The sequence below is a fragment of the Streptomyces sp. 17_S59 genome (assembly GCF_056930295.1).
This window is the reverse complement of the sequence record NZ_JBXOWD010000001.1, coordinates 4,444,356-4,554,171: the sequence shown is the minus strand read 5'-3', so window position 1 is coordinate 4,554,171 and position 109,816 is coordinate 4,444,356. Positions and strand designations below refer to the sequence as shown.

At 71.1% G+C, this 109,816-nt stretch carries 113 protein-coding genes (2 of these 113 only partly in view); 55 read left to right on the top strand and 58 right to left on the bottom strand.

All coding sequences use genetic code 11. The features are described 5' to 3' along the window. Positions 1-479 carry the beginning of a 4-hydroxy-3-methylbut-2-enyl diphosphate reductase gene (locus tag AC1Z4A_RS20705; RefSeq protein ID WP_483680923.1) on the bottom strand. 511 nt of this gene lie to the left of the window's left edge, so the window shows 479 of its 990 coding nt (coding positions 1-479); the start codon lies at positions 477-479; the stop codon falls past the left edge of the window. A gap of 75 nt (positions 480-554) precedes the next feature. Here AC1Z4A_RS20705 and AC1Z4A_RS20700 point away from each other — a divergent pair, with 75 nt between their 5' ends. The 4 genes from AC1Z4A_RS20700 to AC1Z4A_RS20685 all read left to right on the top strand — a co-directional run bounded on the left by AC1Z4A_RS20700 (position 555) and on the right by AC1Z4A_RS20685 (position 4,410). Continuing rightward, positions 555-1,925, top strand: a complete 1,371-nt coding sequence (locus tag AC1Z4A_RS20700) for an APC family permease (RefSeq protein ID WP_483680922.1) — start codon at positions 555-557, stop codon at positions 1,923-1,925. A gap of 208 nt (positions 1,926-2,133) precedes the next feature. Beyond that, the gene (gene xseA / locus AC1Z4A_RS20695) at positions 2,134-3,369 is read left to right on the top strand and encodes an exodeoxyribonuclease VII large subunit (RefSeq protein WP_483680921.1); all 1,236 of its coding nucleotides are present in this window, start codon (positions 2,134-2,136) and stop codon (positions 3,367-3,369) included. 10 nt (positions 3,370-3,379) lie between these two features. Beyond that, the gene (locus tag AC1Z4A_RS20690; protein WP_483680920.1) at positions 3,380-3,655 is read left to right on the top strand and encodes an exodeoxyribonuclease VII small subunit; all 276 of its coding nucleotides are present in this window, start codon (positions 3,380-3,382) and stop codon (positions 3,653-3,655) included. 164 nt (positions 3,656-3,819) lie between these two features. Continuing rightward, a complete protein-coding gene (locus AC1Z4A_RS20685; protein ID WP_483680918.1) occupies positions 3,820-4,410 on the top strand; it encodes a malonic semialdehyde reductase in 591 nt (196 codons plus the stop codon). Between the two features lie 181 nt (positions 4,411-4,591). Here the strand turns inward: AC1Z4A_RS20685 and AC1Z4A_RS20680 are convergent, their stop codons facing one another. Then, on the bottom strand, positions 4,592-5,200 hold the full coding sequence (locus AC1Z4A_RS20680) for a DUF4245 domain-containing protein (RefSeq protein ID WP_483680916.1): 609 nt from the start codon (positions 5,198-5,200) through the stop codon (positions 4,592-4,594). A 121-nt stretch (positions 5,201-5,321) separates the two neighbouring features. Here AC1Z4A_RS20680 and glpX point away from each other — a divergent pair, with 121 nt between their 5' ends. Then, positions 5,322-6,353 carry a class II fructose-bisphosphatase gene (glpX, locus tag AC1Z4A_RS20675; RefSeq protein ID WP_483680914.1) on the top strand — a complete coding sequence of 344 codons (1,032 nt, stop codon included), beginning with the start codon at positions 5,322-5,324 and terminating at the stop codon, positions 6,351-6,353. A gap of 129 nt (positions 6,354-6,482) precedes the next feature. On the opposite strand, the gene AC1Z4A_RS20670 is transcribed toward glpX, so the two are convergent. Beyond that, the gene (locus tag AC1Z4A_RS20670; protein ID WP_483680912.1) at positions 6,483-6,839 is read right to left on the bottom strand and encodes a WhiB family transcriptional regulator; all 357 of its coding nucleotides are present in this window, start codon (positions 6,837-6,839) and stop codon (positions 6,483-6,485) included. Positions 6,840-7,008: 169 nt separating this feature from the next. Further along, the gene (locus tag AC1Z4A_RS20665) at positions 7,009-7,701 is read right to left on the bottom strand and encodes a DUF1707 SHOCT-like domain-containing protein (RefSeq protein WP_483680910.1); all 693 of its coding nucleotides are present in this window, start codon (positions 7,699-7,701) and stop codon (positions 7,009-7,011) included. Positions 7,702-7,940: 239 nt separating this feature from the next. On the opposite strand from AC1Z4A_RS20665, the gene AC1Z4A_RS20660 reads away from it, so the two are divergent. Further along, entirely contained in the window at positions 7,941-9,605 is a 1,665-nt protein-coding gene (locus tag AC1Z4A_RS20660) for a fumarate hydratase (protein WP_483680908.1), read from the top strand. Positions 9,606-9,925: 320 nt separating this feature from the next. On the opposite strand, the gene AC1Z4A_RS20655 is transcribed toward AC1Z4A_RS20660, so the two are convergent. Continuing rightward, the gene (locus AC1Z4A_RS20655) at positions 9,926-11,452 is read right to left on the bottom strand and encodes a ricin-type beta-trefoil lectin domain protein (RefSeq protein ID WP_483680906.1); all 1,527 of its coding nucleotides are present in this window, start codon (positions 11,450-11,452) and stop codon (positions 9,926-9,928) included. Positions 11,453-11,560: 108 nt separating this feature from the next. Between AC1Z4A_RS20655 and AC1Z4A_RS20650 the strand changes: the two genes are divergently transcribed. From AC1Z4A_RS20650 to AC1Z4A_RS20630, 5 genes are all read left to right on the top strand, one after another. Then, positions 11,561-12,982, top strand: a complete 1,422-nt coding sequence (locus AC1Z4A_RS20650; RefSeq protein ID WP_483680904.1) for a class II fumarate hydratase — start codon at positions 11,561-11,563, stop codon at positions 12,980-12,982. 206 nt (positions 12,983-13,188) lie between these two features. After that, positions 13,189-13,881 (top strand): cytidylyl-2-hydroxypropylphosphonate hydrolase, encoded by a 693-nt coding sequence (fomD, locus tag AC1Z4A_RS20645; RefSeq protein WP_483680902.1) that lies wholly within the window; start codon positions 13,189-13,191, stop codon positions 13,879-13,881. 125 nt (positions 13,882-14,006) lie between these two features. Then, entirely contained in the window at positions 14,007-14,681 is a 675-nt protein-coding gene (locus tag AC1Z4A_RS20640; RefSeq protein ID WP_483680901.1) for a class I SAM-dependent DNA methyltransferase, read from the top strand. A gap of 53 nt (positions 14,682-14,734) precedes the next feature. Next, positions 14,735-16,825: a SpoIIE family protein phosphatase gene (locus tag AC1Z4A_RS20635; protein ID WP_483680900.1), complete on the top strand. Its 2,091-nt coding sequence runs from the start codon at positions 14,735-14,737 to the stop codon at positions 16,823-16,825. Between the two features lie 186 nt (positions 16,826-17,011). Beyond that, positions 17,012-18,475 carry a catalase gene (locus AC1Z4A_RS20630; protein ID WP_483680899.1) on the top strand — a complete coding sequence of 488 codons (1,464 nt, stop codon included), beginning with the start codon at positions 17,012-17,014 and terminating at the stop codon, positions 18,473-18,475. 94 nt (positions 18,476-18,569) lie between these two features. On the opposite strand, the gene AC1Z4A_RS20625 is transcribed toward AC1Z4A_RS20630, so the two are convergent. Further along, entirely contained in the window at positions 18,570-20,858 is a 2,289-nt protein-coding gene (locus tag AC1Z4A_RS20625; RefSeq protein WP_483680898.1) for a transglycosylase domain-containing protein, read from the bottom strand. Between the two features lie 209 nt (positions 20,859-21,067). On the opposite strand from AC1Z4A_RS20625, the gene AC1Z4A_RS20620 reads away from it, so the two are divergent. Both AC1Z4A_RS20620 and AC1Z4A_RS20615 read left to right on the top strand, forming a co-directional pair. Continuing rightward, complete coding sequence (locus AC1Z4A_RS20620; protein ID WP_483680897.1) at positions 21,068-22,027, top strand: SPFH domain-containing protein; 960 nt, start codon at positions 21,068-21,070, stop codon at positions 22,025-22,027. Then, positions 22,024-22,257, top strand: coding sequence for a type II toxin-antitoxin system antitoxin (locus AC1Z4A_RS20615; RefSeq protein WP_483680895.1), 234 nt, complete (start codon positions 22,024-22,026; stop codon positions 22,255-22,257). The genes AC1Z4A_RS20620 and AC1Z4A_RS20615 overlap by 4 nt, the downstream gene beginning before the upstream one ends. Positions 22,258-22,358: 101 nt before the next feature. Here AC1Z4A_RS20615 and AC1Z4A_RS20610 read toward each other — a convergent pair whose 3' ends face one another. After that, positions 22,359-23,375 carry a LysR substrate-binding domain-containing protein gene (locus tag AC1Z4A_RS20610; protein ID WP_483680894.1) on the bottom strand — a complete coding sequence of 339 codons (1,017 nt, stop codon included), beginning with the start codon at positions 23,373-23,375 and terminating at the stop codon, positions 22,359-22,361. A gap of 135 nt (positions 23,376-23,510) precedes the next feature. On the opposite strand from AC1Z4A_RS20610, the gene AC1Z4A_RS20605 reads away from it, so the two are divergent. Further along, positions 23,511-24,065 carry a peroxiredoxin gene (locus AC1Z4A_RS20605; protein WP_483680892.1) on the top strand — a complete coding sequence of 185 codons (555 nt, stop codon included), beginning with the start codon at positions 23,511-23,513 and terminating at the stop codon, positions 24,063-24,065. Positions 24,066-24,076: 11 nt separating this feature from the next. Beyond that, on the top strand, positions 24,077-24,610 hold the full coding sequence (locus tag AC1Z4A_RS20600; RefSeq protein ID WP_483680890.1) for an alkyl hydroperoxide reductase: 534 nt from the start codon (positions 24,077-24,079) through the stop codon (positions 24,608-24,610). A gap of 82 nt (positions 24,611-24,692) precedes the next feature. Here AC1Z4A_RS20600 and AC1Z4A_RS20595 read toward each other — a convergent pair whose 3' ends face one another. From AC1Z4A_RS20595 to AC1Z4A_RS20580, 4 genes are all read right to left on the bottom strand, one after another. Then, positions 24,693-26,183: an AI-2E family transporter gene (locus tag AC1Z4A_RS20595; RefSeq protein ID WP_483680888.1), complete on the bottom strand. Its 1,491-nt coding sequence runs from the start codon at positions 26,181-26,183 to the stop codon at positions 24,693-24,695. 135 nt (positions 26,184-26,318) lie between these two features. Then, entirely contained in the window at positions 26,319-27,038 is a 720-nt protein-coding gene (locus AC1Z4A_RS20590) for an aggregation-promoting factor C-terminal-like domain-containing protein (protein WP_483680887.1), read from the bottom strand. Between the two features lie 441 nt (positions 27,039-27,479). Next, positions 27,480-28,802, bottom strand: coding sequence for an RNA 5'-3' helicase PhoH2 (gene phoH2, locus AC1Z4A_RS20585; protein WP_483680886.1), 1,323 nt, complete (start codon positions 28,800-28,802; stop codon positions 27,480-27,482). A 406-nt stretch (positions 28,803-29,208) separates the two neighbouring features. Further along, entirely contained in the window at positions 29,209-29,970 is a 762-nt protein-coding gene (locus AC1Z4A_RS20580) for an isoprenyl transferase (RefSeq protein WP_483680884.1), read from the bottom strand. A 109-nt stretch (positions 29,971-30,079) separates the two neighbouring features. Between AC1Z4A_RS20580 and mgrA the strand changes: the two genes are divergently transcribed. Further along, a complete protein-coding gene (gene mgrA, locus AC1Z4A_RS20575) occupies positions 30,080-31,123 on the top strand; it encodes an L-glyceraldehyde 3-phosphate reductase (RefSeq protein ID WP_483680882.1) in 1,044 nt (347 codons plus the stop codon). A 259-nt stretch (positions 31,124-31,382) separates the two neighbouring features. Beyond that, positions 31,383-31,562 (top strand): hypothetical protein, encoded by a 180-nt coding sequence (locus AC1Z4A_RS20570; RefSeq protein WP_483680880.1) that lies wholly within the window; start codon positions 31,383-31,385, stop codon positions 31,560-31,562. On the opposite strand, the gene AC1Z4A_RS20565 is transcribed toward AC1Z4A_RS20570, so the two are convergent. From AC1Z4A_RS20565 to AC1Z4A_RS20555, 3 genes are all read right to left on the bottom strand, one after another. Then, the gene (locus AC1Z4A_RS20565) at positions 31,546-32,745 is read right to left on the bottom strand and encodes an MFS transporter (RefSeq protein ID WP_483680878.1); all 1,200 of its coding nucleotides are present in this window, start codon (positions 32,743-32,745) and stop codon (positions 31,546-31,548) included. The genes AC1Z4A_RS20570 and AC1Z4A_RS20565 overlap by 17 nt on opposite strands. Before the next feature lie 143 nt (positions 32,746-32,888). After that, positions 32,889-33,470, bottom strand: coding sequence for a TetR/AcrR family transcriptional regulator (locus AC1Z4A_RS20560; protein ID WP_483680877.1), 582 nt, complete (start codon positions 33,468-33,470; stop codon positions 32,889-32,891). A 67-nt stretch (positions 33,471-33,537) separates the two neighbouring features. After that, the gene (locus AC1Z4A_RS20555; protein ID WP_483680875.1) at positions 33,538-34,257 is read right to left on the bottom strand and encodes a prepilin peptidase; all 720 of its coding nucleotides are present in this window, start codon (positions 34,255-34,257) and stop codon (positions 33,538-33,540) included. Positions 34,258-34,315: 58 nt separating this feature from the next. Here AC1Z4A_RS20555 and AC1Z4A_RS20550 point away from each other — a divergent pair, with 58 nt between their 5' ends. Beyond that, positions 34,316-34,672: a DUF192 domain-containing protein gene (locus tag AC1Z4A_RS20550; RefSeq protein WP_483680873.1), complete on the top strand. Its 357-nt coding sequence runs from the start codon at positions 34,316-34,318 to the stop codon at positions 34,670-34,672. Between the two features lie 42 nt (positions 34,673-34,714). On the opposite strand, the gene AC1Z4A_RS20545 is transcribed toward AC1Z4A_RS20550, so the two are convergent. Next, complete coding sequence (locus tag AC1Z4A_RS20545; RefSeq protein ID WP_483680872.1) at positions 34,715-35,983, bottom strand: DUF418 domain-containing protein; 1,269 nt, start codon at positions 35,981-35,983, stop codon at positions 34,715-34,717. 219 nt (positions 35,984-36,202) lie between these two features. On the opposite strand from AC1Z4A_RS20545, the gene AC1Z4A_RS20540 reads away from it, so the two are divergent. Further along, complete coding sequence (locus AC1Z4A_RS20540) at positions 36,203-36,892, top strand: response regulator (RefSeq protein ID WP_483680871.1); 690 nt, start codon at positions 36,203-36,205, stop codon at positions 36,890-36,892. Positions 36,893-36,900: 8 nt separating this feature from the next. Here the strand turns inward: AC1Z4A_RS20540 and AC1Z4A_RS20535 are convergent, their stop codons facing one another. Then, positions 36,901-38,163 (bottom strand): hypothetical protein, encoded by a 1,263-nt coding sequence (locus tag AC1Z4A_RS20535; RefSeq protein ID WP_483680869.1) that lies wholly within the window; start codon positions 38,161-38,163, stop codon positions 36,901-36,903. A gap of 260 nt (positions 38,164-38,423) precedes the next feature. On the opposite strand from AC1Z4A_RS20535, the gene AC1Z4A_RS20530 reads away from it, so the two are divergent. The 3 genes from AC1Z4A_RS20530 (at position 38,424) to AC1Z4A_RS20520 (ending at position 40,931) form a co-directional block, all read left to right on the top strand. Then, positions 38,424-39,215: a dienelactone hydrolase family protein gene (locus tag AC1Z4A_RS20530; RefSeq protein WP_483680868.1), complete on the top strand. Its 792-nt coding sequence runs from the start codon at positions 38,424-38,426 to the stop codon at positions 39,213-39,215. A 107-nt stretch (positions 39,216-39,322) separates the two neighbouring features. Continuing rightward, positions 39,323-39,805 carry a hypothetical protein gene (locus AC1Z4A_RS20525; RefSeq protein WP_483680867.1) on the top strand — a complete coding sequence of 161 codons (483 nt, stop codon included), beginning with the start codon at positions 39,323-39,325 and terminating at the stop codon, positions 39,803-39,805. Between the two features lie 208 nt (positions 39,806-40,013). Next, on the top strand, positions 40,014-40,931 hold the full coding sequence (locus AC1Z4A_RS20520; protein WP_483680866.1) for an endonuclease domain-containing protein: 918 nt from the start codon (positions 40,014-40,016) through the stop codon (positions 40,929-40,931). A gap of 242 nt (positions 40,932-41,173) precedes the next feature. Here the strand turns inward: AC1Z4A_RS20520 and AC1Z4A_RS20515 are convergent, their stop codons facing one another. Next, positions 41,174-41,695 (bottom strand): ATP-binding protein, encoded by a 522-nt coding sequence (locus AC1Z4A_RS20515; protein WP_483680865.1) that lies wholly within the window; start codon positions 41,693-41,695, stop codon positions 41,174-41,176. Between the two features lie 284 nt (positions 41,696-41,979). On the opposite strand from AC1Z4A_RS20515, the gene AC1Z4A_RS20510 reads away from it, so the two are divergent. Together AC1Z4A_RS20510 and AC1Z4A_RS20505 are read left to right on the top strand one after the other, a co-directional pair. Beyond that, positions 41,980-42,831, top strand: a complete 852-nt coding sequence (locus tag AC1Z4A_RS20510; protein ID WP_483680863.1) for a helix-turn-helix domain-containing protein — start codon at positions 41,980-41,982, stop codon at positions 42,829-42,831. Positions 42,832-42,842: 11 nt separating this feature from the next. Next, the gene (locus AC1Z4A_RS20505) at positions 42,843-43,034 is read left to right on the top strand and encodes a hypothetical protein (RefSeq protein WP_483680862.1); all 192 of its coding nucleotides are present in this window, start codon (positions 42,843-42,845) and stop codon (positions 43,032-43,034) included. A 12-nt stretch (positions 43,035-43,046) separates the two neighbouring features. On the opposite strand, the gene AC1Z4A_RS20500 is transcribed toward AC1Z4A_RS20505, so the two are convergent. The 12 genes from AC1Z4A_RS20500 to AC1Z4A_RS20445 form a co-directional block, all read right to left on the bottom strand. After that, the gene (locus tag AC1Z4A_RS20500; protein ID WP_483680860.1) at positions 43,047-43,634 is read right to left on the bottom strand and encodes an OmpA family protein; all 588 of its coding nucleotides are present in this window, start codon (positions 43,632-43,634) and stop codon (positions 43,047-43,049) included. Positions 43,635-43,640: 6 nt separating this feature from the next. After that, entirely contained in the window at positions 43,641-44,216 is a 576-nt protein-coding gene (locus AC1Z4A_RS20495; RefSeq protein WP_483680858.1) for a hypothetical protein, read from the bottom strand. Positions 44,217-44,271: 55 nt separating this feature from the next. Then, positions 44,272-44,940, bottom strand: a complete 669-nt coding sequence (locus AC1Z4A_RS20490; RefSeq protein WP_483680857.1) for a pilus assembly protein TadG-related protein — start codon at positions 44,938-44,940, stop codon at positions 44,272-44,274. Continuing rightward, positions 44,937-45,098: a Flp family type IVb pilin gene (locus tag AC1Z4A_RS20485; protein ID WP_483680855.1), complete on the bottom strand. Its 162-nt coding sequence runs from the start codon at positions 45,096-45,098 to the stop codon at positions 44,937-44,939. The genes AC1Z4A_RS20490 and AC1Z4A_RS20485 overlap by 4 nt, the downstream gene beginning before the upstream one ends. Positions 45,099-45,311: 213 nt before the next feature. Continuing rightward, entirely contained in the window at positions 45,312-46,202 is an 891-nt protein-coding gene (locus AC1Z4A_RS20480; RefSeq protein ID WP_483683662.1) for a DUF5936 domain-containing protein, read from the bottom strand. 33 nt (positions 46,203-46,235) lie between these two features. Beyond that, the gene (locus AC1Z4A_RS20475) at positions 46,236-47,174 is read right to left on the bottom strand and encodes a type II secretion system F family protein (protein WP_483680853.1); all 939 of its coding nucleotides are present in this window, start codon (positions 47,172-47,174) and stop codon (positions 46,236-46,238) included. Positions 47,175-47,179: 5 nt separating this feature from the next. Next, positions 47,180-48,526 carry a TadA family conjugal transfer-associated ATPase gene (locus tag AC1Z4A_RS20470; RefSeq protein ID WP_483680851.1) on the bottom strand — a complete coding sequence of 449 codons (1,347 nt, stop codon included), beginning with the start codon at positions 48,524-48,526 and terminating at the stop codon, positions 47,180-47,182. Continuing rightward, a complete protein-coding gene (locus AC1Z4A_RS20465) occupies positions 48,523-48,990 on the bottom strand; it encodes a TadE/TadG family type IV pilus assembly protein (protein ID WP_483680849.1) in 468 nt (155 codons plus the stop codon). The genes AC1Z4A_RS20470 and AC1Z4A_RS20465 overlap by 4 nt, the downstream gene beginning before the upstream one ends. 5 nt (positions 48,991-48,995) lie before the next feature. Beyond that, complete coding sequence (locus tag AC1Z4A_RS20460) at positions 48,996-50,708, bottom strand: CpaE/TadZ family protein (protein ID WP_483680847.1); 1,713 nt, start codon at positions 50,706-50,708, stop codon at positions 48,996-48,998. A gap of 65 nt (positions 50,709-50,773) precedes the next feature. Beyond that, positions 50,774-51,502 carry a Flp pilus assembly protein CpaB gene (gene cpaB / locus AC1Z4A_RS20455; protein WP_483680845.1) on the bottom strand — a complete coding sequence of 243 codons (729 nt, stop codon included), beginning with the start codon at positions 51,500-51,502 and terminating at the stop codon, positions 50,774-50,776. A 111-nt stretch (positions 51,503-51,613) separates the two neighbouring features. Further along, positions 51,614-52,504 carry a hypothetical protein gene (locus AC1Z4A_RS20450; protein ID WP_483680843.1) on the bottom strand — a complete coding sequence of 297 codons (891 nt, stop codon included), beginning with the start codon at positions 52,502-52,504 and terminating at the stop codon, positions 51,614-51,616. 272 nt (positions 52,505-52,776) lie between these two features. Then, complete coding sequence (locus AC1Z4A_RS20445) at positions 52,777-53,694, bottom strand: S1 family peptidase (RefSeq protein WP_483680840.1); 918 nt, start codon at positions 53,692-53,694, stop codon at positions 52,777-52,779. Between the two features lie 214 nt (positions 53,695-53,908). Between AC1Z4A_RS20445 and AC1Z4A_RS20440 the strand changes: the two genes are divergently transcribed. The 5 genes from AC1Z4A_RS20440 (at position 53,909) to AC1Z4A_RS20420 (ending at position 60,127) form a co-directional block, all read left to right on the top strand. Then, positions 53,909-55,273 carry a M14 family metallopeptidase gene (locus tag AC1Z4A_RS20440; RefSeq protein ID WP_483680839.1) on the top strand — a complete coding sequence of 455 codons (1,365 nt, stop codon included), beginning with the start codon at positions 53,909-53,911 and terminating at the stop codon, positions 55,271-55,273. Positions 55,274-55,426: 153 nt separating this feature from the next. Continuing rightward, entirely contained in the window at positions 55,427-56,722 is a 1,296-nt protein-coding gene (locus tag AC1Z4A_RS20435; protein WP_483680838.1) for an alanine racemase, read from the top strand. A 40-nt stretch (positions 56,723-56,762) separates the two neighbouring features. Continuing rightward, positions 56,763-58,379 (top strand): N-acyl-D-amino-acid deacylase family protein, encoded by a 1,617-nt coding sequence (locus AC1Z4A_RS20430; protein ID WP_483680837.1) that lies wholly within the window; start codon positions 56,763-56,765, stop codon positions 58,377-58,379. A gap of 76 nt (positions 58,380-58,455) precedes the next feature. Then, positions 58,456-59,664 (top strand): pyridoxal phosphate-dependent aminotransferase, encoded by a 1,209-nt coding sequence (locus AC1Z4A_RS20425; protein ID WP_483680836.1) that lies wholly within the window; start codon positions 58,456-58,458, stop codon positions 59,662-59,664. Positions 59,665-59,719: 55 nt separating this feature from the next. Continuing rightward, positions 59,720-60,127, top strand: coding sequence for an SCO4983 family protein (locus tag AC1Z4A_RS20420; RefSeq protein WP_483680834.1), 408 nt, complete (start codon positions 59,720-59,722; stop codon positions 60,125-60,127). 157 nt (positions 60,128-60,284) lie between these two features. Here AC1Z4A_RS20420 and AC1Z4A_RS20415 read toward each other — a convergent pair whose 3' ends face one another. After that, entirely contained in the window at positions 60,285-62,114 is a 1,830-nt protein-coding gene (locus tag AC1Z4A_RS20415; RefSeq protein ID WP_483680832.1) for a phosphoenolpyruvate carboxykinase (GTP), read from the bottom strand. 270 nt (positions 62,115-62,384) lie between these two features. Between AC1Z4A_RS20415 and trhA the strand changes: the two genes are divergently transcribed. Together trhA and AC1Z4A_RS20405 are read left to right on the top strand one after the other, a co-directional pair. Then, positions 62,385-63,080, top strand: coding sequence for a PAQR family membrane homeostasis protein TrhA (gene trhA / locus AC1Z4A_RS20410; RefSeq protein ID WP_483680830.1), 696 nt, complete (start codon positions 62,385-62,387; stop codon positions 63,078-63,080). A 363-nt stretch (positions 63,081-63,443) separates the two neighbouring features. Then, entirely contained in the window at positions 63,444-64,067 is a 624-nt protein-coding gene (locus AC1Z4A_RS20405; RefSeq protein WP_483680829.1) for a TetR/AcrR family transcriptional regulator, read from the top strand. Positions 64,068-64,120: 53 nt separating this feature from the next. Here the strand turns inward: AC1Z4A_RS20405 and AC1Z4A_RS20400 are convergent, their stop codons facing one another. The 4 genes from AC1Z4A_RS20400 to mca all read right to left on the bottom strand — a co-directional run bounded on the left by AC1Z4A_RS20400 (position 64,121) and on the right by mca (position 68,627). Further along, a complete protein-coding gene (locus AC1Z4A_RS20400) occupies positions 64,121-65,131 on the bottom strand; it encodes an MDR family NADP-dependent oxidoreductase (RefSeq protein ID WP_483680827.1) in 1,011 nt (336 codons plus the stop codon). Positions 65,132-65,300: 169 nt separating this feature from the next. Further along, positions 65,301-67,328 carry a thioredoxin domain-containing protein gene (locus AC1Z4A_RS20395; protein WP_483680825.1) on the bottom strand — a complete coding sequence of 676 codons (2,028 nt, stop codon included), beginning with the start codon at positions 67,326-67,328 and terminating at the stop codon, positions 65,301-65,303. A 212-nt stretch (positions 67,329-67,540) separates the two neighbouring features. Beyond that, positions 67,541-67,753, bottom strand: a complete 213-nt coding sequence (locus AC1Z4A_RS20390) for a hypothetical protein (RefSeq protein ID WP_483680823.1) — start codon at positions 67,751-67,753, stop codon at positions 67,541-67,543. A 4-nt stretch (positions 67,754-67,757) separates the two neighbouring features. Continuing rightward, a complete protein-coding gene (mca, locus tag AC1Z4A_RS20385) occupies positions 67,758-68,627 on the bottom strand; it encodes a mycothiol conjugate amidase Mca (RefSeq protein ID WP_483680822.1) in 870 nt (289 codons plus the stop codon). A gap of 127 nt (positions 68,628-68,754) precedes the next feature. Here mca and AC1Z4A_RS20380 point away from each other — a divergent pair, with 127 nt between their 5' ends. Both AC1Z4A_RS20380 and greA read left to right on the top strand, forming a co-directional pair. Further along, positions 68,755-69,174, top strand: coding sequence for a DUF4307 domain-containing protein (locus tag AC1Z4A_RS20380; protein ID WP_483680821.1), 420 nt, complete (start codon positions 68,755-68,757; stop codon positions 69,172-69,174). Between the two features lie 262 nt (positions 69,175-69,436). Then, positions 69,437-69,934, top strand: coding sequence for a transcription elongation factor GreA (gene greA, locus AC1Z4A_RS20375; RefSeq protein ID WP_483680820.1), 498 nt, complete (start codon positions 69,437-69,439; stop codon positions 69,932-69,934). Between the two features lie 139 nt (positions 69,935-70,073). Here greA and AC1Z4A_RS20370 read toward each other — a convergent pair whose 3' ends face one another. The 3 genes from AC1Z4A_RS20370 to ilvA all read right to left on the bottom strand — a co-directional run bounded on the left by AC1Z4A_RS20370 (position 70,074) and on the right by ilvA (position 73,366). Continuing rightward, entirely contained in the window at positions 70,074-70,949 is an 876-nt protein-coding gene (locus AC1Z4A_RS20370; RefSeq protein ID WP_483680819.1) for an ABC transporter permease, read from the bottom strand. Then, complete coding sequence (locus AC1Z4A_RS20365; RefSeq protein ID WP_483680818.1) at positions 70,946-71,926, bottom strand: ATP-binding cassette domain-containing protein; 981 nt, start codon at positions 71,924-71,926, stop codon at positions 70,946-70,948. The genes AC1Z4A_RS20370 and AC1Z4A_RS20365 overlap by 4 nt, the downstream gene beginning before the upstream one ends. A 255-nt stretch (positions 71,927-72,181) precedes the next feature. Next, on the bottom strand, positions 72,182-73,366 hold the full coding sequence (gene ilvA / locus AC1Z4A_RS20360; protein ID WP_483683661.1) for a threonine ammonia-lyase: 1,185 nt from the start codon (positions 73,364-73,366) through the stop codon (positions 72,182-72,184). 299 nt (positions 73,367-73,665) lie between these two features. Between ilvA and AC1Z4A_RS20355 the strand changes: the two genes are divergently transcribed. The 3 genes from AC1Z4A_RS20355 to AC1Z4A_RS20345 all read left to right on the top strand — a co-directional run bounded on the left by AC1Z4A_RS20355 (position 73,666) and on the right by AC1Z4A_RS20345 (position 74,965). Continuing rightward, entirely contained in the window at positions 73,666-74,160 is a 495-nt protein-coding gene (locus AC1Z4A_RS20355) for a MarR family winged helix-turn-helix transcriptional regulator (RefSeq protein WP_483680816.1), read from the top strand. Between the two features lie 89 nt (positions 74,161-74,249). After that, complete coding sequence (locus AC1Z4A_RS20350) at positions 74,250-74,702, top strand: sigma factor-like helix-turn-helix DNA-binding protein (protein WP_483680814.1); 453 nt, start codon at positions 74,250-74,252, stop codon at positions 74,700-74,702. Then, on the top strand, positions 74,699-74,965 hold the full coding sequence (locus AC1Z4A_RS20345) for a hypothetical protein (RefSeq protein WP_483680812.1): 267 nt from the start codon (positions 74,699-74,701) through the stop codon (positions 74,963-74,965). The genes AC1Z4A_RS20350 and AC1Z4A_RS20345 overlap by 4 nt, the downstream gene beginning before the upstream one ends. A 56-nt stretch (positions 74,966-75,021) precedes the next feature. Here the strand turns inward: AC1Z4A_RS20345 and AC1Z4A_RS20340 are convergent, their stop codons facing one another. Beyond that, positions 75,022-76,167: a cystathionine gamma-synthase gene (locus AC1Z4A_RS20340; protein ID WP_483680809.1), complete on the bottom strand. Its 1,146-nt coding sequence runs from the start codon at positions 76,165-76,167 to the stop codon at positions 75,022-75,024. A 156-nt stretch (positions 76,168-76,323) separates the two neighbouring features. Between AC1Z4A_RS20340 and AC1Z4A_RS20335 the strand changes: the two genes are divergently transcribed. Then, a complete protein-coding gene (locus tag AC1Z4A_RS20335; protein ID WP_483680807.1) occupies positions 76,324-77,415 on the top strand; it encodes a hypothetical protein in 1,092 nt (363 codons plus the stop codon). Between the two features lie 21 nt (positions 77,416-77,436). Beyond that, positions 77,437-78,135 carry a peptide-methionine (S)-S-oxide reductase MsrA gene (gene msrA, locus AC1Z4A_RS20330; RefSeq protein WP_483680804.1) on the top strand — a complete coding sequence of 233 codons (699 nt, stop codon included), beginning with the start codon at positions 77,437-77,439 and terminating at the stop codon, positions 78,133-78,135. 141 nt (positions 78,136-78,276) lie between these two features. Here the strand turns inward: msrA and AC1Z4A_RS20325 are convergent, their stop codons facing one another. After that, positions 78,277-79,497, bottom strand: a complete 1,221-nt coding sequence (locus AC1Z4A_RS20325; RefSeq protein ID WP_483680802.1) for a tyrosinase family protein — start codon at positions 79,495-79,497, stop codon at positions 78,277-78,279. Between the two features lie 267 nt (positions 79,498-79,764). Here AC1Z4A_RS20325 and AC1Z4A_RS20320 point away from each other — a divergent pair, with 267 nt between their 5' ends. Next, a complete protein-coding gene (locus tag AC1Z4A_RS20320; protein ID WP_483680801.1) occupies positions 79,765-80,148 on the top strand; it encodes a DUF6247 family protein in 384 nt (127 codons plus the stop codon). Between the two features lie 10 nt (positions 80,149-80,158). On the opposite strand, the gene AC1Z4A_RS20315 is transcribed toward AC1Z4A_RS20320, so the two are convergent. Then, positions 80,159-80,629 (bottom strand): NUDIX domain-containing protein, encoded by a 471-nt coding sequence (locus AC1Z4A_RS20315; RefSeq protein WP_483680799.1) that lies wholly within the window; start codon positions 80,627-80,629, stop codon positions 80,159-80,161. Positions 80,630-80,760: 131 nt separating this feature from the next. Here AC1Z4A_RS20315 and AC1Z4A_RS20310 point away from each other — a divergent pair, with 131 nt between their 5' ends. Continuing rightward, positions 80,761-81,912, top strand: a complete 1,152-nt coding sequence (locus AC1Z4A_RS20310; protein ID WP_483680796.1) for a serine hydrolase domain-containing protein — start codon at positions 80,761-80,763, stop codon at positions 81,910-81,912. A gap of 106 nt (positions 81,913-82,018) precedes the next feature. Here AC1Z4A_RS20310 and AC1Z4A_RS20305 read toward each other — a convergent pair whose 3' ends face one another. From AC1Z4A_RS20305 to AC1Z4A_RS20295, 3 genes are all read right to left on the bottom strand, one after another. Further along, positions 82,019-82,870, bottom strand: coding sequence for an IS5 family transposase (locus tag AC1Z4A_RS20305; protein WP_483680793.1), 852 nt, complete (start codon positions 82,868-82,870; stop codon positions 82,019-82,021). Positions 82,871-83,032: 162 nt separating this feature from the next. Then, positions 83,033-83,914, bottom strand: coding sequence for a TIGR03620 family F420-dependent LLM class oxidoreductase (locus AC1Z4A_RS20300; RefSeq protein WP_483680789.1), 882 nt, complete (start codon positions 83,912-83,914; stop codon positions 83,033-83,035). Continuing rightward, positions 83,911-84,837, bottom strand: a complete 927-nt coding sequence (locus tag AC1Z4A_RS20295) for an NmrA/HSCARG family protein (protein ID WP_483680788.1) — start codon at positions 84,835-84,837, stop codon at positions 83,911-83,913. Before AC1Z4A_RS20295 ends, AC1Z4A_RS20300 begins: the two co-directional genes overlap by 4 nt. Positions 84,838-84,955: 118 nt before the next feature. Between AC1Z4A_RS20295 and AC1Z4A_RS20290 the strand changes: the two genes are divergently transcribed. Then, positions 84,956-85,543 carry a TetR/AcrR family transcriptional regulator gene (locus AC1Z4A_RS20290; protein ID WP_483680787.1) on the top strand — a complete coding sequence of 196 codons (588 nt, stop codon included), beginning with the start codon at positions 84,956-84,958 and terminating at the stop codon, positions 85,541-85,543. Positions 85,544-85,766: 223 nt separating this feature from the next. On the opposite strand, the gene AC1Z4A_RS20285 is transcribed toward AC1Z4A_RS20290, so the two are convergent. After that, a complete protein-coding gene (locus tag AC1Z4A_RS20285; protein WP_483680785.1) occupies positions 85,767-86,579 on the bottom strand; it encodes an alpha/beta hydrolase in 813 nt (270 codons plus the stop codon). A 157-nt stretch (positions 86,580-86,736) separates the two neighbouring features. On the opposite strand from AC1Z4A_RS20285, the gene AC1Z4A_RS20280 reads away from it, so the two are divergent. From AC1Z4A_RS20280 to AC1Z4A_RS20250, 7 genes are all read left to right on the top strand, one after another. Further along, positions 86,737-87,324 carry a Uma2 family endonuclease gene (locus tag AC1Z4A_RS20280; RefSeq protein ID WP_483680783.1) on the top strand — a complete coding sequence of 196 codons (588 nt, stop codon included), beginning with the start codon at positions 86,737-86,739 and terminating at the stop codon, positions 87,322-87,324. Positions 87,325-87,715: 391 nt separating this feature from the next. Continuing rightward, positions 87,716-87,925, top strand: coding sequence for a hypothetical protein (locus tag AC1Z4A_RS20275; protein ID WP_483680781.1), 210 nt, complete (start codon positions 87,716-87,718; stop codon positions 87,923-87,925). Then, a complete protein-coding gene (locus tag AC1Z4A_RS20270) occupies positions 87,909-88,421 on the top strand; it encodes a DUF6879 family protein (protein ID WP_483680778.1) in 513 nt (170 codons plus the stop codon). The genes AC1Z4A_RS20275 and AC1Z4A_RS20270 overlap by 17 nt, the downstream gene beginning before the upstream one ends. Continuing rightward, the gene (locus AC1Z4A_RS20265) at positions 88,418-88,594 is read left to right on the top strand and encodes a helix-turn-helix domain-containing protein (protein ID WP_483680776.1); all 177 of its coding nucleotides are present in this window, start codon (positions 88,418-88,420) and stop codon (positions 88,592-88,594) included. Before AC1Z4A_RS20270 ends, AC1Z4A_RS20265 begins: the two co-directional genes overlap by 4 nt. Before the next feature lie 50 nt (positions 88,595-88,644). After that, a complete protein-coding gene (locus AC1Z4A_RS20260) occupies positions 88,645-89,253 on the top strand; it encodes a DUF5753 domain-containing protein (RefSeq protein ID WP_483680773.1) in 609 nt (202 codons plus the stop codon). Positions 89,254-89,430: 177 nt separating this feature from the next. Next, positions 89,431-89,655 carry a DUF397 domain-containing protein gene (locus AC1Z4A_RS20255; protein ID WP_483680770.1) on the top strand — a complete coding sequence of 75 codons (225 nt, stop codon included), beginning with the start codon at positions 89,431-89,433 and terminating at the stop codon, positions 89,653-89,655. Between the two features lie 107 nt (positions 89,656-89,762). Then, positions 89,763-90,221 (top strand): hypothetical protein, encoded by a 459-nt coding sequence (locus tag AC1Z4A_RS20250; RefSeq protein WP_483680767.1) that lies wholly within the window; start codon positions 89,763-89,765, stop codon positions 90,219-90,221. A gap of 649 nt (positions 90,222-90,870) precedes the next feature. On the opposite strand, the gene AC1Z4A_RS20245 is transcribed toward AC1Z4A_RS20250, so the two are convergent. The 4 genes from AC1Z4A_RS20245 to AC1Z4A_RS20230 all read right to left on the bottom strand — a co-directional run bounded on the left by AC1Z4A_RS20245 (position 90,871) and on the right by AC1Z4A_RS20230 (position 92,606). After that, positions 90,871-90,996 (bottom strand): hypothetical protein, encoded by a 126-nt coding sequence (locus AC1Z4A_RS20245; RefSeq protein ID WP_483680765.1) that lies wholly within the window; start codon positions 90,994-90,996, stop codon positions 90,871-90,873. A gap of 436 nt (positions 90,997-91,432) precedes the next feature. Then, on the bottom strand, positions 91,433-91,828 hold the full coding sequence (locus tag AC1Z4A_RS20240; RefSeq protein WP_483680763.1) for a nuclear transport factor 2 family protein: 396 nt from the start codon (positions 91,826-91,828) through the stop codon (positions 91,433-91,435). Continuing rightward, on the bottom strand, positions 91,825-92,037 hold the full coding sequence (locus tag AC1Z4A_RS20235; protein WP_483680760.1) for a DUF4287 domain-containing protein: 213 nt from the start codon (positions 92,035-92,037) through the stop codon (positions 91,825-91,827). Before AC1Z4A_RS20235 ends, AC1Z4A_RS20240 begins: the two co-directional genes overlap by 4 nt. Before the next feature lie 26 nt (positions 92,038-92,063). Beyond that, positions 92,064-92,606, bottom strand: coding sequence for a dihydrofolate reductase family protein (locus AC1Z4A_RS20230; protein ID WP_483680758.1), 543 nt, complete (start codon positions 92,604-92,606; stop codon positions 92,064-92,066). Between the two features lie 115 nt (positions 92,607-92,721). Between AC1Z4A_RS20230 and AC1Z4A_RS20225 the strand changes: the two genes are divergently transcribed. Continuing rightward, positions 92,722-93,396, top strand: coding sequence for a TetR/AcrR family transcriptional regulator (locus AC1Z4A_RS20225; RefSeq protein WP_483680756.1), 675 nt, complete (start codon positions 92,722-92,724; stop codon positions 93,394-93,396). 25 nt (positions 93,397-93,421) lie between these two features. Here AC1Z4A_RS20225 and AC1Z4A_RS20220 read toward each other — a convergent pair whose 3' ends face one another. Beyond that, positions 93,422-93,925 (bottom strand): LGFP repeat-containing protein, encoded by a 504-nt coding sequence (locus tag AC1Z4A_RS20220; protein ID WP_483680753.1) that lies wholly within the window; start codon positions 93,923-93,925, stop codon positions 93,422-93,424. Between the two features lie 31 nt (positions 93,926-93,956). Continuing rightward, positions 93,957-94,253 carry a hypothetical protein gene (locus AC1Z4A_RS20215; protein WP_483680751.1) on the bottom strand — a complete coding sequence of 99 codons (297 nt, stop codon included), beginning with the start codon at positions 94,251-94,253 and terminating at the stop codon, positions 93,957-93,959. Positions 94,254-94,429: 176 nt separating this feature from the next. Between AC1Z4A_RS20215 and AC1Z4A_RS20210 the strand changes: the two genes are divergently transcribed. Continuing rightward, a complete protein-coding gene (locus tag AC1Z4A_RS20210; RefSeq protein WP_483680749.1) occupies positions 94,430-95,032 on the top strand; it encodes a hypothetical protein in 603 nt (200 codons plus the stop codon). 21 nt (positions 95,033-95,053) lie between these two features. Here the strand turns inward: AC1Z4A_RS20210 and AC1Z4A_RS20205 are convergent, their stop codons facing one another. Both AC1Z4A_RS20205 and AC1Z4A_RS20200 read right to left on the bottom strand, forming a co-directional pair. Next, positions 95,054-96,442 carry an MFS transporter gene (locus AC1Z4A_RS20205; protein WP_483680747.1) on the bottom strand — a complete coding sequence of 463 codons (1,389 nt, stop codon included), beginning with the start codon at positions 96,440-96,442 and terminating at the stop codon, positions 95,054-95,056. After that, on the bottom strand, positions 96,439-97,881 hold the full coding sequence (locus AC1Z4A_RS20200) for an MFS transporter (protein WP_483680745.1): 1,443 nt from the start codon (positions 97,879-97,881) through the stop codon (positions 96,439-96,441). The genes AC1Z4A_RS20205 and AC1Z4A_RS20200 overlap by 4 nt, the downstream gene beginning before the upstream one ends. Positions 97,882-98,074: 193 nt before the next feature. Here AC1Z4A_RS20200 and AC1Z4A_RS20195 point away from each other — a divergent pair, with 193 nt between their 5' ends. Further along, positions 98,075-99,280 (top strand): DUF2786 domain-containing protein, encoded by a 1,206-nt coding sequence (locus tag AC1Z4A_RS20195; RefSeq protein ID WP_483683660.1) that lies wholly within the window; start codon positions 98,075-98,077, stop codon positions 99,278-99,280. Between the two features lie 123 nt (positions 99,281-99,403). Here the strand turns inward: AC1Z4A_RS20195 and AC1Z4A_RS20190 are convergent, their stop codons facing one another. Beyond that, the gene (locus AC1Z4A_RS20190; RefSeq protein ID WP_483680743.1) at positions 99,404-100,678 is read right to left on the bottom strand and encodes a L,D-transpeptidase; all 1,275 of its coding nucleotides are present in this window, start codon (positions 100,676-100,678) and stop codon (positions 99,404-99,406) included. A 341-nt stretch (positions 100,679-101,019) separates the two neighbouring features. Here AC1Z4A_RS20190 and AC1Z4A_RS20185 point away from each other — a divergent pair, with 341 nt between their 5' ends. Next, the gene (locus AC1Z4A_RS20185; protein WP_483680740.1) at positions 101,020-101,352 is read left to right on the top strand and encodes a hypothetical protein; all 333 of its coding nucleotides are present in this window, start codon (positions 101,020-101,022) and stop codon (positions 101,350-101,352) included. 40 nt (positions 101,353-101,392) lie between these two features. On the opposite strand, the gene hutH is transcribed toward AC1Z4A_RS20185, so the two are convergent. The 5 genes from hutH to AC1Z4A_RS20160 all read right to left on the bottom strand — a co-directional run bounded on the left by hutH (position 101,393) and on the right by AC1Z4A_RS20160 (position 107,596). After that, positions 101,393-102,937, bottom strand: a complete 1,545-nt coding sequence (hutH, locus tag AC1Z4A_RS20180) for a histidine ammonia-lyase (protein ID WP_483680738.1) — start codon at positions 102,935-102,937, stop codon at positions 101,393-101,395. 224 nt (positions 102,938-103,161) lie between these two features. Beyond that, positions 103,162-104,286, bottom strand: a complete 1,125-nt coding sequence (locus AC1Z4A_RS20175) for a GGDEF domain-containing protein (protein WP_483683659.1) — start codon at positions 104,284-104,286, stop codon at positions 103,162-103,164. A gap of 210 nt (positions 104,287-104,496) precedes the next feature. Next, the gene (locus tag AC1Z4A_RS20170; RefSeq protein WP_483680736.1) at positions 104,497-105,297 is read right to left on the bottom strand and encodes an enoyl-CoA hydratase/isomerase family protein; all 801 of its coding nucleotides are present in this window, start codon (positions 105,295-105,297) and stop codon (positions 104,497-104,499) included. A 159-nt stretch (positions 105,298-105,456) separates the two neighbouring features. Further along, entirely contained in the window at positions 105,457-106,614 is a 1,158-nt protein-coding gene (locus AC1Z4A_RS20165; protein ID WP_483680734.1) for an adenylate/guanylate cyclase domain-containing protein, read from the bottom strand. A gap of 130 nt (positions 106,615-106,744) precedes the next feature. After that, entirely contained in the window at positions 106,745-107,596 is an 852-nt protein-coding gene (locus AC1Z4A_RS20160) for a biotin--[acetyl-CoA-carboxylase] ligase (RefSeq protein WP_483680732.1), read from the bottom strand. A 137-nt stretch (positions 107,597-107,733) separates the two neighbouring features. Between AC1Z4A_RS20160 and AC1Z4A_RS20155 the strand changes: the two genes are divergently transcribed. The 3 genes from AC1Z4A_RS20155 to mmpB all read left to right on the top strand — a co-directional run. Then, positions 107,734-109,323 (top strand): acyl-CoA carboxylase subunit beta, encoded by a 1,590-nt coding sequence (locus AC1Z4A_RS20155; protein ID WP_483680728.1) that lies wholly within the window; start codon positions 107,734-107,736, stop codon positions 109,321-109,323. Positions 109,324-109,392: 69 nt separating this feature from the next. Continuing rightward, on the top strand, positions 109,393-109,596 hold the full coding sequence (locus AC1Z4A_RS20150; protein ID WP_483680726.1) for an acyl-CoA carboxylase epsilon subunit: 204 nt from the start codon (positions 109,393-109,395) through the stop codon (positions 109,594-109,596). Positions 109,597-109,696: 100 nt separating this feature from the next. Next, positions 109,697-109,816, top strand: partial view of a morphogenic membrane protein MmpB gene (gene mmpB, locus AC1Z4A_RS20145; protein ID WP_483680723.1) — the 5' portion only. 6 nt of this gene lie beyond the right edge of the window; 120 of the gene's 126 nt are visible here — the first part of the coding sequence; the start codon lies at positions 109,697-109,699; its stop codon lies beyond the right edge, outside the window.

The window sequence follows — 109,816 nt, the reverse complement described above, 5'->3', positions numbered from 1 at the left end:
TCGCGGACCTCGACCTTCGCCACGTCCTCCGGGCCGTCGACCAGCGTGATGTGGTCCGGGGCCTCGCCGCTCGTGCCGATGACCTCCTCGTGGCCCTCGTGGCCGATGAGGAGGATGTCGTAGTCCTCCTTGGCGAAGCGGATGGCCTCCTTGTGGACCTTGGTGACCAGCGGGCAGGTCGCGTCGATGGTGGCGAGCCTGCCGCGCGCGGCCTCCTCGTGCACCACCGGGGCCACGCCGTGGGCGGAGAAGATCACGATGTTGCCCTCGGGCACCTCCTCCGTCTCGTCGACGAAGATCGCGCCCTTCTTCTCCAGGGTCTTGACGACGTACTTGTTGTGCACGATCTCGTGGCGCACGTACACGGGCGCGCCGTACTGCTCGAGGGCCTTCTCGACGGCGATCACGGCACGGTCCACGCCCGCGCAGTAGCCACGGGGGGCGGCGAGCAGAACCTTGCGGGCGGGGGTGGAAGTCATGGGCCCATCGTACGGGGCCGCCACGCCCCGGCGTGGCCCCCCACAGGGCCCCGGGGGCGCCCGAATACTGAGCCCATGACGGAGTCCACGACCGAGCCCGTGCCCGCTCCCCCGCCGTCCGGCGCCGAGGGCGCGCTCCGCCGGAACCTGTCATTCCGCGATCTTGTCGTCTACGGCCTGCTCTTCATCGCCCCCATGGCGCCGGTCGGCGTCTTCGGCACGCTCGAGGCCAAGGCGCACGGGGCGGTTGCGCTCGTCTACGCGGTGGCGACCGCGGCGATGGCGTTCACGGCCTTCTCGTACGCGCAGATGGTGCGCGTCGCCCCGCGGGCGGGCTCGGTCTACACCTACGCGCGGCTGGGGCTCGGCGAGGGGGCCGGCTTCCTCGCCGGGTGGATGGCGATGCTCGACTACGTGCTGATCCCGGCGGTCGCCTACCTCTTCTCGGGCATCGCGCTGCACGCGCTGGTGCCGTCCGTTCCGCAGTGGGTGTGGACGGCGGTCGCGGTGGTCGTGACGACCGGGCTGAACCTGACGGGCGTACGGGCCGCGGCGCGGGCCGGCTTCGTCGTGCTCGCGGTGGAGCTGGTGGTGCTGGCCGTCTTCGTGGTGGCGGCGGCCGTCGCCCTGGCGGAGGACGGCGCCCGGCGCGGCTGGCTCACCCCGCTCACCGGCGAGGGCGGCTTCGACCTCGGGGCGGTGCTGGGGGCGGTGTCGGTGGCGGTGCTGTCGTTCCTGGGCTTCGACGCGATCGCGTCCTTCGCGGAGGAGGCGGCCGGGGGCCCGGAGCGGGTGGCGCGGGCGGTGCTGACGTGCCTGGCGGCGGCGGGGCTGCTGTTCGTGGTGCAGACGTATCTGGCGGCGCTGCTGGCACCGATGTCCCCCGCGGACCTGGCGGCCCGCCCGGCCGGCCAGGGCGCGGCCTTCTACGACACGGTCGACGCGGCGACGGGCCGGTGGCTGCACGACCTGGTGGCGGTCAGCAAGGCCGTGGGGGCGGCCTTCGCGGCCCTGGCCGGGCAGGCGGCGGCCGGCCGCCTGCTGTTCGCGATGGCCCGCGACCGCCGCCTGCCGGGCCTGCTGTCGAAGGTGGACCGGGGCTCGGGGGTGCCGCGGGCCGCGCTGCTGGGGGCGGCGGCGGTGACGCTGGTGGCGGCGGTGTGGGCGGCCCGCCGGGACGACGGCCTGGACCGGCTGGTGTCGGTGGTGGACGTGGGGGCGCTGGTGGCGTTCGGGCTGCTGCACCTGTCGGTGACGGGCTGGTTCGCGGTGCGGCGGAAGGGGGGCGGGGTGCGGGTGGTCCGGCATGTGGTGGTGCCGCTGCTGGGGCTGGCGGTGGTGACGGCCGTCATCGCGGAGGCGTCCGCGACGGCGCAACTGGTGGGCGCGGTGTGGGCGGCGGCGGGGGTGGGGGTGCTGGGGGCGCAGGGGTTGCGGCGGGGGTGAATTTCAGCCCGTCCGGCGTTTGAGGCTGCACCCGATGTGCGGCTCCGCCGCGCGGCCGCGCGCAGCGCGGTCCGGGGCCTGGGGCGCAGCCCCCCACGCGGCGGAGCCGCAAATCGATGCAGCCGGGAAGGGGCGGGGTGGGGAATGCCGCCGCAGGCCCCACCGAGCCGCACCCACCCTGTCCGACCCCGCCGCTACGCTCAGCCGCATGGCTGTGCAAACCTCCCCGGACGCCCCCATCCCCGTCGGCCAGGTGTCCCGCCTCATCGGCGGCTGGATCGACCGCCTCGGCGCCGTCTGGGTCGAAGGCCAGATCACCCAGCTGTCCCGCCGCCCCGGCGCCGGCGTCGTGTTCCTGACCCTGCGCGACCCGTCGCACGACATCTCCCTCTCCGTCACCTGCTACCGCGCCGTCTTCGACCGCGTCGCCGACGTCGTCTCGGAGGGCGCCCGCGTCGTCGTGCACGCCAAGCCCGAGTGGTACGCGCCGCGCGGCCAGCTGTCGCTGCGGGCGGCCGAGATCCGGCCGGTGGGTGTGGGCGAGCTGCTGGCCCGCCTGGAGCAGCTCAAGAAGTCCCTCGCCGCCGAGGGCCTGTTCGCCGCCGAGCGCAAGCGGGCGCTCCCGTTCCTCCCCCAGCTCATCGGCCTGGTCTGCGGCCGCGCCTCCGCCGCCGAGCGCGACGTGCTGGAGAACGCCCGCCACCGCTGGCCCGCCGTCCGCTTCGAGGTCCGCAACGTCCCCGTGCAGGGGGCGTACGCGGTGCCCGCCGTCGTCGAGGCCGTCCAGGAGCTGGACGCGCTGCCCGAGGTCGACGTGATCATCGTGGCGCGCGGCGGCGGCAGCGTGGAGGACCTGCTGCCGTTCTCCGACGAGCAGCTCGTACGGGCCGTCTCGGCCTGCCGCACGCCCGTCGTGTCCGCGATCGGGCACGAGCCGGACACCCCTCTGCTCGACCTGGTCGCGGACCTGCGCGCGTCCACGCCCACGGACGCGGCCAAGCGCGTCGTGCCGGACGTGGGCGAGGAGCTGACGCGCGTCCGGCATCTGCGCGAGCGGGCCCTGCGCTGCGTCACCGCACACCTGGACCGCGAGGAGCGCGGCCTGGCCGCGGCGCGGGCACGGCCCTGCATGGAGCGGCCGCAGCGGATGGTGGACGAGCGCGCGGAGCAGATCGCCGCGCTCGCCGCCCGGAGCCGCCGCACGCTGGGCCACCTGCTGGACCGGGCGGACTCCGAGCTGTCGCACACCCGCGCCCGCGTCCTCGCCCTGTCCCCGGCGGCCACGCTGCGGCGGGGCTACGCGGTGCTCCAGCACGCCGACGGCTCCGTGGTGCGCGCCGCGGACGAGGTCGCGGCGGAGGAGGAGCTGCGGGCCCGCGTCGCGGAGGGCGAGTTCGCGGTGCGCGCCGTTGCGGCGCCGTCCGCTGTCGTACCCCCCGCTTAGGCTGGTGGCCATGGCGACGACGGGTGAGGCGACGGAGAAGGCGGCGACGGTGGACGACCTCGACGCGCTCGGCTACGAGCAGGCGCGCGACGAGCTGATCGACGTGGTGCGCCGCCTGGAGGCCGGCGGTACGACGCTGGAGGAGTCGCTGGCCCTGTGGGAGCGGGGCGAGGCGCTGGCGAAGGTGTGCCGCCGCTGGCTGGACGGCGCCCGGGCGCGGCTGGACGCGGCGCTGGCCGCGGAGGAGCCCCAAGGCGAAGAGGCCGGGGAAGCCGAGGAGTCCTAGCCCCAGCCAGAGACCGACCACCCCCTTCTGTGAGGTGGGTCTCACGCACCCTCGGTTTAGTTGAAACTTCATCTACTGCGGCATACATTGGTTACGCCGGCCGGGCAGTCCAGCCCCCCAGACCCGGCAGGCCGATCCCACCCGCAAGCAGAAGGTGCCCCGCCATGTCCCTCGCCCTCGACGCCGCCGCCCAGGACCTGCTCTTCCGTGAGGCCCACACGGCCAGCACCTTCTCGGACGAGCCCGTCACCGACGAGCAGATGCAGGCCGTCTACGACCTGATCAAGCTCGCCCCGACCGCGTTCAACCAGTCCCCGCTGCGCATCGTGCTGGTCCGCTCCGCGGAGGCCCGCGAGCGCCTGGTCTCCCACATGGCCGAGGGCAACCAGGCCAAGACCCGCACTGCGCCGCTGGTCGCGATCCTCGCTGCGGACAACGAGTTCCACGAGGAGCTGCCCACGCTGTTCCCGCACTTCCCGCAGGCCAAGGACGTGTTCTTCGGCGAGCGCCCGGTCCGCGAGAAGTCCGCCGCGCTCAACGGCGCCCTCCAGGCCGCCTACTTCATCCTCGGCATCCGCGCCGCAGGCCTGGCCGCCGGCCCGATGACCGGCTTCGACTTCGCGGGCGTGCAGAAGGAGTTCCTGGACGACGACCACACCCCGCTGATGGTCGTCAACATCGGCAAGCCGGGCCAGGACGCCTTCTACCCGCGCTCGCCGCGCCTGTCCTTCGAGCAGGCCGTCACCACCGTCTGATCCCCCTCGGATCCGAGCCGCTCGGATCCCCGGATCTCCCGGATCCCTTCGGATCCCTTCAGATCCCTTCAGATCCCTTCGGGTCCCCTCAGACGTCCGCCGCTCCTCCCCTCGGAGTGGCGGACCCGGGCCGTCCGGCGCGCCTCCCCGGCGACCGGACGGCTCCCGGCCGTCGCGCTCCTCAGCCCGAGTTCGCGTTCTTCGCCTTCTCGGCCTTGAGCGCGGCGGCCATTTCCGCAAGGCGCTCGTACGAGGCCGTGCCCGTGACGACCGTCGTCACCCCGGGCTCCTCGCGCACCAGGGCGTTGTACTTGGGGCCCGCGTAGCGGGTCCACGTGGCGTCGCCGACCTTCTGGGTCTCGTGGGTCTTCTCCGCGCGCTGGCTGACGCCGTCGACGAAGGCCCGCGCCGGGCCGTCGCTCTGCTCGACCGCGACGTATTGCCGCTGCGGGTCGAGGAAGCCCAGGTGCCACGCCGAGCCCTCCTTGCCGCCGGGCGCGTAGGAGACCGAGGTCGCCCGCCAGTCGCCGCCCAGCCCCTGGGGCGCGGCCACCGCGTAGGGCGCCGCCCGCCGGGCCGTCTCCAGCTCCACCCGGTAGTCGACCGTCCGGACCGGGTCCTTGCCGCCGTCGTGCGGGATGAAGACGTAGCTGATCCCCGCCATGGGGATCACCACCGCCATCGACAGCACCATGTTGCGGATCGTCTGCGTCTTGCCGTTCCTGCCTGCCACGCCCCCATCGTCCCCCATGCCGGTGCGGATCTTGACGGCGGCCTTGACGCCGCTCATGCGTGGGGCACTCTGCTCACTTTCGCAATCAACCGATAAAGTCATGAGCACCCTCACCCTCCTGGCCGACCCGCCACGGAGGGGCCCCACGGCCGCCGCCGTACAGAAAGGTCCCAGCCCGATGACCGATCATCACCTGCCGTCCCAGCTCGTGGTCAGCCCCGAGGCACCCGATCGCAACCTCGCGCTGGAGCTCGTCCGGGTCACCGAGGCCGGTGCCATGGCCTCGGGCCGCTGGGTCGGCCGCGGCGACAAGAACGGCGCCGACGGCGCGGCGGTCCGCGCCATGCGCGCGCTGATCCACACCGTGTCGATGAACGGCGTCGTGGTCATCGGCGAGGGGGAGAAGGACAACGCCCCCATGCTCTACAACGGCGAGCGGGTGGGCGACGGCACCGGCGCGGAGTGCGACGTCGCCGTCGACCCGGTGGACGGCACCACGCTGACCGCCAAGGGCATGGCCAACGCCATCTCCGTGATGGCCGTGGCCGAGCGGGGCACCATGTTCGACCCGTCCGCGGTCTTCTACATGGACAAGCTGGTCACCGGCCCGGAGGCGGCCGACTTCGTCGACATCACCGCCCCGGTCGGCGTGAACATCCGCCGCATCGCCAAGGCGAAGCGCTCCGCCGTCGAGGACGTGACGGTCGTCGTCCTGGACCGGCCCCGGCACGACGGTCTGGTGAAGGAGATCCGCGAGGCGGGCGCCCGCATCAAGTTCATCTCCGACGGCGATGTGGCCGGTGCGATCATGGCCGCCCGCGAGGGCACCGGCGTGGACCTGCTGCTGGGCGTCGGCGGCACCCCCGAGGGCATCATCGCGGCCTGCGCGATGAAGTGCCTGGGCGGCACCATCCAGGCCAAGCTCTGGCCGAAGGACGACGAGGAGCGGCAGCGGGCCCTCGACGCCGGCCACGACCTGGACCGCGTCCTGCACACCAACGACCTCGTCAGCGGCGAGAACGTGTTCTTCGTCGCCACCGGCATCACCGACGGCGAGCTGCTGCGCGGCGTCCGCTACCGCGCGGAGACGGCCACCACGCAGTCGCTCGTCATGCGCTCGAAGTCGGGCACCATCCGCCTGATCGACTCCGAGCACCGGCTGTCGAAGCTGCGCGCCTACAGCACGATCGACTTCGAGCGCCCCAGCTGATCACCGGCTGATTCGCAGCCGATTCCCGGCTGATCCGGCCGCGGTCGCACCCCGGCCGCGCCAACGGGCCGGGCCCCGCCGACGTGACGGCGGGGCCCGGCCCGTGTGAACAGACAGGAAACGCGGCGCTCAGCCCGCGGCGGCGATCCGCGTGGCGCGCTGCAGCTCCGCCTCGCGGCGCCGCCGCCGGGCCAGCACGACCCGCCGCTCGGCGGCCGTCAGCCCGCCCCACACCCCGTAGGGCTCGGGCTGCAACAGCGCATGCTCCCGGCACGCGACCATCACGGGGCAACGGGCACAGACGCGCTTGGCGGCCTCTTCACGGGAAAGGCGAGCGGCCGTCGGTTCCTTTGATGGTGCGAAGAAGAGCCCGGCTTCATCCCGGCGGCACACCGCCTCCGAATGCCAGGGGCCGGCCTGATCCCGCGCGGAAATCCGCTGGGACGGTACGGCGGCTTCCTGCAGGGGCTGATGCGGTAGCAGCACGGTCCACTCCTGACGACGGCTTTGCTTGGCCGATTGAGTCACCTTTGCCCGCCTCGGCGCGCACGGCCATTCGCACCCGCAGCCGTACGAGAGACGATGCACCAAGCTTTACCCGCTGTGCGCGAGCTTATTCACACCGTTGCCATGACCGGAATGCCGCGGACTGCGGTCAGTTGGCCGCCAGGAGGTTCCGCAGCCGCTTGCCGCGCCGGGGCTTCGCCTCGACCCCGCTGAACACCGCGTGGCCCGTCACCACGACGACCGGGGCGTCCGGGTCGGGCGCCTCCTGGTTCCGGACGTCGAAGGCGCCGAAGAAGCCGGAACCGCCACCGCGCACCGTGACGTTCTCCGGCAGCTTGATCTCGACCCCGCTGAACAGCGCCCAGACGTGGACGACGACCTCGCGGTGCTCGAAGACCGCCTGCGTCAGGTCGATTTCCACCCCGCCGAACAGGGCGAAGGCCTGGGTGCGCGGCGCCACCCGCCAGCGGCCCTTGCGGCTCGCGCCGCTGAAGACGGCAACGAGGTTGTCGGCCCCGCTCATTCCGGGGCGCACGGAAGCACCGGGCGGGCGCATGGGTGCGGGGCCGGCCTCGGGGCGCCGTCCGGCGGGCAGATCGCGCACCAGCGGCTCCAGCTCGCCGAGCGTCTTTGCCTGGTACACCGCGCCGACTCGCTCGGCGTGCTCCTCGGCGGTGAGCCGGCCCTCGGCCAGGGCCTCCCGCAGGATGTCGGCGATGCGGTCGCGATCCGTGTCGGAGGCGCGCAGCGCCGGACCGGAAGCAGGTTCCGCTTCCTTGCTGAGCCGCACCTTTGCGGGTGCGGACTGAACGTCTCGCTTTTCGAGGGATGACTCGTCCACGACAGCAGCGTAGCGAGACGCGATAGATCGCGAAATTAGGGCGATCCCGTAGGGGACGGAGTACGGGACCGGGGGAAGAACCGGGGGAAGGGACCGGGAAGAGACGGCGGAATCGGACCGCGGAAAGGGCACTGAGCCTTACCTCACAAACCCGGCAGCCCTCCGGCGGCCTAACCTGGAGAGCGCTGTGCTGTCGAGGAAGCCAGCACCACCATCCGCAGAGTGAGGGAATCGCCGCGATGTCTCGGCCCGAGTTTGCCTATACCGACCTGCTGCCCCTGGGCGAGGACGACACTCCGTACCGCCTCGTCACCTCCGAGGGCGTGTCCACCTTCGAGGCCGACGGCCGCACCTTCCTCAAGGTCGAGCCCGAGGCGCTGCGCAAGCTGGCCGCCGAGGCGATGCACGACATCTCGCACTACCTGCGCCCGGCCCACCTCGCCCAGCTGCGCAAGATCCTCGACGACCCCGAGGCGTCCCCGAACGACCGCTTCGTCGCCCTCGACCTGCTGAAGAACGCCAACATCGCCGCCGCCGGCGTGCTGCCCATGTGCCAGGACACCGGCACCGCGATCGTCATGGGCAAGCGCGGCCAGAACGTCCTCACCGGGGGCCGCGACGAGGAGGCCCTCTCCCGCGGCATCTTCGACGCCTACACCCAGCTCAACCTGCGCTACTCCCAGATGGCCCCGCTGACCATGTGGGACGAGAAGAACACGGGCTCCAACCTGCCCGCGCAGATCGAGCTGTACGCGACCGACGGCGGCGCCTACAAGTTCCTCTTCATGGCCAAGGGCGGCGGCTCGGCCAACAAGTCCTTCCTCTTCCAGGAGACGAAGGCCGTGCTCAACGAGGCGAGCATGATGAAGTTCCTGGAGGAGAAGATCCGCTCGCTCGGCACGGCCGCCTGCCCGCCGTACCACCTGGCGATCGTCGTCGGCGGCACGTCCGCCGAGTACGCGCTGAAGACCGCCAAGTACGCCTCCGCGCACTACCTGGACGAGCTGCCGGAGGAGGGCTCCCCGCTGGGCCACGGCTTCCGCGACAAGGAGCTGGAGGAGAAGGTCTTCGAGCTGACGCAGAAGATCGGCATCGGCGCGCAGTTCGGCGGCAAGTACTTCTGCCACGACGTGCGCGTCGTGCGCCTGCCGCGGCACGGTGCGTCCTGCCCGGTGGCCATCGCGGTCTCCTGCTCCGCCGACCGCCAGGCCGTCGCGAAGATCACCGCCGAGGGCGTCTTCCTGGAGCAGCTGGAGACGGACCCGGCGCGCTTCCTGCCGGAGACGACGGACGAGCACCTCGACGCGGACGGCGACGTCGTCAAGATCGACCTCAACCGGCCGATGGACGAAATCCTCGCCGAGCTGACCAAGTACCCGGTCAAGACCCGGCTGTCGCTGACCGGCCCGCTGGTCGTCGCCCGCGACATCGCGCACGCGAAGATCAAGGAGCGGCTGGACGCGGGTGAGGAGATGCCGCAGTACCTGCGCGACCACCCGGTCTACTACGCCGGCCCCGCCAAGACCCCCGAGGGCTACGCCTCCGGCTCCTTCGGTCCGACGACGGCCGGCCGCATGGACTCGTACGTCGAGCAGTTCCAGGCCGCGGGCGGCTCCAAGGTCATGCTGGCCAAGGGCAACCGCAGCAAGCAGGTCACGGACGCGTGCGGGGCGCACGGCGGCTTCTACCTGGGCTCGATCGGCGGCCCGGCGGCGCGGCTGGCGCAGGACTGCATCAAGAAGGTCGAGGTCCTCGAGTACGAGGAGCTGGGCATGGAGGCGGTCTGGAAGATCGAGGTCGAGGACTTCCCGGCGTTCATCGTGGTGGACGACAAGGGCAACGACTTCTTCGTCGACCCGGCGCCGGCGCCGACGTTCACGAGCATTCCGGTGCGGGGGGTGTAGGCGGGGGTTCTTTTCCCCACCCCGCCCCTTCCCGGCTGTATCGATGTGCGGCTCCGCCGCATGGGGGGCTTCGCCCCAGGCCCCGGACCGCGCTGCGCGCGGCCGCGCGGCGGAGCCGCACATCGGGCGCAGCCTCAAATGCCGGACGGGCTGAAATTCAGCCCGTCCGGGGGCACCTCCTGGGGGCACCCCCAGCGGTAGCTGGGGGAGGTAGCTGGGGGAGTTTGAGGACCGGGGGTCCGGGGGCAGAGCCCCCGCCCTGCGGCGGAGCCGCATATCGGATGCTGCGGGAAGGGGCGGGGTGGGGAAGGAAAACCCCGCTACGCGAACCGCTGGCCCGCCGAGCCGTCGCACTTCTGCAGCCGCACCGGCTCCTTCGCGCCCGTCAGCGTCAGGCACAGACCGGGCGCCGCCGCAGCGCGGAACGTCGCGCCGCTCCGCGTGAACCTCTGGTTGTCACCCCCGTGGCAGTTCCACAGCACCACGGCCGCCCCCGCCGCATACTTCCCGCCCGGCACATCCACGCACCGGTCGTGCGTGAGCGCCGTGTGCAGCGAGCCCCGCTGCTCGTCGTACCACCACTGCTGGTTGCGGCTGCCACTGCAGTCCCAGCCGCCGACCTCCGTGCCATTGGCGGAGCCGGAGCCGTACGCGTCCACGCACGTCCCCGTCGCCTCGCTCTTCAGCGGCCGGTACGCGTCGTCCCAGGCGCCCTCGCGCAGCACGGGCTGCCCGGTGCTGGCCGGGTCGGCGCAGCCGCCCTCCCGCCAGCCCGACTGGTACAGCTGGGTGAGGCAGGACGCGAAGGCGGCGTGGCCGCGCGCGTTGGGGTGGAAGGACTGCCGGACGGAGTTGGAGTCCGGCGGGAACGGGTTCGTCAGGTCGATCCACAGGCCGCGCGCCCAGGTGTCCTCCATGCACACCTCGTGGCCGTGGAAGAGCCGGGAGTTGTCGAGGTAGTACACGCCCGTGTCCTGCGCGACCTTGCGCATGCCGCGCTCGAACGCGGGCACCGCGTAGTTGCGGCCCCAGGCGGAGTCCGAGGTGTGGCCGACGCAGCCGCCGGGGATCTTCCCGGGGAAGTGGGGGTTGTCCTCGATGTCGGGGCCGATGGGGCTCGGGTAGCCCATCACGACGAGCTTGTAGTCGCCGTCCGCGTAGCCCGCGTCGGTCATGACCTTGCGCAGGTCGCGCACGGTCGCCTCGACCTTGGGCACCAGCCCGTCGACGCGCGCCTGCCACCCCGGTGCGTACTTCGGCTCGCAGGGGCCCTGCAGCAGCACGTAGCGCTCGACGCAGTCGGTCATCACGGGGCCGAACTGGAGGTCGTCGTTGGCCCCGGCGACCAGCAGGATCAGCTTGACCCGGGTGTTGCGCGCCTTGACGGCGAGGTTGTCGCTCTGCACCAGTTCGTCGGCGTACTGCTTGGTGCCGCCGATGCGGATGTTGCCGGTGTAGGCGCCGGAGCAGGCGACGTTGTAGGTGACGTCCGCGGGGATGGCCGTGCGGTGGATGGCCGCGTCGGGCGAGCGATGGCACCAGTTGCCGGGCCCGCTGGTCCCCGGTTCGTACGTCCCCACGCCCTCACCGGATATCTCGCTGTCCCCTAAGGAGACGAGCGAGGTCTTGCGCTGGTCGAGGGGGCGCACCGTGGCGTCCCCATAGAGCTTGACGGCCTCTGCGGCACGGACCTTCTCCAGCTCCGGGCTCAGCGCGGTGGCGGCCGCGGTGGTGCCGGTGCGGGAATCCGCGTGGGCCGCGGGACCGATGGCGGCCAATCCTCCGAACGCGGTGGCGAGAGCCGCGACGGACGCGAGAGCACAGCGCAGGGTGGGTCTGCGTGTCATGGAGCCTCCCCGATTTCTGTTGTTACCCGCGGTATTTAGTGGCTGGGAGTGCTGTTTGGGAACACGGTGAACAAGACAAACGCTGAGTTTTGACAGGAGGTAGTGACGATGACCGACCGTGAGCAGGACCGGCAGGACGGGCAGGACCGGCAGTACCGGATCGAGCACGACTCGATGGGGGACGTGCGTGTTCCCGCCCACGCCAAGTGGCGGGCGCAGACTCAGCGTGCCGTGGAGAACTTCCCGGTCAGCGGGCAGCGGCTGGAGCGGGCGCACATCGCGGCGCTCGGGCGGATCAAGGCCGCGGCGGCGAAGGTGAACGCCGGGCTGGGCGTGATCGGTGAGGATGTGGCGGCGGCGATCGCGGAGGCGGCGGGCGAGGTCGCCGAGGGCCGCTGGGACGACCACTTCCCCGTCGACGTCTTCCAGACCGGCTCGGGCACGTCCTCCAACATGAACGCCAACGAGGTCATCGCCACGCTCGCGAGCGAGCGGCTGGGGCGGGACGTCCACCCCAACGACCATGTCAACGCCAGCCAGTCGTCCAACGACGTCTTCCCGTCCTCCATCCACATCGCGGCCACCGCGGCCGTGACCGGCGAGCTGATCCCGGCTCTGGAGCACCTGGCGGCGGCGCTGGAGCGCAAGGCCGAGGAGTTCACGGAGGTCGTCAAGTCCGGGCGTACGCACCTGATGGACGCGACTCCGGTGACGCTCGGTCAGGAGTTCGGCGGCTACGCGGCCCAGGTCCGCTACGGCGTCGAGCGGTTGCGCTCCGCGCTGCCCCGGCTCGCCGAACTCCCGCTGGGCGGTACGGCGGTGGGCACCGGCATCAACACCCCGCCCGGCTTCTCGGCCGCCGTCATCGCCGAGGTGGCCCGCACGACGGGGCTGCCGCTGACCGAGGCGCGCAACCACTTCGAGGCGCAGGGCGCGCGGGACGGGCTGGTGGAGACCAGCGGCCAGCTGCGCACGGTCGCCGTGGGCCTGACGAAGATCGCCAACGACCTGCGCTGGATGGGCTCCGGCCCGCGCACCGGCCTGGCCGAGATCAACCTGCCGGACCTCCAGCCCGGCTCGTCGATCATGCCGGGGAAGGTGAATCCGGTGGTCTGCGAGGCGGTCCTGATGGTGGCCGCGCAGGTGACGGGCAACGACACGACGGTCGCCACGGCGGGCGCGGCCGGCAACTTCGAGCTGAACGTCATGCTGCCGGTGATGGCGAAGAACCTCCTGGAGTCCGTACGCCTGCTCGCCAACGTCTCCCGGCTGCTGGCCGACCGCGCGGTGGACGGCATCACGGCGAACGTGGAACGGGCCCGGGAGTACGCGGAGTCCTCGCCGTCGGTGGTGACGCCGCTGAATCGTTACATCGGGTACGAGGAGGCGGCGAAGGTGGCGAAGCGGGCGCTGGCGGAGCGGAAGACGATTCGTCAGGTGGTGCTGGAATCGGGGTATGTGGAGCGGGGGCTGCTGACGGGGGAGCAGCTGGATGAGGCGCTGGATGTACTGCGGATGACACGGCCGTAAATCCAGCCCGTCCGGCGTTTGAGGACCGGGGGTCCGGGGGCGGAGCCCCCGAGCTTCGCCCCCGCGCGCAGCGCGAGGGGCCCGGGGGGCCGGGGGCTTGCCCCCCGGTTTCGGGAAGGGGCGGGGTGGGGAAAGGAACCCCCTGGCCCAGACCATTGCGGCGCACATCACGGCGCACCCCCACCCCCGCCACCTAAGATCTGCGCATGGCAGCGCGCACCACGGACACAACGGGCAAGGCGCCCCGCGGCGGCAGCCGCTGGGCCGCGGGCGACCACATCCTCTGGCGCTACCGCGGCAACGCCACCGACCGCGTCCACATCTGCCGCCCGGTCACCGTCGTCCAGGACACCGACGAGCTGCTCGCCGTCTGGATGGCCCCCGGCACCGACTGCGTCAAACCGCTGCTCGCCGACGGCACGCCCGTCCACCGCGAGCCGCTCGCCACCCGCTACACCAAGCCCCGCACCACCGCGGTCACCCGCTGGTACGGGCCCGGCGTGCTCAAGCTGGCCCGGCCCGGCGAGCCCTGGTCGGTCTGGCTCTTCTGGGACCTCGACTGGCGCTTCCGGAACTGGTACGTGAATCTCGAGGAACCGCTCACGCGCTGGACCGGCGGCGTGGACTCCGAGGACCACTTCCTGGACATCGCCGTCTACCCCGACCGCAGTTGGGAGTGGAAGGACGAGGACGAGTTCGCGCAGGCGCAGCACGCGGGCCTGATGACCGCCGCACAGGCCGCGCGCACGCAGGCCGCCGGGCGCTCGGCGGTCGGTCTGATCGAGTCCTGGGGGGCGCCCTTCGCCGACGGCTGGGAGGGATGGCGGCCCGACCCCGCCTGGACCGTGCCCGCGCTCCCCGACGACTGGGACCGCACCCCGGCGCGCATCGGAACGTGAACCGGAGCGTGAATCGGGGCCGGAATCCCTTGCCGATCCCCCGCGAGGCAACCGTAGGATCAGCCTCCGCGATACTGCACAGCACGGCACGATGAAAGACAGTCAGTCAGAGGAAGGGCGGCGCCGTGAGCGGTGACGACCAGCAGGACTACGACGGCTATGCCCGGTTAGGGCTGGACCGCAGCGGTCAGGCCGAGGCGTTCGACGCCATCGGCGACCGCTACGACGAGGCGTTCCCGCACAAGGAGGGCCAGCTCGAGGGCGGCGCCTGGCTCGCGGAAGCGCTGCCGCCCGGCTCCCGGATCCTCGACGTCGGCTGCGGCACGGGCCTGCCGACGGCCCGTCAGTTGACCGCGGCGGGCCACGAGGTGACCGGGATCGACCTCTCCGCCGGGATGCTCGACCTCGCCCGCGTCAACGTACCTGGCGCCACCTTCCATTTGGGCGACCTGGCCGATCTGCGTGACGGCCGGCTGGGCCCGTTCGACGGCATCGCCGCCTTCTTCGCGCTGCTGATGCTGCCGCGCCCGGAGATCCCGTACGCCCTGCGCATGCTGCACGACCTGCTGAGACCGGGCGGACTGCTGGCCCTCTCGATGGTCGAGGCCGACATCGACGACTACGCGATCCCGTTCCTCGGCAACACGATCCGGGTATCCGGTTACCTGCGGGACGAATTGCGCCAGGTCGTGCGCGACGCGGGATTCGAGATCGCCGGGGAGAGCTCGCTGGCCTACGCCCCCGCGAGCACGGACGTACCACCCGAGATCCAGCTCTTCCTCAATCTGCGCCGCGCCTGACACACGGCGTGCCCCTCACCGGGCACCCGGCCCCGACGGATGGAACCCCACGCGTGACGGAGCACTCCAACTCCCACGGAAGACAACGCCCCTCCCCCGCGCTGCGCGCGCCCGCGGAGGCTCCGGGCGCACCCGAGCACGCCCCCGGCGCGTGCGAGCCCGTGCCCCGGCAGGCCGGCGCCCCGGCCGCCGAGGCGACCGCAGCGGCAATCGGCGAGGCCCAGGCCCACCCGGACGCGGCCGTGCACGCCCCGGCCGAGGCCACCGCCCCGCACGGCGAGGCGCACGCCTCCGCCGCGCCCGGCGACGCCGCGCCGCGCGTCCCTGCCCCGCCCCGGGACGGGGACACACCGACGCACGGCGGCAGCGGAAGCGGGAGCAGTAGCGGCAGTGGCGGTCCCGGACCGGCCGGCAACACACGGGCCGCCGGCACCTCCGGCGGAGGGGAGCGGCTCCGCTTCGTCGGGGCCGCCACCCGGCGGATCGCGCGCGGCATCGACCTGGACGAGATCGTGCTGGGCCTGTGCCGGGCCACCGTGCCGACTTTCGCGGACGCGATCCTCGTCTACCTCCGCGACCCGCTGCCCGTGGGCGACGAGCGCCCGGTGGGCCCGGTGGTGCTGCGGCTGCGCCGCACCGACCGGCTGCCCGAGTACGTGCGGGGCGACGAGCCGGCGGGTCCCCCGGTGCAGCCCGACCCCGGGCCCGAGCTGGCCGAGGCGGCCGCGGAGCGGTGCGAGGTACGCATAGGCGGGCCGCTCGCGGAGGTGCTGCGGGGAGTCCGGCCCGTGTTCGGGGACTCCCCCGCCGCGCGGGCGGCCCTTCCCGAACTGCTGGGCGAAGGCCGGCACGTCCCGGACCGGCACCGCACGATCCTCGCACCGCTGCGCGGGCGGCGGCGGGTGACGGGCGCGGCGGTGTTCATCCGCCGCCAGGACCGGCCCGCATTCGAGAGCGACGACCTGCTCGTCGCGGCGCAGCTGGCCACCCACACCGCCCTCGGGGTGGACAAGGCGGTCCTCTATGGGCGCGAGGTCTACATCGCGGACGAGCTGCAGCGCACCATGCTCCCGGACTCGCTGCCCCAGCCGACCGGCGTCCGGCTGGCCAGCCGCTATCTGCCGGCCGCCGAGACGGCCCGGGTGGGCGGCGACTGGTACGACGCGATCCCGCTGCCGGGCAACCGCGTGGCCCTGGTCGTGGGCGACGTCATGGGCCACTCCATGACCTCCGCCGCGATCATGGGTCAGCTGCGCACCACCGCGCAGACCCTCGCCGGGCTGGACCTGCCGCCCCAGGAGGTGCTGCACCACCTGGACGAGCAGGCCCAGCGCCTGGGCAGCGACCGCATGGCGACCTGCCTGTACGCGGTGTACGACCCGGTCGCCCACCGCATCGTGATCGCCAACGCGGGGCATCCCCCGCCCGTGCTGCTGCACCGCGGCGGCCGCGCCGAGGTGCTGCGCGTGCCGCCGGGGGCGCCGATCGGCGTGGGCGGGGTGGACTTCGAGGCGGTGGAGCTGGACGCACCCGCCGGAGCGACCCTGCTGCTCTACACGGACGGCCTGGTGGAGTCCCGGATCAGGGACGTGTGGACCGGCATAGAGCAGCTGCGCGAGCGGCTGATCGAGACGGCCCAACTGACCGGCCCCAATCCGCCGCCCCTGGAGCCGCTCTGCGACGAGGTGCTGGGCATGCTCGGCCCGGGCGACCGGGACGACGACATCGCCCTGCTCGCGGCCCGCTTCGAGGGCATCGCGCCCAGTGACGTCGCCTACTGGTTCCTGGACCCGCGCCCGCAGACCGCCCGCCAGGCGCGCCGGCTGGCCCGCCGGGCGCTCACCCGCTGGGGCCTGGAGGAGCTGACGGACGCGGTGGAGCTGCTCGTCAGCGAGGTGATCACCAATGCCGTGCGGTACGCCGAGCGGCCGATCACGCTGCGGTTGCTGCGGACGGACGTACTGCGCTGCGAGGTGGGGGACGACGTGCCGCAGCTGCCCCGGCTGCGCCAGGCCCGGCCCTCGGACGAGGGCGGCCGCGGGCTGTACCTGGTGAACAAGCTGGCCAGGCGGTGGGGGGCGACCCGGCTGAGCACCGGGAAGGTGGTGTGGTTCGAGCTGGGGCTGCCCGCGCACGCGCGCTGAGAAGGGGGCCGAGGAGGGGGCTCAGGAGGGGCGGCGAGCGGGGTTCGCTTCCGTTCACCCGTACGAGGTGGAATTCTGGACAGTGTCCAGTCCGCTGTTGCCGACATGATGTCGGCGAGGTTGACTGGCTCGGGTGGAGGGCGGTCCGGCCGTGCCCTCACCATCCCCGTTCCGGGAGGCGTCCCCATGACCGACTCGGCGCAGAGCACCTCGTACACCACGAACAACGTCGGCATCCCCGTGGAGAGCGACGAGCACTCGCTCACCATCGGTGACACCGGCCCCATCCTCCTCCAGGACCACTACCTGATCGAGAAGATGGCCCAGTTCAACCGCGAACGGGTCCCCGAGCGAGTGGTCCATGCCAAGGGCGGCGGCGCCTACGGCACCTTCCAGGTGACCAACGACGTCAGCCAGTTCACCAAGGCCGCCCTCTTCCAGCCCGGCAAGCGCACGGAAATGCTGGCCCGCTTCTCCACCGTGGCCGGCGAGCAGGGGTCGCCCGACACCTGGCGCGACCCGCGCGGTTTCGCGCTCAAGTTCTATACGGAACACGGCAATTACGATCTCGTCGGCAACAACACCCCGATCTTCTTCGTCCGCGACCCGCAGAAGTTCCAGGACTTCATCCGCTCCCAGAAGCGCCGCCCCGACAACGGCCTGCGCGACAACGACATGCAGTGGGACTTCTGGACGCTCTCGCCGGAGTCCGCCCACATGGTCACCTGGCTGATGGGCGACCGGGGCATCCCGAAGACCTGGCGGAACATGAACGGCTACAGCTCGCACACGTACATGTGGGTCAACGGCGGCGGCGAGAAGTTCTGGATCAAGTACCACATCAAGACCGACCAGGGCATCGACTTCCTCACCCAGGCGGAGGCCGACGAGCTGGCGGGCACGGACCCCGACGTGCACCGCAAGGATCTGTACCAGTCGATCGAGACCGGCAACGCGCCCTCCTGGACCATGTACGTCCAGGTCATGCCGTTCGAGGACGCGCCCGACTACCGCTTCAACCCCTTCGACCTCACCAAGGTGTGGCCGCACGGCGACTACCCGCTGATCGAGGTCGGCCGGATGACGCTCGACAGGAACCCGGACGATTTCTTCGTCCACATCGAGCAGGCCGCGTTCGAGCCCTCCAACCTGGTGCCCGGCATCGGCCCGTCCCCCGACAAGATGCTGCTCGGCCGACTCTTCTCGTACCCGGACACCCACCGGTACCGCATCGGGCCGAACTACACCCAGCTGCCGCCCAACCGGCCGCACTCCGTGGTGAACTCGTACGCCAAGGACGGCCCCATGCGCTACGAGCCCGCGAACACGGCCCGCCCGTACGCGCCCAACTCCTACGGCGGCCCGGCGGCCGACACCCAGCGGTTCGGCGAGATCGCGGGCTGGGCGGCGTCCGGCGAGATGGTGCGCGAGGCGTACAAGCTGCACCGCGAGGACGACGACTGGGGCCAGGCCGGGACGATGGTCCGCCAGGTCCTGGACGACGCCGCGCGCGAGCGGCTGGTCTCCAATGTGTCCGGCCACCTCAAGGCGGGCGTGAGCAGGCCGGTGCTGGACCGCGCGCTGCAGTACTGGCGCAACATCGACAAGGACCTGGGCGACCGGATCGCCACCCGGGTCAACGGGGCCTGAGGCCCGGGGCCTGCCCTCCCCGAACGCGGACCGGCCGCTGTCCCTCCCGTACAGGGAGGGACAGCGGCCGGTCGTGTCAGGGCGTCCGCGGCGCCTAGGGCTGCGGCTTCTCGCCGCCGTTGGGCCGGGTGCCGCCGCCGCTGGGGTCGCCGGTCGGACCGACCGTGGGGCCCGTCGGTGTGGGTGTCACCGGCGGCTTGGGCGGCGTCGGCGGCTTGGACGACGCCGTGGGACCGCCCGACGGGGTCTGCCGCGACGGGCTCGACGACGGGGACGGCGAGTGCTGCGAGGCCGAGGGCGACGGGCCGCGCGAGGGGGACACGGAGGGCGTGCCGCTCGCCGCGGGCTTCTGCGGCACGGCCGGGACGGCCATGTCCTCGGTGTCCAGGTCGAACTTGGCCTTGTCGTCGCCGCCGAAGACGGACGCGTTGTACGCGGCCCAGATCTTCGCCGGGTACGTGCCACCGTTGACGCGGCCCTTGCCACCCGTGTTCGTCAGGGTGACCTGCTTGCCGTTCTTCTCCATGTCCTCGCCGAACAGGCCGACGGAGGTGACCAGGCCGGGCGTGTAGCCGGTGAACCAGGCCGAGATGTCCTCGTCGGCGGTGCCGGTCTTGCCCGCCACCTGGTAGTCCGGGCTGCTCACCACGTTGGCCGTACCGTCGTCGACCACGCCGGTCAGGACGGAGGTGAGGCCGTCGGCGGTGTTGCGCTTGACCACGCGGTCGCCGATCGGGTCGGGGAGGCTGAACTCCTGGCCCCGGTGGGTGGCCGATGCGATGACGCTCGGGGTGACCTTCTTGCCGTGGTTGTCCAGGGTGGCGTAGACGCCGGCCATCTCCATGGGGCTGGCGCCCATGGAGCCGAGGGCCATCGCGGGGGTCTCCTTGAAGTCGGCCTTCATGCCCAGGTCGGCGGCCGTCTTCTTGACCTTCTCGAGGCCGACGTCCACGGCCATCTGCGCGAAGACCGTGTTGACCGAGTCGTTCATGGCCTTCTGCACGGTGACCGCGGGGTCGGAGTAGCCGTCCTCGTTCTCCGGGGCGTAGCCGTCGCCGCCGGTGCCCACGACCGCCCGCTTGTTGGTGCCGTCGTAGATCGTGCCGGGCGCGATCGGCTTGTGGTCCTGGGTCTTGGAGCCGTTCTCCAGGGCCGAGGCCAGGATCAGCGGCTTGAAGGTCGAGGCGGGCTGGTAGTCGGCCCGGGTGGCGTTGCTCACCTGGTGCTGGACGAAGTCCTGGCCGCCGTAGAGGGCCACGACCTTGCCCGTCTTCGGGTCCACGGACACCGCGCCGACCTGGACGTGCTTGTCGACCTCGCGGCTCTTCGGGTCCAGGTCGTCGGTCAGCTTGTCCTTGACCGCCTGCTCCAGGGCCTTCTGCCTCTTGTTGTCGATGCTGAGGGTGATCGTCCAGCCGCCGGCGTTGAGTTCCTGCTCGGCGTCCTTCTGGCTGCGGCCCTGCGCCACCAGATCCCGGACGATCTCGCGCTTGGCGGCCTCGATCAGGTAGCCGTTCTGGCCCGCGAGACCGGCGGCCACCGGGGGCTTGCCGGGCTCCTCGAACTGCATCTTCTGCCGCTCGCCCTGGTCGAGCCACTTCTGCTCGACCATCTTGTCCAGGACGTAGCCCCAGCGCGCCTTGGCGTTGGCCTTGCCCGCCTCGGTGGCGGTGGCCCAGTCGTACTGGCTTGGCGCCTGGAGCAGGGCGGCCAGGTAGGCGCCCTCCTGGAGGCTGAGCTTGTCGACGTCCTTCTGGTAGTACGCCCGGGACGCGGCCTGGATGCCGTAGGCACCGCGGCCGTAGTAGCTGGTGTTCAGGTAGCCCTCGAGGATCTTGTCCTTCGACAGCTTGTCCTGGACCTTCAGCGAGATGATCAGTTCCTTGACCTTGCGGCTGACGGTCTGCCGCTGGTCCAGGTAGTAGTTCTTGACGTACTGCTGGGTGATCGTGGAGCCACCCTGCTTGCCACGGCCCATCAGGGTGTTGACGATGCCGCGCGCAGTGCCCTTGAGGTCGACGCCGGGGTCGGTGTAGAAGTTCTTGTTCTCGGCGGCCACAACGGCTTTCCGGATGTTCTCCGGCACCTTCTCCAGCGGGACTTCCTCGCGGTTGACCTGGCCCACCCGCGCGATGGTCTTGCCGTCGGCCGACTTGAAGACGTTGCTCTGCAGCTGGGCCGCCTTGTTGCCCTCACCCGGCACGTCCACGTACAGGTAGAGCGCGTAGAACGTGCCCGCGCCCAGGGCAATCACGCCTATGAAGTAGGCGAGCAGCAACTTCCAGGTGAAGAACCGGCGTATGCCTTTCTTCTTGGGCTTTTTTCCGCCCCTGTCAGGGCCCGTGCCCTTCTTCTGCGCTCGTCGCGCTTCCGCTCGGCCCATCTCTCCCGTAGCTCCAGTCCGTCCGCCCCCAACCCAGCTCATGAAGCTAACACCGCAACTGCCACCAAACGCCCATCGATCACGGCAATAACGGACGTGACATACAGCACCCCGGGTGGCGGGAACCCGGTACGGCGTAGTGCGGGAAACCGTACAGGGCGATAAAGTGCTATCACTTTGCTAGACACTGGAAGAACGGGGGCTCCACCATGTCCGCATCACCCGCATCACCCGCATCGGACGCCGACACCGTCACCGAAGTTCCGCCCGCCCCGGCCCGGGACGGCATCCACGAGCGCCCCGCCGGGGACATCGCCGGCGGCCTCGCCCTCCTGCTCGGACTGCTGGGCCTGCTCGCCGGAGCCGGGTCCGTCGCCACGGGGGCTGCCGTGCACCTGGCCGACGGCCTGCGGTTCGCGCTGATAGCGGGCGGCATCCTGTTCGGCATCGCCTCGCTGGTGGCGATGTCCGGGCTGAACACCGTCGCGCCCGGCCAGGCGTACGTGGTCCAGCTCTTCGGCCGCTACCGGGGCACGATCCGCACCGAGGGGCTGCGCTGGGTCAACCCCTTCACCAGCCGCGAGAAGGTCTCCACGCGGGTCCGCAACCACGAGACCTCCGTCCTGAAGGTCAACGACGCGTACGGCAATCCCATCGAGCTGGCCGCCGTCGTGGTGTGGCAGGTCGACGACACCGCGCAGGCGATGTTCGCGGTGGAGGACTTCCAGGAGTTCGTCGCCGTCCAGACCGAGGCGGCCGTGCGGCACATCGCCATCGAGTACCCCTATGACGCGCACGACGAGAACGCGCTGTCGCTGCGCGGCAACGCCGAGGAGATCACCGAGACGCTCGCCCGCGAGCTGCACGCCCGGGTCGAGGCGGCCGGCGTGCACATCATCGAATCCCGCTTCACGCACCTCGCCTACGCGCCCGAGATCGCCTCGGCCATGCTCCAGCGGCAGCAGGCGGGCGCAGTGGTCGCAGCCCGGCAGTTGATCGTCGAGGGCGCGGTGGGCATGGTGGAGCAGGCCCTGGAGCGGATCAGCGAGCAGGGCTTCGTCGAGCTGGACGAGGAGCGGAAGGCGGCCATGGTGAGCAATCTGATGGTGGTGCTGTGCGGTGACCGGGCCGCGCAGCCCGTCCTGAACGCCGGCACCCTCTACCAGTGACGGAGGACCCGCCCCCGCAGTCGCAGCCGCAACGGCGCAAACAGGTGCTGCTGCGGCTCGACCCGTCGGTCCACGATGCGCTGGCGCGCTGGGCGAACGACGAGCTGCGCAGCGCGAATGCGCAGATCGAATTCCTGCTGCGGAAGGCGCTGGCGGAGGCGGGGCGGCTGCCGAAGGATGTGGGCACGATGAGGAGGCGGGGCAGGCCCCGCAAGTCGGGAGACGGCTGAAATTCAGCCCGTCCGGCGTTTGAGGACACCGCGCGCAGCGCGGTCCGGGGTCTGGGGCGCAGCCCCAGTTTCGGGAAGGGGCGGGGTGGGGAAAGGAACCCTCACTCCACGATCCGCACCGGCAACCGCCCCAACTCCCCCCGCAGCGCCCTCGCGAACTCCTCGAACTCCCCCTGCCGCGCCGCTCCCGCCCGCATCGCCAGCGCAACGCGCCGCGACGGCGCAGGCTCCGCGAAATAGCCCGTCGCAAGCGCGTCGCTCCGCCCCGTCTCCACCCGCAGCGCAGTCCGCGGCAGCAGCGTGACCCCGAGCCCGCCCCCCACCAGCTGCACCAGCGTCGACAGCCCGGCCGCACTCGTGGTCATCGGCGCGCCCTCCACCCGGCCCGCCTCCCGGCAGATGTCGAGGGCCTGGTCGCGCAGGCAGTGGCCCTCGTCCAGCAGCAGCAGGTCCAGCTCGCGCAGCGCCGCGCGCGGAATGTCGCCGCGCCCGGCCAGCCAGTGGTCGCAGGGTGTGACGAGGACGAAGTCCTCGTCGAAGAGCGGCAGTTCGGTGACCCCGGGCACCCCCAGCGGCACCGCGAGCAGCAGCAGGTCGAGCCGCCCCTGGGTGAGCCCGTCCAGCAGCGAGGAGGTCTGCTCCTCGTGGACCTGGAGGTCGAGTTCCGGATACGAGTCGTGGACCAGGCGCAGCACGGTCGGCAGCAGGTAGGGCGCCACGGTGGGGATCACCCCGAGCCGCAGCACGCCGGTGAAGGGCGCGCGGGCCGCCTCGGCCTCCTCCATGAAATCGCCGACGGCGTCGAGCACCGTACGGGCCCGGGCAGCGAGCCGCTCACCCGCGGGACTGAGCAGCACCTTTCTCGTCGTACGCTCGAGGAGCTGAATTCCGAGCAGTTCCTCGAGCGCCGAGACGGCCCCCGAGAGCGCGGGCTGGCTCATCCCGATGGCGGTGGCGGCGTCGCGGAAGTGCAGGTGCTCGGCGACCGCGGCGAACGCGCGGAGCTGGGCAAAGCTGGGCTGCCGGGGCCGCGCCGGCGGGACCTTCGCGGCCCCCGGCCACGCGGCCGGACCCCCGCCCGCATCCGGCTGCTGCCCCTTGGCTATGGGCGACGACATCACTGATAACCACCTCCGATCAACATCACCCAGTCTAGCTATTTCCGCTATCAATGCCTCCTATGGCACTGTGGTGGTCGTCCAACCCGCAGGAAACCCCATCAACAGGGCTTTCCTCCGTTGCAAGGAGAGCGCGTGCTCACTGTCGGTGACAAGTTCCCCGAGTTCGACCTGACCGCCTGTGTGGACCTCGACGCGGACAAGGCCTTCGCGCAGATCGACAACAAGACCTACGAGGGCAAGTGGAAGGTCGTCTTCTTCTGGCCCAAGGACTTCACCTTCGTGTGCCCGACCGAGATCGCGGCCTTCGGCAAGCTGAACGACGAGTTCGCCGACCGTGACGCCCAGATCCTCGGTGTCTCCGGCGACTCCGAGTTCGTCCACCACGCCTGGCGCAAGGACCACAAGGACCTGCGCGACCTGCCCTTCCCGATGCTGGCCGACGCCAAGCACGAGCTGATGCAGGCCTGCGGCGTCGAGGGCGAGGACGGCTACGCCCAGCGCGCCGTCTTCATCGTGGACCCGAACAACGAGATCCAGTTCGTCATGGTGACCGCCGGCTCCGTCGGCCGTAACCCCAAGGAGGTCCTGCGGGTCCTCGACGCCCTGCAGACGGACGAGCTGTGCCCCTGCAACTGGAACAAGGGCGAGGACACCCTCGACGCCGTCAAGCTCCTCGCCGGCGAGTGAGCTGATTCCCCATGGCGCTCGATGAGCTGAAGTCCGCGGTACCGGACTACGCCAAGGACCTGAAGCTGAACCTGGGCTCGGTCATCGGCAACTCCGACCTGCCCCAGCAGCAGCTGTGGGGCACCGTCCTCGCCTGCGCGATCGCGACCCGCTCGCCGATCGTGCTCCGCGAGCTGGAGCCGGAGGCCAAGGCCAACCTCTCCCCGGAGGCGTACAACGCCGCCAAGTCCGCCGCCGCCATCATGGCGATGAACAACGTCTACTACCGCACCCGGCACCTGCTGTCGGACCCGGAGTACGGCAACCTGCGCGCGGGCCTGCGGATGAACGTCATCGGCAACCCCGGCGTGGAGAAGGTCGACTTCGAGCTGTGGTCCCTGGCCGTCTCCGCCATCAACGGCTGCGGCATGTGCCTCGACTCGCACGAGCAGGTGCTGCGCAAGGCCGGTGTGGACCGCGAGACGATCCAGGAGGCGTTCAAGATCGCCTCCGTCCTGCAGGCCGTCGGCGCCACCCTGGACGCCGAGGCCGTGCTGAACGGCTGATCCGGTTCACCACGAAGAGGGCCCCGACCGAAAGGTCGGGGCCCTCTTCGTCATGGCGTCACGACACCACGGCGTTACGACATCACGTCGACGACGGCGGCGCGGCGACCGGAGCCGCGGCATCCGCCCGCGTCCCGGCCCCCGCCCTCGCTCCCGCACCCGCCTCCGCTTCCACATCCGGCGGCCCCCCACGCGCCGCGCCGTCCCGGTCCAGAGCGGTCTGCTCCGCCGCCGCCTGTTCCGCCGCGCTCCGCGCCGCCTCCTCCTTGGCGTACGCCCGCAGGTATCCGACGACCGTATTGCTCACCGCCACCAGCGGCACCGCGACCACCGCACCGCCGATGCCCGCGATCATCGAGCCGGCCGCGACGGACAGCACCACGGCCAGCGGGTGGACCCGCACCGCGCGCCCGAGGATGAAGGGCTGCAGCACATGGCCCTCGATCTGCTGCACCGCGAGCACCACCACGAGCACCATCGCCGCGGTGAAGACGTCCCTGGTGACCAGCGCCACGATCACGGCCAGGGCGCCCGAGACGACCGCGCCGACCAGCGGGATGAAGGCGAACAGGAAGATGAAGACCGCCAGCGGGACGGCCATGGGCACATCGAGGCAGAAGATCCCGACGCCGATGCAGATGGCGTCGATCATGGCCACTATCACCGTGCCGCGCACATACGCCGTGAGCGTGGCCCACGCACGCGGACCGGCACCCGCCACGCCGTCGCGGGCCGCGCCCGGCACCAGCTTGAGCAGCCACTCCCAGATCTTGGGGCCGTCGTAGAGGAGGAAGAGGGTGCTGAACATCGCGAGCAGGATGCCGGTCATCACCTCGATGATGACCTGGACGCCCTCTATGCCGGCCGAGGTGATGTCCTTGGTGTTGGTGCCGATCGCCTCGCTGAGCTTGTCGGCGATGTTGTTGATCTGGTCCTGGCTGACATGGAACGGGCTGTTCAGCAGCCACCGCTTCAGCTCGGTGATGCCGTGCTGCACCTGCTTGGACAGGTCGTCCAGGTTCTCCGTCACCTGCCACGCCACGAACCAGCCGACCAGCCCCATGATCACGCAGCCGGAGACGAAGGTCATGGCGGTGGCGAGCCCGCGCGGCACGCCGTGCCGCTTGAGCCAGGCGACGGTCGGCTGGAGCAGCGCCGTGATGAGCAGGCCGATGACGAACGACAGCATGACCAGCCGTACGGAGCTGATGACCCGCATCAGCACATAGACGGTGCCGGCCAGCACCAGCAGCCGCCAGCTCGCCTCCGCGGCCACCCGCACGCCCCAGGGGACGGCGTCGACCGGGTCGGGGCGCGGAGCCGCGGGCGCGGGCATGGGTACAGGCGCAGGCGCAGGCGCGGGCACCGGATCGGATACGGACGTGGCTACGGGGACGGGCGCCGGCACGGCCGCCGGTTCCGGTTCGTGGTCCCGGGCCGGGGCATGCGCAGACCGGGCCGCGGGCACGGGCACGGCGTCCCGCTCCGCGGCGGCCTTGCGGGCGTCGAGGTGTTCGGCGAGCCGTATCAGCCCCGAACCCACGCCACCGACCCATCGTGGCAATCTGGACATTCTTCTTCCTCTACCCCCACTCCCCCGTGGCCATCCTCGTCGACGTTACCTGGCCCGGGACGCCGAGACGCCCCCGGCCGCGTGCGGACCGGGGGCGTCTTGGAAGAAGTGCGGGGCACGTGGGCCGTTATCGGCCTAGTACCACTGGTTGGCCTGCCAGAACGACCAGGCGCCGCAGGGGCTGCCGTAGCGCTCGTTCATGTAGCTGAGGCCCCACTTGATCTGGGTGGCCGGGTTGGTGCGCCAGTCGGCACCGGCCGACGACATCTTGGTGCCGGGCAGCGCCTGGACGAGGCCGTACGCGCCGGAGGAGGCGTTCGTGGCCGTGTAGTCCCAGCTGCTCTCGTTGTTCACGATGTTGCTGAAGCACTGGAACTGGTCGCCGGGAATCATCTGCCGGGCCATGGCCTGGACCTCGCCGACGGAGTACGAGCCCTTGACGGCGAAGGACGAGGCGTCGCGCGTGGCGGAGCGGCTCGCGACCGCGTCCTTCTCCTCGCGCTCCTTGGCCGCCTTCTTCTCGGCCTCTTCCTTGGCCTTGGCGTCCGCGGCTTCCTTCTTCGCGGTGGCGTCCTCGGCGGCCTGCTTGCGCGCGGCCTCCTCGGCGTCCTTCTTCGCGGCGGTGTCCGCCACGTCGGCCTGCGTCTCCGCCTGCCGCTGCAGGGAAGCCGTCTGTGCCTGGACGTCGTGCCCGGTGGGTATCTCCGCGAGGAGCGTGGTGTCGGCGGCGGTGGCCTCGACCCGGTCGGTGGTCGTGCCCTGGTCGTGGCCCGCGGCGACACCGACGACGGCGCCTACGGTGGTGACCGCGGTGGCGGACGCCACGGCGAATCCCCGGACCGAAATCCGGCTCACACGGTTTCCTTCCAGCATCGCCCGCGTGAGTGACCTCGCGGACGCAATCGTGCCCCTGGCGCTGGCCTCCAATAGCACCGGAGCCGCGGAGTGCGCGGGCGACCGGCTGGTCACGGGAGGCACTGACCCGGTGGGCCCTCCCGCGAAGGAGGTCCGCATGATGCTCGGGCGGCATACGGCGGCGCTGTTCAGTTTTGTGTGCCGCATCGCCCCGCGAGGGGCCCAAGTGCCGTATGCGGGGCCTGACAGGACCCAGACTCTGCCCGAACGGAATGCCCCGAAGCAATTCTTGGTTACGTGGGAAAGCTCACACCCCGTTTACTCCTGCGGTTTCGAGGAAAGCGCTGCCACGCACAACGGCGCGCGGCTAAGCTCCTTGGCCCGCCGCGCGCCACCAGCCGTCGCACCACCGTCGATTCCGTCAGATTCCGTTGGATTCCGTCAGATGCGGCCGTCCTCCAGCATTTCGGTCACCAGCGCCGCAATCGGCGAACGCTCCGAACGCGTCAGCGTCACATGCGAGAAGAGCGGATGCCCCTTCAGCTTCTCGACGACGGCGACCACACCGTCGTACCGGCCGACGCGGAGGTTGTCCCGCTGCGCCACGTCATGGGTGAGCACCACCCGGGAGTTGGCGCCGATCCGCGACAGCACGGTGAGGAGAACGTTTCGCTCCAGCGACTGGGCCTCGTCGACGATGACGAACGCGTCGTGCAGCGAGCGGCCCCGGATATGGGTGAGCGGCAGCACCTCGAGCATGCCGCGGCTCACGACCTCCTCGACGACCTCGGAGGTCGTCACCGCCGAGAGGGTGTCGAAGACCGCCTGGGCCCAGGGGCTCATCTTCTCGGCCTCGCTGCCCGGCAGGTAGCCCAACTCCTGCCCGCCCACCGCGTACAGCGGCCGGAAGACCATCACCTTGCGGTGCTGACGGCGCTCCAGCACGGCCTCGAGCCCGGCGCACAGCGCCAGCGCCGACTTGCCCGTACCGGCCCGGCCGCCCATCGAGACGATGCCGACCTCCGGGTCGAGCAGCAGGTCCAGCGCAATGCGCTGCTCGGCGCTGCGGCCGTGGATGCCGAACGCCTCCCGGTCGCCCCGCACCAGCCGCACCGAGCCGTCCGCCGCCACCCGGCCCAGGGCCTTGCCGCGCTCGGACATCAGCACCAGGCCGGTGTGCACGGGCAGTTCGGCGGCCTCGGGGACGTGGGTGCGCTCGGCGGCGAAGAGTTCGTCCACCTGAGCGGCGGAGACGGTCAGCTCCGCCATGCCCGTCCAGCCCGAGTCGGTGATCGCCAGCTCGGCGCGGTACTCCTCGGCGAGCAGGCCGACCGCCGACGCTTTGATGCGCAGCGGGAGGTCCTTGGAGACGACGGTGACGTCGTACCCCTCGGCCTGGAGGTTGCGGGCGACCGCGAGGATGCGCGAGTCGTTGTCGCCGAGGCGGAAACCGGCGGGCAGTATGCCCGTATCCGAATGATTCAGCTCGACCCTGAGCGTTCCCCCCAGCTCGCCGACCGGAATCGGCGCATCCAGCCGGCCGAACCGCACGCGCTGCTCGTCCAGCAGCCGCAGGGCCTTGCGGGCGAAGTAGCCCAGCTCCGGATGGTGCCGCTTGGCCTCCAGCTCCGTCACCACGACCACGGGCAGCACGACCTCGTGCTCCTCGAAGCGGGTCACGGCTCCTGGATCGGCCAGCAGGACGCTGGTGTCGAGGACATAGGTGCGCCGGTCGCCATCACGGCGCTTCTTGCTGGTCACCACGGGTGGACGAACCCCCTCGGGGAGAGGTAAGGGCGCGACGAGGTCGCGGGGAACGGGCCGGGTGCCGGCCCCGCCAGGTGCGCCGGTCGTCCGGCCCGCCGCGACGGCCGCGCGGGCACTCCGGTCCGCTCGGTCCGCACGGGCGTCGTCCTGGTGCAAAGGGCCTCCCGGGCGGGCGGCCCCATGCCGCCCGCTGGCAGAGCGACGGTCTCGGTGCGGACCGTCGGCCTGCAGGGGATATTCCCGCTGCACCGCTTGAGCATGCAACGGCATATGCGACGGGCAGTCGAACGATCGATCCGTCAGCAGCCGTAGCGGCATTGCGGAGTCAAGTCGTCGCGCACGGACGACCCGGCGCAGAGCGGAATGGTGACGGCCCGTGTTCCGTCAGTATCCGTAGCGGCGATCAGTACCCGTACCGGCGATGACGCGCGGCGTAATCCCGCAGCGCCCGAAGGAAGTCGACCTTCCGGAAGGCCGGCCAGAAGACCTCGCAGAAGTAGTACTCGGAATGCGCGCTCTGCCAGAGCATGAAGCCGGACAGCCGCTGTTCACCGCTGGTTCGGATGATGAGGTCCGGGTCGGGCTGGCCGCGCGTGTACAAGTGCTTCGTGATGGCGTCGACATCGACGGTCTCGGCCAGTTCCTCGTGCGAGACGCCGTTCTCGGCCGCTTCCAGGACCAGGGAGCGGACCGCGTCCGCGATCTCCTGCCGGCCGCCGTAGCCGACGGCGACGTTGACCAGTATCCCCTTGCGGTCGAGCGTGTTCTGCTCGGCTTCCTTCAGAACCGACTGGGTCCGGGCCGGAAGCAGATCGAGCGTGCCCACGTGGTGAACGCGCCAGCGGCCGTCCGCCGCGAGGCCGCGCACGGTGTTCTCGATGATGCCGAGCAGCGGGTTCAGCTCCTCGGCCGGCCGGTCCAGGTTGTCCGTCGACAGCATCCAGAGCGTGACGACCTCGACGTCGGTCTCGTCGCACCAGCCGAGCAGCTCCGAGATCTTGTCGGCACCCGCCTGGTGGCCCTGGGCGGCCGTCCGGCCGTCGGCCCGCGCCCAGCGGCGGTTGCCGTCCAGGATGACCCCGATGTGCTTGGGCACCTGGGCATGGTCGAGTCGGCCTTCCACCCGGCGTGCGTAGAGCCTGTACACCAGGTCGCGCAACTTCACTCTTCCTGCCCCTCCATGCCATGGCGTCGCCTAGAAGGCGCCACCCTACTGCCAGCGTGTCGCGAGCGCCCAACTCGGCCCGTCACAGGACCGTGATAGTCAGATGCTCATGACCGATCCCTCGCTCTACCTCGCGGCCGGAACGCGCTACGACTCCATGGAGTACCGGCGTACGGGCCGCAGCGGACTCAAGCTGCCCGCCATCTCCCTCGGACTGTGGCACAACTTCGGCGACGACCGCACCCTCGACTCGCAGCGGGCCATCCTGCGGCGCGCCTTCGACCTGGGCGTCACCCACTTCGATCTGGCCAACAACTACGGGCCGCCGCCGGGCTCGGCCGAGCTGAACTTCGGCAAGCTGTTCGCTCAGGATTTCCGCCCTTACCGGGACGAAATGGTGGTTTCCACCAAGGCCGGCTATCTGATGCACCCCGGCCCGTACGGCGAATGGGGCTCGCGGAAGTACCTGCTCTCATCCCTCGACGCCTCGTTGCGCCGGATGGGTGTCGACTACGTCGACATCTTCTACTCGCACCGTTTCGACCCCCACACCCCCCTCGAGGAGACGATGGGTGCCCTGGCGTCCGCCGTACAGCAGGGCAAGGCGCTGTACGTGGGCGTCTCCTCGTACAGCGCGCAGCAGACGCGCGAGGCCGCCCGCCTGCTGCGCGAGATGGGCGTGCCCGCGCTGATCCACCAGCCGTCCTACTCGATGATCAACCGCTGGACGGAGGACGACGCCCTGCTCGACACGCTGGAGGAGGAGGGCATGGGCTGCATCGCCTTCGCGCCGCTGGCCCAGGGCATGCTCACCGACAAGTACCTCCGGGGCATCCCGGAGGGCTCCCGCGCGGCGCAGGGCAAGTCGCTGGACCCGGCGCTGTTCACGGAGGACGTCGTACGGCGGCTGCGCGGGCTGAACGAGATCGCGCAGCGGCGGGGCCAGTCGCTGGCCCAACTCGCGCTGAACTGGGTGCTGCGGGACGAGCGGATGACCTCGGCGCTGATCGGTGCGTCCAGCGTGGGCCAGCTGGAGGCGAACACCGGTGCGCTCGGCGCGCCGGCGCTCACGAAGGAGGAGCTGGCCGAGATCGACGCGCTGGCGGTGAGCACGGAGGGCGTGAACATCTGGGCGGCGCGCGGGGCTTCCTAGATCAACTCGCGGTTCGCCCGCAGTTCGTGCGCGGTTCGCGCATGGTTCGCGTGCGGTTCATTCGCAATCCGGTCGCGATCGTTCCGCGATCGGCCCGTGATCAACTCGTGTAGCTCACACGCAGTAACACAGAGAGTAATCACGGGGAAAGAAAACGGGCCGGTCCGTGGGGGGGATACGGACCGGCCCGAGGGGGGGTTTCCACCATAACCGGTCGGAGGGGGTCCTTCGCACATTGGCGAGGGTGACAATGCGTGGCGTGCTGACCCGAAACCCACTTGATGATCTTGAACTGGGCCGCCTGCAAGGCCCCTTCGAAGGGCGCAGAGCCCTTGAATACTGGGCCACGACGCGGAACCGGCCATCCGGCGACTGGCCGGAAAATCACTCCTCGCAGCCTCGAAAAGTTTTTTTCGCGGTCATCATCGCCTTGACGTGACGACCGACGTCATTGACGTCACACCCGCGGCGGCCGACCGGCGGGCGGCGGCGCGCCGGCGGAGATCAGGGACGAGAGTGCCGATACCGGCCACTGCCAGGGCGGCACCGAGCCAGAGCGGGGCCCGCAGCCCGTAGCCGTCTATCGCCAGCCCGCCGACCGAGGACGCGATGACGACGCCGGACACGATGAACGAGGAGTGGACGGTGTTGACGAGCGGACGGGCATTTCCGGTCCGCTGAACCCGGGTGACCATGGCCGGATTCATCGTTACGCCGACAAGGCCGATTCCCAGCATGCAGACGACGGCCGGGAGCCGGAGACCGGCCAGCAGCGCGAAGCCCACCAGGAAGAGCAGGTTCAGGACGAGGCCGCAGAGCAGCACGCGCACGGCGTACCGGTCGGCGAGCCGGCCGACGACGGTGTTGCCGACCACGGTGGCGGCGCCGTAGGCGATGAGCAGCAGCGGGACGGTGCCGGGGGCGAAGCCGGTGATCCCGGTGAGGATCGGGTTGAGGTACGTGAACGCGCTGAAGGTGGCGCCGATGACGAAGGTGCTGGTGGAGAGCGTGAGCCAGAGCCGGGGATTGCGGAACGCCCCCAGCTCCTGCCGGAGGCTGCCGCCGTCCGCCGCGGAGTCGAGCGAGGGCACGCCGACGGCGGTGCAGAGGGCGGCGACGGCCGTCAGGGCCGTGATCGCCCAGAAGGCCGCGCGCCAGCCGAGGTGCTCCCCGATCAGCGTGGACAGCGGCAGGCCCAGCAGGGTGCCCAGCATCAGCCCGTTCAGCGCCACGGCGGTGGCGCGGCCGCGCACCTCCGGGCGGGTGAGCTGGGCGCAGAGGGAGAGGGAGAGCCCGAAGAACGCCTGCGAGGCGATGCCGGTGATCACTCTGGCCACCACCATGACCGGGTAGTCGGCGGCCGTGGCGGCGAGCACGTTGCCCACCAGGAAGATCGCGAACAGCGCCGCCAGGGCGGACTCGGGCCGCGTGCGCAGCAGTGCGACCGACAGGACCGGCCCGCCGAGGGCCATGGCCAGCGAGAACGCGGTGATCAGATAGCCGATCTGCGGAATCGTGGCGTCCAGCCCGTCCGCCATCTGCGGCATCAGCCCGGCGACGACGAATTCGCTGGTCACCATGGCGAAGATGCCCAGGGCCAGGACGTATACGGCGCGTGGCACGGTGGGTTCCCCCTTGAAGGTTCTTCTGCAGTTCTCCTGCAAGTCCTCTTGCAGGTTTTGTATCGATCGGTTCAAAACACGGGCATGCGAAGGCGATCACCGGATCGGCGCCCCCTCCCGGGCCGCCCGGACTGCCCGACCGCTCAGATGGCATCGAGAGCGGTGCGCGCGACGCCCTCCAGCGCCGCCCGGTCCGCACCGGCACGCGCCGAAACGCGGATGCCGCCGACGGTTGCGACCACGAAGTGGGCGAGTGCGCGGGCGTCCTTGGCGGGGTCGATGTCGCCGTCGCGCTGCCCCGACTCGAGGGCCGCGGTGAGCACTTCGAGCCTGCGCGCGTAGTCACGCTCCAGCTCAAGCGCCACTTCGGCGTCGCGCGCGGCCAGTTCGACGGCCGTGTTGACGAACAGACAGCCACGGCCGTCGCCGGGCCCATCGGCCTCCTCGGCAAGGATCCGCCCGAAGAACAGGCGGAGCTTCTCGCGGGCGGGCAGGTCGCCCTCGAACAGCTCGACCAGCGCAGCGGCCCTGCGCTCCATATAGAGCGCGAGGGCACGGCAGAAGAGGTCGTGCTTGCTCTTGAACGTGTTGTAGATGCTGCTCCGGCCCAGGCCGGTGACGTCGCACAGGTCCTGGGTCGACGTCGCTTCGTACCCGGCGGTCCAGAACGCCTCGAGTGCGGCGTCGACCGCCCGCTCCTCGTCGAACTTCCTCGGTCGGGCCATGGCCGGACCGTAACAGTTTTTGGATCAACCAGTCCAATACTTGTCCGACTGCCCGACTGCCTGATTACTACCGCCCGGCCCCCACCAGCACCCCGAGCCACGCTCCCGCGATCATGAACGGCCCGAGCGCCATCACCGCACCGCGCCCCGCCCGCCGGGTGGCCATCAGCCCCAGCCCGTACACCGACCCCAGCAGCAGACCGGCGAACGCCCCCAGGAACACCTCCGGCCACCCGTACCACCCCAGCGCACACCCCAGCCCCACCGCGAGCTTCACATCCCCGAACCCCATCCCGCTCGGATGCAGCAGGAACAGTGCGAAGTACCCACCCCCCATCACCAGCGCGCCCAGCAGGGCCCGCCGCCATGACCCGGCGGCCCCCGGTATCAGCGCGGCCACGCCCAACAGCCCCGCCAGCCCTACTCCCAAGGGCACCGTCAGCACATCCGGCAACCGCCGCACCGACCAGTCCACCGCCGCCAGCACCACCCCCACCGGCACGGCGGCGAGCCACACCGCCAGCTCGGGCCGGCCGCCCACCGCCGCCGCGAGCGCGCCGCACACGAACGCGGTGACGGCCACGGGCCACACCGCCCCGGGCCCGAACCGCCCCCCGCACACCCCGCACCGGCCCGCGCCCACCCACCGCGCGACGGGATGCCCGCACGGCGCCACCGACCGCCACACCTCCCCCGGCTCCACAGCCAGCCGATACCGCACGCGCGGCACGAGGACACCGGCCACGGCGCCGTACAGAACGCACACCACGATCAACAGCGAGTGCATGGAACGAGGTTACGGAGAATCGCCGATCCCCGCCGGTGCCTGTGGATAACCTGTCCACATGCCGCGCCGCCAGCGCCTTTGCGACGGGAACGCCCAACTCCGCCTGCCGGACGGGACGATGATCCCCTTGGAGATCGCCGCGTCCTTGCGGCGGCGCACACGCGGCCTGCTGGGGTGCGACTCGTACACCGGGGCACTGCTGCTCACCCCTGCCACCAGCGTCCACACCCTGCGGATGCGGTTCGCCATCGATGTGGCGTACCTCGACCGGGAGTTGAGGGTGCTGTCCGTGCACACGATGCCCCCGGGGCGCGTAGGGGCCCCGCGGCTCAGGTCACGGCACGTGCTGGAGGCGGAGGCGGGGGCGATGGAGCGGTGGGGGGTGCGGGCAGGGGTGCAGGTTGCGGTCGTCTGACGTCCGGCGTCCGCGGCCGGGGCCCAGGAGGCGGGCCCCCGCTCACCTCACCCGTTCCGCCACCCGCGTGGCCCCGTGCAGCAGCGACTCGAACGGCCCGCGCCGGAAACAGCCCGACCACGCCACCGCGAACAGCATCACGCCCGTGATGAAGGCGAACAGCACCGGCAGCGGCGGCGGGCCGGACAGGTCGTCGATGCCCAGGACCCGCATCGCGGCGATGTGGAGCACGTACGCGCTCAGCGACATCGTGCCCACCGCGATGACCGGCCCCGCGGCGCGCCGGAAGCGCGGGAGGGCGTCGGCCGCGGCGATGCACGCGATCAGAACGGCGATGGCCACGCCCGTGTTGCCCACGACCGACAGGGTCGTTTCGCTGTGCGGCGAGGCGACCAGCAGCCAGGCGGGCTCGTCGCCCGTCGGGAAGCCCGCCGTGTCCGACCACCAGGCCGACTGCCATGCCTCGGAGCCGCCGTCGGCGATCGCGGCCGCGGCGCCCGGCACGAGGTGCAGGGCCAGCCAGGAGCCGCCGTACCCGACGACGGCCAGTGCCACGCCCGTCGCGGCCAGCCGCACCCGCACCGCCGCCGAGGCCAGGTCGAGCCGGGCGACGGCCATGCCCGCGACGACGAAGGGGATCCAGGACACGGCGGGGTAGTTGCCCGTGAACAGCAGGTCGGCGAGGCCGTCCGCGCCCCAGGGGCGGGGGCCGAGGACGTCCGGAGCGTTCTCGAGCGCCTGCGCCACCACGTACCCGACCTGCGGCAGGACCAGGGCCGTGGCCGCGGCGATCACGGCCAGGGGGCCGGCGCTCAGCCGGTACAGCGGCAGCACCAGGACGAAGTAGAGGCCGTAGTAGGCCAGGATCACCTCGACCGAGGTGCCCATCAGGGTGAGCGCGGTGCCCAGCACCAGCAGAATGACGGCCCGGATCAGGACCTTGGCGACGGCCTGACGGCCCTCCCGGCCCGTCTTCGGCGTGCGGCGACCGGTCATGAGGACGATCGAGAAGCCGGCCAGGAAGGCGAAGAGCGCGGAGGCCCGGCCGTGCGCCAGCTCCATCAGGAAGCCCGTGGTGCCGCCGACGGAGGGGTCGGGGCCGATGTGGGCCGCGAACATGCCGAAGACGGCCAGCCCGCGGGCCAGGTCCACACCGACCAGCCGACGAGCGGAAGGCCCGGCCGAGGGTGCGGTCGAAGGTGCGGTCGAAGCCGCTGTGGAGTGTGTCGTACCGCCGGGGGCGGGAGCGGGGGTGGCGGCCGGGGAGCGGTCGGGTGCCACGGGGGCCGTCTCGACGGCGGTCGATGTCATGTCCTCAAGGCTGAGAAATAGGGCAATACAGCAGCTATCCGGCATATGGCCGGTCCACCCCCGCCGACCGGCGGGGCTGCCACCCGCCGACCGGCTCTGCGTACACGGATGCGCACCGTACGTGCACGGGCGCGCACACCAAACCGGCAGCGGGACATCCTGGAGGTATGCAGGAGCGCGTACGCAGGCGTGCGCACAGGCCGGAGAGGCGGGACGCGCGTGATCCGGGTAGTGGTGGTGGACGACGAGGCGCTGGTCCGCTCCGGCTTCCAGCTCATCCTCGGCGCCGCCGACGACATCGAGGTCGTCGCGACCGCGGTCGGCGCGGAGGCCGTCGACGCGGTGCTCCGGGAGCGCCCCGACGTCGTCCTGCTGGACATCCGCATGCCGGACGTGGACGGCCTGACCCTGCTGGAGCAGATCCGGGGCCTGCCGGACCCGCCCGTAGTGGCGATGCTGACCACCTTCGACATCGACGAGTACGTCATGACGGCGCTGCGCTCCGGTGCGGCCGGGTTCCTCCTCAAGGACACCGAGCCGGAACAGCTGGCCCAGCTCGTGCGCACGCTCGCCGCCGGGGGCGTGGTGCTGTCCCCGAAGGCGTCCCGCTCCGTCTTCGGACCCGGTACGGGGCCGGGGGCCGGCGCCGATGCCGCGGCGGCCGATCGCGTCGCCCTGCTCACCGACCGCGAGCGGGAGGTACTGGTGCTGATCGCGGACGGGCTCTCGAACGCCGACATCGGCGTGCGCCTCCATCTGAGCATGGGCACGGTCAAGGACCACGTCAGCGCGATCCTCACCAAGCTGCGCGTGGGCAGCCGGGTCCAGGCGGCCCTGCTGGCCCAGCGGGCGGGCCTGCTGAACGGGGAGGGCGGCGACGGAGAGGACGAGACGGCCCCCGGCCCGTGAGTCCAGGCCTAGGGGGTGTCCCGCCGCCGCGTGGCCAGCGTCCACACGCCGAGCCCGAGCAGCAGGGCGGTGCCCGTGCCGATGCCCACGAAGCCGATCATGCGCAGGCGTTCGCTGCGGCTGGTGCCGCCTGTGGGGGTGGCGGGCTTCCCGGTGGCTTGTTCGCCGCCGGCGGCGCCGCTTCCGCTGCTCTGCCCGGCCCGCCGCGCGCTCGCGACGTCGACCCTGAGGGTGACGGGGACGCTCGTTTGCCGAACTTTCGGGTTCAAACTCACCTGGAGGTAGTACCAGCCCGCAAAGCGCATGCCCTTGGCTGCCTCGCCGCCACCACCGTAGGCGGCCGGGGGCGTGGCCAGGGAAAGGGCGGCGGGCTTCCCCTGATATCCGCCGGTCTTGTTCATGACGTATCCGCGGGCGGCGTTGCTCAGCCCCATCCGCACACCGCTGACGACGTACGGAGCCGCACCGTCCGCGGCGCCGAACTCCGCGTCCGCGAAGAGCTGTTCGCCGGAGTCGACCGGCACCCGGTAGAAGCGCGTCTCGCCCGGCCGCAGCTCGTCCCTCCACACCCCGGCCCGCAGATCAGCGGCGTCGTTGAACCCCGTCCCGCCGACGACACCCCCGCCCTCGCCCTCCCCCTGCAACGGCCTGGACGGAGCCTGCGAACTCCAGCTGCCGGCCGCGGACCCGGGAGGTGCGGCGGGCTCGCCTGTGCCGCCGCCCTGCTCCGGCCGCTCGGTGACGTACTTCAGCTCGACCGGCACCGGGGAGTCGTCCCCGCCCTTCGCGTCGCCGCGCTCCACCACGAACCGGTACGCACCGGCTGCCCGGCAGGGCCCGCCCGCCCTCACCACCCGGTCCGCGTAGTCGGCCACCGGGTAGGCGCCCCCGGCCGAGAGGAACGACCGGTGCCGCCCGGCACCGCACTCGGCGCCGTCGGCCGTCTGTAACGAGACCTCGATCCCGTCCCGCACACCCATGGTGCTGCCGGGCTTCGGCGCGGCGACGGCGGAGACGAAAGCGCTGGACTCCGCGTCCAGTTCGACGGTGTAGTACTTCCTCTCCCCGGGCCGAAGGCTGTCGATGTACGTGCTCTCGCCGGCCTTCAGCACGGGCCCTTCGGTGCCACTGCCAACCGCCCCCTGCACGGCCAGGGCCCCATGGGCCATGCGATAGGCGACCACTCCGTCGGCCCCTGCGGCGGCTCCCGTCTCCCCGGCCGCTCCGACGAGCACACCCAACGCCACGACCCCGACGAGCCCGCCCCTCATGCCCCGCCTCCCTCACCGATCCCTGCTGCGCTGCCCGGGCGGGCCCATCCTGCCGCGTCCGCGGGCGGGGGCGCGACCGTCCGGAACGGAGGACTTGAAAGCAGGCACCAATGAAGACACCGCCCAAAAGTAACGACTTCTTTATCAATCGACACTTCCGGAATTTATTTCCATAAGTTACAGTGAGTCATAAATCCATGAATTCCTCGCTAGCATCGCCGTGTCCGGACGAAGTCCGATGCACACCCGAGGAGTTCGTCATGTGTTACGAAGCCGACGCCGTACCCCCGCGCCACGGAGGGCCGGTCACCGAAGTCGCCACCGCCGAGCCGATCGCCCTCACCTCCGGGGACGGCACGCGCTTCGGCGCCTTCCTCGCCCGCCCCGAACACCACACCGGATCAGCCGTGTTGGTCCTGCCGGACAACCGCGGCCTGTCCCACTTCTACGAGCAGCTGACGATCCGTCTTGCCGAGCAGGGCCACACGGCACTGGCCATCGACTACTTCGGCCGCTCGGCGGGAGCCGACTACCGGCATCGCGGCGAGGACTTCGGCGAGATGCCCGGACTGATGCAGCACCTGGGCCGACTCACCCCTACCGGCCTGGACGCCGATATGACAGCCGCCGCAGCCCACCTCCGAAGCGAAACCGGATCCGATGTCTACGCACTGGGCTTCTGCTTCGGCGGCCGCCAGGCATTCCGGGCCGCAGCCGCGAAGTTCGAACTCGCCGGATCCATAGGTTTCTACGGCCACCCGGACACCATCAACGGCTCCCCCGGCCCCACCCAGGAAGCCGCCGACCTGAAGGCCCCGATCATCGCCTTCTGGGGAGGCGCCGACCCGGCCATTCCCGCAACCACCGTGGCCGCCTTCGACGACGCACTGACGGCCGCCGGGAACGACCACGAATTCATCACCTATCCCGGCGCCCCGCACGGCTTCTTCGAACTGGGCGAGGAGGAATTCGCGAGCGCCTCCGCGGATGCGTGGGAGCGAGTCCTCGCGTTCCTGGGCAGGCGCGGGGCTCACAGCCGACCGTCCCGGTAGCCGCCAGGGTTCACTCGTTCGTGGGCTGCTCGCCATGATCGCCTGGCAGCGGACGACGACGTTGGGATGCTCCCTCTCACTCAGAAGACCATCACTGGAGGGGCTACATGTCGGAGCAGCCGACCGACGAGTCGAAGAACAGCAAGCGGAAGAAGGGATGCGGGGGTTGTGCAATCAGCGCGGGAGTATTCGCGGCCGTCCTCGTGTTAGCCGCCGTCGTTTCCTCAGGAGGCGAGAAGAAGTCGGCCGGCCACACCACAGCCACGCCAGGAAGCAACGCGTCCGAGGCATCTGCAGACAAAGCCCCGTCCAAGCCACGGACCGTGCTGTCGGAGTCGGGGAACGGCATCAAGTCGACGGTCAAGTTCACGGTCTCCGACAACTGGGACCTGCGCTACTCGTTCGATTGCTCTTCGTTCGGCAGCACGGGGAACTTCATGGTGTCGGAAGGCGGCCCCTTGGGGGAGCCCTTGGTGAACGAGCTGGCGGAGAAGGGCGATGACGTGACGCACCGGCACGATGGCGGCACCAAGTACTTGGAGATCAACTCCGAGTGTTCGTGGACGGTGAGAGTCATCGACGCTCCTTGAGGGCCAGCACTGTGCACGCATGAGAGTGCACGCCCACGAGAGGCAGGGCTCGGCGTTCTCCTTCGCGATGTACGCGCAGCGCCGAGCCAACCGTCCGGGACAGGGCAGCGGTGGCGTCCGAGGGCAACACGGCGGAGCCGACGGGACGCACCCCCAGCGTTATCCACAGGCCCTCACGGCAAGGGACAACATGCGCTGTCCTGTGACCATGCGACGAGACCTCCCTCCCCGCGTCCGAACACTTGCCGAACAGCAAGGCGGAATCCTCCTGACGCGCCAAGCCGCCGACAGCGGACTGCGGCGTGATGACATTGCCCGCACGCTGCGCCGTGCAGGGTGGACACAGTTGCTCATGGGAGCCTGGGTTGCGCCTGGATACAGCATCGACCTACGTCTGCGGTTACGAGCCATCCAGGTACGTCACCCTGAATTGGTCGCCAGCCACAGCTCGGCAGCTCAGGCACATGGCATCGAGATGATGCGCCCGTGCACCGCCGAGCTGACCGGCAGCGCAACCCAAGTACGCCTCCGGGACGTCACCGTGCACAGTGCCCCACTGGCCGACCACGAGATCGTCACCTGTGCGGATGTGCGGGTCACTACTGTCGTACGTACCACCTGCGACCTCCTTCGCACCCTGCCCCTGCACGAAGCTGTGATCGCGGCCGATTCGGTATTTGCGCGGAGGAAGGCGACCCCGGAGCAGATCCGGATGGCCTTGGCCACGGCCGGCAAGCGGCGCAAGAACAACAAACAGGCCCAGTACGCCCTCACGCTCACCGACTCGGCATCCGGCTCCCCTGCGGAGTCCAAGGCTCGGTTGGAGATGCATGAGGCAGGTCTGCATCCCGAGTCCCAGGTGGAGGTGATCACTGCCGATGGCAGGGTGAGACGCCTGGACTTCCTGTTCCGAGCCGAAAGGCTGGCCGTGGAGATCGAGGGCTTCACCTGGCACGGCAGCAGAACATCACACCAGCGGGATGTCATGCGCTTCAACGAGCTTGCGGGCTGCGCGGGTGAGGTACGCCGGGTGTTGAGATTCACCCGTGACGATGTCTTCCACCGTCCCCAGCAAATGATCCGTACGATCATGGAGACGCTGCGCGGGCTGCGTACGGGGGCTTGAAGCCTCAAAATGTGTTCTCGTAGAGAAAGCCTGCCGACAAGCGTCAGCTATGGGCGTTTTGTCAGCAGGGCTTTGCCGCAACAACCCTACTGGCCAACCGCCACACGCGCTGATGATCTTCAGTCACGGTTGCAGGTAGCCGGCCAGACTGAGCAGACGCTTCTCTGTTAGGGCGCGGGTGAAGATCGTGGACTTGGGCGTCGCCCCGCCCTGCGGGGCGGGGCGGGGCGGGGCGGGGCCATTCAGCAGAATGCCTCCGCGTAGGAGGCGGCGCCTTCGCGCGGGAGGTTCACCCACACCTTGGTGCCCTCGCGGGCGGGGGCGGGCCGGATGACGCCCCAGCTGCCCTTGCACTCGTGGACGACGCAGGCGAGCAGGTAGAGCATTTTGTTGCGGCGGGCCGCGCACTGGGCGGAGCTGTCGGGATCGGCGTGATTGGTGTGCGGGCCCCAGGCCACCATGCGGATGCCCTCCTGCTGCCAGCCGATGGAGAGGTACAGGGCCTTTCCGGGCTCGAAGAGGGCTGCGCATGCGACGAGTTCGCCTGCAGCCTGGAGGGCGGGTGGTACGAGGTCGGCCAGGCCGTGCAGGGAGAGGGCGTTGTGGACGCTGGTACGGGCGATGGACACGGCGTGGGGTGCACCCGGGATGGCGTAGCTGTAGGCGAGGGTCGTGGGGTCGCGCGGGGAGGGGGCGGGGGAGAGGTGGTCCGCCACGTTGTGGGCGGTGGGGGTGGCCAGGGGGCAGAGGCTTACGAGTGACATGCGCAGCTCCCGTGTGGGGGTCATGGAGTGTTGGAGCTCGCACGTGATTGCGAGCGGCGGTGGCTTGTCTCCCTGACGCGGGCACACCTCTCCCAGGGAAGGAGAGTGCGGGCATGCTCGCGCGATGCGCTTCCGGCTCACGGTGTGCGAGTGGCGGTGCGCTACTGAAGGTAGCCACGCCAGTGGTTATGACACCACCGACTCCAGAGTGCTTACCACTTTCGTGGTATCGCCCCCGCCGTCAGGCGGCAGACTGCTACTCAACACGGGTACGAAGGGATGCCATGCCTCCACGGACGTCTCCCACACAGCGCCAAAAGCGCCTGGGTTACGAGCTGAACAGGATGCGCGTTGCGGCGGGTGTATCCGCCGAAGCCGTTGCGTCGCTGCTCGGCGTGGACCGAGGAAAAATCTCCAACATCGAGAAGGGAGTGCGCACGATCAGCATGGATCGCCTGAGAAGTTGGGCCTGTCTGTGTTCCTGTTCCGACGAGGCATACATCGGCGCTCTCGCCGAGATGGCACGCCCGAGCAGTCGCGGCTGGTGGGAACGCTACCGTGGTGTCCTTCCTGGCGGCTTTCTGGACATCGCCGAGCTGGAAGCCCATGCCGTACGGCTGCGCACCGCGCACACCGTTCACATCCCTGGACTGCTCCAGACCGTCGATCACGCACGCACCATCTTCGAAGCCGCCGTCCCACCCTTGCCTAAACGTGAGTTCGAGCTGCGACTGGTCCACCGGCTGGAGCGTCAGCAACTCCTTGCCCGTGAGGACGCGCCGCCTTACTGCGGCATCATTCACGAGGCCGCACTCCGTATGCAGTTCGGCGGAAGAGCCACGGCGCGTGCCCAACTTGAACACTTGCTGCACATGTCGGAGTTCAGCCATGTGACCTTGCGAGTCTTGCCGGTCGACAGTGGGATCTTCCCCGGCGCCGGGCAGACGCTCGTCTACGCCGAGGGGCCCGTTCAGCAGCTCGACACTGTGCAGACGGACAGCACGCACGGACCGGAGTTCCTGCACAACGAGGCAGAGTTGGCCAAGTACCGCGCACAGCTGGAATGGATGGAAAGGCTGTCGCTGGACCCCGACGACTCGCGTGCCTTCATCCATGACATCGCTCTACACCTCTAGGGAGTCGTCTCATGCCTCGCATCAACTGGGAAGATCCATACTGCGCCGAAGGAAGCGCCTGCTTCCGCATAGGCACCGACGACACCGGCAACGCCTACATCGCCGTCTCCGGCGCCGAGGACCACTACCTCACCGACACCCGCGAAGCGTTACACGCCCTCATCCGCGACATCAAGGCCGGCAAGGCCGACCATCTGCTGTAGCAGTGCGCCACCTCAGCCACTGCCCCGCGGAAAGCTGACCTCCACCCGCCGGTTCTTCCGGCGGCCGTCCTCCGTGCCGTTGTCCGCGAGCGGGTACTCCTCGCCGTAGCCGCGGATCTCGTACGTGATCGCGGACGAGCCCAGGTCCTTGGCCAGTTCGCGCTGCACCGCGTTCGCGCGCTCCTTCGACAGGGCCAGGCCGTGCTCCGCCGAGCCCAGGTTGTCCGTGAAGCCGAAGATGCGCAGGGTCGTGGCGTGCTGCTTCCGGACCTCTTCGGCGATGGCGCGGATGCGGGCGGTCGCCGCGCCGCCCAGGCCCGAGCTGTCCTTGTCGAAGATGACCTCGGCCTGGAGGGCGAAGGTCACGTCGGCGTTCGTGTCCTCACGGCGCTCGTCGCCGTCGCCCGACTCGACCACGGACTTGATGTCGAGGACGCGGCCCGGGGCGAGCTTCGCGCCCGGGCGGAGCTTGAGGCCGGGGGCCGAGGCGTCGATCTTCACCGGCGGGGTCGTGTTCGCCCGGCCGGCCCCGCCGGGGGCGGCGGGCACCAGGGTCGTCACCGTGACGACGAGCGCCGCCGCTGCGGTCACCACCAGCATCGGACGTCACCCCGAAATCTTGATGCGGACGGACGGCATGGCCGGGAGCTGGAAGTCGACGTCCGTGACGTCGGCCGGGGGCGCCGGGAACTGCGCGAAGACGGCCCGTGACTCGTTGGGGCGGATGTTGACGAGGCCCGTGGTGCACAGGCACTCGCCGTCCGTGTCGCGCAGCACCAGGTATCTCTTCTTCCCCGCCGCGTCGATGAGGGAGGCCCCGGACACCGACGACTGGGACTTCATCTCCGTCTCCTTGGAGCGCCAGGTCAGCGGCGTGAACGGCTTGCCGCCCCGGTTGACGACGGTGCCGTTGACCGTGACGAAGCCGCCCTTGTCGCGGACGGCCGAGCTGAGGGTCACCACGATTCCGTCGGGGCCTTTCAGCTCCCCGATCGTCGCCGTCGGCTGCGGGTCGGGGGACTGGTCCCAGGCGGCGGTCCCGCCGCTCTTCGCCGCGGCGGGGCTCTTCGCCGGGTCCCGGTCTGTCTTCTTCTCCCCTCCGCCGTCGCTTCCGCAGCCCGTGAGGGTCAGGGATCCCGTGAGGGCCAGGGATATCGCGACGGCCAGTACTACTCCGGGCATCGTCCGTGGATGTGGGTTCATGGCGCGTACGTCCTTTGTGGTCGGTCCGCTGCGGTCAGTCCGCCAGGTGCACGGTGAACAAGTCCTTGGCCCGCACGGCGTCGGCGGCGTCCGGGCGCCGGGGATCGACGACCAGTGACCTGCCGTCGCACATGAGGGTGAGCGGGAGCGTGAGCGGGCCCGAGCCCGGAGAGCCCGAGGAGCCCGCCGCGCAGCGGGGCCGCACCTCCGACCTCGCGCTCGCCGTCGCGTGCCGGTTCTCCGTGCCGGGGACGACCGAACGCCCCACCGTCCCCGCCGAGGTGACCGTCACCTCGAACGAGCCGGGCACGTCCCCCTGGTCACAGGTGACCGGCGTCCGGGCGTCGTTCAGCCCGGCGTAGGCGGTGGCCGCGCGGCAGGCCCGGCCGGGCTCGGCGCCCCGGCCCGCGAGCCAGCCGGACCAGTCGCCGCCGGTGGCCAGCGCGCCCAGAAAGCCCGTGCGCAGCTGGTCCCGGTAGTCCTGGGCGGCAGCGAGTGCGGCGGCGTCCGCTGCCGTCCGGGCGCCGTTCTTCACCGCGCCCGCCCGGCCCACCACGAAGAAGGCCAGGGCGAGGAACAGCAGGGCCGCCACCGCCGTGATGTACAGGGGGAACGCCTGCCCGGCGTCCCCACAGGGCTGGGTCGTCCGGGCAGTCCAGTCGGTCCGGGCCGTCCCGGCTGTCCCGGCCGTCCCGGCCGTCAACCCGTTATCTGCTGGATCTTGTTGGTGATGGCCGTCGCGATCATCGTGCCGAAGTCCGTGGTCGTCAGGACGAGGATGATCGCCACGACCACGGCGATGATGCCCAGGTACTCGACCGAGGTCTGACCGCGGTCGCCCTCCCATAACCGATTCCGCATCGCGTCTCCCTCCTTGGGCGGTGGCCCGGCCCGTCCGGACCGACTCACGAGTCCGACGCCATTCCCTTCCCCTGCAAGGCAGTTGGAACACCACGATTCACCCCCGGCCCCCGCCGCGTCACGCCCTCGACAGCCGACTGTGCCATAGCGCATTGCACCCGCGAAGGCCCTTTGCCGACTTACGGGAGACCTACGGCAGACTCGTCGCCCCCGCTACCGGCCCCCGGTGATCGCCCCGAAGTCCGTCCCCGAGCCCAGGAAGAACCCCGCGAGCAGCAGGATCATCGTGCCCGGCACCATGAACGTCGTGATCACCATCGTCGCCTTCGGCACCGCCCGCGCCGCCCGCCGCCGGGCCAGCTGGGCGTCCGTGCGGCGCATGTCCCTGGCGAGGCCGATCAGGGTCTCGACGATCGGCGTGCCCAGCTCCTCCCCCTGCTGGAGGGCCGTGACGAACTGGGCCACCTGCTCCGAGTCGTTGCGCCTGCGCAGCTCCTCGAAGGCCTGGCGGCGGCTCATCCCCATGTCCATCTGGCGCAGCGTGATGCGGAGTTCGTCCGCCCACGGGCCCTCGTACCGCTCGGCCACCCGGTCCAGCGCCTGCCGGAAGCCGAGGCCCGCGCTGACCACCACCGCCAGCACGTCGAGGAAGTCCGGCAGCGTGCGCTCGATCGCGTCCCGGCGCTCCCGCACCGCCGCCCAGATGCCGACCTCGATCCAGAACAGGCCGAAGGCCACGAGCAGCAGCGCCAGCAGCAGCTGTCCCTTGGCCAGCATCACCAGTGCCCCGCCGAAGCCGAGCGCTCCGTAGACGGCGCGCCGGGCCGCGTACCGGTCCACGGTCAGGCCTCCCGGGTTGCCCGCCCGGTCGATCCTCGTGCGGACCTTCGCGACGCGCTTCTCCCCCATCAGGCGCAGCACCAGCGGCGCGTACCGCATGCCGAGCCGGTCCACGGCCGAGCCCACCGCGGTCGTACGGGTCGAGCCGACCTCCAGGGCCAGCGCGAGGTCCGGCGGCAGCCTGGCCTCGCCGCGGCAGAGCGCGATGCCGCAGCAGATGCCGGCCACGGACGCCCCGGCCAGCAGCGCGAGCAGCAGTCCCAGCACAGCAGCAGTCCCCTCACGTCACACGACACATCACACGTCGATCTTCGACATCCTGCGGATCAGGAAGAAGCCCGCCGCGTACAGGCAGAACGCCACGACCACCGCCGTCTGCCCCAGCCAGCTCCCGGTCATGCGGTCGATCGACCCGGGCGCGATCCGGTCCATCAGGAACAGCGTGCCGATGCCCATCAGGGGGACGACGTACGCCGTCACGGTCACCTGCGAGAGCTGGGTGCGGACCTCCCTGCGGGTCTCCTTCCGCTCCTCCAGCGTCGTCGTCAGGTTGCGCAGCGAGCTGACGACCGTCCCGCCCGCGCGGTTGGCGAGCACCAGGGTCGTCACCAGGACCACCAGCTCGCGCGAGGGCAGCCGGCGCGCCAGCTCGCCGAGGGCGTCGTCGATGGAGTGGCCCACCGCCAGCCGGTCGGCCACCTTGCCCAGCTCCTCCCCCGCCGGTGCCTCCATCTCCTCGGCCGCCATGGCCAGGGCCGTGCGGAGGGCCAGTCCGGCCTGGGTCGCGTTCGCCAGGATCCTGGCCAGCTCCGGCAGCTGGTTGATGAACTTCTCCGTCCGCTTGCGCCGCTGCCAGGCGAGGAAGGAGTACGCGGACCACACCGCGACCGCCCCCGCCAGCGGCCCGAAGAACGGCGCGAGGACCGCCGCGGCCACCAGCCAGAGCCCCACCGCCCCGCCCACGGTGTACGCCGCGAACTCGCCGACCGTGACCTCCAGGCCCGTCGACACGATCCGCGACTCCAGCCGCCCGCCGAAGCGGGTGGCGCGCAGCCAGCCGTCGATGCGGCGGAACGGGCGCTGCCGCCCGGCGGGCGGCAGGGCGGGCGCGTCGGAGAGCCGGTCGACAAGCGCCTGGTGCCGTTCCCTCCCGGCGACGTACGCCCGTACGCCCGCGACCGCGAAGACGCCGCACAGCAGCGTGGCGCCGACGGCCGTCAGCGCGGGACCGTCCATGGTGTTCACGCTCCTTCCTGCGTCGCGGCCCCGAAGGCGGGCGGCACGGACTCGTTCGCGAGCCGCAGCCGTTCCACGGTGCGCTCGGGGAGGGGGAAGTGGGAGAACCTGCCGCGCACGACGCGGTCCGCGGCGAGCGGCTCGGCGTCGAAGCGGCAGACGGTGACGAGGCGGTGGGCCTCGTACCGGCCCCTGGCCCCACGGCCGTCGTACAGGTCGTGCGGGTCCAGCAGCGCGATCTCGGCGATGCGGCGCGAGCCGTCCGCGTGGCGCACCAGCTGCACCAGGCAGTCCACCGCGCTGTCGATCTGGTCGCGCAGCGCCTCGTACGGGATCTTGACGTCGGACATCGACGCCAGCGTCCGCAGCCGCATCAGCGCGTCCTCCGCGCTGTTGGCGTGCACCGTCGCCAGCGAGCCGTCGTGGCCCGTCGACATGGCCTGGAGCATGTCGAGGGTCTCGCCGCCGCGCACCTCGCCGACGATGATGCGGTCGGGGCGCATGCGCAGGGAGTTGCGCACGAGGTCGCGGATGGTGATCCGGCCCTTGCCCTCGACGTTCGGGGGGCGGGATTCGAGGCGGATGACGTGCGGCTGCTGGAGCTGGAGTTCGGCCGCGTCCTCGACGGTGATGATGCGCTCGCCCTCCGGGATGAGGCCGGAGAGCGCATTGAGCAGCGTCGTCTTCCCGGCGCCCGTCGGGCCGGAGACGACCACGTTGAACTTCGCCCGGACGAGGGCGCCGAGCAGCAGCAGCATGTGCTCGTCCAGCGTCCCCGTGCCGATCAGCTCGTGCAGGGTGTACGCGCGGGGGAAGCGCCGGATCGTCAGGGTCGCGCCGTTCAGCGCCAGCGGCGGGATGATGACGTTGACGCGCTCGCCGCTGGGCAGCCGCGCGTCGACCATCGGATGGGACTCGTCGACACGGCGGTTGACGGTCGAGACGATGCGCTCGATGGTCTGCATCAGCTGCTCGTGCGAGGCGAAGCGGACGGGCACCTGCTCGACCCGGCCCGCACGCTCGACGTAGACCTGGTCGGGGCCGTTCACCATGATCTCCGTGACGGAGGGGTCCTCGAGCAGGGGCTCCAGCACGCCCAGCCCCAGGGCCTCGTCCACGACCCGCCTGATGAGGCTCGCGCGCTCGGCGGTCGACAGCACCGGGCCCTCGCGGCTGATGATGTGGCCCAGCACGCGCTCGAGCCGGTTGCGGCGCTCGGCGGTGGTGAGCGCGGACATCTCGGCCAGGTCGATCTCTTCCAGCAGCTTCGCCCGGTAGACGGGGACGAGGTGGCTCGACTCCCGTCCGTCGGCGGCCGCTTCGGGGGCGGCGATGCGCGCGCGCAGGCTCATGGCGCCGCCGCTCCGGCCGGGGCGGCCGAGCCGGCCAGGGGTGCCGGGTCGTCGGCGGGGCACGGCATGGTGGCCCGGCGGGTGACGGTGAAGTCGGTGCCGGGGATGATCGCCGGTACGTCCACGGTGACGGTGGCGGTGATCTCGCCGCCCGCGGTGCAGCGGGGGGTGACGATGTCCGAGCGGGCCGCGAGCCAGTCGGTCATGGCCGAGCGGCCCGCGCCCTCGGGGGCGTCGCGGGGGTCGTCCTGGGTGGCGGTGCGGGCTGCGGCGCGGGCGCCGGTGCCGGCTTGCTGGGCGGCGAAGGCGGCCAGGCCGAGGTATATCGCGCCTAGGGCGACCAGGAGGAGGAGCGGGAGGAAGCCGAGGAATTCGACGGCTGCCGAGCCGCGGTCCTTGGGGTCGGGGTGGGTGCGGGTGCGGAGGTGGGTGGGGTGGGCTGGATTTGTCGGACGGGCTGACATGTCTCTCAATCCTCCCGTGCCACTCCCGCCGTGCTCTGTACCGTCCACGGCCAGTCGACCGAGCCCGGGAAGAGCACCGGCACCTGCAGCCTCACGTTCGCGCGGTACACGCCACCGTCCGGGCCGCAGTCCGGGTCGGCGTGCCAGGCGGGCGGGAGGTCCGAGCGGGCCGCCGCCGCGCAGTCGCGGCCCACCGCGCCCGCGCGGGCGCCCTTGTCCGCCGCGTGGCCCGCCAGCGAGTAGGTGTAGCCGACCAGGACGCACTGCCACACCACCGCGATCGCCGCGAGGATCAGCGGCAGCACCCCCACGAACTCCACGGCCGTCTGCCCCCGGTCGCCGAACCGGCCCCCGCGCCTGCGGAACCGGCCCGGCGGCGGCGATCCGCTCGGTACCGGCGACAGCTGGTCCGGGCCCGTCCCGCCGCCGGAGCCCGCGGCCGGCGCACCCGGCGCACCCCCTATGGCCCGCCTCCGGCGCAGCCCCTCGGCGGGGCCCGCGTGGGCGCCGCCCGACCGCAGGGCCCTGCCCCCGGGCGCCGGGGCGGCCAGGCCCAGCTCGGCGGCGAGGGTCCACAGGGCCTGCCGGACCGCGGACTTGGCGTCCAGATCCTGCATCCGCCCCGAGTCCACGGCGCCCTGCAGCTCCTTGTAGGCGGCCGGGACCGTGGTGCGGGCGGCCGTGGTGCCGGTGGTGCGGGCCACCAGGGCGGGCTGGATCTCGGCGGTGCGGGTGTGGCGGTTGACCACGGTCGTCGTCTCCTCGGCCTTGCGAATCTGGAGTCGTTCCCACAGCCGGACCATGCGCTTGGCGGCCCGTACGGACACCACGTCCGGCGTCGTCACCAATAACGCGACGTCCGCGGTCTCGATGACGGCGGCGCCCGCGGCGGTGATCTGGGTGCCGCAGTCGACGACCACGACCTCGTACCGGCTGCGCAGCGCCGCCGTGATCTGCCGCGCGGCCACGTCGCCGACCTCCTCGCCGCGCTCGCCCTCGGCAGGGGCCAGCAGCAGGCCGAGCCCGGTGGGGTGGGGGAAGACGGCGTCCTGGAGGACCCGGGGGGAGATGTCGCTGATGCCCGCGAGGTCGGCGACGGAGCGGCGGAACCGTACGTCCAGGTAGGAGGCGACGTCCCCGGACTGGAGGTCCATGTCGGCCAGGGCGACGCCGCGCCCGGCGGCCCGCGCGGCCAGGGCGAGCTGCACGGCGGTGACGGTGGTACCGACGCCGCCCTTGGCGCCGACGACCGCGACGAGCCTGCCGCCCCGGCCGCCTGCGGCCGGCAGGGCGTCCGCACTCGCTCCCAGGTGGCGGCGGACCCCGGTGGCCCAGTGGGCGGCGGCCTGGACGCGGGCGGCCAGCTCCTCGTGCGACAGGGGCAGGGCCGCGAGACCGCGCGCGCCGCAGTCCATGGCGGCGGCGTACAGCGCGGGACCGGCGTCGGCGGACAGCAGGATCACGCCCGTTGCCGGGAAGCGGAGGGCCACTTCGCGGATGAGTTCGAGGGCGGGCACGGGTCCCATCCGCTCGTGGACGAGGACGACTTCGGGCAGTTCGTCGACCGAGGCGGCGGCCAGCACCGCGAGGGTGTCCAGCAGGCGGGTCGAGTCGGCGACGGACTGCAGGGGCTCGACGCCGGGGAGCCGGGCGAGCAGCCCGGCGACGCCGCGGGCCGTGTCCGGGTCGCCGACGGCCGGGAGGATTCTGATCGTCACCGTGGCCCTGCCTCCATCCACAACTGCCGTACCTGCCGTCGGTCTCGTGTGCTGCCGGTCACCGGCTACTTGTCGCCGTCGAGGGTGTATGTGCGGTCGCCGCTGCTGACGCCCGGGTCGCCGCCGGGGGCGACGAGGGCCAGCCGGACGTGGGTCGCGAACGACTCGGCGTACGCGACGCGCTGGGCGTCCTTGGTGTCGAGCGCGAAGGTGATCGGCACGGCCTCGCCCGCCTGCCGGGTGCCGGTGGCGGCGGTGCGGCTGCCGCCGTCGCGGTCGAAGGGGGTGAGCTTGCCGACGTTCATGACCTGGGCGCCGCTGACGATCACCTTGGAGACGGGCTTGGCGCCCTGTTCCTTGGTGTCGAAGGTGGCGTAGATGTTCACCCGCGACCCGGGGTTGATCTTGCCGGCGACGCCCGTGGCCGCGTCGATCATGATGGCGATCTCCTGCTTGCCGGGTTCGAGCGCGGGACGGGCGACGATCATGTCGCTCTGGAGGAGCGAGCCCTTGCGCAGCGGGGTGACGGCGATCTTGCCGCGCAGGGCGGAGAGGTCGGTGACGGCGGTGGACGGCAGCCAGCGCTCGGGCATGGAGACCTTCTCGAACGCGGCCGTCTCCCGCTCCAGGTCCTGGTAGGCGGGGACGTCGGCCTTCAGCCGGTAGGCGGTGGCCTCGGGGCCGGTCCTGGACTCGGCGTCGGCGACGACCGAGAGCACTCCGGCGGACGCGCCGACGGCGCAGAGGACCGACAGGAGCAGCAGGACGACCCCGCGGCGCTGGCGTGAATTCATGGGGCGGCGAACCTCGTTCGGGACCTCGTTCGGGGATGTGACCGGGGTGGTGACCAGGGATGTGACCAGGGATGTGACCGGGGTTTGCGGTGGCGGTGCCGGGCGGGGGGTTCAGCGGCCGGCGCCGGAGGTACACGCCGCGCCCGGCGGGTCGAGCGCGTGGGTGCCGTCGGCGCGGGCCAGGGGTGCGGAGCAGAACGCACAGCGGTCACCGATGAGTTCATGGCCGCACCAGTGGCACTCCTCCCGCCGGACGGACGAGACGAGCTGGTAGAGCACGGAGGGGTCGGGGATCGCGGCCGCGAACTCGACGGCGCGGTGGGTGCCCCACCAGCGGCGGGACTCCTCGGGCAGCGGCCGGATCTCCTGAACGCCCTGCACCCGCCAGTGCGGGGCGAGGGCGTCCGTCACCCAGTCCTCGCCCTTGCGGGGCGGCCTGGTCCGGGCCACGGTCAGCCGGGTGGCGAAGCCGGGGCCGCCGGGGGGCTGCCCGGCGCCGATGCGCACGAGCGCCGGGGCGGGGTTGACCAGCACGCCGAAGCGGGCCCCGGGCAGCAGGGAGGTGACGTGGGCGCCGAGCCCGACGCGCACCCGGTCCAGCCGGGCCACGGAGGCCAGTTCCGCGCCCGCGTAGACGTAGTGCGCGAGCAGCCGGGCGGCGGAGGCCAGCACTCCGGGACTGAGGTCGGAGACCGACAACTGCCGCAGCTGACGGGCGAGTACGCCGACGGCGAGCGGCGGCAGGGCGACGGGCAGCAGCGCGACGCGGTCGCTGTCGAGGACGGAGCGGACGGTGTGCAGGCGCCGTACGTACGCGGCGGACAGGGAGTCGGGGTACAGCACGACGAGGTGGCCGCACTGCTCGAGCAGGATCCCCGCCTGGGTGACCGCGGTGTCCAGAGGCTGTTCCCCGGGAGGCTGGAGGACGGCGGCGGTGGGCACGGGCCCGCCGGGCGGCGGCAGCACCAGGTCGGAGCTGGTGACCGCTATCGCAATCGGCACGTCGGCTTCCCCGTTCACTCCGGCCGCGGGGGCACCGGCGGTCGCAGAACGACACTGCCCGGTGCTGGTGCCTCCGCACTTTATCCACGAATGGACGGGTCCGGACCATCTTTGCGCAACAATCGGCGACCGTCACTCCTCATGCCTACCCCCGTATCGGCGTCAACTCCCTTCCCTCCCGGGGGGTATGTGCCAGGGATGCGGCAGCCGGACCGGCCCGGTCCGCGGCAGGCCCACGGCAGGTCCGCGGCCGGTCCGGCTGCCGGGGCGGGCTAGCGCGCCAGGCCCTCGTCGTCGTCCGGGTGCGGCAGGGCGCAGCCGGGCAGGTCCAGGTCGAGCTTGTTGCCGGTGCCGAAGCACTTGGTGATGCCGTACGTCTCCTGGGCGTAGTTGATGCCCTTGCGGACGGTCACGGTGCCGTTCTCGTCGACCTCGCACGGGTTGTTGAGCGTGCAGTTCTCGCCGTTCTCGTTGCCCGTGTTGTTGATCGCGACGACCTTGCCGGTGTTCGCGTCGACGACGGGGGAACCGGAGGTGCCCCCTATGGTGTTGCAGGCCGCGGTGTAGCGAAGGGAGTCCTTCCAGGTCCAGTCGGCCTCGCGGAGGCGGTAGACGAATCCGTCGGCGTTGCAGGTGTAGATCTTCTTCCAGTAGCCGGAGACGACCTTGATGGCCTCGCCCGCGACGGGGTGGTCGCCGGACAGGCTCAGCGCGTTGATGCCGTACTGCTGCTTGATCCTGGCGTAGGTGGTGTTCAGTTCGTACAGCGTGACGTCGGTGTCCGTCATGGTCGAGTAGGCGACCTTGACGGCCTGCAGCGTGGCGACCTTGCCCGCGGTGGAGTTGAGCAGGCTGAAGGTGCGGCTGGAGGGCTGGTCGGTGATGACCTCGCCGGGGGCGGGCATGCCGGTCTCCAGGCAGTGGCCGTTGGTCATCACCAGCGCGGGGTCGCCGTCGGCCGAGCCGGGCATGCGGACCAGCGAGCCGGAACAGTTGCTGAGCGCGACGGCACCGGCGAAGTCGACGGCCTTGGTCCGGGACTTGCCCTGTACCTCGATCACCTGTCCGCCACCGCTCTTCGCGGCCTGCGGCGCGGAGTTCGCGGCCTGGGCGGAGGCGGTGCCGACGCCTGCGACGGTCGCTCCGGTGAACAGCATCGTGGTGAGCGCACCGACGAGAGGTCGTCTCATGGGGGGTGGTCCTCTCCATTCAGAAGTGCATCCGGTTTTGACGTGTGCATTGTTGGTGCTGCCGATACCGACGGGCAATCAACCGGTCTGAAGTTATGAACAAGTTGGCCAGATTCACCCGCACGGAGGAGCTTGACGGGTTCATGTCACCGCTCGAAGACTGGGAGGATCACCCCTCACATCCGTCGCACGAACGGACCCCTCAGGAGGCCGCATGCGACCCCCACTCCCCCACGTTTCCCGGGCTTCCCGGGCCTCCCGCACCTCCCGGACCTCCGGCAGATGGGCATCGGCCGCCCTCGCCGTCGTGCTCAGCCTGGCCCTGGCCGCTCCGGCCTCGTCCCGGAGCACCGACCGCACCCCGCGCTCGTACGAGGTCACCGGGCCGGAAACCGCCGCCCAGCGGACCGCGGTCGCCGCGACCGGGGCATCCGTGGACGCCGTCCGCCGGCACTCCGTCGTCATCACGGCGGACGGCGCACAGGCCGAGCGCATCCGCCGCATGGGCTACGCCGTGCGGGCCCTGCCCGGTCCCCCGGACCGCAGCGGCGGCCGGGCCGCCACGCCGCACGACTTCCCGCCCGCCGACGCGGCGTACCACAACTACGCCGAGGCCATGGCGGAGATCGACGCGGACATCGCGGCCCACCCCGGCCTGATGAGCAGGCAAGTGATCGGCAAGTCCTACGAGGGCCGGGACATCGTCGCCGTGAAGGTCACCAACGGCGCCACGGCGACCACCCCGTCCGGCGACGCAGCCAAGCCCGAGGTGCTCTTCACCCACCACCAGCACGCCCGCGAGCACCTGACCGTGGAGATGGCCCTCTACCTGCTCAAGGAGTTCGGCTCCCAGTACGGCAAGGACCCGCGCGTCACCAAGATGCTCGACAGCCGGGTGATCTGGATCGTCCCCGACGTCAACCCCGACGGCGGCGAGTACGACATCGCCACCGGCACCTACCGCAGCTGGCGCAAGAACCGCCAGCCCAACGCGGGCTCCCGCAATGTGGGCACCGACCTCAACCGCAACTGGAACTACAAGTGGGCCTGCTGCGGCGGTTCCTCCGGCAGCACCGGCTCGGAGACCTACCGCGGCCCGTCCCCCGAGTCCGCCCCCGAGGTGAAGGTCGTCGCCGACTTCGTCCGCAGCCGCGTCGTGAACGGCAAGCAGCAGATCAAGGCCGCCATCGACTTCCACACCTACAGCGAGCTGGTGCTGTGGCCCTTCGGCTGGACGTACGACGAGACCGCGCCCGGCATGACGCAGGACGAGCACGACACCTTCGCCGCGCTCGGCAAGTCCATGGCTGCCAGCAACGGCTACACCCCCGAGCAGTCCAGCAGCCTGTACATCACGGACGGCGCGATCGACGACTGGCTGTGGGGCACCCAGCGGGTCTTCGCCTACACGTTCGAGATGTACCCGGACGAGAGCGGCGCGGGCGGCGGCTTCTACCCGCCGGCCGAGGTGATCGACCGGGAGACCGCGCGCAACCGGGAAGCGGTGCTCCAGCTACTGGAGGCGGCCGACTGCCCCTACCGGGTGATCGGAAAGGAGCAGCAGTACTGCGGGGCGTGATCACCCGGGAGCGTCGTTGACCGGGCACTTGGCGGGATGTTAGACAGCGCGGGCGCACTTTGCGGCAAATGTTGCACAGAACGTTGCACAGAATGCTGCACAGAGCGCAATGCCTTCATCACTCATCACTGCCGAACGACCCCGGGAGGCCCCATGGCCGCCGCCATAGCCGACGACGCCCTCGCCCGCCTGGACGGGGAGCGGGTCGACCACCGCTTCAAGGGCCTGCCTCCGGACGCGTCGGGGCGCACGGTCGGCGAGCTGGCGGCCGAGCGGCGCTCCCTGTTCACCGGCGGCTTCACCACGCCGGTCCTCACCCTCTCCGCCGAGGCGCTCGACCACAACCTGGCGCTCATGGAGCGCTGGTCCGCCGGGCACGGGCTGGCCTTCGCCCCGCACGGCAAGACCTCGATGGCCCCGCAGCTCTTCGCGCGCCAGCTGGCCCGCGGCGCGTGGGGCATCACCGCGGCGACCCCCGCCCAGGTGCGCGTCTACCGGGCCTTCGGGGTCCGGCGGATCTTCCTGGCCAACGAGGTCGTCGACGCGGCCGCGCTCCGCTGGCTCGCGGGCGAGCTGGCGGCGGACCCGGAGTTCCGGCTCGTCACGTACGTCGACTCCGTGCGCGGGGTCGAGCTGATGGACGCCGCGCTGCGCGGGGCCGGGGCGGGCCGGCCCGTCGATGTCGTCATCGAGCTGGGCGCGGCGGGCGGCCGCACCGGCATCCGCCCCGAGGCGGCCGAGGCGGAGTGCGCGGCCGTCGCGGACGCCGTGGCCGCCACCGGCACCCTGCGCCTGGTCGGCTTCGGCGGCTACGAGGCCGAGATCCCCGACGCCGACGGCGACCTCGTACGGGCCTGGCTGCGCCGGCTCACCGGGCTGGCGGTCGCCTTCGACAAGGCGGGCCGCTTCGCCGGGGTGGAGGAGATCGTGGTGAGCGCGGGCGGCAGCGCGTGGTTCGACGCGGTGTCCGAGGTCTTCGCGGAGCTGCCGCCGCTGTCGGCGCCCACGCTGAAGCTGCTGCGCTCCGGTGCGTACGTGACGCACGACGACGGGCAGTACCGCCGCAAGACCCCCTTCAACCGCCTCCCGGAGGAAGGCGCGCTGAAGCCGGCCCTGCGGCTGTGGGCCCAGTGCGTGTCCCGCCCGGAGCCGGGGCGCGCCTACCTGAACGCGGGCAAGCGCGACGTCTCCTACGACCTCGGCCTCCCGGAGCCGCAGGCCGTCCGCTCGGCCCGGGACGGCTCGCTGCGGCCGGCCGAGGGCCTGACGGTGATCGGCCTGGCGGACCAGCACGCGTTCGTCGAAGTCGCGCCGGACGCGCAGCTGGAGGTCGGGGACTGGGTGGCTCTCGGGGTGTCGCACCCGTGCACGGTCTTCGAGAAGTGGCCGCTGATTCCGCTGGTGGGGGAGGACGGAACGGTGGGCGAGTACGTGCGGACGTTTTTCTGAGGGGTTTTCTTCCCCCTACCCCGTGGGGGAAGGAACCCCCATGGACACCGTCATCCGCAACGCCCGCGTCATCGACGGCACCACCCGCCCCTCCTACCGCGCCGACGTCACCCTCGCAGGCGGCCGCATCGCCGAGATCCGGCGCGAAGGAGACGGCGGCGGCCCCCGCCCCACCGCCCCCCGCACCCTCGACGCCGACGGCCTCGCCCTCGCCCCCGGCTTCATCGACATGCACGCCCACAGCGACCTCGCCCTCCTCCGCGACCCCGCCCACGTCGCCAAGGCCGCCCAGGGCGTGACCCTCGAAGTCCTCGGCCAGGACGGCCTGTCGTACGCGCCCGTCGACGACCGCACGCTCCCCGCGATCCGCACCCAGATCGCCGGCTGGAACGGCGACGGCTCCAACGAGGAATTCGACTTCGACTGGCGCACCGTCGGCGAGTACCTGGACCGCATCGACCGCCAGGGCACAGCCGTCAACGCCGCCTACCTCGTGCCCCAGGGCACGATCCGCATGCTCGCCGTCGGCTGGGAGGACCGGCCCGCCACGGCCGCCGAGACCGAGCACATGAAACGGCTGGTGGCCGAGGGGCTGGAGCAGGGCGCGGTCGGGCTCAGCTCCGGGCTCACCTACACACCCGGCATGTACGCCTCCAACGCCGAGCTGACCGAGCTGTGCCGGGTCGTGGCGGCATACGGCGGCTACTACTGCCCGCACCACCGCTCGTACGGGAAGGACGCCCTGGCCGCGTACGCCGAGATGCTGGCCGTCGCGCGCTCGGCCGGCTGCGCCCTGCACCTCGCCCACGCCACCCTGAACTACCCCGGAAACCGGGGCCGGGCCCCCGAGCTGCTGGCCCTGCTGGACGCCGCGCTGGCCGAGGGGGCCGACGTCTCCCTCGACACCTACCCCTACACCCCCGGCTGCACCACGCTCGCCGCGCTGCTGCCCGGCTGGGCGAGCGAGGGCGGACCGGCCGCCCTGCTGGCGCGGCTGCGCGACGACACGACCGCGGCGCGGATCCGGCACGTCATGGAGGCCGAGGGCGCGGACGGCTGCCACGGGGTGCCCGTGGACTGGGACACCGTCGAGGTATCGGGCGTCACCGACCCGCGGCACGCCGGGTACGTCGGCAGGACCGTCGCCCGCTCCGCCGCCGGGCGCGGCGAGGAGCCCTGGGCCGTCGTCCGGCGGCTGCTGATCGAGGACCGGCTGGGGCCGACGGTCCTGCTGCACGTCGGGCACGAGGACAACGTCCGCACGATCATGAGACACCGGGTGCACACGGGCGGCAGCGACGGGATCCTGCACGGCGCCAAGCCGCATCCGCGCGCCTACGGAACGTTCCCGCACTACCTCGGCCGGTACGTGCGCGAGCTGGGCGTGCTCTCTCTGGAGGAGTGCGTGGCGCATCTCACGTCACGTCCTGCGGCGCGTCTCCGGCTGCCCGATCGGGGGCTCGTGCGCGAGGGATACCGGGCCGACCTCGTCCTCTTCGATCCCGAAACCGTAGCCGCCGGCTCCTCTTTCGAAGCCCCGCGGACGCTTCCGACCGGCATTCCCCATGTCCTGGTCGACGGACGCTTTGTGATGGAAGACGGGCGCCGGACGGACGTCCTGGCGGGGCGCGCGGTGCGCCGCACCCGCGCGCGCTGAGCGACGGCGCTGTGGCGTGATCCAGGCGGTCGTAAAGGGCGCGCACCATGGTGAACGGGCCCGTATGGTGGCCGTCATGCAGGTGATCCAGTCAACGAAGCTCGCCAACGTCTGCTACGAAATCCGTGGCCCGGTGCTCGAGGAGGCCATGCGGCTGGAAGCGGCAGGCGAGCGCATCCTCAAGCTGAACACCGGCAACCCCGCGATCTTCGGGTTCGAGTGCCCGCCGGAGATCCTCGAGGACATGCTGCGCAACGTCGGCGACGCGCACGGCTACGGCGATGCGAAGGGCCTGTTGTCGGCCCGGCGCGCGGTGGTGCAGCACTACGAGACCAAGGGCGTCGAGCTGTCCGTCGAGGACGTCTACCTCGGCAACGGCGTCTCCGAGCTGATCCAGATGTCGATGCAGGCGCTGCTCGACGACGGCGACGAGGTGCTCGTCCCGGCCCCGGACTACCCGCTGTGGACCGCCTCGGTCTCCCTCGCGGGCGGCACGGCCGTGCACTACCGCTGCGACGAGCAGTCGGACTGGATGCCGGACCTCGCCGACATCGAGCGCAAGGTCACCGACCGCACCAAGGCGCTCGTCATCATCAACCCGAACAACCCCACGGGTGCGGTCTACGACGACGAGATGCTGCGCGGGCTGACGGAGATCGCCCGCCGCCACAACCTGATCGTCTGCTCCGACGAGATCTACGACAAGATCCTCTACGACGGCGTCACCCACACCCCGACCGCCGCCATCGCCCCCGACCTGCTGACCCTCACCTTCAACGGCCTGTCCAAGGCCTACCGGGTGGCCGGCTACCGCAGCGGCTGGATGGCGGTCTGCGGCCCCAAGGCGCACGCCGACAGCTACATCGAGGGCCTGACGATCCTCGCCAACATGCGCCTGTGCGCCAACATGCCCGCGCAGCACGCGGTCGCCACCGCGCTCGGCGGGCGTCAGTCGATCAGCGACCTGGTGCTGCCGGGCGGCCGGCTGCTGGAGCAGCGCGACGTGGCGCACGAGCTGCTGACGCAGATCCCCGGCGTGACCTGCGTCAAGCCCAAGGGCGCGCTGTACGCCTTCCCGCGGCTCGACCCGAAGGTCTACAAGATCAAGGACGACCGGCAGATGGTGCTGGACCTGCTCCGCGCCGAGAAGATCATGGTCGTCCACGGCACGGGCTTCAACTGGCCGGAGCCGGACCACTTCCGCCTGGTCACGCTGCCGAACGCCAAGGATCTGGCGGACGCGGTGACGCGGATCGGGAACTTCCTCGAGGGATACGCGCAATAACTTTAGACCGCGTCTAAGTTAGGATGGCCTTCAGAGGTAACTCGGGAGGCCATCCATGTACGAGCCAATCCGCGCCAAGCGCGCGGTCCGCACGCACACGCACGGGCCGCACCGCTCCCGCGAGGAGGAGCTGGACATCCGGCTCGCCGGGCACCTCACGGCGCTGCTCACCGTGACGGACGAACTCCGTGCGCTCGCGCCGTCCGGTGCTCTGGACGATGCCGCACGGCGGCTCGCCCTGCGGGTGGCGCGGCTGCGCGGCGGGCATGCGCCGCAGCGGGCGGAACCGACCGCTGCCGTGGGCGCGCCCGCGCGCGTCGCGGCGCTGCACCAGCGCGCCCACATGCTGGCGGGCCAGGCCCTGGTCGTCGCGACGCAGCGGGGCGATGCGGCGGGGAGCGCGCTGGCGGCGGAGCGCATGGCGGCGCATGCCGCCGCACTGGGCATCCGGGCCGCGGCCTGAGGGCTGGAATTTGCCCCCGGAACGGGGGGCTGGGGGCTTGCCCCCAGTTTCGGGAAGGGGCGGGATCGGGGAATCTTCCCCGCCGCGACGGCGAAGAGCCCCCGCGGCGGAGCCCGGCGGTGCCGGACCCACCGCGGGGACCGCAAAGGTCAGGGCGTCAGCCCAGGCGCTGCACCAGCGCCCGGTACTCGTCCCACAGCTCCTTCGGCGCGTGATCCCCGAAGGTCTCCAGGTGCTGCGGCACCAACGCCGCCTCCTCCCGCCACACGTCCTCGTCGACCGTGAGGAGCAGGTCGAGGTCGGCCCCCGGGATGTCGAGACCCTCCGTGTCCAGCGCCGCCCGCGTCGGCAGGATGCCGATCGGCGTCTCGACACCCTCCGCCTTGCCGTCCAGGCGCTCGACGATCCACTTCAGCACGCGGCTGTTCTCGCCGAAGCCCGGCCAGACGAACTTGCCCGCGTCGTTCTTGCGGAACCAGTTCACGTAGTAGATCTTCGGCAGCTTGGACTGGTCCTTGTCTGCGCCGACCTTGAGCCAGTGGGCCATGTAGTCGCCCATGTTGTAGCCGCAGAACGGCAGCATGGCGAACGGGTCGCGGCGCAGCTCGCCGACCTTGCCCTCGGCGGCGGCGGTCTTCTCGGAGGCGACGTTCGCGCCGAGGAAGACGCCGTGCTGCCAGTCGAAGGACTCCGTCACCAGCGGCACCGCCGTGGCGCGGCGGCCGCCGAAGAGGATCGCGGAGATCGGCACGCCCTTGGGGTCCTCCCACTCGGGCGCGATGATCGGGCACTGCGAGGCGGGCACGGTGAAGCGGGCGTTGGGGTGGGCGGCCGGGGTCCCGGACGCGGGCGTCCAGTCGTTGCCCTTCCAGTCCGTGAGGTGGGCCGGGGCCTCCTCGGTCATGCCCTCCCACCAGACGTCGTTGTCGTCGGTGAGGGCGACGTTGGTGAAGACGGCGTTGCCCCACATGGTCTTCATGGCGTTGGCGTTGGTGTGCTCACCCGTGCCGGGGGCGACGCCGAAGAAGCCGGCCTCGGGGTTGATGGCGTAGAGGCGGCCGTCCTCGCCGAAGCGCATCCAGGCGATGTCGTCGCCGATGGTCTCCACGGTCCAGCCGGAGATCGTGGGCTCCAGCATGGCGAGGTTGGTCTTGCCGCAGGCGGAGGGGAAGGCGGCGGCGACGTACTTCGGCTCGCCGTGCGGCGGGGTGAGCTTGAGGATGAGCATGTGCTCGGCCAGCCAGCCCTCGTCCCGGGCCATCACCGACGCGATGCGCAGGGCGTAGCACTTCTTGCCCAGCAGGGCGTTGCCGCCGTAGCCGGAGCCGTAGGACCAGATCTCGCGGTCCTCGGGGAAGTGCGAGATGTACTTGGTGGTGTTGCAGGGCCAGGGGACGTCCTCCTGGCCCTGCTCCAGCGGGGCGCCGAGGGTGTGGACGGCCTTGACGAAGAAGCCGTCGGTGCCCAGCTCGTCGAGGACGGCCTGGCCCATGCGCGTCATGGTGCGCATGGAGACGGCGACGTACGCGGAGTCGGTGATCTCGACGCCGATCGCGGACAGCGGCGACCCGACCGGCCCCATGCAGAACGGCACGACGTACATGGTGCGGCCGCGCATGGAGCCGCGGAAGATGCCGCCGTCGCCGTCCTTCCCGGTGAAGACCTCCCGCATCTCGGCGGGCGCCTTCCAGTGGTTGGTCGGGCCCGCGTCCTCCTCCTTCTCGGAGCAGATGAAGGTGCGGTCCTCGACCCGGGCCACGTCGCTGGGGTCGGAGGCGGCGTAGTACGAGTTGGGCCGCTTGACGGGGTCGAGCTTCTTGAACGTGCCCTTGGCCACGAGCTCCTCGCACAGGCGCTCGTACTCGGCCTCGGAGCCGTCGCACCAGACCACCTGGTCCGGCTGAGTGAGGGCGGCGATCTCATCGACCCAGGAGATCAGCTCCTGGTGGTTGGTGGGGGTGGTGGGAGCCGCACTGGTGCGCGCCACGATCGCTCCGTTCCGCCGGGCCCACGCTGGCCGGCGTCAGATGTTGAGGGTGGTGCGGGCCGCGAACACCGCCACGGGTGTGGTGTCCACAAGGTCCGCCTCTGCACATGTATGCCCCTTGGGGGCTGCGACCCAGACGCTTCGTGATCGCTCATCCGGTGCCGCCCGCACTCATTTGATCATCCGACTCCCCATCCGATCTGTCCAGGGGGCACCCCCGTGACCATCACCACGTGATACCGGTCCGTAACCTACGGTGCCGTAGGTAGCATGACCGCCATGACTCCCGCGCCCGCCGCCGCCCCCGACACCGCAGTTCACCCCGCGCCGCCGGCCAAGCCACGGCTGCGCGGCTGGCTGCACGCGGGGATGTTCCCCGCCGTGCTGATCTCCGGCATCTTCCTGACGGCCCTGGCCGACAGCACCAGAGGCCGGGTCGCCTGCGCCGTGTACGTCCTGACCGCCTGTCTGCTCTTCGGAGTCAGCGCGCTCTACCACCGGGGCGACTGGAGCCCGCGCGTCGCGGGCGTGCTGCGCCGCCTCGACCACGCGAACATCTTCCTGATCATCGCGGGCACCTACACGCCGCTGACCATGCTGCTGATCCCCGGCGGCAGGGGACAGGTGCTGCTCTGGGCGGTCTGGGTGGCGGCCGTCGCGGGCATCGCCTTCCGCGTCTTCTGGGTCGGCGCGCCGCGCTGGCTCTACACCCCCTGCTACATCGCCATGGGCTGGGCCGCCGTCTTCTTCCTGCCGGACTTCCTGCACAAGGGAGGGCTCGCCGTGCTGATCCTCGTGATCGTGGGCGGGCTCCTCTACAGCGCGGGCGGCGTGATCTACGGGATCAAGCGCCCCAATCCGTCACCTCGGTGGTTCGGTTTCCACGAGGTGTTCCACTCCCTCACGCTGGCGGCCTTCGTCACGCACTACGTGGGCATCTCGCTGGTGGCGTATTCGCACGCCTGACGAGGCGCCGGAGAGCACCTTCCGCACCCGCATCTGCACGCGCGCCCGCAGTGGTCGTGGCCTGGAGGCCGCGGCCACTCGCCATGTCAGGGCACCGACCCCCGTCAGCACCACGGCCAGCACGGCCAGCTCTCCGGCGAGCACATACCCCCCGATACACAGCAGCGCGGTCAGCACAGCGGCAACCGGCATGTTTCCCCCTTTCCGATCCTTACTGATCGGCCCCCTGCCCCGTACACAGCGTCACACACGCCACTGACAATCAGCGCTGCGTCAAAACCCTCGCGGCGCACGGGCATCGGGGGCCACCGGGCAGCAAACGGGAGGTGTTTGCCCAAAAGGCGGATGCCGGAGAATGCTGTCATGGCCTCAGCACAGACACCCCCGGCCGCGCAGCCCGGCCCCAGACTCGGGCTGCGCGAACGGAAGAAGCTCCAGACCCGCCAGGCGATCCGCCGCGCCGCCTACCGGCTGTTCGAGAAGCAGGGGTACGACGCCACGCCTGTCGACCAGATCGCCGAGGCCGCCGACGTCTCCCCCAGCACCGTCTTCCGCTACTTCCCCACCAAGGAAGACATCGTGCTCACCGACGAGTACGACCCCGTGATGGAGGCCGCGATCCGCGCCCGGCCCGCGGACGAACCGCCCGTCGAGTCCATCCGGCAGGGCGTCCTGGGCTCCATGCGCCACCTCATCGAGACGGACATCGACGAACTCCGCCAGCGCATCAGGCTCGTCCACGGCGTACCCGCGCTGCGCGGCCGGACAGTGGAGGGCATGGCCGAGTCCAGCCGGATGCTCTGCACCGTCCTGGCCGAGCGCACGGGCCGCCCGTCCGACGACCTGGAGCTGCGCGTGGTGATCGCCGCGCTCCTGGCGGCGATGCACGAGGCCATGATGCACTGGGCCGAGAACGGCCAGACCGAGGACCTCCTCGGCCTCATCGACCGCACCCTGACCCTCCTGTCCCGGGGCCTGACGCTCTGATCCTCTGACCCTCTGACCCTCTGACCCTCTGAGCCTTCCGGACCGGACGGACCTCACAGGTCCACGAGCACGGCCCCCAGATGGCACCCCTCGAGCAGCTCGCACAGCGCACGGGGGGCCTGGTCGATGCCCGTGAGACGGGTGTGCGGGAAGGTGAGCGTGCCGTCCCGCAGTCCGCGGCCGAAGAGTTCCGTCCACTCCGGCAGCAGGTCCATGTGGTCGACGAACGACAGGCCGCGCAGCGTGAGACCGCGCGCGATCAGCAGCATCGGGTCGACCCTGGTCGGCCGCCGCTCCCCCAGCTGGCCGGAGAGCGCGCCGATGAGGGCGAACCGGGCGCCGCGGTTGGCGACCCTCATCGCCGCCTCCAGCTGCTCGCCGGCCACGTTGTCGAAGACGCCGTCGATGCCGTCGGGGGCGGCCGCGCGCAGCTGCTCCTCGAAGCTCCCGTCGCCCCGGACGATCACGGCGTCGTAGCCCAGCTCCTTGATCAGCACCTCGGCCTTGCGCTGCGAGCCGGTGCTGCCGATCAGCCGGGCCGCACCGCGCAGCCGCGCGATCTGCCCGGCGAGGGTGCCCACGGCACCCGCCGCCCCGGAGACGAAGACCGTGTCCCCCGGGCGCACCTCCACGCCGCGCACGATGCCCATGTAGGCCACCGCGCCCTGGGAGAGGTGGGCGGCCGGGTCGGGCAGGGCGTCGGTGTCGAGGCGGATGACCGCCCCCTCGTCGACGACCGCGTACTCGCGCCAGCCCGCGTTGGTGGACACCAGGTCCCCGGGCCGGAAGGCGGTGCCCGGCGCCTCCACGACCTCGCCCACGGCCGGGGCCCACAGCACCTTGCCGACCTCGTACTGCGGCACGGGGACGTCGGACCGCTCCTCCATCAGCGTCCGCATCACGGCGGCGACGGACATGGTGCGGTTGCGCACGAGCACCTGGCCGTGGCCCGGCCGGGGCACCGGGGTCTCGACCACGGAGAAGACGTCACCCGTCAGCCGGCCGCCGGGACGGGCGGCCAGGTGCACCTCGCGGTGGGTGGCGGGAACGGGGGCAGGGCTCATGTGCGTACTCCTCGGGACTCGCATGGACTCTCGTCGGACTGCGCTGGCGCCTACGACCCTAATTCCTGACACACCCTCAATTCCATGGCGTTCTGCGGGAATTTCCGCCCACCCCCGGAAGCCCCGGTTCCGCGCCGCGCCCCGGTCAGCGGCCCCGGTCCGGCAGGCCTCAGTCGGCGAGCCTGGCCGCGAGGTCCTTCGGGTCGGCCGTCGGGGCGTCGCAGGTGAAGTTCCGGCACACGTACGCGGCCGGGCGGCCGTCCAGCAGGGTGCGCCCGTGGAGCAGCGGCACCTCCTCGGCGCCCGGCTCCCCCACCGCGACCACCAGCCCGGGGGCGGTGGACAGCAGCGCGGTGCGGTGCAGCTCGCGGGTGGCGGGGAGGCCCTGCGGGCCGACGACCGCGACTTCGCGGGGGCCGTCCAGCAGCGCCTCGGTCACCGCGAGGCCCCAGCCGAGGAAGCGCGGCGCCCTGGGCCCGAGCGTCCGCACCACGCCCAGTGCCTTCTCGGCGGCCTCGCGGTGCGCGGAACTGCCGGTGGCGGCGGCGTACGTCAGCAGGGCGCCCGCGGCGGCGGTCCAGCCGGAGGGGGCGGCGTTGTCGGTCGGGTCCTGGGGGCGGCGGATGAGGGCCTCGGCGTCGTCGGCGGTGTCGAACAGGGCGCCGTCGGGGCCGGTGAAGCGGATCAGCACGGTGTCGAGCAGCAGCCCCGCGAAGTCCACCCACACCCCCTCGCCGGTGACCGAGGCGAGGGCGAGGAAGCCCTCCGCGACGTCCGCGTAGTCCTCCAGCACGCCGGCGTGCTCGCCCGCAACGCCGTCCAGCGAGGTGCGGCCCAGCCGCGCGTGCCAGTCCATGTGGGTACGGACGAGCAGGTCGGCGGCGTCCGTGGCGGCCTGGACCAGGTCCGGGCGGTCGAAGTACGCGCCGGTCTCGGCGAGGGCGGCGATGGCCAGCCCGTTCCAGGCGGCCACGACCTTGTCGTCCCGCCCGGGCCGGGGCCGCCGCTCGCGCGCCGCCAGCAGCCGGGCCCGTACGGACGCGAGCTTGTCCGCGTCCCACAGCCGCTCGGTGTCGGGCAGCTGAAGGACGGAGGCGCCCGCCTCGAAGGTGCCCGCCTCGGTGACCCCGAAGTACTCGGCGGCGAGCGCCGCGTCCTCCTCGCCCAGCACCTCGCGCAGCTGCTCCGGGGTCCACACGTAGTAGGCGCCCTCGACGTGCTTCCCGGAGCCGTCGTCGCTGTCGGCGTCCAGCGCGGAGGCGAAGCCGCCCTGGTCGGTGCGGAGTTCGCGGATCATGAAGTCCGCGGTCTCCAGGGCGACGCGCCGGGCCAGTCCGGAGCCGGTGGCCCGCCAGAGGTGGGCGTAGGCGCGGCACAGCAGCGCGTTGTCGTAGAGCATCTTCTCGAAGTGCGGCACCACCCACGAGGCGTCCACCGAGTAGCGGGCGAAGCCGCCGCCGAGCTGGTCGTAGATGCCGCCGCGGGCCATGGCCTCGCAGGTGGCCGAGGCCATCTCCAGGGCGGCGGCCGAGCCCGTGCGCACATGGTGGCGCAGCAGGAACTCCAGCACCATGGACGGCGGGAACTTGGGCGCCCCGCCGAAGCCGCCGCGCACGGCGTCGAACTCGCGGGTCAGCTGGAGCAGCGCGGCGTGCACGTCCTCGGCGGCGGGCGGTGCCGTGATGTCCGCGGCCAGGGTCCGCTCGGAGAGGTCCCGCACGATCCGCCGCGCGACCTGTCCCACCTCGTCCCGCCGGTCACTCCAGGCGGCCCGCACGCCCTCCAGCACCTGCCGGAAGCCGGGCATGCCGTGCCGGGGTCCGGGCGGGAAGTAGGTGCCGAAGTAGAAGGGCTCGGCGTCCGGGGTGAGGAAGACGGTCATGGGCCAGCCGCCCTGGCCGGTGGCGGCCTGCACGGCCTCCATGTACACGGCGTCGACGTCGGGTCGCTCTTCGCGGTCGACCTTGACGGCGACGAAGTGCTCGTTGAGGTACGCGGCGATCGAGGCGTCCTCGAAGGACTCGTGCGCCATGACGTGGCACCAGTGGCAGCTGGAGTAGCCGACGCTCAGCAGCACGGGCACGCCGCGGCGGCGGGCCTCGGCGAAGGCGCCGGGCGACCAGGGCCACCAGTCGACAGGGTTGTCGGCGTGCTGGAGGAGGTAGGGGGACGTCTCGTGCGCCAGGCGGTTGGGCATGGGGCCATCCTTGCGCACGGAAGCGTCACGGCGCCGCAGCGGTGAGTCTTCCCCGGTCCCGCCCCTTCCCGTAACCGGGGGCTCCGCCCCCGGACCCCCGCTCCTCAAACGCCGGAGGGGCTGAATTTGCACCCCGAACCGGGGGTCTGGGGGGCGAAGCCCCCCAGTTTCGGGAAGGGGCGGGGTGGGGAAAGAAACCCCCGGCGCCCCCCCTACGCGCGCCCGTCCCCCGGCGCCTCCGGCGCCCCCGGCGCCTCGTCGAAGTCCACACGCTTCATGTGCTTGTTCATGCTCTTCATCAGCAGCCACACCGCCCCGCCGATCAAGGCGAAGACGATGAAGCCGAGCACGCCGGGCGTGACCTTGTCCTGGTCCAGGTCCGCGGCGAGCGACAGGGCAGCAAGGGGAGCGGTCGCGGTCGTCATGGGGTCAATTGTTGCGGATGCCCGCGAAGAGGTCGCTCTCGGGGAGGGATGTGTCGACGAGGGACTTCGCCAGCTCGTACTCCTCCGTCGGCCACACCTCGCGCTGGAGGTCCAGCGGCACCCGGAACCAGCCCCCGTCCGGGTCGATCTGCGTGGCGTGCGCGATCAGCGCCTTGTCGCGGATCTCGAAGAAGTCGCCGCAGGGCACATACGTGGTGAGGGTCCGCTCACGGCCCATCGTGTGCCACCGCTCCAGCCACTCCCCGTAGGGGGACTCCATGCCGCGCTCCAGCAGGGCGTCGTGCAGCGCCTGGGTGCGGGGGCGGTTGAAGCCCTGGTTGTAGTAGAGCTTCAGCGGCTGCCAGGGCTCGCCCGCCTCGGGGTAGCGGTCCGGGTCGCCGGCCGCCTCGAAGGCCACCATCGAAATCTTGTGGGTCATGATGTGGTCGGGGTGCGGGTAGCCGCCGTTCTCGTCGTACGTGGTGACCACGTGCGGCCGGAACTCGCGGATCAGCTTCACCAGCCGGCCCGCCGCCTCCTCCACGTCCTGGAGCGCGAAGCAGCCGTCCGGGAGCGGCGGCAGCGGGTCGCCCTCGGGCAGGCCCGAGTCGACGAAGCCCAGCCATTCCTGCTTGACGCCGAGGATGTCCCGGGCCTCGGCCATCTCACGGGCACGGACCTCGTGGATGTGCTCCTCGATGTAGGGGTCGCCCTGGAGCTTGGGGTTGAGAATGGAGCCACGCTCACCACCCGTGCAGGTGGCGACCAGTACGTCCACCCCCTCGGACACGTACTTGGCCATCGTGGCCGCGCCCTTGCTCGACTCGTCGTCGGGGTGGGCATGAACGGCCATCATCCGCAGCTGCTCAGTCAAGGCTCGATCCTCAGTCACTGGTCATGTCAGACGCCTCCTATAGTGACCGAAGCGGGCGCCGATTCATTCCGCGTCCCGAAAGCGGTACCCGACCGGGCGGTTCCGGCCCGAGCAGGAGGAAACGATCATGGCTGCGGAGCACCGGACGGCGCCGCCCGAGGGCCGTTACGGCCGCTCGGCGGACGCGCGCGCCGACCGCAAGCTGAAGATCGTCGGTGCGGTGCTGGGCGCCGCGCTGCTCGCCTTCGTCGGCTGGGCCGCTGTGCACTACATCACCAAGTCGGACGTCACCGGCCAGCTCATCCGTTCGAAGACGATGTCGGACGACACCGTGCAGGCGGTCTTGGAGATCCGCAAGGACAAGGACGCCATCGGGGTGTGCACCCTGCGCTCGCTGGGCGAGGACGGCGGCGAGGTGGCCCGCAAGGACGTCACGCTGGACCGCCGCGAGAGCCACTTCACAGAGCGGGTCACGATCCGGACGACCGGGCGGGCCGCCGCCACGGAGCTGGAGGGCTGCCGGACGGCCTCGGCGTCCGGCCACTGAGTCCGGCCGCCGGGTCCGGCCACCGGGTCCGGCCGCCGAGAGAAGGGACACGCGCCCGACGTGTCTCACACCCCCGCTGACCTGCTTTGACGCGATTCTTGCGCAGTTTCTTCCGTTTACTCCTTCCCCCTTAACGGACGTAATTGTTAGGCTCGTGGTTTCGCCCCGCTTGGAAGGTGCACCCTTCTCAGTAGGGCGTTCATTTGTTATCGCGATGTCGCGATACACCCCAAGCATTCCCCAGTACCGACGAGGAGCACCTGTGACCCAGACCAGCGACAACGTCACCTGGCTGACTCAGGAGGCGTACGACCAGCTCAAGGCCGAGCTGGAGTACCTGTCTGGTCCCGCTCGCACCGAGATCGCCGCGAAGATCGCGGCGGCCCGCGAGGAAGGTGACCTGCGAGAGAACGGCGGGTACCACGCGGCCAAGGAGGAGCAGGGCAAGCAGGAGCTTCGCGTGCGCCAGCTGACCCAGCTGCTCGAGTCCGCCAAGGTCGGCGAGGCCCCGGCCGCCGACGGCGTGGTCGCCCCGGGCATGGTCGTCACCATCGCCTTCGACGGCGACCCGGACGACACCCTGCGGTTCCTCCTCGCTTCGCGTGAGTACGCCAGCTCGGACATCGAGACGTACTCGCCCCAGTCCCCGCTGGGCTCCGGCGTCAACGGCAAGAAGATCGGCGAGGACGCCCAGTACGAGCTGCCGAACGGCCGCAAGGCCAAGGTCCGCATCCTGGACGCCAAGCCCTACACGGGCTGATACGAGCTGATACGGGCTGACACGCCCCCGGTACGCGTCGGCACCCGCCGCGCAAGGCCACCGGAGCCCCGGACCCCGCCAAGGGGTCCGGGGCTCCGTGCGTCGTCGCGCCTTGTCCGCCAGGACGCGCCCACGCGCCCTACGCCGTCGCCGAGCGGTACTTCCGCACCGACAGGGTCCGGAAGAGCACGATGATCAGCAGCGACCAGAGCAGCGAGGCCACCGCCGGGTGCTGCATCGGCCACGCCGCGGGCACCGGATAGCCGTCCGGCAGGTTGCCGAACAGCCGCCGTGCGGCCTGCACCGTGGCGCTGAACGGGTTCCACTCCGCGATGTTGCGCAGCACCATCGGCATGTTGTCGGAGGGCACGAACGCGTTGGAGATGAACGTCAGCGGGAAGAGCCAGATCAGCCCGCCGGACGTGGCCGCCTCCGGGGTCCGCACGGACAGCCCGATCAGGGCCCCGATCCAGGAGAAGGCGTAGCCCAGCAGGAGCAGCAGGGCGAAGCCCGCCAGCGCCTTCGGGATGCCGTTGTGGATGCGCCAGCCGACGATCACCGCGACGATCGCCAGCACCACCAGCGTCAGAGCGGTCTGCACCAGATCCGCGAGCGTGCGGCCGGTGAGCACCGCACCGCGTGCCATGGGCAGGGAACGGAAGCGGTCGATGAGGCCCTTGTGCATGTCGTCGGCGATGCCCGCGCCCGCGCCGGCCGTCGCGAAGGTGACCGTCTGCGCGAAGATGCCGGCCATCAGGAACTGCCGGTACGTGCTTGGGTCGGTGTTGCCGCCCACGGCGATCGAGCCGCCGAAGACATAGCTGAACAGCACCACGAACATGATCGGCTGGACCAGCCCGAAGACCACCATCTCGGGTATGCGGCGCATGCGGATCAGATTGCGCTGGGCGACCACCAGGGAGTCGCGCGCCGACTGCACCGCGCCGCCGCGCCCCCTGGGCACCGGCCGCCGCGAGAGGGTGCCGCCGCCGCCCGTCGTGCTCACGCTGCTCATACGACGGCTCCTTCCGGTTCTTCGCCCTCCACGGTGGCCTCGGCGACGTGCCCGGTGAGCGAGATGAAGACGTCGTCCAGGGTCGGCCTGCGCAGCCCGATGTCGTCGATCTCGATGCCGCGCGCGTCCAGTTCGCGGATGACCTCGGCGAGCAGCCGGGCGCCGCCGGAGACCGGGACGATCACCTTCCGGGTGTGCTGCTCCACGGTGGCCTCGCCCGTGCCGAAGCCGTGCATGACCTCCAGGGCGAGCGGGATGAGCGCGCGGTCGTGCACGACGAGTTCGACGCGCTCCCCGCCCGTGCGCGCCTTGAGCTGGTCGGAGGTGCCGCGGGCGATGACCCTGCCGTGGTCGATGACGCAGATGTCGTGGGCGAGGTGGTCGGCCTCCTCCAGGTACTGGGTGGTGAGCAGCAGGGTCGTGCCGCCGGCGACGAGTTCCTGGATGACCTCCCACAGCTGCTGCCGGTTGCGGGGGTCGAGGCCGGTCGTGGGCTCGTCCATGAACATCACGGGCGGGCTGACGACCAGGGCGGCGGCGAGGTCGAGGCGGCGCCGCATGCCGCCGGAGTAGGTCTTGGCGGGGCGGTCGGCGGCGTCGGCGAGGTTGAAGCGCTCGAGCAGCTCGCCCGCTCTGGCCTTCGCGTCGGCGGCGCTCATCTGGTAGAGCCGGCCGACCATGCGGAGGTTCTCACGGCCCGTCAGATATTCGTCCACGGCGGCGAATTGCCCCGAGAGACCGATGGCGTGACGGACCTCGTTGGGTTTCTTCAGTACATCGAGCCCCGCCACCACGGCTCGGCCGCGGTCGGGTTTGATCAGAGTGGTGAGTACGCGCACGGCAGTCGTCTTGCCGGCACCGTTGGGGCCGAGGAGCCCCAGAACGGTTCCTTCCGGGACGTCGAGATCGACGCCGTTCAGAGCCGTGACGTCGCCGAAGGTCTTGACCAGGCCTTCGGCGTAAATCGCGCCTGGCATGGAGCATCTCCCCGTTGAGGTGACGTAATAGATGATTTTACGTTCACCGGAGCCATCCCGCCCTGTGAATGAATGCCACCGGATATTCCGGGAAATCCGGCGGCCGGGAGCATATGCGCGGCCAGGGGCATATCCGGACCCGGTTCCCCCGATTTCCCGACATCACAGCGCGAATGCGTGACGGGCGTCAAGGCATCGGCATCACAACATTGGCGCCGGACGGCGCCGGGCGACATCGGATCACGCCGGGCGAAGTCAGCCGAAGTCAGCCGACTCGGGCGTCACCACCAGATAGCCCGCCTCCCGCAGCGCGGCCCCCACCTCCGCGCAGTGCTCCGGGCCCATCGTCTCCAGGTGCAGCTCCACCTCCGCCTCCGTGAGCCCGAGCCGGGGATCGGTCCGCACGTGGCTGATGTCCAGGACGTTGGCGTCGAGCGCCGACAGGATCTCCAGCAGGGCGGCCAGCACGCCCGGACGGTCCGTCAGCCGCAGCCGCAGCGAGAGGTAGCGGCCCGCGGCCGCCATGCCGTGCCGCAGCACGCGCTGGAGCAGCAGCGGGTCCACGTTGCCGCCCGACAGCACCGCGACGACCGGCCCCTCGAACGAGCCCGGCTCGGCCAGCAGTGCCGCCACCGGGCTCGCCCCGGCGGGCTCCACCACCAGCTTCGCCCGCTCCAGGCAGAGCAGCAGCGCGCTGGACAGCTCGTCCTCGGAGACGGTGCGGACCTCGTCGACCAGCTCCCGGATGATCCCGAACGGCACGTCGCCGGGGCGCCCCACCTTGATGCCGTCGGCCATCGTCGCGGGCGCCTGCAGCGTCACCGGGCGCCCGGCCGCCAGCGAGGGCGGGTACGCGGCGGCGCCCGCCGCCTGCACGCCCACGATCCGCACGTCGGGCCGCAGCCCCTTGACCGCCACCGCGATCCCGGCCGCCAGCCCGCCGCCGCCGATGCCCACCACGACGGTGCGCACCTCGGGGCACTGCTCCAGGATCTCCAGCCCCACCGTGCCCTGGCCCGCGATGACGTCGGGGTGGTCGAAGGGGTGGATGAACACGGCGCCGGTGCGCTCGGCCCAGTCCCGCGCCGCCCGCAGCGTCTCGTCGACCACCTGCCCGTGCAGCCGCACCTCGGCGCCGTACTCGCGAGTGGCCGCGATCTTGGGCAGCGGCGCGCCCTCCGGCATGAACACGGTGGACGCGACGCCCAGCAGCGAGGCCGCCAGGGCCACTCCCTGCGCGTGGTTGCCCGCACTGGCGGCGACCACGCCGCGCGCCCGCTCCCCCTCCGAGAGGCCCGCGATCCGCACATAGGCGCCGCGCACCTTGAAGGAGCCGGTCCGCTGGAGGTTCTCGCACTTGAGGTGGACGGGCGCACCGACCAGCGCGGAGAGCGAGCGGCTGCTCTCCAGGGCGGTCATCTGGGCCACCCCCGAGAGCATCTTCTGTGCCTCGCGCACGTCGTCCACCGTCACCCGCAGCGGAGCGGGGCCGGTCCCGGGGGGCAGGGGGGACGTCCCGGGGACGTCCTCGTCACCACGTCGCGCAGCCATGGTGCCCAGTATGCTGCCCGCCGGTTTCCCCGGTGGGCAGCCGGCACCCCTCGAACCCCCCTCACAACCCCGCATACCGACCGGTTTGCGAAGCACCGGTACGAGCGCGCGCCGGGCCGCGTACTCTGTCCCCCATTCTCAGCAATTCCCAGCCCGTCTCCGCCTTCATACGAAGTGAGTTCCAGGCCATGCCCACCCCTCAGGACATGACGACCGACCTCGCACCCGGTGTCCTCGACGCCCTTCAGCACCAGGTTGCCGTCTTCGCCCGTCGCGCCGAACAGACCCGGCTCGGCGGCGTCGGCCGGATCGCCAACTCCATGGACCGAGCCGCCTACCTGCTGCTCAACCGTCTCGACCAGGAAGGCCCGATGGGCGTCAAGGCCCTGGCCGCGGGCATGGGCATCGACTCCTCGACCGTCACCCGCCAGGTGGCGCCGCTGGTCGACACCGGCCTGGTCAAGCGCACCTCGCACCCGGAGGACGGCCGCGCCGTCGTGCTCCAGCTCTCGCCGCGCGGCAAGGCCCGCCTGGAGGAGGTGCGCGCCTCGCGGCGCGAGCTGATGGCGCTGTGCACGGAGGACTGGTCGGAGCAGGAGCGGGACGTGTTCTGCACCCTGCTCACCCGCTTCAATGCCGCCCTCTCCGGAATCCACATCGGCCAGGTGTCGCCCGCCTCTTGACCCGGCCGGGGCCGCTGCCCTGTCCTTGCCTTGACGGTGTCTTCAGCGTCTTTGCAGGGCACCGGAGGACCAGCGGCCGTGGAGGCAGGGTGCGCGAGCGGCAGGCCGCCCGGGAGCGCCGCCGCGCCCGGGAGTTCGAGGCGTTCGTCGGGGGCGCGGGCCTCCGGCTGCTGCGCAGCGCCCTGCTGCTGACCGGGGAGCCCGCCGACCGCCCGGAGGCCGCCGAGCAGTTGCTCACGGAGGCGCTGGCCCGTACGTACGCGGCGTGGGACCGGCTGCGCGGCGAGGACCCCTACGACCGGGCCCGCCAGGAGCTGACGGCCGGCTTCGCCCGTGCCGCGCGGCACCACCGCCGGGCCCGCGGGGGCGTGCTGGACCGGCTGACGCCGCAGGAGCGCCTGGTGCTCGTCCTGCGCCTGCACGAGGGCGTGGCCGAGGAGCAGACCGCGGCCGGCCTCGGCCTGTCGGCGGAGCGGGTACGGGCCGTGTGCGCCCGGGCGGTGTCCGCGATGCGCAGCGGCGGCCCGGTGGCGGCGCCGTGAGCGGCTACGACCGCAAGGAGGCCGAGGTCCGCCGCCTGCTGTACGCGGTGCGGCCGGTGGTGCCGCCGGATCTGGCGGCGCGTGCCGCCGAGCGCGGCCACCACCTGCTGCGCCGCCGCCGGGCGGTACGGGCCGTGGGCTGGGTGGTGCTGGTGGTGGCCGTGGTGGCGTTCTGCGTGTGGGCGGCGATGGCGGAGCCGTGGACGGCGAGGCCGTCGGAGACGACGCCGCCGCTGTGGGGCGGGGACGGGGGCGGAGGCTGAGGCTGAGGCGGAGCGCCGAAACCGGAGGCTCCGCCCCCGCCCCGGAACCGTCCGGACTAGCCCAGCGCCTGCCGCAGATCCGCCAGCAGGTCGTCCGCCGACTCGATGCCCACGGACACCCGCACCAGATCCGCCGGGACCTCCAGCTGCGACCCCGCCGTGGACGCGTGCGTCATCCGCCCCGGGTGCTCGATGAGCGACTCGACACCGCCCAGCGACTCGCCCAGCGTGAACAGCTCGGCGCGGTTGCAGACCTCGACGGCCGCCTCCTCGCCGCCCTCGACGCGGAAGGACACCATGCCGCCGAAGGCGCGCATCTGCTTGGCCGCGACCTCGTGCAGCGGGTGCTCCGGCAGGCCGGGGTAGAAGACCTGGGTCACCTTCGGGTGGGAGACCAGCAGCTCGGCGATGCGCTCGGCGTTGGCGCTGTGCCGGTCCATGCGCACGGCGAGGGTCTTGATGCCGCGCAGCGTCAGCCAGGAGTCGAACGGCCCGGCGACGGCACCCATCGCGTTCTGGTGGAAGGCCAGCTCCTCGGCCAGGCCCGCGTCCGCGGTCACGAGCGCACCGCCGACGACGTCGGAGTGGCCGCCCATGTACTTGGTGGTGGAGTGCACGACCACGTCCGCGCCCAGGGCCAGCGGCTGCTGGAGGTAGGGACTGGCGAAGGTGTTGTCGACGACCAGCTTGGCGCCGGCCTCGTGGGCGACGCCGGCCACGGCAGCGATGTCGGTGATGCCGAGCAGCGGGTTGGAGGGGGTCTCGACCCAGATCACCTTGGTGGTCGGCCGGACGGCGGCGCGCACGGCGGCCGGGTCGGAGGTGTCGGCGACCGACCACTCCACGCCCCAGCGCCCGACGACCTTGGCGAAGAGGCGGAACGTGCCGCCGTAGGCGTCGTTCGGGATCACGACGTGGTCGCCGGGGGCGAGGAGGGTGCGCAGCAGGCAGTCCTCGGCGGCCAGGCCGGAGGCGAAGGCGAGGCCGCGGACGCCGCCCTCGAGTGCCGCCAGGTTCTCTTCCAGGGCGGTGCGGGTGGGGTTGGCGCTGCGGCTGTACTCGTAGCCGCCGCGCAGGCCGCCGACGCCGTCCTGCTTGTAGGTGGAGACTTGGTAGATGGGCGGTACGACGGCCCCGGTCAGCGGGTCCGGCTCCTGCCCGGCATGGATCGCGAGGGTCTCGAAGCTGTGCTGGTCGCTCATTTTTCCGAGGGTAGTGCCCCTTCGCCTGAACGCCCCTGTTCACTTGTAACCGGCAGATGAACGATTCGCCGGTTTGTCACGTTGTACCGTCGTCGGCGTTCGCCGACGGGGTCCCCGACCGCCGTACCTCTACCTTCTCCAGTTTCAGGACACCTCATGGAGTTTCTGCTCATCCTGCTCGTCGTGGTGATCGTCTGCGGCTTCGTCGTGGTGCCCGCGATCCGCCGCCGGCAGGCCGTACAGCACATCGTGCAGGGCGTCGGACCCGCCGTGGACCCGGCCGGCCCGCACGGCTTCGTGCCCCCCGGGCAGCTGGACCTGCGGCTGCCCGGCCCGGACCCGGAGCTGCTGACGGCGGTGACCGAGGCCCGCCGCACCCAGGACTGGAAGCCCGCCGCCGACCTGCTGGCCCGCACGGACGCGGGCACCGCGGCCGAGCTGCGCTGGCAGCGGGTGCAGACCCTGGCGGGGGCGGCCGCGCAGGAGCTGGCCGAGGCGCCGGGCACGGGCGGCATGTGGCTGCGCCACTGGCGCGTGGTGGCCCCGGAGGACCCGGGCGGCGCGGCGGTGCAGGCCGAGTTCCTGGTCCAGCAGGCGCTGCGGGATCCGTCCTCGCAGGACTACCGCATGATCCTGGAGGAGGCCCGCACGGTCTGCGCGGAGGCGGCCCGGCTGGCGCCGGAGGACCCGGTCCCGTCGATCGTCGAGCTGGGCGTGGCGCGGGGCCTGGGGGTGAGCGAGGCGGAGTTCCAGTCCCTGTGGGAGCGGGTCGCGGCGCGCGCCCCGCAGCACATGGGGGCGCACCTGGCCGCGCTGCGCTACTGGAGCGCGAAGTGGCACGGCTCGCAGGACCAGGCGGAGGCGTTCGCGGCGCGGGTGGCGGCGGGCGCGCCGCAGGGCAGCCTGCTGCCGGCCCTGCCGCTGTTCGCGGTGTACGACCACCTGCCGGACGTCCAGCTGGTGCGGAGCCTGTTCCAGAGCGCGGTGATCCGGCAGGCGATCGAGGCGGCGCAGTTCGCGGTGGCACACGCCCCGGCGGACCACCCGGTGCAGCCGCACGTGCGGCACCTGCTGGTGTGGTTCCTGGTGCGGGCGGAGCGCTACGGGGAGGCGCTGGAGCAGCTGAAGAAGGTGGACGGCCACATCGGGGCGGTGCCGTGGACGTACGAGCAGGACCCGGTGGCGGCGTACACGGCGTACCGGGCGAGGGCGGTGGCGGGCTGGGAGGCCGGGCGGAATTCCGCGTGAGGGCCGACCGTTAAGAACGGCATGACGCTTTTCGGACGCCGCGAGACCCGCCTCCCCACCGCCGACGAGGCCCTGCGGGGCCGCCCGGAACCGGAATTCCCCCTCCAGGACCGCCACACGGTCCTGGGCACGCCGCTGTCCGCCCCCTACCCCGAGACGCTGCAGGTGGCCGACTTCGGCCTGGGCTGCTTCTGGGGTGCGGAGCGGAAGTTCTGGCAGGCCGAGGGCGTGTGGACGACCCTGGTCGGCTACCAGGGCGGCCACACGCCGAACCCGACGTACGAAGAGGTCTGCAGCGGCCGCACGGGCCACACGGAGGCGGTCCGCGTGGTCTTCGACCCGTCGGTCAAGTCGTACGAGGCCCTGCTCAAGCTCTTCTGGGAATCCCACGACCCCACCCAGGGCTTCCGCCAGGGCAACGACCGCGGCACGCAGTACCGCTCGGCGGTCTACACCCACTCCGCGGAGCAGCAGCGGGTGGCCGAGGCATCGCGGGACGCCTACCAGTCCGTACTGCGCGCCTCGGGCTACGGCGGCATCACGACGGAGATCCTTCCGGCGGGGCCGTTCTGGCATGCGGAGCCGTATCACCAGCAGTACTTGGCGAAGAATCCGGCGGGGTACTGCGGGATCGGGGGGACGGGGGTCAAGCTGAGCGACCCATCGGGCGGCGAGTGGGGCGGCTCCTGCCCGACCGGGATCGCGCCGACGGACGGCTGAGTCCGTCCCTCGACCGAGGCCGGTTGGCCGCGTCACGGCCTGCTTGGCTGCCTGCTTGGCTGCGGCCGGCGGCCTCCTCGCCTTACCGGAAGCCACTGGCCGCGCCGGTCCGAGACTCGGTGGTGGGCGTCGACGGCGCGGTCAGGCCATGACCGGCTCGAGGCCGTAGCGCCTCACGCGGATCTTGGACATGTTGATCAGGTCGGCATGGCCGTCCACCGTCAGGTACAACCGGGTGCCCGGATTGTCCACAGTCCCGGAAGCCCAGATGGCTTGATTTGCGTCGTAGAGGACCAAGTTGCCATCACCCTGCATGATGAACTTGCCGGTGCTCGAAGGAGTTCTGTCCGTCGGCACCTTCCAGAGCGCGGTGCCGTCCAGTGTGCGGTGCAGCGTTACGTAGCCGTCCAGCGTGTAGTGGAGCCGGTAGGCTCCGTCCGGGGAGTCGATCCATTCGTTCTTCCGGAGCACGTCACCGGGGAGCATGCAGTTTTTGCCGTGGGCGGTCGGTTCCTCGGTGTCGTAGCAGTAGCCCAGCGCCCGATGGTCGAGCACATCGCTGATTTTGACCTTCTGGAAGAGGTCTATGCCGTTCCACGGCCGCATGAGGTCGTTCAGCTTCTGGCCGTCGAGGTTGCCGGGCGCGTTGTCGAGCGGAAGGTAGGTGTTGCCGGGCCTCTGCTGCCACTGCGCCCAGATGCGGTCGACGTTGGCGTGGTGCAGGAAGAACACCGGGTCGTTGGGGGAGCTGAACATGTCACTCATGTTCCCGCCGACCCACCCATGGACCACGTTGTGGATGCCCGGGCCGATACCGCCCTCCAGGTAGCTGCGGAAGCCCTTGCTCTGGGCGTCCCACGGGGCGCTGTCGTACGGCGTCTGCGCTATGGCGTCGGCCACGTTCTGCGGTGTGGGCAGCTTGCGGTTGTTGGCACCGAACTGGCGCCGCAGGTAAGGCTTGTCGGTGTCGCGGCAGACCCAACCGGGGCCGTAGTACCGGAACGGCCCGCTCGTGACCTGTCCGTCACTGGTCGTGCCGTTGCCGCCCATGAACAACTCGCTCCACAGCGTGGAGCCCACGGTGTCCTGGTCGACGGTCCAGTCCCAGTAGGGCAGGGTGATGCCGCTGTCGAGGGCGTTCAACTGCTGTTCGAACCGCCGGATGAACTGCCGGTGCCACGGGAGGAAACAGGGCCGACTGTGGTAGACCTCGCTGAGCTTGCTGTGCTCGTCGATGTACCAGTCGTAGTAGCCCAGGGTCTTGCACATCCACACGGCCAGGACGTAGCGCTGCTTCTCCTCCGGCCACATCCAATTTTGGTTCCTGCGTACCCGCAGGGCCTCGCTCGCGGGCTGATTCATGATCACAAACCCCCTTCCACAAGGGGCTATTCGGGTGAAATCCCCCTCCCGCGTGCCACACTGGGTGCACCCGGCGGCATCCGCAACCCTGGTTACGCCATCCGGATGAAGCAATCGGCGATGACCTGCATATCTCCGTGGCCGAGGCCATGGCCAGCAGTACCTGCGCCCTGTCGAGTCGTCCCCATCACTCGTTCGAAGGGCAGCGCACGGAACCCTCCGGATAGGCTGACGGCAGGGACAAGAATCTCCGTCATGGGAGACGCGATGACCACCTCCGCTGCCGGGCAGCCTCTGATCCCGCAGCCGGCCGCCACCGTGACGGCGCTGAGACACGCCGTTGCGCAAATCGCGCCCGCGGCATTGCCGGCGTTCACGCGTGAGCTGGATCAGGCGGCGGACCAGTCCCGGCAGGGTTCCGACCTCGCTCCGCTCCAGCGTTTCATCACCCAGTGGGCGGTCTACGTACACATCCACCGCCAGCCCCAACTGGCCGCGCGCTTCCGTGAGCTGGAAGACCTCGCCGAATCCGGAGATGCCGCCCAAGCACGTCAATCGGCCTCGGAACTGGGCTGCATCCTCGGTGAGGCTTACGCTGCCATCGGCTACCTCGAGCGGCGAACAAGACCTGGCACCGGGAGTACGACCTGACCTCGAGCCATCACCCCAGATAAGGGTGTTCCCGGCGCTCCGTGAAGTGCTGGATGCGGAGCCGCTGCGTGTGGTGCATCGGGAGAGCCGCGATCTCGTCGGGGTGCACGAACCGAAGCTCAGTGGACTCGTCGGAGATCGCGAGTTCCCCGGCGACCACACGCGCGGTGAAGCAGACGTTGAACTGCCGCCGTACCTCTCCGTCGGAGTAGGCGATCACGTGGCGCGGGTCAGTGTAGGTGCCGACCAGCCCGGTGATCTCCACGTCCAGCCCAGTCTCCTCCTTGACCTCGCGCACGGCCGTGCCGGGGAGGGAGTCGGTCATCTCCATGCCGCCTCCGGGCAGGGCCCACAGATCGTTGTCGCGCCGACGCTGGAGCAGGATGCGGCTCCGGTCGTCGGTCACGACGGCGGATGCGGCGACGACCAGGCTGTTCGGCTCAGGGGCCGCCGGATCGTCGTAGAACTCGGTGCGGGACAAGGTCACTCCTCGTTTTCTGAGGGTTCCCTCTAGGGGACGGAAGCCCCACGATCATCCCTGATCATGATCGATAGGAACGAGTCGCCGACATAGGTTGACGGTGCGTCACCGCCCACTGAGAGGTCTCGATCATGCGCCGCCGTACCGCCGTCGTCTCCGCCCTGCTCGCCGCAGCCGCCCTGGCCCCCGCAGCCGCCCCGGCCGTCGCCGCCACGCCCGCTGCCCGGGGCAGCGACCGCGCCGACCTCCAGCGCGCGCTGGACGCCGTCGTGGCCGAGGGCGTGCCCGGTGCGATCGCCGAGGTGCGCGACGAGCGCGGGGTCTGGCGCGGGAGCAGCGGTGTCGCCGACCTGGCGGACGGGCGGCAGGCGCAGGCCGGGGACCGGTTCCGGGCGGGCAGCGTGACCAAGAGCTTCGTCGCCACGGTCGTGCTCCAGCTCGTGGCCGAGGGCAAGGTCGGCCTGGACGACCCCATCGGGCGCTACCTGCCCGGTCTGGTCCCCGACGGCTCGAACGGCGCGCCCGTCACGGTGCGGCAGCTGCTCAACCACACCAGCGGGCTGCCCAACTACCTCGACGTCCTCCTGCAGAAGCCGGACCCGATACGGGCCGCCCAGCACTCCCACTACACCCCGCGCGAGCTGGTCGACATGGCGGTGAAGGAGCCCCGCACGTTCAACCCCGGCGAGCCCGGCAAGTGGGCGTACTCCAACACCAATTACGTCGTCCTCGCCATGCTGATCGAGAAGTCGACGGGCCACACCCTCGCCCACGAGATCAACCGGCGCATCGTGCGCCCGCTCCACCTCACCGGGACGTCCATCCCCACATCGTCGCACCTGCCCGGCCGCCACCTGAACGGCTACGAGCGGCTCCCCGGCGAAACGACCGCGACCGACTTCACCGACTTCAGCCCCACGGCCTTCTGGGGCCCCGGCAACATCGTCTCCACCACCGCCGACCTCAACCGCTTCTACCGCGCCCTGTCCGGCGGCAAGCTGCTCCCGTCCCACCTGTGGCGCGAGATGAACACCCTGCACGACACGGACCGCGGCGAGAACCGGAAGTACGGCCTGGGCCTGGAGAGCAACTCCGGCTACTGCCCCACCGAGAAGCCGGTCTGGGGCCACACCGGCAGCGTCCCCGGCTACAACACCTTCAGCTTCACGACGGCCGACGGCAAGCGCCAGATCACGCTCGCGCTCGGCATGGACCTCTTCAAGGGGCCGAAGGCCGACGCCGCGGCACTGAAGGTGCTGTCCACGGCTCTGTGCAGGAAGTAGGCCGCATAGGCACCGCCAGTCCGCCCTTCAGCCGCATCGGTGATCAGCACCTATCGAGTTGCCAGGTGAGTCGAGCCATTTGTCTTAGACCGACCGAGGATAGGGCTTATCTCAGGCGGCGTGCTGTTGGGCGATGCGGCCACCGATAGAGGTTTCTGGCCCGCCGAATCAGAGCGCGTATGGTGACGAATGCGGCGGCCAGGTAGAGGTAGAAGTCGACTACTCGGCCGTCTCGCTCAAAGCACCGCCGGATCTTTCCGTAGCCATTCATCCAGGACTGGGTGCGTTCGACCACCCAGCGTTTGCCGACTTGGATCGGGGCGGGCACGCCTTTACGGGCGATCTCGCCGGTAAGGCCCTGCGCACCCAAGACCTGGCGACTGGGCTTGCCGTCGTAGGCGGAGTCGAGATGCACGGTGGCGTCGGCGGGGAGGTTCCCGACCTGGCGCCTCGCCGCGTCGACGGTCGGTCCGAGCAGGACGGAGTCGTGTCGGTTCGCGCCGGCTGAAACCAGGCCGATCGGTATCCCGCTGCTGTCGACCAGGGTCGAACGCTTCAGGCCCTGCTTGGCGCGGTCGACCGGGGAAGGCCCCGCCCTGTCGCCTCTGCAAGGCGCTTTGGTCTGACAGCCGTCCACGGACAACTCGGAGAGGCCCAGGCCGATCATCTTGTCGTAGGCAGCCAACGCGATACGGTGCAGCTCCTGCGCCAGTCCCAGAAGGGACCAGTGCTTGACCCGGTTTCGGATGGTCCAGTCCGAACACCCGGTGGTGGCGACCCGCTCGTAGCCGGAGCCGTGCACCAGCGCCTCAACGACCAGGCGGAACACGGTTTCATCGGGTACGCGTCGGCGGTGGCAGCCCAGCGGGTGCGCAGGATCGAACTCGGATCGCTTGGGCAGTAACGCCGATAACTGCTGCCAGAGCGGCTCAAGCAGGGATGACGGCATGGCAGGCATGGACCCTCCGACATGGCCACGATGGCAGGAATAGCGGCACCCGTGCTGTGCCTGCGCACCACAGGGCACACAGCGGTTCCTCGACCGGGTCGGACACCGCCTACGGCAGGCTGCAGCGTGGGAGCCGCGGTCTTGCCGCGGCTCCCACATGGACGGATCCGGTCAGGGCAGCAGGTGGCTGGCCAGGTGCTCCCACTGGCGGATCGGGACGATGCCCGGTGCGGGGGTCAGGAGGTGGAGGCTGACGTGGTCGGCTCCGGCGTCGAGGTGTTCGTGGACACGGCGGGCGATGTCCTCGGCATCGCCGTGGGCCACCATCGCGTCAACGAGCCGGCCGTCGAGCGCGTCCACGTCCTGGTACCCCAGGTCGTGCAGCAGCGTTCGCCGGTTCGGCAGGGCCGCCGCAACCGTGGCGGCAGCCAGTTCGGCGGTGCGGGTGCGGTCAGGGGTCAGCACGCACAGCTGGGTCACGGCCAGAAGTGCGTCAGGTCCGAGCACCGACCTCGCGGTGCGGGTGTACTCGACGGGCATGCCCAACACGGTGGCGCCCCAGGTGCGTTCGGCGGCAAGCGCGAGCATGCCCGGCTCCAGGGCCGCGAGCACATGGTGCCGCGAGGCCGTTGTGGCGGGCGGCCCGAACGGGGCGGCGTCGAGAGTGTCGAGGTAGGCGCCCATCGTGGCCGGCGGTGAGCCGAAGCGGTGACCGCGAATGTCCTCGGCGAGGCTGGGGTGGCTCTCCCACAGCCCCAGCACGAACCGCCCGGGGAACGCCTCCTCCAGGGTGCGCCGGGCAGCGGCGGTGGTCACCGCGTCGCGCGCGTAGATGTCGGTCATGCCAGCGGCCACGGTGATCCGCTGGGTGGCGGACAGCAGGATCGCGGCCTGCGCCATGGCCTCCCGCCCTGTGGTCTCGGCGAACCAGAGGGTGCCGTAGCCGAGATCCTCGATCGCTGCCGCGGCCTCGCGAATTCCTGCCGCGGGGTAGCTGTCGAGGTCGCCCGCCCAGATCCCGATACGCCCGGGATCGGGTGTACGGGTGCTCATGCGTGCTGCCCGGGGGTGGGCTGGGTGGCCAGGAAGGCGGCGATCTGGGCGGCGCCTGTGCGCTCCAGCCAGGTACGGAGATTCATCGCCCCGGGGTGGATACGGCGGGTTTCGGTGATGTCCGTGCGGTAGCCGCGTTCGTTGAGCCATTCGCAGGCGAATGCGAAGTCCTCGCTGAGGGCCCGGATCGCTTCGATCGGGATCCGGACATACGGCAGCGGACGCCCGAGCGCGCTCTCGATGGCCGCCGCGATCTGCAACGGCGTGAGTTCGTCCGCCGCCAGGGCCACCGCGCGTCCGATCCACGCCTCGGGCCGGGAGAACGCCAGCGCGGTGACGAAGCCGACGTCGTCCACCGCCATGATCTGCTGGGGGACCTCGGGGGCGAGGGCAGTGGCCAACCCCCCGCCTTGCAGGGCGTATTCGCCGGTGAAGTTCTCCATGAAGGAGACCGGCCGCAGGATCGTCGCGGGCAGGGCGAGCCCCGCGATGTGCTGCTCGATGCGCCACTTGCTGACCAGGTTCTGCGGCAGCGTTTCACTGCCGTGACGGTCCGCGCCGGCGACCGAGGTGAAGACGAAGTGCTCGACGCCGGCGGCACCTGCGGCTTCGGCGACGTTGATCCCCCAGCGGACCTCGTCCTCGGCACTGAAGCCCGGTGCCGTTCCGGGAGAGCCGACTGTGGGCTGGACACTGAACATGCCGTATGCGCCGTTGGCCGCGGCGATCAACGAGGAGACGTCCTCCATCTGCGCGCACACGATCTGCGCGCCTGCGCCCGACAGCGCCCGGGCCGGCGCCCCGTCCGGGTTGCGGGTGAGTGCGCGTACCTGCCAGCCGCTGCTGAGCAGGTGCCGTGTCACTGCCCGGCCCTGCAGGCCGGTCGCCCCCACCACGACGACGGTCTTTCCTGTCGGTTCCACGAATCTCCCCATATCGCATGCCGACGAGGGGCCACACCCAGTAACTGGGGTGCCCCTCCGGTTATCGGTCGATACAATATGGAGGGCCACCCCAGTTAGCAAGCCGTCAGGAGTTCCCGTGCCCAAGAGCGCAGCTGACCCCGCGCCGAGGCCGATGCGTGCCGACGCGCGCCGCAACTACGACCGGATCGTGGCCGCCGCCGAGAGCCTGGTCGCCGAACACGGGGCCGAAGCCTCGCTGGAGGAGATCGCCCGGCGCGCCGGAGTCGGCTCAGCCACACTCCACCGGCACTTCCCCTCCCGGCAGTTGCTCCTGGAAGCCGTCTTCAAAGGCCGGGTGGAGGCCCTCTGCGCCAAAGCCCGCGACCTGCTGCCCGACCCCGATCCCGGAGCCGCACTCGTCATCTGGCTCCGCGCCGTCGGCGCACACGCCGTCGCCAACCGGGGCCTGGGAGCATCACTGATGCACGGCGCCCGCGACGGCGACCCGACACTGGGAAGCACCTGCCACGCAATGATCACCAGCGCCGGCAACGAACTCCTCGACCGCGCCCGCCACATGAATGCCGTACGCCCCGACGTCACCATCACCCAACTGCTCAAACTCGTCAGCGCCATCGCTTTGGCCACCGAGGGGGAACCCGACGGCCAAGGCGAGGCCGACCAACTGCTCAACCTGGCTATCGACGGCGTGCGCGCACGCTGAAGCTCCCATCCCGCAGCCAAGGAGCGCAACGCCTATCCTCGGTCGGTCTTAGCCGTCGGCTGCCACCGTGAAGCCGAACCGGGTAACCCCCGGGCGTCCGGCTACACGCCACCAAGCAGCGGCTTCGACCAGGCGAGCTGCGGCGTACGGTCGCCGCCCTGCGGCCGTACGCACGACGCTCGGCGGCCAGGGAGCTACGGCAAGCACTGACGGTCGTGCCCGGCTAACTGCCGAGGAAATCGGTGACGCGCTCGATGACCTCGGCTTGCCACGCCTGCGACTGCGGGTGGAGGTACTGCGGATCCCCGTGCACCGCGAAGCCGTGCTGCGCGCCCTCCAGCTCCATCAGCTCGGCAGGGCCGCCGAATGCGCTGATGTACCGCCGCGAGGACTCGACGGGCACGAACGTGTCCTTCGTCCCGTGGACCAGCAGCGAGGGCGCACGGACAGCCGCCAGGAAGACCTCGGGATCGAGATAGAAGACCTCGTTCAGCAACGCCCGGCCCAGTTCGAATGGACTGCGCTCGGTGAAGCCGTTCGCATCAAGCGCCTGGGCGGCCTCGGGGGCCATGTAGTCCCCGTCGAAGTAAGGGCGGCTGACGACGTAACGCTCGCGGTAGTCCAGCCGGGGATTGAGCAGGACCAGACGCTCGACGTCCTGTGGCCGGTACGCCGCGTGCAGCGCTGCCGCGCCGCCGGAGAAGGACGCTGCGACCACGTGCACCGGACGGTCCTTCCCGCTCTCCGCACGCAGGTGATCGCACGCGGCGCGGAGGTCATTGGCGACGCCCGCAATGGTCACGTCCTCCGGGCGGCCACCACTGGCTCCATGAGCGCGCAGGTCGAAATGCAGGCAGTGGACCCCGGATGCCGCAAGACCGGCGGCAAGCCGGGCAAAGAAGCCACCCTCCTCACGGGTGACGCCGGCACCGTGCATCAGCACGGCCAGTCCGGCTGCTGGCTCTTGCGGAGCGGTCAGCGTTCCTGCCAGAGCAGTGCCGTCGAGCGACCGGAATGAAGTCTCCAGCTCAGCCATGGCCCGATCGTAGTGCGCCCCAGCTCGACGGCCAGGTCGGTCATCGGCAACGGCGTATGGACGGCTCCTTCCGCAGAGCAGTCCTGCCGTCCCGACTAGCATGAAGCTAGTGACTCCAGCCGCACGGCCGACCTGCTGAAGGAGAGGAGCGAGTGTCATGACGATCGCCCCGGACCATGCAGGGCGCGACGCCCTCCACTACCAGGCGATGCGGGACATCGTCGAGCAGATACAGGAGAGCGTGCCCGGCAAGCTGGAGATCACGAAGGAAGGGATCGTTCACGACATGATGTCGCCCGGGAGGCCTCACGAGCTGACAGCGTTCCGCATCAGCCGCCGCCTGGAGAAAGTCTTGCCGGACGGCATGGTGGCCCCTACCGGGACGCCCGACGTAGAAGACGTGAGCGAAGGCGTGATGCGCCACCCGGACGTCATGGTGATCCGGGAGGAGGACATGGAGGGCGAGGGATCCTTCGACCCCCACACCCTCATCGCCGCCATCGAGGTCGTGTCCCGGTCCAATCCCGACAACGACTGGGTGGGCAAAATGCGGGACTACCCGCTACTCGGAGTCCCGGTGTACGTAATCTTCGACCCGCGCAAGGGAGAAGGCGCCGTCCTGTCCGACATCCATCCGACCCCTTCCGGGCCCCGGTACGCAGCCCGCAAGGACTTCGTGTACGGCGAGGACGTCACCATCGGCGATTGGACGATCTCGACGGACGACCTGCCGCAGTACCAGTAGGCAGGCCGCCCGCTACGCGCCCTGGCGGACCTTGACGCCGCCGAGCAGGGTGTACGAGCGCACCTTGACCACCGCCCCCGCCCGGCTCACCCGGCACGTCACCGCTGCGCCCGCCGAACAGAGAGAAGCCGCTCACCTCGACCGCAGTGCCCTCGGGCACCCTCAGGTCGACACCGCCGACGATCGAGAACGCATCCACCTCGGCCGACGCACCCTCCGGGTAGGTCAGCTCCGCGCCGCCCACGCCCACAGGCGATCACAACTGCACGTCCGCAGCCAGATCATTAGTCCATAACGCGCATAGTCGCGTCCTGGCATAGACACCTGCGCGCGGGTCCTCGTACCGTCGGCACAAGTCGGCCCAACCAGGGCTGCGAACAAGGGGGTTCGCATGTCCGAACGTGCAGCGTTTACCCGACTCACCGGCAACGGCAGCGGTGAATGCGGGCAGGGTGACTGCCCCAACGTGTACCGCACGACGACCGGATCGTTCCTGGTTCAGGGTGAGGTGTCCGACGCCTTCATGCCCCAGGTCGGGGAAGGGCTTGTGGAGATCCCCGAGAGCGTGCTGAGGGAGGCATTTCGTGCTCTTGGATGGTGAGGAGTGGGCGGACAAGTTCCAGAACTTCCAGATGGAAGCATGGAGGCTGGAAACGTTGCCGCAGTACCTCGTCCCGCAGGAAGCGGACGAGTTCGCAGCATTCAAGAAAGGGGCCCGATACCCGAAGCCCTATGAGGACTCCTGGACTGCCCTGATCCAGAAACACAGGGCAACCGGGGGAACTATCGGCCGCGTGCACATCGTGAACCGACCGCTCTCGGACTATCTCCGGTTCGAGTTCGAGAGGTATTACCAGCATCAGGCACCGGTCGGGGAAGATATTCGAATCCTCGACGTGACCGACAGGGAAAATCCGCTGCCGGATGTTCAGGACTTCTGGATGTTCGACCGCTCCACCATCGTTCTCATGCACTACGAGCCGGACGGCAAGCAGATCAGCCGCGAACTGTACGCGGGCGACCCCGCACCGTTCATCGAGTACCAGCGGATCGCGGTAGAGGCATCCGTGCCGTTCCTGGAGTACCCGCACAAGTGACCTTCGAGCCCGAACAGCTAGGCCAGTCCCTCCAGGAGCTGGCAGCCTCACTGAAAGGACTGCGCAAGCGATCCGGTCTCTCAGGGGACCGGGTCGCCAAGCGTATGAACGTGTCTCAATCCAAGGTATCCAGGATTGAGAACGGAAAAGTACGGCGTCCATCCTGGACGTAGAGCAATACTTGAGAGCCGTTGAAGCCCCCGCCGGCCTTGTGGCGGAGGCCATGGCGCTGGCCAAGAGCGCAAACACCGAATGGCAGGACTTCCGGAATCTTCGCAGGAAGGGCCTGGACAAGAAGCAGCAAGAGCTTGCGGCCCTTGAAAAGACTTCGACAGAGTTCCGGTTCTTCCTGCTGTCCATGATTACCGGCCTGCTGTCCACCCCCGACTACATCCGGGCCAGCCTCGCCCACGTTCCAGGTGACCACAGCAGGACCGTTGCCAGAAAACTTGAGCGGCAAGAAGTCCTCTACGACACCACCAAGCGGTTCACGTTCCTCCTGTCAGAGCTGGCTGTGAAGTGGCCCCTGGTCCCAGCACCGGCAATGGCCATACAGGTCGACCGGCTGGTGTCGGTGTCAAGACTCCCGAACGTGAGGCTCGGCGTGATCCCCGCCCGAGGACACATGCCGATTGCACCTATGGACACATTCACCATCTACGACACGACCCTGGCCACGGCAGAAACCACAACAGGGGTTGTCGCCCTGAGAGATCCGCGTGACGTGGCCGCATATCTGGAACTCTTCACCACCCTTGAAAACTATGCCCTGTTCGACGATGACGCACGAGGCTTCCTGGCCGAGCGCGCAGACAAGATCCGTGATCTTTAGTCCAAGACGCGACTGAAACTGGCTTCACGATGTGACTGCCCCCACGATGTGCCAATGACCACGGACACCGAGGCAGCCACACAGCATGCGATGTCTTCACGGAGAATCAGAAGCCGTAGAGAACCCTCGGCCACGATGGCTGCTCCGGTGTCCTTCCATCTCTCAGGAAGGTTCACCATGACTGACCTGTACGGGCTCGACATCGACAGCGCACAGTTCGCCAAGGCGTGCGGAGGCAACACCCACCCCGACGGTGAGGCGTGCGTGATCCTCGCCCGCATCGGTGAGGACGCCTACGCCCTTGGCGACAGCAAGCGGCCCGACGCGGAGCCGCTGAGGTTCACCACCGCCGAACTGAATGCAGCGGGCATCGACCCGGCCCGCTTCGGCCTTACGGCCTGACCGGCCCCACCACGGCAGCCCCCAGCCGACTGCCTCTGTAACTGGCGGCCTCTGCCTTCTGCAGAAGGTGGGGGCCGCCGTCGCTTTCCCTGGAAAGGAAAGGCCAGTTGCACGTTCACGGGTACCTCTGGACCGGCGAGAAGAAAGCCTTCGACAAGGAGAGCATCCGCCGCCCCCCGCCGTCCGTCACCCCGACAGCCACCAGTCCGGACGACATGCAGGAGCGGTACCGGGAAGCGGTTGCCGAGTGGAAGACCACCGGAGTTCCGCCGATCGAAACGGCCCTGTGGCTGCTGAAGCCGCCCAAGCTGATCGGGGGGACGTGGGACGAGCCAAAGGAAGCCTCGGAGTGGCTGGGAAAGCGGCTGACCGAGCACGCACCCCGCTTCGCCTCCTCCCACGACCAGGACACGACCCGACTCCTGGTCCTCGCCGCCGAACGACTGTCACAGGGCGGGGACGTGTCGCTCGGGTTCTACCTTCGAGGGACCTTGTTCCTGTCGGTGGCCCTGGTGACGTGCTCCCCGAACCGTGCCAAGCCGGAGCTGAGCTGCCCCCTCGGGTAGCCCTGCCGGCAGCCCCCAGGAGACCACGTGCGGCGCCCGCCACCCATCCCCCATGCATGGGTTCGCGAGGTTGACGACTTGAGTCGTATTCGCCATCACCGCACCGGACTTGCGCTACTGTGCCCGCATCGGGCTGCTTCGTACAGTAACGAAGCGACCCCCGACGGTGTGTAGGAGCACCGGCCGGGGGTCTACACCCGCGAAGGAGATAAGAGCTCCCCGGGATGCAGAAGCATGCTATCGCCCCTGCGCGTTTCTTCACGCAGGTATCGAACGAGATCATCCGTCACCCACGGCTGTCATGGGAAGCCAAAGGTCTGCTGATGTGGCAGCTGTCGCTGCCGGACGACGTGGATCAGCCACTGTGGGAGGCCGCGCAAGCGGCGGGCATCAAGAAGGCCGGGTTCAACCGCGCCAAGCGGGAGTTGAAAGCCGAGGGCTACCTCCACGAGTGGCGCCACCAGGGCCCGGACGGACGGTGGTCGACCAGTCAGCTGATCTCCAACGTCCCGCTGAGCCGCGAGGAAGCGACGGCGCTACGAGACGGATGCAGCCGCCCGGAGCCTTCCCCGGCCGACCGGGATCCGGCCGTCGGTCGGCCGAAGGCCCCGGCCGTCGGCCGTTCCCAAGAAAACACTGAAGAGAACACTCACAACCCTCCCTCCCAGCCCTCCGTCACCGCCACCCCCACCGCCGCCGTCCCCGCCCAGCTGGTGGAGCGCGGTGCGTACGTGCTCGCATCGGTGTCCCACCGCGAGCGGCGGCTGCGGCTCACCGGGCGGGAGGTGACGAGGCTGGCCCCACTGGCCGCCGAGTGGTTGCTGCGGGGCGCTTCGTTGACCGGAGCTGCGGGAGGCGCTCACGCATGGCCTGCCCGAGCCGATCCACTGCGCCGCCGCGCTCGTACGGGACCGCCTGGTGCGCAAGATGCCCGAGGCACCCTCGTTCGCGGAGCAAGGAGCCTCGGGCACCCGGGCACCCGAACCACGTGCGGCTGCGATGCGGGAGTGCCAGGGGGAGCACACCCAGCCGTACCTGTTCCGCCCGGTCGCGGGAGAAGTCCTGTGCCCCTTGTGCCGTCAGCAGCGAGCCGAAGCCGCACAGGACGTATCAGGAGCGGTCGACGCCGCCGTGCGGGGCGCGGTCGCGGTGCGGGCGGCACTGCGGGGCGGGCCGGCACCGGGCGGCGGAGGCGGAGGGCGGCGTGCCCCCTATGAGGCGACCTCGGCGGGCGCCAGCGCGGCCTGCATCGCCACTCCGTCGACGTAGGAGTGCTTCTCCTTCACCGCCCCGCCCTCGACCAGGACGTAGTCCATAAGGTCGACGTCGACCTTGGCACCGGCCGCAGACGTCCCGGTCAGCTTGAACTGGGCAGTCCAGAAGTCCTCCCCGAAGCGCAGCGAGATGCATTCAAACGTCAAGTCGGGGACGAGTTCGAACATGCCTGCCGCTGCCTCGCGGATGGCTGCCCGCCCGCGCACGGGGTCCTGGCCCGAGTGCAGGTGGAACACCGAGTCCTCTGTGTGGAGTTCGGCGATCCGGTCGGGGTCGCGGGCCTCCCAGCAGGCGTGGAACCGCTCGAAGAGTTCGCGGGTGGTGATGGTCACCGTCTGGCCTCCGATTCCAGCGTGTGCGCGACGAGCGCGTTGGCATGTCCGTGGCCCAGACCGTGTTCGGTCTTGAGCCAGCTCACCAGCTCCATGTGCTTGGTGAGGGGCGACGAGTGGATGAGGTCCTTCCACTCGGCTATGGGGCGGCCGTACTTCTTCTCGATGGACGGGAAGTAGCTGGCAGGGCCCTTCACAGGGGCGGTCATTCCGTGTCCGTCCTTATCCGGGGCTGTCACCGGCCGGCCGGGGCGTAGGCGTGAACCTGGGCCCCGGAGCCGAACGTCGTGGTGCCGATCAGCCGGAGCGTCTTCTTCGGCGAGGTCTCCGTGAACAGGCGCTTGCCCGTGCCCTCGACGACCGGGTGCGTCCACAGCCGGAGTTCGTCGATCAGGTCGTGCTCCAGGAGCGTGTTGACGAGGTCGCCGCTGCCGTAGACGAGCAGGTCGCCGCCCTCCTGCTGCTTCAGCGCGGTCACCGCCGCCGGGACGTCCCCAGTCAGGAAGGTCGCGTTCCATTCGGGGGTGTCGAGGGTCGTGGTGGCGACGTACTTGGGCATGCCGTTCATCCGCTCCGCGAAGCCGTCCTCGTCGGTCATCGACGGCCAGGCCGCGGCGAAGCCCTGGTACGTGACGCGGCCCAGCAGCAGGGCGTCGGCGGCGAACAGCTGGGTGCGGGCGAACTGCGCCGCCTCGTCGTTGAAGAACGGGGCCGTCCAGGCCGGGTTCTCCACGACGCCGTCGAGCGTGATGTAGACGGATGCGATGACCTTGCGCACGCGAGCGCTCCCCCTTGACCGCGGGCACAGCAGTGCCCTTGTGTACGATGTCCACATTCGGCGGGTGTGAAGAATCGCCCCCGCTTCGATCTTGCGACGAGCCTAGACGAGATAAGTGGATGCTGTCCACATTGGAGTGGTGATGGCGGCGGCCGAGAGCGGCAAAAAGCCGAAGCGGGACACCTATCGCCACGGCGATCTGCGCAACGCACTGATCAGGGCGGGGCTCGAACTCGCCCGCACGGGCGGGCCGGAGGCCGTGGTGCTGCGTGCGGTGACGCGCGAGGCGGGCGTCGTCCCCAACGCCGCCTACCGCCACTTCGCCGACCGCGCCGCCCTGCTCCACGTCGTCTCGCAGGCCGCCATGGCCCAGGTCGCCCGCACCATGGAGGCCGAGCAGGCGGCTCTGCCGCCGGTCGCGGACGCGACGGCCGCCGCCCGGGCCCGCTTCCGCGCCGTCGGCACCGGCTACCTCCGCTTCGCGCAGGAGGAGCCGGGGCTGTTCCGGGCCGCCTTCCACGTCCCCGGCGACATGGCCCACGCCGCCGACGACGACGCCGCCGGAAGCAGCGGCAAGACCCCGTTCGAACTCCTCGGCGCCGCGCTGGACGGCCTCGTGGAGGCGGGCGTCCTGCCCGAAGACCGCCGCCCGGGCGCCGAGTTCCTCGCCTGGTCGGCCGTCCACGGCCTCGCCGTCCTGCTCATCGACGGGCCCCTCCGCGGACTTCACCCCACCCAGGCCCATGACGCGGGGCAGCACGTCATCGACATGATCGAGCGCGGTATCTGACGCCTGCCGGGGCCCCGCCCCGCCGTCAGTCGTCGTCGATCCGCTGCGACATGACGACCCCGCCGCTGGGCGTCCAGGTGAGCGTCCCGCCCTGGAAGCTGCTCCACCTGCGGTCCGAAGGCCCGGACTCGTCCGAGACCGGGTAGCCGAGCTGGCTGCGCTCCCACCCCATGCTCGCCCACCTGTCGCGGATCGCCCCGTGCACTTCCCACGCCCCGGTGTCCGGGGTCCAGTAGATCGAACCGCGCTCGAAGTGGTTGTAGCGGCCGACCCCGTCCGGCGTTCCCGTCTCGTCCGTCTGCGGATAGCCCAGGAAGCCCTCCGGGCCGCCGAACGCGGCGTAGTGGTCGCGGATGGCGCCGTGCACTTCGTGCGCGCCCGTCTCCGGCGACCATTCGATCGTGCCGTTCTGGAAGTCGCGCGAACTCCCACGCCCGTCGGGGTTCGGTCCCTCCTCGGCGCCCGCACCGGCATCCACCGGAGGCCCGATCCAAGGGATCGTCGCCCACTTCTCGTCTATGGCGGTCATTCGATTCGCCCTTTCTTCCAGCCCTTTCGCTTCACAGGAAGTGGAGGTTCTGAATCTTGCCCACAATGTCGTTGACCGCCCCGAGGGTGGCGTTGCCGTCGTCGCCCGCCGCCATGACCTGTTCGTAGAAGCTGCGGTCGCCGATGAAGAGGTGCAGGACGGAGAGGCGCATGCCGTTCAGGTTGCCCGCGACCTCGGAATCGTTGTTCACGACGTCCGAATAGCCGCTCTCCGTCAGGGTGTTCGCAATGACGTTCTTCAGCTCTCCGACGTTTCCCAGAGCGTCACTCAGTTCCATCTGGCGCGTGTTGCAGAACAGGAATGCCATGACAGCCTCCAATGACGTAGAGAACGCGCAGCAGAACACGCCGCCTACACCCTCCAGCATGCGACGCAGTCCAGGCCCTTGCACCTGGGGCGCGTACTCGGCGGCAGATACCGCGGATTCATACGTCCGGGCCCGCCGGGAGGCGGTTCCCCACCGGTCGTGCATAGCGTGGCCCCGTGGCCATCAGTCTCGCGGATCAGATCCGTGCAGTGAAACTGTCCGGCAAGTGCGTCGCGCTGCTGGACACCGATGCGGTCTGGTCGAGCCGTCTCGACGACGAGGCCCCGCTGCCCTCTCTCTGGGACCGCGTGCACCTCGGGCAGCTCGGATACCAAATGGCCGCCGATCTCGCCTTCATCCACGGTGAGACCGGGCTCGTCCAGTCCCTGTTGCACGACTTCCGAGGCGTGGCGAAGACCAATCCCGAGTTGCTCGCGCGCGTTCTCCAGGCCGCCGAAGTCCAGCAGGACCACGACACGGTCATTCACGGCGTCCATCTCGCGCTGGAACACCTCGAGCACTCGGGCCACCAGGAGGTCCGGGATCTCCGGGAAAAGGCCCAGCTTCTGGGCGGGACGAGCGGCGAGGTGCCCGTGGGGGACCTCTCGCGGCTCATGTGGGGCGCGGTCGCGGCCATCGGCGGATTCCTGGTCGTCGCCACTTCGGTCCTGGTGGCGGTGCTCGGGGGGCCGGTCGGCGTGGCAGGCGCCGCGGCCGCCCTCGCGGTCGGGAGCGCGCTCCTGAAGAAGGGGCTGGACGTCGTCCTGGAGCAGCAGTGAACTCAGCACCCTTTACACCCTTTACGGCACCGGCCTGCGCGGCAGCGCAAGAGCCAGGACGCCGATGAGCGCGGAGCACGCGGCGCAGGCCGCGAAGCCCGCCCGGAAGCCGGACGTCGTGTAGTCGGCGGAGCCGGAGACGGCGCCGACGACCGCGCCGACGACCGCGACCCCGATCGTGGCACCGGTCTGCGCGGCGGCGGTGACGATGCCGGACGCCTGGCCCCGGCGCTCGTCCGCGACCAGGTTCTGGGCCGCGGTGACCGCCGTGTTGTAGACGGCGGGGATCGACACCCCGTAGAGCAGCAGGGCCGGGACCGTCCAGGGCAGGGAGTGTGCCGGGGCGGCCACGGCCAGCCAGGCGAAGGCGAGCACCGCGGTCGCCGAGGCGACGAGCGCGGGGCGGCGGGGTCCGGTCCGGTCGACGATGCGGCCGGTGACGGGGGCGACCAGGACGATCGGGCCCAGCGCGACGGCCAGTGCCGCACCCGCCGCCAACGGCCGCAGCCCGGCCTCGTGTTGCAGGTAGAGCGGCGCGTAGACGATCAGTCCGAGGTAGACCACGTAGACGAGGAAGACGATGGCCACGGCCGCTGCGAAGACGCCGTCGCGGAGGATCGTCAGGTCGAACAGGGGCGTCGCGCGGCGCAGTTCGACGATGACGAAGGCGGCGGAGAGGGTCACCGCCGCGGCGTACAGCAGCACCACGGGGAGCGAGCCCCAGCCCCAGGACGGTCCCTGCATCAGGGCGGCGACGAGCGCGGCGAGTCCGCCCGCGCCGGTGACGAGACCCGCCGGATCCAGGCGTTCCCGGGAGCCCGCGCACCGGTCCCGGGGAACGCTCGCCGCACAGACGGCGCCGGTCACGACGGCGACGGGCACGTTGATCCAGAAGACCGCCCGCCAGCCGATCCGGTCGACGAGCGCTCCGGTCAGCAGCGGGCCGATCACGTAGAAGACGCTGGCGGCACCGATGTAGGCGCCCACGGCCCGGCCGCGCTCGGCGGGCGGGAACGCCTGGGAGACGATGGCCAGCGCGGTGGGGATCAGCAGGGCGGCGCCGACCCCCTGGACGGCCCGCCAGGCGATCAGCGCGCCGAGGCCGGGCGCCGTGGCGCAGAGCAGCGCGCCGAGGCCGAAGACGGCCAGTCCGGCGGCGAAGACGCGGCGGCGGCCGCAGAGGTCGGAGAGCCGGCCGCCTGCGGCCACGAAGGCGGCCAGGGTGAGCATGTAGGCGTTCATCACCCAGTGCGTCCCCGTGCGGGAGGCGTGCAGTTCCCGGTGGACGGTCGCCAGGGCGACGCCGACGCCGGTCTCGTCGACGAACGTCATCGCCAGCGCACCGCTCATCGCCACCAGCACCCAGCGGCGGCGCGGGGTGCCGGTGGCCGTGCCCGCCGCGGCGTTCAACGCGGCTCCCGGGGGCCGGGGAGGCGCCGGGCCAGCAGTCCCGTGGCGGCCGCCAGTGCGAGCAGGGCCCATGCGCAGCCCATCAGGGCCGACGTGAAGTCGCGGGCGGTCAGGTGGGCGGTCGGCTCCTGCGGGTCGGCGCCGAGCAGCGCGACGAAGAGCGCGCCGAGCACGGCCACCCCCAGTGAACCCGCGAGCTGATTGGCCGTCAGGACGACCCCGGAGGCCGCGCCCGCCTCCCCCGGCGGCACCGTGCCCAGGATCAGGCCGATGAGCGGGGCCGAGACGAGCCCCTGCCCGGCGCCCGAGATCAGGAGCGCGGGCGCCATGGCGAGCGCCTCGGCACCGGACGAGGCGGCCGGCCCCGGGGCGAGCGTGGCGATCAGGACCAGGTAGCCGGCCGCCATCGTGGCCGCGCCCAGCTTCAGTACGGCGTTGCCGTGCCGGACGGCGAACCGCCGCCCGGCGAGCGAGGCCGCGGCGAACGCCACGCCCAGCGGCAGGAAGCCCACGCCCGAGGCGAGCGGCGACAGCCGGAGCCCTTCCTGGAACACATACGCCAGCAGCAGGAACAGCCCGTAATTGCCGCAGTAGAACACCAGTGCCGCGGCCAGCCCGGTGACGAACCCCCGGTCGCGGAAGAGCGAGGGCGGGATCAGCGGCGCCCGTCCCGCCCGCTCGCGGCGCCGCTCGACCGACCACAGGGCCGCCAGGGCGGGCGCCGACCCGGCGAGCGCCGGCCAGATCCACCACGGCCGCCCTTCGCCGCCGCACCGCACCAGCGGGTACACCAGCAAGGTCGTCGCCACCGCCGTCAGGACCAGCCCCGGGACGTCCGCCCGCCGCCGCACCGGGCGCGTCTCCGGCAGTACGAGGGGCACGCACGCGGCGGCTGCCAGACCGATCGGCACGTTGACCCAGAACACCGACCGCCAGCCCAGCCCGAGCACGTCGGCACGGATGAGGGCGCCGCCGACAAGCTGCCCCACCACCGCGCCGAGCCCCATCGTCGCCCCGTAGAGCGCCAGCGCCCTCGGCCGCTCCCCGGGCGGGAAGACGTCCTGGACGACGGAGAGCACCTGGGGCAGCATCACCGCCGCGGCCAGGCCCTGGGCCACGCGCAGCCCGATCAGCACCCCGGCCGACGGCGCCGTCGCACAACCCGCGCTGCACGCGGCGAACGCCAGCAGACCGGCCAGGAAGACCCGCCGCTTGCCCAGCGCGTCACCCAGCCGGCCCCCGGACGTCAGGGCGACGGCATAGGCCAGGACGTAACCGCTGATCACCAACTGGATGTCGGTGAAGCCCGCCCCCAGGTCGCGCTGGATGGACGGAGCGGCGACGTTCACGATCAGCACGTCGAGGATGCCCATGAAGGACGCGGCCAGCAGCACGGCCAGCGCCCCGCGCCGCCGCCCGCACCCGATCTCTGCCGCCACACCCGCATGATCCGCGACGGCCGCCGCGGCCGCATGCCGAGCCGCCCGGGAGCGGGCACCCCGATGCCGGGCGGGACAATGAGGGCGTACCCGTACGCCCGTACGCCGTGCGTCCCCCGAAAGAGACACCGTGGCCCAGCGCAAGAAGCAGCAGCAGCGGCAGCAGCCCCCGGAGCACCCCGGCGAGGACGGGCTGCTCGACGCCGTCGAGACGGCCGTGCGCGGGCTGCGCGCGCAGTCCGGCGACGCCCTCGACGACGCCGTGTACGCCGCGGCCTCCGCGCTGGCCGCCGCGCCCGCCGGGCCGGAGGCGCTCGGCCGGGTGGTGCTGCGGGCCGCCGCGGGCGCGCTGCGGCGGTGCTGGGAGGGCGGCTGGCAGCCGGCCGACGTCGCGCGGGTCGTCCGGCGGGAACTGGCGCCCGGCGAGGAGCGGTTCGCCGTCGACGTCATCGCCGCCGAGGCCCGCCGCTACGAACCCGGCACGCTCGCGGCGCGCTGGGCCGCGCAGCTGGCGGAGCTGGGCGGCGCGGGCGTGTGGTGGGAAGCCGACGGGGCCTTTCTGGACGGCTTCGCGCGACGCGAGCGGCTGAGCCGGTTCGAGACGGTCGCGTGCGCGCTGGGCGTGCTGCGGCTGCTGGCCCGGCTGCCGCGGATCGGGGCGGTCGGGCCGCTGCCGGGTGCCGCGCACGTGACCGTGCCCGCGGCCGTCGAGCCACGCATGCTCGGCCGCATCCGCGCGCTGCTGGCCAAGGCCGAGTCGACGCAGTTCGCGGAGGAGGCGGAGGCCCTCTCGGCCAAGGCCCAGGAGCTGATGGCACGTTACTCGCTGGACGAGGCCCTGCTCGCCGCGGCGCACACCGACGGGCGCCCGGACGGGCCGGGCGCGTGCCGGATCGGGGTCGAGGGCCCGTACGAGTCCGCGAAGGCGCTGCTCCTGGACGCGGTCGCGGCCGCGAACCACTGCCAGGCGGTGTGGTCGCGCGAGTACGACTTCTCCACGGTCGTCGGCTTCGACGCCGACCTGGAGCTGGTCGAGCTGATGTACACCTCGCTGCTGGTCCAGGCGACCTCCGCGATGCGGCGCGCCGCCGACGAGCACCACGCCAAGGGCCGCTCCCGGCGCACCCGCGACTTCCGCGAGTCCTTCCTGATCGCCTACGCGGGCCGGATCAGCGACCGGCTGTCGGCCGCCGCGCACGACGTGGCGGCGGCCGACGACCGCCCGGAGGTGCTGCCCGTACTGGCGGCCAAGGACGTGGCGGTCGGCGAGACCGCCGGGCGGCTCTTCCCCGAGACGACCTCGCACCGGCTGCGGGGGCGCGACGCGGAGGGCTGGGCGCGGGGCACGGAGGCGGCGGACGCCGCCGTCATCTCCCGGGGGCGGGGCGGCGCGGCCTGAGCCCGGCCGCGGGTACGGAAAAGGCCCTCCCCGCGGAAGCTCCGCTCCGCCGGGAGGGCCCCTTTCGTGCTGCCCGGCCGGGTCAGGCCGTGGCCGTCAGCTCAGTTCAGCTCACGCGTCAGCTCACGCGCCCGTCGCGCTGCCCGAAACCCACTGGTTCCAGTCCATGTTCCAGCCGTTGAGGCCGTTGTCCGGGGCGATGGTCTTGTCGTCGGAGTTCTTGACCTCGACGACGTCACCCAGGATGGACTCGCTGAAGAACCAGGCACCCGAGGTGTTCGGGTCGTCCGCGCCCTGCTTGTCCTCCAGGCCGACGCAGCCGTGGCTGGTGTTGGAGACGCCGAAGACGCCGCTGCCCCAGTAGTTGCCGTGGATGAAGGTGCCGGACGTGGACAGCCGCATGGCGTGCGGGACGTCCTTGATGTCGTACTCGCCCTTGCCGTCGGCCTTGGAGAAGCCCACGGTGGAGCCGTCCATGCGGGTCTCCTTGAACTTCTCGGAGATCACCATCTTGCCGTTGTAGGTCGGGTTCGACGGGCTGCCGGCCGAGATCGGGATGGTCTTGATGACCTGGCCGTCGCGCGTGACCGTCATCTTGTGGGTCTTGGCGTCGACCGTGGAGATCTGGGACCGGCCGATCTTGAACTTGACCGTCTTGTTCTGGATGCCCTTGATGCCCGGGGCGCCCTCGATGCCGTCGAGGTTCATCTTCATGGTGACCTCGGAGCCCGCCTTCCAGTAGTCCTGGGGGCGGAAGTCCAGGCGCTGGTCGCCGAACCAGTGGCCGACGACCTTCTGGCCGCTGCTGGAGGTGACCTCAAGGTGGGACTGGACGGCCTTGCGGTCCTTGATCGGCTTGTTGAAGTTGATCGACACGGGCATGCCGACGCCGACCGTCTGGCCGTCCTCCGGCGTGAAGGAGCCGATGAAGCTGTTCTGCGGGGAGACGGTGGTGAACGAGGAGTTCTCGGTCGCCTTGCGGCCCTTGTCGTCCTTCGCCTCGGCGACGACGCTGTACTTGGTCGAACGCTCCAGCGAGCCGTTCGGCTTCCAGGTCTTCTTGTCCGAAGATATTGAACCCTCGACGGGGGTGCCCTTGTCCGTCGTCATCTTGACGCTGGTGAGCTCGCCGTCGCTGACGGTGACCTGAACGGCGTCGGCGCTCACGCCCGCGTCGGTGGTGCCCCCCTTCGGCGTGATCTTGATCTGCGCCTTGGACGACTCCTTGGCCGCGGCGGCGTCGACCTGGCCCTGGGACTTACCGGAGCCGCCCTTGCCGTCGTCCTTGCCGTCGCCGTCGCCTCCGCAGGCGGCCAGAGTCAGTACCCCGCCGAGCACAGCGGCCGCGGCCACCAGGCCCTTGCGGCGCTTGCCGTACGTCATCACACGCTTCTCCATTGCTCCTGCACCCCGAAATCCCCCGAGCCGTTCGTGGGGCTCGTGGGGCGACCCGTATCCCGGCTACTCCTTGTGGAACGCCCATACCGATTCGCCCGTTCCACACCTCCGGAAAGTGTGGGGAAGACCACGCCAGTAAAGCCCCTCCGGGGGCAGACACGGCAACCGGGGTCTTGATAGGGGGCGAAAGTGCTGCTACAGGCCGTCGCCGGACGCGACTTCCCTGCGGGGCCCCGCAATCACTAACATCCAGTCAGTCGGGGTCTCAGCCGGGGTCTCAACCGGGACTTGCCGCAGATCCACGACCCCCAATCTCCGCCGCCGCAAGGGGGATTCTTCCTGTGACCGCACGTCGCCCGCTGCTGACCGCCGTGGCCGCCACCCTGCTCGGCGCCATGTGGTTCGTACCGAGCGCCCACGCGACGGCCGAGCGGCCGACGCCCCGTCACCACGAGGCCACGGCCGTGGCGCCTGGGCAGGCCACCGCCGTCACCACTGCCGCCACTACCACTGCGAGCACGGGCGCCGGCACCACCGCGGGCGGTCCGGCCCTCGCCGACACCGGCAGCGTCGACACCACCCCGTACCTGTGCGGCGGGATCGCGCTCCTCGCCGCCGGGGGCGCACTGGTGACGGCCGCCGCGCGCAGGTCGCGCACGACGGCCGTCCGTTGACATCCCGCTGAGTTCCCGCCCGGGCCGAAAGCCCCCGGGCTCAGGCCAGCGGGCCCGTCAGCGGCTCCGCCGCCTCGATGAGCTTCCCGGACCGGACGAAGGCCTCCGCCGCCGCCAGGTCGGGGGCCAGGAACCGGTCCTCGCCCGGGCCCTCGACGCCCGCCTCGCGCACGGCCGCCACGATCGCGCGCGCGGCCGGGCCGGGCACCAAGCCCTCCCGCAGCTCGATCGCGCGGGTCGCGGCGACCAGCTCCACGGCGACGACGCGGCCGAGCGCGTCGACCGCCGTGCGCAGCTTGCGCGCCGCGGACCAGCCCATGGAGACGTGGTCCTCCTGCATCGCCGAGGACGGGATCGAGTCCACCGACGCGGGCACGGCGAGCCGCTTCATCTCGCTGACCAGGGCGGCCTGCGTGTACTGGGCGATCATCAGCCCCGAGTCCACGCCCGCGTCCCCGGCCAGGAACGGCGGCAGGCCGTGCGAGCGGTTCTTGTCCAGCAGCCGGTCGGTGCGGCGCTCGGCGATGGAGGCCAGGTCGGCGGCCGCGATGGCCAGGAAGTCCAGGACGTACGCGACCGGGGCGCCGTGGAAGTTGCCGTTGGACTCCACGCGGCCGTCCGCCAGCACGACCGGGTTGTCGACGGCGGCGGCCAGCTCGCGGTCGGCGACCAGCCGGGCGTGCGCGAGGGTGTCCCGGCCGGCGCCCGCCACCTGCGGGGCGCAGCGGATGGAGTACGCGTCCTGGACGCGCGGCGCGTCGTCCTGGTGGTGCCCGGTGAGCCCGGAACCGGCCAGCACGCTCAGCATGTTGGCGGCGCTGGCGGCCTGCCCGGGGTGCGGGCGGATGGCGTGCAGCTCGGGGGCGAGGACCTTCTCGGAGCCGAGCAGGGCCTCCAGGGAGAGCGCGGCGGTGACGTCCGCCGAGGTGATCAGGCGGGCCAGGTCGGCGCAGGCCATGACGAGCATGCCGAGCATGCCGTCGGTGCCGTTGAGGAGGGCGAGGCCCTCCTTCTCGCGCAGCTCCACGGGCTCGATGCGGTGCTCGGCGAGCAGCTGTGCGGCCGGGCGCACGACGCCGTCGGGGCCCTCCGCGTCGCCCTCCCCCATCAGCGTGAGCGCGCAGTGCGACAGCGGGGCGAGGTCGCCGGAGCAGCCCAGGGAGCCGTACTCGTGCACCACCGGGGTGATGCCGGCGTTGAGGATGGCGGCCATGGTCTCGACGACCAGGGGGCGTACGCCCGTGTGCCCGGAGGCGAGGGTCTTCAGGCGCAGGAACATCAGCGCCCGCACCACCTCGCGCTCCACGCGCGGGCCCATGCCGGCGGCGTGCGAGCGGACGATGTTGCGCTGGAGCTGGGCGCGCAGGTCGGGGCTGATGTGCCGGACGGCGAGGGCACCGAAGCCGGTGGAGACGCCGTAGACGGGGTCGGGCTTGGCGGCGAGGTCGTCGATCACCTGCCGGGACGCGGCGACGGCCGCGAGGGCTTCTTCGGACACGATGACGCGGGCGCCGCGGCGGGCCACGGCGATCACGTCTTCCGCGGTCGTCCCGGTCGTCCCCACCACCACAGAGTGCATATCCATATTCAGGCACCCTAGAGACTGAATCGCTACCTGTCACTAGCGGATTTTCCGGCTCCGGCCGGCTCCTGGTTCATACAACGCGGGGGGTGGGGGTGCGCATGCCGGTGGGGGCCGCTGCGCGGGGCCTTCCCCACCCCGCCCCTTCCCGAACTGGGGCTTCGCCCCAGACCCCGGACAGCGCTTCGCGCTGTGTCCTCAAACGCCGGACGGGCTGGATTCGCCCCCTACGCCCGCCGTCCCCGGAAGCGCCGCCGTTCCGCGCGGCCCGGTTCCGGGGGGCGGTCCGCCAGGCGGACCACCGGGTCCGCCCGGCCCCCGTCCCGCCCCGCAACCACCGGCTTCGCCGCCCGCGCCGCCTTCGCCCGGTACTGCGCCGCATCCGCCAGCCGGAAGAGCCGCCGCGCGGAGCGCACGGGCCCGATGGGGTCCCCCGTCGAGGCGACCCCGCAGGCCACCCCCTCCCCCAGCGCCAACTCCGCCGCCCGCCCGCACAGTTCGTCCGCCACCCGCACCACCTCGTCCGCCGTGGGCCCCACCGCCAGCAGGCAGAACTCGTCACCGCCCAGCCGCGCGGCCAGCGCCCCCGGCAGCCGCGCCCCGCAGAGCGACAACAGCGAACCGAAACGTTCCAGCAGACGGTCCCCGACCGCATGCCCCAGCGTGTCGTTGACCTGCTTCAGACCGTTCAGATCGCAGACCACGAGGCTGACGACCGTGCCGTCCGCCCGGTGCCGCTCCACCGCCTCGTCGAGCCGCGCATCCACCGCCCGCCGGTTGGCGAGCCCGGTGAGCGGGTCGGTGAAGGCGAGCCTGCGCACCTCCTCCAGGCGTTCGGTCTGGGCGATGCCCGAGGCCGTCACGGCCGCCAGCACGGTCGCGAAGTCCGCGTCCGCGCGGTCGAACACCGGCGCCCCGACGGGACGCGCCACATACAGCTCGCCCCACGCCCGCCCGTGCAGCACGATCGGGGCGATCACACAGCAGCCGCGGCCGCGCCGCCGCAGCGCGGCCACCCGCTGGTGGCGGTAGGCGCCCGAGGGCTCGTCCACGCCCCCGGCCGTCTCCACCCACGCGTGCGGCTGGCCGCCCACCCTCCCCCGGCTACCGCCGGGAGGTGCCCCCATCTCGTGCAGGGACTCCGCGATCTCCGGAAAGTCGTGCACCGGGTACGACTCGTCGGCCGGGAAGCGCTCCTCCCCGGCCGTGCGCTCCCCCGCGTTCACCAGGACCCGGAGCCTGCCGTGCCCGCGCTCCCAGACCGAGACCGCGGCGAACGTCCCGGACAGCGCGCGCAGGGCGCCCTCGGCCGCCGCCTCCACGCTCTCCAGGGGCGTGGGCGCCGCCGCCATCGCCTGCGCCAGCTCCACGACGGCGCGCAGCCGGGCGTCGCACTCCCCGTCGCCTGCCACCCGGTCCGTCACCCGAACCTCCGAGCCTTCACATCCGTACGTCCGTCAGCGCGTGCGGATCCCGCACTCCAGCGTAAGAATGCCGGGCTCATTCCGCCTTATGGCCGGTTTCATGCGCCGGGGACACCCCCTGGACCGGACCGCGGGCCCTCACTCCCCCGGCCAGTCCGGCCGCCGCTTCTCGTTGAAGGCCGCCACGCCCTCCGCCCGGTCCGCGGAGAAGGCGACCGTGCGCCACGCCGCGTCCTCGACCTCCAGGCCCGCCCGCAGGTCCAGCCCCTGCCCCAGGCGCAGCGCGCGCTTGGCGGCGCGCAGGCCCACCGGGGAGTTGGCCGCGATCCGGGCGGCCAGCGCCAGCGCCTCCGTCCGGTCCTGCCCCTCGGGCACAAGCTGGTCGACCAGGCCCAGCGCATGGGCCTCGGCCGCCGGCACCCGCCGGGCGCTGAAGATCAGCTCGGCGGCGCGGGCGGCGCCGACCCGGCGCGGCAGCAGCTGGGTGCCGCCACCGCCGGGGATCACCCCCACGGACACCTCGGGCAGGCCCACCACGGCCGTACTGTCCGCGACGATCACGTCGCAGGACAGCGCCAGTTCGTAGCCACCGCCCAGGGCGAAGCCGTGCACGGCGGCGATGGCCGGCACGGGCAGCTCCAGCACGCCCGTGTAGCAGGCGCGGGCGAACGGGCGCTGGCGGCGCATATCGGCGTCGGTGAAGGAGTTGCGCTCCTTCAGGTCCGCGCCGACGCAGAAGGCGCGCTCATGGGTGGAGGTGAGGACGACGGCCCGGACGTCCGGGTCGGCGGCGAGGGCGGCGGTGGCCCCGATGATGCCGCGGCCGAGTTCCGTGGAGACGGCGTTCATGGCCTTGGGCCGGTCCAGCACCAGCTCGGCGACGTGCCCGTCCTCGTGCCTGCGGATCGCGATCCACTCTCCGAAACGCTCTTCGCTCACGCAGCTCACCCTCCCGATCAGATTCTGTCGGGCCCGATCATGCCGGGGCAGTAGGTTGTGGGCAATCGTTCCGCAGGGCGGAACGGGTGGGCACAACCGGAACGACGGGCCGCACCCCCACCGGCAACCCCGGTGCCGCGCACCAAAGCGAAAACCCGCTCACTCGCCCCTGCGACCGAGCACCCAAGGCTCCACGACACCCAAGCCCCGCACCGGCCGCTGCCACGTCCGCTGCAGCTCGAACCGGTGCTTCGGCTCCTCCGCCCCGGCCGCCGCCCCCTCCGCCCCGGCCTTCGGCGCGTCCCCGCTGCGTACCAGCTCCTCCGCCAGCGCCCCGTCCACCAGCACGGCGTCCTTGGGCGCTATCGAGGTCAGCCTGCTGGCCAGGTTGACGGTCGTGCCGAAGACGTCGCCCATCCGGGTCGTGACCGTGCCGAAGGCCATGCCGACCCGCAGCTCGGGCATCGTCTCGTCGTGCGAGAGGGTCTCGATGAGCCGCAGGCCGATCTCCGCGGCGGTGCCCGCGTCGTCGGCCGCGTACAGGACCTCGTCGCCGAGGGTCTTGATGAGGCGGCCGCCGTGCGCGGCCACCAGGTCGGCCGCCGTGGTCTCGAAGGCCTCGACCAGCTCGCCCAGTTCCTCCTCCTCCAGGCGGCGCGTCAGGCGGGTGAAGCCGACGAGGTCGGCGAAGCCGACGGCCAGGCGGCGGTCCACCATCTCGGCGTCGTCCTGCGCCTGGACCACGCGGCCCGTGGCCGCGGCCAGCTGGCGCCGCCAGACATAGATGAGGAACTCCTCCAGCTCCGGCAGGAGCAGCTCGACCAGCGGATAGGTGATCTCCGCCCGGGTCAGGCCCGGCTCCTGAGGCTCGGTCAGGCCCTCCAGGAAGGAGTCGATCTGCCAGTCGGCGAGCCGGGCGGTGGTCTGCCCGGTGGAGCGCGCGACCTGGACGGCCATGGGCTCGCTCAGCAGGCCCGCCTCGACGAGGCCGGCCAGCCGGCGCAGCGCCAGGACGTCCGCCTCGGTCAGCGCCTTGGCCTGGCCGATGTCGGCGAAGCCCATGGCACGCCAGAAGCGCGCCGCCAGGTCCATGGACACCCCGGCCGCGCGGGCGGCCTGGAAGGGGGTGTAGCGGCGCTCGGCGCCGAGGATCAGCGCCTCCAGCCGGAGCGCGAGGGGGTCGCCGCCCTCCTCGCCGAGGTCCTCCTCGACCTCCCGGGGAACGGCCTCGCGCGCGCCGCCGTCCGTCCCGCGTGCGGCATCACCCTCCCCCGATGCCTGAACGGCACGGGAGGTACCCCCACCGTCGGCGGTCACCGCCCGCCCCCTGTCCGATCCGTGCGCACTGCCCTGCCGATCGCTGCTCGCTTAGGTTCCGGGCACAACGATACGTCAGGTGTGCCGTAGCTCACTCTCCCGACGGCGCGGCGGTCACTCTTTACGACGTTTACGAGCCTGCGGGCCGCAAATGGACGATGTCACCCGCCCCCACCGGTTCCTGCACCCCGTCGGCCGTCGCCAGCACCAGCCGTCCGTCCCCGTCCACGGCCACGGCCTCGCCGACCAGCTCGCGGCCGCCGGGCAGTTCGGCCCGTACGGTCCGGCCGAGGGTGGTGCAGCCGGCCGCGTACGTGTCCAGGAGGCCGGATCCGGCCGGGTCGCCGCCCGCGGCGCGCCAGTCCTCGTACCAGTCGGCGAGGGAGCGCAGCACGGCGCGCAGCAGCGGGTCCCGGTCGAGCACCTTGGCGCCCGCCAGGGCCAGCGAGCCCGCGTGCGGCACCGGCAGCTCGTCGGCGCGGAGGGAGACGTTGATGCCGATGCCCACCACGACGCTGTCCCCGCTGCGCTCGGCGAGGATGCCGCCCGCCTTGCGCTCCTCGCCGTCGACGGTGACGAGCAGGTCGTTGGGCCACTTCAGGCCGGTGTCGACGCCGGCGGCGCGGGCGATCGCGGTGGCCGTGGCGACCCCGGCGAGCAGCGGCAGCCAGCCCCAGCGCTCGGGGGGCACGCCGGGCCCGGGGACGAGCCGGACGGAGAAGAAGAGCCCGGAGCGGGGCGGGGCCGACCAGGTGCGGTCCAGCCGGCCGCGGCCGGCGGACTGCTCCTCGGCAACGAGCACGGCGCCCTCGGCGCCGCCCGCGGCCACGAGGTCGCTGTTGGTGGAGCCGGTCCGCTCGACCACGTCGACGGAGGTCCACAGGCTGCCGGGGCGCAGCAGCGCGCGGCGCAGGGCGGTGACGTTCAGCGGCGGCCGGTCGAGGTTCGACCAGCGGTTTCCGGAGGGTTCGGAGGGCGTCATAACAGCCACCATAGGAGGCATTCGGCAGCGAAACGGTGTGGCCAACGACGCACTGCCGCAACGCGGTCGCGCGGCTACCCTACGAACCGGTAGCACCCGGTCACCCACCCCTTTGGACGAGCAGGAGCCGCATCCCGATGTCCGAGCCGGAATACGACATCCACACGACCGCGGGCAAGCTCGCGGACCTCCAGCGCCGCATCGAGGAGGCCACGCACGCCGGCTCCGCGCGGGCAGTGGAGAAGCAGCACGCCAAGGGCAAGCTGACGGCACGCGAGCGGATCGAACTGCTGCTGGACGAGGGCTCCTTCGTGGAGCTGGACGAGTTCGCCCGGCACCGGTCGTACAGCTTCGGCATGGAGCACAACCGCCCGTACGGGGACGGCGTCGTCACCGGCTACGGCACGGTCGACGGCCGTACGGTCGCCGTGTTCTCGCAGGACTTCACCGTGCTCGGCGGCTCCCTGGGCGAGGTCTTCGGCCAGAAGATCATGAAGGTGATGGACTTCGCGCTGAAGACGGGCTGTCCGGTCATCGGCATCAACGACTCCGGCGGCGCCCGCATCCAGGAAGGGGTGATGGCGCTCGGCATGTACGGCGAGATCTTCCGCCGCAACACCCATGCCTCCGGCGTGATCCCGCAGATCTCCCTGGTCGTGGGCCCCTGCGCGGGCGGCGCGGTCTACTCCCCGGCCATCACCGACTTCACGGTGATGGTGGATCAGACCTCGCACATGTTCATCACCGGCCCGGACGTCATCAAGACGGTGACGGGCGAGGACGTCGGCTTCGAGGAGCTGGGCGGCGCCCGGACGCACAACGCCACCTCGGGCGTGGCGCACCACATGGCGGGCGACGAGAAGGACGCCATCGACTACGTCAAGGCGCTGCTGTCCTACCTGCCGTCCAACAACCTCTCCGAACCCCCGGCCTTCCCCGAGGAGGCCGACCTGGAGGTCTCGGACACCGACCGGGAGCTGGACACGCTGATCCCGGACTCCGCGAACCAGCCGTACGACGTGCACACGGTCATCGAGCACGTGCTGGACGACGGGGAGTTCCTGGAGACCCAGGTGCTGTTCGCGCCGAACATGATCACCGGCTTCGGGCGGGTCGAGGGCCGCCCGGTGGGCGTGGTCGCCAACCAGCCGATGCAGTTCGCGGGCTGCCTCGACATCAACGCGAGCGAGAAGGCCGCGCGCTTCGTGCGCACCTGCGACGCCTTCAACATCCCGGTGCTGACCTTCGTCGACGTCCCCGGCTTCCTGCCGGGCGTGGACCAGGAGTACGGCGGCATCATCCGGCGCGGCGCCAAGCTGATCTACGCCTATGCGGAGGCCACGGTCCCGCTGATCACCGTGATCACCCGCAAGGCGTTCGGCGGCGCGTACGACGTCATGGGCTCCAAGCACCTGGGCGCGGACATCAACCTGGCCTGGCCCACCGCCCAGATCGCCGTGATGGGCGCCCAGGGCGCGGTCAACGTGCTGCACCGGCGCTCCCTCGCGGCGACGGCCACGCCGGAGGAGCAGGAGGCGCTGCGCGCCCAGCTGATCGCGGACTACGAGGACGCGCTGCTCAACCCCTACATCGCGGCGGAGCGCGGCTACGTCGACGCGGTGGTCATGCCGTCGGAGACCCGCCGCCACATCGTGCGCGGGCTGCGCGCCCTGCGGGAGAAGCGCGAGACGCTGCCGCCGAAGAAGCACGGGAACATTCCCCTGTAGTTGTCCTTGCAGTCCCCACCAGTCCCCCTACTAGTCCCCCTGTCGGATCGCGGAAGAAGGGACGCTGACGTGATCAAGGTCGTACGGGGCAACCCGACCCCGGAGGAGCTGGCCGCCGCACTGGCGGTGGTCCAGGCCCGCGCGGCGGCCGGTGCCGCCGCGCCCGAGGCCCCCGTCCCCTCGGAGTGGGCCAGCCCGGCCCGGCTCACGGGCGCCAGGCACACCCCCCAGCCCGGGCCGCGCGCCTGGCGCACGTCGTACTGGCCGGCCTGAGCCGTCCGGCCCGGGCTCGCCCTGGGCCCGCCCGAAATCCCGTTGCGCCTGAGTACGCGTACTCAGGCGCAACGCGCTGTCCGGCCGGACCATGGACGTCATGCTCTGGTCCGACCCATCGAACGAACCGCCCGAGGAGCTGCGCGAGGCGCAGGCCATGCTCCGGCGGGCGGGGGTCGTGCTGGCGGTGGGGATGGTGATGCTGTTCCTTCTGCTGGGC

Excerpts from the sequence above, each read along its gene's own strand:
- AC1Z4A_RS20440 (WP_483680839.1), top strand. The coding sequence starts at position 53,909 with ATGCGACCCCCACTCCCCCACGTTTCCCGGGCTTCCCGGGCCTCCCGC.
- AC1Z4A_RS20630 (WP_483680899.1), top strand. The coding sequence starts at position 17,012 with ATGACCGACTCGGCGCAGAGCACCTCGTACACCACGAACAACGTCGGC.
- cpaB (WP_483680845.1), bottom strand. The coding sequence starts at position 51,502 with ATGAATTCACGCCAGCGCCGCGGGGTCGTCCTGCTGCTCCTGTCGGTC.
- AC1Z4A_RS20555 (WP_483680875.1), bottom strand. The coding sequence starts at position 34,257 with ATGCACTCGCTGTTGATCGTGGTGTGCGTTCTGTACGGCGCCGTGGCC.
- AC1Z4A_RS20685 (WP_483680918.1), top strand. The coding sequence starts at position 3,820 with ATGTCCCTCGCCCTCGACGCCGCCGCCCAGGACCTGCTCTTCCGTGAG.
- AC1Z4A_RS20595 (WP_483680888.1), bottom strand. The coding sequence starts at position 26,183 with ATGTCCAGATTGCCACGATGGGTCGGTGGCGTGGGTTCGGGGCTGATA.
- AC1Z4A_RS20510 (WP_483680863.1), top strand. The coding sequence starts at position 41,980 with ATGCCTCCACGGACGTCTCCCACACAGCGCCAAAAGCGCCTGGGTTAC.
- AC1Z4A_RS20320 (WP_483680801.1), top strand. The coding sequence starts at position 79,765 with ATGACCACCTCCGCTGCCGGGCAGCCTCTGATCCCGCAGCCGGCCGCC.
- AC1Z4A_RS20255 (WP_483680770.1), top strand. The coding sequence starts at position 89,431 with ATGACTGACCTGTACGGGCTCGACATCGACAGCGCACAGTTCGCCAAG.
- AC1Z4A_RS20335 (WP_483680807.1), top strand. The coding sequence starts at position 76,324 with ATGGAGTTTCTGCTCATCCTGCTCGTCGTGGTGATCGTCTGCGGCTTC.
- AC1Z4A_RS20515 (WP_483680865.1), bottom strand. The coding sequence starts at position 41,695 with ATGTCACTCGTAAGCCTCTGCCCCCTGGCCACCCCCACCGCCCACAAC.
- AC1Z4A_RS20380 (WP_483680821.1), top strand. The coding sequence starts at position 68,755 with ATGGCTGCGGAGCACCGGACGGCGCCGCCCGAGGGCCGTTACGGCCGC.
- AC1Z4A_RS20465 (WP_483680849.1), bottom strand. The coding sequence starts at position 48,990 with ATGTCAGCCCGTCCGACAAATCCAGCCCACCCCACCCACCTCCGCACC.
- AC1Z4A_RS20620 (WP_483680897.1), top strand. The coding sequence starts at position 21,068 with ATGTCCGCATCACCCGCATCACCCGCATCGGACGCCGACACCGTCACC.
- AC1Z4A_RS20220 (WP_483680753.1), bottom strand. The coding sequence starts at position 93,925 with ATGACCGCCATAGACGAGAAGTGGGCGACGATCCCTTGGATCGGGCCT.
- ilvA (WP_483683661.1), bottom strand. The coding sequence starts at position 73,366 with ATGCTCTCGGGGGTGGCCCAGATGACCGCCCTGGAGAGCAGCCGCTCG.
- AC1Z4A_RS20310 (WP_483680796.1), top strand. The coding sequence starts at position 80,761 with ATGCGCCGCCGTACCGCCGTCGTCTCCGCCCTGCTCGCCGCAGCCGCC.
- AC1Z4A_RS20175 (WP_483683659.1), bottom strand. The coding sequence starts at position 104,286 with ATGGCGGCGGCGCCCACGCCCCTGGAGAGCGTGGAGGCGGCGGCCGAG.
- AC1Z4A_RS20190 (WP_483680743.1), bottom strand. The coding sequence starts at position 100,678 with ATGGAGAAGCGTGTGATGACGTACGGCAAGCGCCGCAAGGGCCTGGTG.
- AC1Z4A_RS20475 (WP_483680853.1), bottom strand. The coding sequence starts at position 47,174 with ATGGACGGTCCCGCGCTGACGGCCGTCGGCGCCACGCTGCTGTGCGGC.
- AC1Z4A_RS20260 (WP_483680773.1), top strand. The coding sequence starts at position 88,645 with ATGGCGCTGGCCAAGAGCGCAAACACCGAATGGCAGGACTTCCGGAAT.
- AC1Z4A_RS20370 (WP_483680819.1), bottom strand. The coding sequence starts at position 70,949 with ATGAGCAGCGTGAGCACGACGGGCGGCGGCGGCACCCTCTCGCGGCGG.
- AC1Z4A_RS20425 (WP_483680836.1), top strand. The coding sequence starts at position 58,456 with ATGCAGGTGATCCAGTCAACGAAGCTCGCCAACGTCTGCTACGAAATC.
- msrA (WP_483680804.1), top strand. The coding sequence starts at position 77,437 with ATGACGCTTTTCGGACGCCGCGAGACCCGCCTCCCCACCGCCGACGAG.
- AC1Z4A_RS20530 (WP_483680868.1), top strand. The coding sequence starts at position 38,424 with ATGTGTTACGAAGCCGACGCCGTACCCCCGCGCCACGGAGGGCCGGTC.
- AC1Z4A_RS20545 (WP_483680872.1), bottom strand. The coding sequence starts at position 35,983 with ATGACATCGACCGCCGTCGAGACGGCCCCCGTGGCACCCGACCGCTCC.
- AC1Z4A_RS20215 (WP_483680751.1), bottom strand. The coding sequence starts at position 94,253 with ATGGCATTCCTGTTCTGCAACACGCGCCAGATGGAACTGAGTGACGCT.
- AC1Z4A_RS20625 (WP_483680898.1), bottom strand. The coding sequence starts at position 20,858 with ATGGGCCGAGCGGAAGCGCGACGAGCGCAGAAGAAGGGCACGGGCCCT.
- AC1Z4A_RS20650 (WP_483680904.1), top strand. The coding sequence starts at position 11,561 with ATGACCGACCGTGAGCAGGACCGGCAGGACGGGCAGGACCGGCAGTAC.
- AC1Z4A_RS20470 (WP_483680851.1), bottom strand. The coding sequence starts at position 48,526 with ATGAGCCTGCGCGCGCGCATCGCCGCCCCCGAAGCGGCCGCCGACGGA.
- AC1Z4A_RS20420 (WP_483680834.1), top strand. The coding sequence starts at position 59,720 with ATGTACGAGCCAATCCGCGCCAAGCGCGCGGTCCGCACGCACACGCAC.
- AC1Z4A_RS20390 (WP_483680823.1), bottom strand. The coding sequence starts at position 67,753 with ATGACGACCGCGACCGCTCCCCTTGCTGCCCTGTCGCTCGCCGCGGAC.
- AC1Z4A_RS20690 (WP_483680920.1), top strand. The coding sequence starts at position 3,380 with ATGGCGACGACGGGTGAGGCGACGGAGAAGGCGGCGACGGTGGACGAC.
- AC1Z4A_RS20430 (WP_483680837.1), top strand. The coding sequence starts at position 56,763 with ATGGACACCGTCATCCGCAACGCCCGCGTCATCGACGGCACCACCCGC.
- AC1Z4A_RS20280 (WP_483680783.1), top strand. The coding sequence starts at position 86,737 with ATGACGATCGCCCCGGACCATGCAGGGCGCGACGCCCTCCACTACCAG.
- glpX (WP_483680914.1), top strand. The coding sequence starts at position 5,322 with ATGACCGATCATCACCTGCCGTCCCAGCTCGTGGTCAGCCCCGAGGCA.
- AC1Z4A_RS20435 (WP_483680838.1), top strand. The coding sequence starts at position 55,427 with ATGGCCGCCGCCATAGCCGACGACGCCCTCGCCCGCCTGGACGGGGAG.
- AC1Z4A_RS20285 (WP_483680785.1), bottom strand. The coding sequence starts at position 86,579 with ATGGCTGAGCTGGAGACTTCATTCCGGTCGCTCGACGGCACTGCTCTG.
- AC1Z4A_RS20155 (WP_483680728.1), top strand. The coding sequence starts at position 107,734 with ATGTCCGAGCCGGAATACGACATCCACACGACCGCGGGCAAGCTCGCG.
- AC1Z4A_RS20520 (WP_483680866.1), top strand. The coding sequence starts at position 40,014 with ATGCGACGAGACCTCCCTCCCCGCGTCCGAACACTTGCCGAACAGCAA.
- AC1Z4A_RS20655 (WP_483680906.1), bottom strand. The coding sequence starts at position 11,452 with ATGACACGCAGACCCACCCTGCGCTGTGCTCTCGCGTCCGTCGCGGCT.
- AC1Z4A_RS20505 (WP_483680862.1), top strand. The coding sequence starts at position 42,843 with ATGCCTCGCATCAACTGGGAAGATCCATACTGCGCCGAAGGAAGCGCC.
- AC1Z4A_RS20365 (WP_483680818.1), bottom strand. The coding sequence starts at position 71,926 with ATGCCAGGCGCGATTTACGCCGAAGGCCTGGTCAAGACCTTCGGCGAC.
- AC1Z4A_RS20395 (WP_483680825.1), bottom strand. The coding sequence starts at position 67,328 with ATGCCCAACCGCCTGGCGCACGAGACGTCCCCCTACCTCCTCCAGCAC.
- AC1Z4A_RS20600 (WP_483680890.1), top strand. The coding sequence starts at position 24,077 with ATGGCGCTCGATGAGCTGAAGTCCGCGGTACCGGACTACGCCAAGGAC.
- AC1Z4A_RS20535 (WP_483680869.1), bottom strand. The coding sequence starts at position 38,163 with ATGAGGGGCGGGCTCGTCGGGGTCGTGGCGTTGGGTGTGCTCGTCGGA.
- fomD (WP_483680902.1), top strand. The coding sequence starts at position 13,189 with ATGGCAGCGCGCACCACGGACACAACGGGCAAGGCGCCCCGCGGCGGC.
- AC1Z4A_RS20275 (WP_483680781.1), top strand. The coding sequence starts at position 87,716 with ATGTCCGAACGTGCAGCGTTTACCCGACTCACCGGCAACGGCAGCGGT.
- AC1Z4A_RS20160 (WP_483680732.1), bottom strand. The coding sequence starts at position 107,596 with ATGACGCCCTCCGAACCCTCCGGAAACCGCTGGTCGAACCTCGACCGG.
- AC1Z4A_RS20500 (WP_483680860.1), bottom strand. The coding sequence starts at position 43,634 with ATGCTGGTGGTGACCGCAGCGGCGGCGCTCGTCGTCACGGTGACGACC.
- hutH (WP_483680738.1), bottom strand. The coding sequence starts at position 102,937 with ATGGATATGCACTCTGTGGTGGTGGGGACGACCGGGACGACCGCGGAA.
- mgrA (WP_483680882.1), top strand. The coding sequence starts at position 30,080 with ATGACCGATCCCTCGCTCTACCTCGCGGCCGGAACGCGCTACGACTCC.
- AC1Z4A_RS20495 (WP_483680858.1), bottom strand. The coding sequence starts at position 44,216 with ATGCCCGGAGTAGTACTGGCCGTCGCGATATCCCTGGCCCTCACGGGA.
- AC1Z4A_RS20680 (WP_483680916.1), bottom strand. The coding sequence starts at position 5,200 with ATGAGCGGCGTCAAGGCCGCCGTCAAGATCCGCACCGGCATGGGGGAC.
- AC1Z4A_RS20700 (WP_483680922.1), top strand. The coding sequence starts at position 555 with ATGACGGAGTCCACGACCGAGCCCGTGCCCGCTCCCCCGCCGTCCGGC.
- AC1Z4A_RS20340 (WP_483680809.1), bottom strand. The coding sequence starts at position 76,167 with ATGAGCGACCAGCACAGCTTCGAGACCCTCGCGATCCATGCCGGGCAG.
- AC1Z4A_RS20610 (WP_483680894.1), bottom strand. The coding sequence starts at position 23,375 with ATGTCGTCGCCCATAGCCAAGGGGCAGCAGCCGGATGCGGGCGGGGGT.
- AC1Z4A_RS20660 (WP_483680908.1), top strand. The coding sequence starts at position 7,941 with ATGTCTCGGCCCGAGTTTGCCTATACCGACCTGCTGCCCCTGGGCGAG.
- AC1Z4A_RS20550 (WP_483680873.1), top strand. The coding sequence starts at position 34,316 with ATGCCGCGCCGCCAGCGCCTTTGCGACGGGAACGCCCAACTCCGCCTG.
- xseA (WP_483680921.1), top strand. The coding sequence starts at position 2,134 with ATGGCTGTGCAAACCTCCCCGGACGCCCCCATCCCCGTCGGCCAGGTG.
- AC1Z4A_RS20405 (WP_483680829.1), top strand. The coding sequence starts at position 63,444 with ATGGCCTCAGCACAGACACCCCCGGCCGCGCAGCCCGGCCCCAGACTC.
- AC1Z4A_RS20300 (WP_483680789.1), bottom strand. The coding sequence starts at position 83,914 with ATGAGCACCCGTACACCCGATCCCGGGCGTATCGGGATCTGGGCGGGC.
- AC1Z4A_RS20445 (WP_483680840.1), bottom strand. The coding sequence starts at position 53,694 with ATGAGACGACCTCTCGTCGGTGCGCTCACCACGATGCTGTTCACCGGA.
- AC1Z4A_RS20485 (WP_483680855.1), bottom strand. The coding sequence starts at position 45,098 with ATGCGGAATCGGTTATGGGAGGGCGACCGCGGTCAGACCTCGGTCGAG.
- AC1Z4A_RS20400 (WP_483680827.1), bottom strand. The coding sequence starts at position 65,131 with ATGAGCCCTGCCCCCGTTCCCGCCACCCACCGCGAGGTGCACCTGGCC.
- AC1Z4A_RS20560 (WP_483680877.1), bottom strand. The coding sequence starts at position 33,470 with ATGGCCCGACCGAGGAAGTTCGACGAGGAGCGGGCGGTCGACGCCGCA.
- trhA (WP_483680830.1), top strand. The coding sequence starts at position 62,385 with ATGACCGCCATGACTCCCGCGCCCGCCGCCGCCCCCGACACCGCAGTT.
- AC1Z4A_RS20325 (WP_483680802.1), bottom strand. The coding sequence starts at position 79,497 with ATGAATCAGCCCGCGAGCGAGGCCCTGCGGGTACGCAGGAACCAAAAT.
- AC1Z4A_RS20235 (WP_483680760.1), bottom strand. The coding sequence starts at position 92,037 with ATGACCGCCCCTGTGAAGGGCCCTGCCAGCTACTTCCCGTCCATCGAG.
- AC1Z4A_RS20355 (WP_483680816.1), top strand. The coding sequence starts at position 73,666 with ATGCCCACCCCTCAGGACATGACGACCGACCTCGCACCCGGTGTCCTC.
- AC1Z4A_RS20305 (WP_483680793.1), bottom strand. The coding sequence starts at position 82,870 with ATGCCTGCCATGCCGTCATCCCTGCTTGAGCCGCTCTGGCAGCAGTTA.
- AC1Z4A_RS20525 (WP_483680867.1), top strand. The coding sequence starts at position 39,323 with ATGTCGGAGCAGCCGACCGACGAGTCGAAGAACAGCAAGCGGAAGAAG.